Raw genomic sequence first — 115,343 nt, forward strand, 5'->3', positions numbered from 1 at the left:
TCGCTTGCAGTTCACATTCTTCCTCTTGCAGCTGAATTAATCGCTCTCGCCGCCCTTTGTAGGTTTTCACCCAATGGGTCTGAGCATTGTCTGTTTCGTAATCATCTTGAAATCCTATCATGATTTCTTCCAAGATATCAAACTTAGATTTCTTTGGCGTTTCAGTAATCATTGTGGTTACTCCTCTCGGTTATATAAAAAGAGCGTATGAATTTCTTCACACGCTCAGGTTTGCGATTTTAAGTTGTGTGTCACTGTGACACACTTATGTATGTGTAAGTTTATAACTTTGTAAAAAATATTGTATTGACCTTTCAATTTATAATATTTATACTTTATAGATGAAAGGAGGCGTATTTATAATGGACGTTATAAAAGATATCATAAATATTATTTACAACAATTATAAATTATCGCATTTTGTATTGTTAGCATTGTTAATGTGTTCATTTGACAATGATTTAAAATCAATGCTTGATCCGGTAATTTTTAATGATGTAAGGGTATATCCAATTCTTATGGGTTTGACAGTTCTTGTATACTTGACTACATGGCTATTATTCTGCTGGTGGTTTTTCTTGCACGTTAGTGATATAATTATTTCAATATCACGTAAACATAATGTTGATATGACTATATATGACAAATCCATTGTGTGTTTTGATTTAAAACCGTACAAAAAGGTTACTAGATACCGGCTAGTTAATGCAATTAAAATGTTATGTTTTCTCGTGATGATTGTGTCATTTCACAACCATTACCAATATATAGTTCATTACCTGCTTTCGCATTTTTGGAAATATCAGCTATTATTTTTAATATTTCCATCTGTTTTAGTGATCTATTTGTTTGTGTTTAAGAAATTCATAAAGAATAAAATTTGATTGTGTTTTTTTCTGTAAAATATATTGTTGTCTTATTTCACATAACATGATATAATAATCCAAGAATTTATAGTGAGTTGTATTTTTGGCTAATAACCTTTGTAGGTCTTTTCTTCATCATGATTTTTAAAAACTTCTCAAAACGTGCCGTATCTGCGGCTGTGGCTTTGTAGCGTTTAGGAACATCATGATGTAGTTTAAATGTTAGTCCTTTTCCTTTTTGCCCAAGTTCCATGTATTATTTTTCTCCTGTCATGCTTATTAACTGATATCCATTATCTTTCAAATATGTGGCGATGACAGCTTCTTGATTTTCAAAAAACAACTGCAATGAATTGTCTATCCAATAAGTATCTGAGTCAGGGTCATAAAAGATTGTAAACCTGTAGTCCTCAGCTACCTTATCTACACCTTTCATTTTTGCTATCATTTTATCAAAGTTGTTATCACAAACGTCATAGAACGGAACACCTAACTTTTCATCATCACCTTTTTCAAGGCAACCAAGTTCAAAACACTTAGAATCATCACTTTTATGTATGACGTATATCTTTGTGCTTTTATAATTTGGATAAAATAACAGCAGCTGTTCATGCTCATTAGCCGCATGATATGTCAAGTAGCTCTTACTTTTATAGTGATTTTCCAATCTTTCAAATATGCTCATTCCTCAACTCTCCGAATGATTATTTCTTTTAAGGTGTATCTCCCTGTTAATGCAGCCCTTAAAAGCATCAATATTTGTGAAGTAAAAAATACAACGCACAATAGTACTATAAATACAATGCATTTTTGAGGTATAGACCATTCGTTTAAAAAGAAAGAGCAAAGTATTGCAGCTATAACAACACTTTCAGCAAGACCTGATTTTAAAAGTTACATCATGGAGTTCATTGTCATTATTCACCATTATCACCTCTCTTAGAATATCCTCTACAAATAATTTTCTCGTCATTTAATTTGGCTATAATGTTTCCCTCATATGTGTATTTTTTTGAGAATACATTTATCAATATAGCACACTGCATAAAGCAGAAAATTGCAAACAGAACTATCATAAAATCATTGTTATCACAGTGTTCTTGCGGTAAGATCCAGCCGTTTTCAAAACAAACACATACTAGAATAGCTGAAATGACACTCTTACCAAACAATCTAATTTCATCTTTTAAAACAGATGTTACTGTATAAATTACTCTTTCTTTTTTACTTGGATACTTGAAATTAAAATCGATATTCACATTATTCATTCCCGTCCTCCTCAGCGCCTGCCCCGTTGCAGGCGCTTTCTTCATTATAGATAAATTGATCCCCTTTTTACTGTCTTTTTTCAGACAGTATCAATTATCTTTCTTTTCTTTTTCGGCTGAACATCACGATAGCAGCTCCTGCGAGAATGATAGCCACGCTGCACAGTACTGTTCTACCGTCTGTGTCATTGTCCGTTACACCAGTGTTCGGCGTGTCAGGTGCTTTTTCGTTGACCATATCCGTGTCAACTGTCTGTGCATATGCTACAGTGACCTGTTTTGAGTCAGCGACCAAATAGCCGTATGGAACTGTAGAGCCGTCCTCTGTTATTGTGTATGTACCTATCGGTACATTTTCAAACTTCGCTATGCCGTCCTTATCGGTTATCGCAGGAATGTTTATCTCTCTGCCTGTGTCAGATGTTCCCGAAAGAATAAAACGAATGCCCTCGATGTTCGTCATGCCGTCTGTTTTCTTGTGTACTTGAACTGTTCCTGTCTGCTCGTTATTGAGAATATTTTCATCAATAGTCTGAGCATACTCGACCTTGACTTCCTTTTCATCAGCTACGAGATAGCCGTATGGAACTGTTTCCTTATCCTCGATAATTTTGTATGTACCCACTGGTACGTTCTCAAAAACTGCTACGCCGTCCTTATCGGTAGTTGCAGGAATGTTTATTTCACGTCCTGTGTCTGATGTACCTTTGAGGTAGAAAGTGATACCCTCAACATTCTTCTGACCCTCAGTCCTTTTCTGAACCTTGATAGAGCCTGTCTTTTCCTCATTAGTGACCTTGACTGCTGCGGTTGTGTTGTACTCAACCGTGACCTCCTGCTCATCAGCAACAAGATAAGCCGCAGAAACTGTTGAGCCGTCCTCTGTGATGACATACTTGCCGATAACAAGCTTATCGAACATTGCTACGCCATTTTCATCTGTTGTCGCTTCAAACTTCAAGTCCTTGTTTGTATCAGAAATGCCTGTTGCAAAGAACTTAATGCCCTCGATATTGAGATTGCCTGTTGTTGTCTTTGTGACCTTGATAGAGCCACTTTTCTTCTTGTTTGTCATTTCAGCCTTGACGATATCATCGTTTTCTGTTATTTCGAACGGATAAAGAGTATCGTCAATTTCATAGATATCTGGTGCTGATATCTCTCTGTAGAAATATTTGCCTATAGCAAGCTGAAAATGTGCAATGCCGTTCTCGTCTGTAGTTCCTGTGATGACCTGTTCTTTATTTTCATTAAGAATTTCAAAAGTACAATCAGGGATAAGCTCACCTGTTGAAATGTCATTCTTTGTTATCTCAAAAGGAATGGTGTTTTGCTCGTTTTCAAAATCTACAACGAACTCAGCCTGCTGTTCAACAAGCTTGATAGTCTGTGTTGGCTCATTAGAAATCGAATAGCCCTTTGGTGCTTCAATTTCTGTCACTGTGTAGCTGTAGCCTTTGTAGATAGCCTTTGTTGTTTCAGCTATGCCGTCTGCGCCTGTGGTTATAGTGTCGATAACTGTTCCCTTTGGATATATACAATAGCCATTGCCAACGTAGATATCCTCGGCTGCTGCCACTTCAAACTTTGCGCCCTCAAGGTCAGCTCTTGTTTCAGCGTCACGCTTATGAATGGTTATCTTGCCCTTTTCAGGAGCAGAAGCCTTGTTTACAAACTCCGTTTTAGCCGTCTTGTCAGCGGTAACAGTGATAGCTTTCTTTGATGATATCATGTAGCCGTCTGCCGTGGATATTTCTCTCCACTCATAATCGCCCTCTGGCAGACCTGTTACATCAATATCACCCTTGGTGTTTGGCGTAAGGTCTGTAGCCTGTGAAGCGAGGTCAGTGAAGCTGTAGATTCCGTCCTTTCCAGTTGCCTTTACAAACTTGTAGCTGTCACCGACCTTGCAAGCAAGCTGAAACTTAACGGCTTTGTACATATCCGCTGTGCCTGTCTGCTTGTTGTCAAAGTAATCTGTGAAGCTCTTGTCAAGGTGAGCTGAGCCTATTGGTGTTGTTATTTTCAGATAAGCCTTAACAGGGTCTTTATCCTCATAACAAGAAACCACCATTTCCTGAACGTCTGAGCCACCTGAAAGGATAAGAGGTGAACACTCATCTATGTGTTCAACATACTTGCCCTTTGTCTTTGTTAGCGTGAAAACAACGTTTTTCAAGTCCTCAGCCTTGTCGGCGGTGATAGTCATATTAGAGCCTGAGCGTGTAACAGTCACTGAGTTAGGCTTTGAAACGCTGAACTGTGAAAGGCTGTCAAGCTTAACTGTGGCTGTCCACTTGCCTGTCTTGACATCATATTTTGCAGGATATGTTGCACTTGCAGGTATCCTCTTGCTGTTTTTGCTTGTACCACTTGGAACATCATGGTGAGAAACCATTTCAGACTTCATCTTTTTGTAGCACTCGACCAACTCTTGGTGATGAGCAGAAGCATTATTGCCATTGTAGTAATAGCTGTTGATGAGCTTTGTTTCGTTATTTGAAAGACCAGTTGTAGACTCATCATAGTATCTTGCCGAAACAGCCTGAGCCATTATGCTTGAGGCACATATCTCTGTATCCTTAGAGTAGCCGTACTGAGTTTTTCCCTTGTAGCTGTAAATGCAAAACTCCTTGATCTGTCTTTGCATACTGTCGGGAACGTGAGCACCCTTTACATAGTCAGCTAGTGTTTGCTGTTTAGATGTTGTTCCGTTTGTGTGCAACTTATCAAAGTTGATACAATAAGCATAGCTGCCGTCAGATGTTGAGAAATACGGCACTGAGCTTGCCCAGTAGCCTGTGAAGTGTGTGTCATTGGACTTGCCCGTTTCAATGTCATAGCCGTTAGGCAGTCCCGACCCTCTGAAGTCATAGCTCCATTCATTGAGCCACTGCTGTGTGGCTTTGTTGGTGTCGGAAAAAGCTGAGGCTGTTATGCCCTGCGTTAATGCCGACAAGCTGAGCAGGAGAGCCATTGCAACACTGCTCAGCCTTTTGAAAAGCGTTTTTCTTTTCATTTGTCCTTACCTCCTAGATTTTTTTATCTATCTGAAAAGCCGTGTGGCTTGAATTTTTGCAATAAAAAAAGCAACTCGAAATTCTCGAATTGCTTTAAAGTTCGTATTCAATTTTCATTTTTTCCTTTTTAATTAGTATATGAGGTATATTTCCCATGCAGGCTTGCCGTCACTATTGATAGCTGAGCCGTCACCGTGCCACTCAGTATATATGACTATCTGTGCGTCTTTTACTACAGTGTATAAATCATCAACGTGACCTTTGACCTTGCGGTAAAGCTCATCATATGAAGAATAAGTGTCAGGTGAAACCGTATCAGGTGTACCCCAAGAAGAATTATCAAGGTTCATCCAACCTATATCTGAAAGAAGTTCGTCAACAGAGGAGTAACCGCATTCTGCATATATATCCTTGAAGATTGGACGTGCTATTTCATTACTATATGCCTGCAATTCTCTTTTCAGCCTGTCAATATCATTCTGCGTAAGCTCAAACTTCGGCTTTGCCGTTGTAGTTGTAGTCGGCTTTGGCTTCGGGGCTTGCGTTTCCTTTGCCGTTGTGGTTGTCTGACGCTCTGTCTGTCTTTCTGTCTGACGTTCCGTCTGCTGTGGCTGATAGCTGTTGTTATTGTCATTGCTGTAGCTGTTGTTGCCTGAGCCGTTGTTTGAAGTGCTGTGGCTGTAGCTCTGATTATTATTCACTGTTCCGCCGTTGCTTGCCTTAGAGCTGTTCGCCTTTGCAGTGTTCTTTGAAGCAGTCGATGATTTAGAACTGCTTGTGCTTTTTGTGCTTGCAGACGTTCCCGTTGTGGTAGCCGAAAGGGAAGCTGTTTCCTCACTCTGAGAGGTCAGTGTGGCTTCCGTTGTGGTAGTTGCCGAAGCTTCTGTGCTTGAAGCCGTTGTGGTTGCCTTTGGAGGGGCTGATGATGTGTTGTCTGTGTTGCCACAGGCGGTTATGCTTATCATTGTCGCACTGATTATCAAGGCGGCTATGGCTTTTATCGTGTTCTTCATATGGATTTCCTCCTTTTCCAAACTAGATTATATCACAATTGATTTGTGATGTCAAATATTGCTGTTTAACTTTGAGCGTTTATCACGTTTGCGATATCATTGCTCAGGGCTGCTATTCTCCGCTAAGTATTTTATGATACACAAACAAAGTTGCATAGCAATCACCTAAGCTGTTATGAGCTTCTTCATGCTCAGCCCAATCATAATCATAGTACGCCGCTGCTGTTGTGAGTTTCTGCCATTTATAATCCTCATGATACACACTGTATTCACCGTAAATTTCAGCAAATTGTATCATCACATCTTCAGTACGAAATGCATTGTACTCCTCATCTGTTATGATATCGCTTCCCATGAGAAATCTCAAATCAAAATCAACGTTATAGCCGATTATCCAATGTGCCTGCGATAATATCGCATATAGTTCAGCGGCTTTCTCGTTTATATATGGTGCGTCAGCTACCATTTTAGGCGAGATATGATTAACGCTTTCTGCTTTTGACCATTCTTTGTGCCTGAGTGGCTTGAAGTAGCTGTCAAAAAGAACGTTTCCCTCCTCGTCAATGATAGATACCTGCAATAGCTCATCACGAAAAGGGTCAAGTCCTGTGGTTTCTGTATCTATCACTATTGATTTAGGATACTCTTTTTTCGGATAAAGCTCTTTTGTTTTCTCGGTTAATTTCCATATCAAATCTCGATAAGGCAATAAGGCAGCTTCAACCGCTTCATCAAATATCTTCTTCTGTTCCTCTTGGCGTTTCTTTTCCTCGGCTTCTTTACGCCACTTGCGGTTAAGTCTTGCCAGCTTATTTTTTCTGTCCCTCTCAGGCTGAAAAAAATCCTGCAACTCTTTTTCTGTTGCAAGCTCTACCTCATCAGGGCTGTAGTACACATATGAAGTTTGGCAATTCTTATTCGCCCAAAGTTCAACGCCTTTAGCGTCCTTTTTCGGTAGCTGTCCTAAGAGCGCCCATTGACGTATAGTTTTGTATTTTTCATATTCGGGACAATAGTTCTTAGCTTTCATATCATTACCTTCATTACTTAAATGGAAATCTCGAATCTCATCTTGATTGCTTCGAAGTAGTACGGCGTATAGTTACAGTTAAAAATATTGTCAGGAGCATAGTATTTGCTCGGCACATATTTTTTTTCACCATTCGTGTCGATATAAGTTTCAGGATCATCTGACTCATACACAGTGCCGTTCCAAAGGTTGAATGCCAAACGTGTTGTTTTACTGCTTGTGCTTGTTTGAAAAGGCTTGTTCAACCCCTCAAAAATAATCACGTCTTTCTTAATATCGTATAGTGCGCCTATGTGTTTACGCAAAACACTGTCCATTGTCAAAAGATATGCAAGCGACAAGTGATAGCCGTCAAGATAGGGCATTTTCTTGCAGAGTTTGTTAAACAGTTCCTCGTGTTCGTCATCATAAAAAATCATTTTTCTTTCCTGCCTTTCTTAACAAAAAAGGACACCTGAAATTCAAGTGTCCTTAAGTTTGTATTTACCTACATCTTAAATGCAGAAATAACGATTTCTGCAAAAAGTCTGCCATATGAAACCTATTCACGGAGCTTATAAACGATCTCCTCCATTACCTGATGTTCGAGCGTCATGAGCCTTTCCTTTTCCCACTTGCGTATAGCATTGAACTCTGTAGGACGTGGGTGATCTTTTCTGTAGATCTCATCAAGCTCGTCAAACCTCTCCTCAGCTTCGATATCTATTTCTCTCGGAATGATCTGCCAACGGCATTCGCACACGAGAATGTCAACGTCTGCTGGGTATTCTGCTTCCATCCATTTCATCCATGCACGTCCCCATCTGCGGATAGGCTTTTTGAGAAGCTTTTCTTCTTCGGGGTCACTTGTGTATGCTATCTTCGGGACGTATGTACCCTCTGGAGTAAGCTCATACTCAAAAAGATCGCAGCCAACATCTTCTGGTCCTGCCTGCTCGATTTCAAAATCTTCGTTAAAATTCCTGTTTTCGTTCATAATGGTCCTCCTCTTTCAATTACAAACTTTTATGTTTTTGAGTGATGTTATCTGAGTGTGTCACCGTGACACATTGTTCTTTGATGTTTTCTTCTGCTTTGGAGCTGTCAAAGCACTTGTGAAGTCTATCACTGTAGCTTTTTGCCTGTGATATGCGATCAAAGTATTCAATGCTCGAATAGTCTATTACATTGTTTACTTCATCAAGAAACGGCTTCGCAGCCACCGCAAACGTATCATTAAATGCCGCCATCACAGCGCAATCATTGTCTATTGATACTATCTCATACAGCCGTTTGTCTTTAGCCATATACAAGGCGGTTTGATGATTGCTGCCAAATGTTTTTATGACACCGCTACTCATTGACCTGCTCCGCCTTTTTCTTGCTGTCAGTTTTTATCTCAGCTGATTTTCTGAGATATTCCTGAACCTTTTTCGGAACGGTCTTGCTGTAAAGCCTGTTCACAACATTTTCTGCGGCTTTGGTTATCTCCTCATTGAGCAACTCTTCGATGTTTCCGTCTGGCATATAGCAGCGGATAGCTTCAACTTTTCTGCGGTCTATGTCTATTTTGAACGTCATGTTCATTACTTTTCCTCCTGTGCTATGATTATATCATATTATTTTTCGTTTGTGGTAACTTTTTTTGTACTCTTAATTTTCAAGATATTTATCAAGCAGCTCATACACTATCTTGTCAAGCTCACTTTCGGTCATGTTCTGCATACATAACGGCTTTTTGATATACATCTCATTGTATAAGCTGTTCTTGTATGGCTCTTTTTTCTTTTCAGACAGATTCCTTATAGCTTTCATGATATCATAGATATCACTGCTTCCACTGTCTGTCATTTGCTCTATGACCAACGTCAGCTCTTTTGAACTGAGCCGTTCGTCATAATTGTAATAGTCTGCTATGGCTTTCTGCTGCTCAGGACTGAGCTTTGCAAGCGGCTCAATGAACTTTATCTGAATAGATTTGCTGTCTATAAGCTCTGCTAACCCATTATCAAGATTTGAGATATTTGCATAGCGGTAAATGGTTTTTCTGGATATACCGAACATATTGCTTATCTCATTTACTGTCAGGTCTGCTGAAACGTTTTTCCTCAGACTTAAGTATGTATTGAACATTTTTGAAAGCTCACTTGGACGTGGCTCTTTACGCTGAATGTTTGCCTGGCAGACTATATCGAAAGCCACGTTATCATCAGTGACTTCGATAACAACGGCGTCAATGTCAAGGTACATAAGCTTTTTGCAAGCAGCGTATCTTTTATGACCGCTGAGTATCTGATAGCTGTTGCTGCTAATGCTGCGAACTATTATCGGTGTGATAATTCCACATTTTGAAATAGAGTCGACAAGTGCAGATATCTCGTTTTCTTCCATGGCAAAGGGCTGAGGTTTGCCGTTAAAGCTGAAAGGCTCGATTTTTGACATCGGCAGCGAAACCACTTTTTGTTTATCCATGAGAAGCTCCTCAAAGTTATTTGAGAAGTTAGCTCTTGGACGATTTGCGGAGCGTTTTATATCTATCATACTGAAACCTCCTTAGTGTGTCACCGTGACACACTCTATTTTGTCAGCTATTACACGATATTCGTCTGCGAGCATATTCTTGTATTTATTTGTGCTGCTGATTTTATAATTACAAAGAGCGATACCCTCACGGCTGCTGTCCTGAGCTGCCTTTGACTTGCTTATGCTGCCAAGGTATTTATCCTTGAATGCGGCTTTTATTGACTCGATAACTTCGGCTGACATTGTGTTGTTTTTCTCTGTCCATGTTGCGAATACTCCGAGTATTTCAAGGTCAGGGTTGGCGTATTCATGGATATCGTCAATGCTGTCAAGCAAAAGAGGTATTCCGCTCAATGCCATTTCCTGAGCAAGCACAGGTATTAAGACCATATCTGCGGCGGAAAGCGCATTATAGAGCAAGTTGCTCAGTGACGGAGGGCAATCTATGATGATGTAGTCATAGCAGCCGATGTAATTACTAAGGACACGTTTCAGCACCATTTCGCAGCAGCGTGTTCTGCACAGGTCAACTTCAATTCCTGAAAGTGTTATAGTCGCAGGAATATAGTCAATGTTGTTTGGCTCGTTGTGATGAACAGCCGTCTTGAAATCAATGGTTTTCTTATTGATGATAGATGACATAAGCTCAGTGATAGTGATATCGTCAGGGTCATATTCGTACTTCATGCACGATACTGACAAGCTGCTCTGAGGGTCAAGGTCTATCATAAGGACTTTTTTCTCTCGCTGTGCAAGAATAGCGGCAATATTAAATGCCGATGTTGTTTTTGCGACGCCGCCTTTCTGATTTGCAACGGCTACGATTTTTGTTTTTGTGTTCTCCATTTAAAACACCCTTTCTGAAAATGTTTAAGTTCTCCGTATTAAGCACAGAAAAAGCGGCAGGGGAGAACGTCCTGCCGCTCAGGGAGCTACCCTGTCTATGCTTGATGATATGTGTAAATATCATCAAAAAAGCTGCCAAAGAAGTCTTAGCAGCAATTTTCATGATATTTTATTTAACTGAAAGAAAATTTGTGGTTTTATTTTTGGATAGAGTGACTGGCTACGAACCAGTAGGTCGGGGGTTCGAGTCCCTTCTGGCGCACCAGGTCACTTGTAGTGACTGGCATAGCACGTCTTACAAATCGTAAGGCGTGTTTTTTTATTTCTGTCATTGCCAAAGCACTGTCAATGTGGTATAATATGACCATTAGGAGGCATTAACTATGAACACAGAGAAAAAGAAAACCAAGGTAGACCTTGTGACGGGGTTTCTTGGAGCAGGGAAGACCACTTTTATAAAAAAATATGCCCATTATCTTTTGGATAAAGGCTGTAAAATTGGCGTGTTGGAGAATGATTTCGGTGCAGTGAATGTGGATATGCTTCTTTTGCAGGAGCTTTTGGACGAGAATTGCGACCTTGAAATGGTCTCGGCGGCTGATAAGGATTGCCACAGACGGCGTTTTAAGACTAAGCTTATCGCTATGGGTATGCGTGGTCTTGACAGGGTCATTGTGGAGCCGTCAGGTATCTATGAAGCTGACGAGTTCTTTGACGTGCTCAGAGAAGAACCTCTTGATAATTGGTACGAGATAGGAAGCGTTATAACTATTGCAGATGCCTGCCTTGATACCAACTTGTCGGAAGTTTCTGATTATCTTCTTGCTTCTCAGCTTTCGGAAGCAGGCATAGTTCTCATGAGCAGATGTCAGGAAGCCACAAAACAGGAGCTTGAGGATACTCTAAAACACCTTGAAGCCGTGCAGAAAAAGTTCCATTGCCACAGAATGACTAAGCCTGAGATAATAATGAAAGATTGGTCGGAGCTTACAGACGAGGATATGGAAAGGATAGCCAACAGTGGCTATGAGCCTGATTCCCACGAAAAGCTGTGGTTCGACCAAGATAAAGCTTATACCTCTTTGTATTTTATGAATATGAAGCTTCCTGACAATGCTGTGGAAGATGCTGTAAGCAGGCTTATGAGCGACAGCAAGTGCGGAAGGATATTCCGTGTAAAAGGCTTTATGCAAAACGCTGAGGGCAAGTGGCTTGAGCTTAACGCCACCCACAAGAACATCACTGTTAAGCCTATAGAGCGAGGTCAGGCGGTGTTTATCGTCATTGGCGAGGGGCTTGATAAGGAGCATATCGACGGCTATTTTGTGCCTGTATAGTGTCAAAATATTGTAAAATAAATGCGGAATGTATTGTATATGAGCTTGGATAGTGATATGATAATTGCAGGTTATAATTACACATTTTAAAGAGCGGTGCAAGTGTATCTCATGCTGCAATGTACGGTGTAAAATGCCCGTCACGGCGAGTGACTGTAGGGGAGCGGCGCAATTTCTGCTTTGCAGAAATACGACGTCCCGTTCGGAGAGCGACATGGTTTGTATAATCGCAAATTCATGCAGGCGAGCAAATGCGGGCGAACACTGTTCGCCCCTACAATACATTATGTGGACGTAAAAAGCCTTGCGTAGATAAATATAATCATAAACCAACAGGAGAAATCAATGACATACAAAGAGATAAGAAAAAACAAGGAAATAAAAGCATTTATAAAAAGGGCAGGGATAAATCTTACATCTCTGGGTTTTACAGACCATTCAGAGGTGCATACCACTCTTGTGGCAGACAGAGCCGCCGCAATACTTAAAGAGTTCGGCTATGACGAGCATACAATAGAGCTTGCAAAGATCGCAGGATATATGCACGATATCGGCAACGCTGTCAATCGTACACACCATGCAGAGTATGGTGCAATACTTGCAAATGATATTCTCAAAGGTACTGATATGCCCTTAGAGGACAGGGTGACGATAGTTTCCTGCATAGGAAGCCATGACGAATCAACAGGGGGCGCAACAGATCCGGTGTCAGCCGCAGTGATAATAGGGGATAAAACAGACGTGCGAAGAAATCGAGTGTCAAATAAGGACAAGTCCTCTTTTGATATCCATGACAGGGTGAACTATGCGGTAACAGAAGCGAGCTTAAAGATAAATGCTGATAAAAAGGTCATATCCCTTAATTTGCAGATAGACGAAAGTATCTGCACCATGTATGACTATTTTGACATTTTCCTGCAGCGTATGCTTATGTGCAGAGGTGCGGCAGGTGTTCTGGGAGCAAAGTTCAAGCTTACAGCAAATGGAAGCAAAGTATTGTGATTTAACGCACAAACTATGTAGGGGAGCGGCGCAATTTCTGCTTTGCAGAAATACGACGTCCCACTCGGGGCGATATGGTTTGGATTATCCAGAATTTGTGTAGAGCAACATTGCGCGGATAATACAAATGAGATTGCAGACGAAACGTCGAGGGGACGGGCTGTCGAGGGCGCCAGCCCCTACAATAATGTTGTGCGGATATTGAAAATTGTGCAAAAAAGGGACGACCCAAGGTCGCCCCTCATTTTTATTCAGCGGTGCAAATTTGTATCATATCACAATGTATGGCGTAAAATGCCCGTCACGGCGAGTGACTATTTAACCGTCTTTTCAGTATAAGCACCATAATAGTTCACACCATTGTATTTTCTGTATGCCCTTATTCTGAATGTTTTAGTGCCTGACAGATTTTTTGCAGTGTAGCTTTTGCCTGATGTTGTGGTGAGCTTCTTCCAACTGCTTCCTGACTTCACATATATCTCATATCCTGTGGCTTTTGATACCTTGTTCCATGCAAGTGAGATATTGCTTCCCGAACGCTTTGCCGTTGTGACAGTAACGTTTGCAGGGAGTGTGCAGGTGACCACCTGTGCAGGCTTGCTGTATTGCATAACATTGTCGCTTACATAATATGCCTTTACTCTGTATGTGTACATAGTGCCTGATGACTTGCCTGAGTTTGTGTAGTATGGATAAGCAGTGTCACCGAGCTTTTTGTAGCTGTCGGTAGTGCCTATCCACTGATAAACGCTGTAGCCAGATACTCCATTCATGCTTTCCCATGTGATAGTGTTGGAACTTGATGTGTTCACTAATGAAGAAAGCCCCTTTGGTGTGTTTGCAGGACGAATGGTGATGTCCTTTTCAGTGTAGTCACCGTAGTAGTTTATGTAGTTATAATTTCTTATGGCTCTCACTCTGAAACGATAAGCTGTTTTCTGTGAAAGATCGCTTGCAGTGTAGCTCGTTCCCGAAAGGGTGGAGAGAGTTTTCCATGTTCCGTTTGTGTACATCTCTACCTGATAGCCTGTAGCCTTTGATACCTTGTTCCAGTTGAGTGTTATGGAATCAACGTCAGTGGAGCAAAGGGAGAATGATACGTTTGCAGGAAGAGTGCAGGTGGTAAACTCAGAGGAATATGCACCCTCGATACGCTGTCCGTCAACATTGTTGAATGCCCTTACCTTGTATCTGTACATCGTGCCTGAGCTTTTCTTTGAGTTTGTGAACTTTGTGGACGTGGTAGTGCCTATGAGCTTGTAGCTGTCGGTAGTACCTATCCACTGATAGATCTCATAGCCCTCCGCTTTTGTGGAAGCGTTCCATGTTATGGTGTTTGATGTAGAAGTGTTTGAAGTGCTTCTTATGCCTGTTACTGTACTTGGTATGTCAGTGACCTCAGCGTTTACATATGTGTAGCCACCGTTGTAGTATACGCCACTGTAATTTCTTCTCGCCTTTACCCTGAACTTATTAACGCCGTTCTGTGTGATACCATTCACCTTGTATGAAAGGCTTGAAGTTGTGCCGACCTGCTTCCATGCACCGTTCACATAATGCTCCACGATGTAGTCGGTCGCCTTTGAAACTTTGTCCCAGCTAATGGTGACTGAAGTTCCCCTTGCAGAAGCGGATATCTTTGAGATGTTCGCAGGAAGCGTGCAGGTGGTGAAAACATCAGAGTAATCCCCGTAAACACGCTTGCCTGAAGCGTCACTGTAGGCTCTCACCATGTATTTGTACATAGTGCCTGTGGACTTGTTGGAGTTTGTAAAATATGTATTCTTTGTATCCCCTATTTTTTTCTTTTTAGGGTCGCTAGGGCTTGTTCCCTGATATACCTCATATCCTGTTGCGTCAGGAGCGCCGTTCCAGGCAAATGTGTTGGAGGTGGAGGTGTTTGCCACTGAGATAAGGTCGGACACATAAAGCGGAAGCTTGCCCGAATACCATACGTTTACGTCAGTGTAGGCTGAAATGCCTGAAACAGTACCGCTTCCTGAATATTGCCACATATCCATGCGTTGGTCATAATTGGTGTTGCTTGTGTAGTGAGCCAGCCATATAGGATATTTCTTGCCAAGCCCTGCTCCGTCAATGTAGTAGTTTAGCCATGTGTAGTTTGCATAAACGCCTGCACTGTAGCCCGATTTTATGATAGTGTCGCAAAAAGCTGTGCAAAGAGCGGTCTTTTGAGCCTTGGAAAGCCCTGCGCTGTCAAGTCTGCCGGTGTCATAGTCAACAGACTCGATATCGTAATAAACAGGCATTTGCAGAGAATATCCCTTTATCCTGTCAAGAACGAACTTAGCTTCCTCCTGAGCCTCGGCTGTTGTTATCGCCTGAGTGTAGAAGTATACGCCAACTTTAAGCCCTGCCTTGGCAGCTCCGTCAAGATAGGTCTTGAACTTAGGGTCTTCCACAAGTGTTCCTGCACTGCCATAGCCGCGGTAGCCTACTCTTATGATAACAAATTCCACACCGCTGTTTTTGACCTTTTTCCAATCTATGTTGCCCTGATAATAGGAAACGTCAATGCCATAGACCTTTGAAACACCGCTGAATCTGTTTTGATGAGTAAGGCTGTCAGCCCCCCACAGAGCAGACATTGTCATAATGCCATATGGATCGTTGTTTTCAAGATATTTATGATACTCAGGGTCGTCCTCAGTGACAGGCTCTAAAAGACTATCAGCCTCCATATTGCCTGTAGCATATTCAGGCTTTGATACCTGGATATCATTTGAAAGCTCACTTGACGCAATGCTTTCCTCTGCCGCATACACGAATGGAACAGACTGAGCCATTATTGCCGCTGACAAAACCACACCGGTCAGCTTTGGAATAAATTTCATAATTTCCTCCCGTAGAAACGTAGGCAGAGTTAACATTTTTTCTGCCATTTTACACGATAATTTTTACACACCCTTTATTATAGCCCTTTTTCAGCGCATTGTCAAATTTGCATTTATACAAATAAATACAAATAAGTAATTTTAAAGTTAAACAATTACACTTATTTTGAGATTTATGTAATAATAAGTAAATAAAGATGTTCATGATACACAAGATTAGGAAAGAAATTTTGTGTATCATGATATGCCTGAAATGGCACTGCAAGGCACAGTTAATGAGAATAATCAGCATTTTAGCTGGCATAATAATGGAGAAAAAAGAAAAGGAGAGCATCAAAAATGGATATATCAAAGCGAAACGCAGTTAGGATAGTGTCTTTCACAGTGGCTGTCGTGGGTGTGCTTGCGGTGAGAAATATACAACTTATGAGCAGTGAAAAAAGGGCGTTGCGTAGTGTGAGCTACACCTATTCAAGAGCCATGGGCGACCTGTGCGACGCAGTAGAGAACGTTAGCGACACTCTTGAAAAGGAACTTTATGCAGGCTCAGGGAAAATGCACCAGTCACTTGCAGTGAAGCTTTACAGAGAAGCGTCCTCAGCAAAGGCGGCTCTGTCACAGCTTCCCATAGAAGAGTTGCAGCTTGAAAACACCTACAAATTTCTCTCACAGGTAGGAAACTACTCCATGGCAGTGAGCGAGAGGCTCATGAACGGCGAGGAGATAACAGACGAGGAGTATGAGAACATATCCTCGCTCTATGACTTTTCCAAAGAACTTTCCGAGGATATGTGGGAGCTTGAAAGCTCAGTGAACAGCGGTGAGATAGCCCTCACCCAAACAGGTTCACAGCAGAGCGACCCGCCCACAGTGACAGAGGGCTTCTCAGACTTTGAGGGAAGCTTTGAAAGCTATCCAAGCCTTATTTATGACGGCCCATTCTCAGACAATATCATGGAGCGTACCCCTCGCATGACAGCTGAGGCAGAGAACGTTTCACAGACCAAAGCCCTTGAACGCTGTTCCCTGGGGCTTAACATGAACTCCACAGTGTTCACAGATATCTCAGAGGTAGAGGGCAAAATGCCATGCTGGAGATTTTCAAACGAGGATAAGACGGTGGCTTGCGAGGTGACAAAGCAGGGTGGATATATCTCTTATTTCCTCAAAAGCCGTATCAGCGAAAGCACAGAGCTTACAAACGAGCAGGGAGTAAAGGCAGCAGAGGATTTTCTCGATGACCTCGGCATACTGTCCATGAAAACTACCTACTATGAGAATATCGACAACGTTCTCACAGTGAATTTCGCCTACAACGACCTTGACGTGTGCTGTTACACCGACCTTATAAAAGTTTCAGTAGCAATGGACGACGGTGAGATATTAGGCTTTGACGCAAAGGGCTTTTTGGTGAACCACTATGACAGAGATATCCCCGAAGCGGATATATCCCAAAGCCGAGCGAAAGAGAGCGTGTCCCCGCGCCTTGAAATAGTATCAGGCAGGCTTGCACTTATCCCTACCGACGGTTTGGAGGAGAAGCTGTGTTATGAGTTCAGGTGCAGGGCAGAAAACGGCAGGAACGTGCTTGTATATATAAATGCACAGACCGCTGAGGAGGAGCAGATACTCATTCTTGTGGAAAGCAAGTCAGGAACACTGACTGTATAAAGTAGGAGGATAAAAAATGTCAGATTTCAGAAATTCAAAGACAAAGGATAACCTTATGAGAGCCTTTGCAGGGGAAAGTCAGGCAAGAAACCGCTACACAATGGCGGAGGAAAAAGCAAGACAGCAGAAGCTTTATGTGCTTGCCGACCTGTTCAAGTTCACAGCCAATCAGGAGAAAGTTCACGCAAAGATATTCTATGAGCATCTCAAAGAGCTGTCAGGGGAGAGCGTGTTTGTTGACGGAGGTTATCCTGTGGATATTTCGGAGGATATGTGTACCTTGCTTGGTATGGCAGACCATAACGAGCGTCAGGAATCAGATGATGTTTACCCTGCGTTTGCTGAGGCCGCAAGGCAGGAGGGCTATGGAAAGATAGCGCAGGACTTTACGAATATCGCCAAGATAGAGAATGTTCACGGCAAGCGTTTTGCGGCATTTGGCAAGCTTATGAAAGAGGGAAAGCTGTTCTCTTCCTCCCAGTCTGAAACGTGGGTATGCTTGAACTGCGGTTATATCGTGGAGGGCACGCAAGCCCCTGAGAGGTGTCCTGTTTGCGGAGAAGCGCAGGGATATTATATCAGGCTTTCAATGGCTTCGTGGGGAAGTAATTGTAACTGTGATAAATAGTGCTCTGTGCGGTACGGCTGTGAGGCTGTGCCGCATTGTGCTGTATAAAAATGTGCAAAAAATAAAATACATCGCCGCAGGCGATACCATAATTCCTCATTCCTCACTTTCCCGATTTATTTGCATTATTCACAATTATATGTTATAATAAAAATGATTGCGATAAAACATGAAAGGACTTGTGATAATTGATATATCTTGATAATGCCGCCACCACAAAACCTTGTGATGAAGCTAAAGCGGCTGTAATGAAAGGCTTGGAGGTCTTCGGAAACCCCTCTTCTCTGCACAGAGCAGGTCTTGACGCTGAGCTTCTTGTTTCTGACGCTCGTGAAGCCATTGCCGACGCTCTCGGTGTTACCCCTGATGAGGTCTATTTCACCTCAGGTGCGACAGAAAGCAACAATACCGCTATTTTCGGGGTTTACAAGGCTCACGGAAAACGTAAAAAGCGTGTTGTCATATCCTCTGTTGAACACCCTGCTGTGAAAAATCCTGCCCAGGAGCTTGAAGATATGGGCTGTGAGGTCATAAGGATATCCCCTGATGAGAACGGCGAGATAAATGCCCGTGATATTTTTGCCGCTGTGAACGAGGACACTTTCCTTGTTAGCTGTATGCTTGTGAACAACGAAAACGGCTACATACTCCCTGTGGAAAAGGCTTTTTCTATGATAAAGAAAAAATATCCTCAGGTGATTACTCATTGCGACTGCGTTCAGGGATTTATGAAAATTCCTGTGAAAGCCAAAAAGCTGAATGCCGATATGATATCTCTCAGCGGTCATAAAATATATGCTCCAAAGGGCATCGGTGCGCTGTATGTGAAAAAGGGCATTCATATACCGCCTTTTATGCTTGGGGGAGGACAGGAAAAAGGCTTTCGTTCGGGTACTGAGTCAGTGCCGCTCATATGCGGTTTCGGTGCGGCGGTGAAAAAGCTTGCTCCAAACGTTTCGGAAAACTTTGAAAAAGCCGCACAGGTGCAGTCATATCTCATAGAAAAGTGTAACGAAAACGGCGATGTTTTCGTAAATTCACGAAAAGGCGGCTCGCCTTATGTCACAAGCATTGCGGTCAATGGGTTAAAGTCCGAAGTGCTTCTCCACTATCTTGAAAAGCGTGAGATATATGTTTCAAGCGGCTCAGCCTGCTCAAAGGGCAAGAAAAGCTCTGTGCTAAAAGAGTTCAGATATCCCGAGCAGAGCCTTGACTCCACTATCAGGATAAGCTTTAGCATCGACACCACAAAGGCCGATATCGACGCTCTTATGGAGGGCATAAAGTCTGCGCAGAATGACCTGTGCAAGGTAAGGTAAAACACGCAAACAAATGTTTTGTACTATTTATAAAGGGGAACGGCGAAAAAGGTCGCTTTTGACAGGTTTTTGACGAGGACTTTTTTTGTGCAGTTTTCGTAAAGAAAGGATAAAATTTATGAAAGAAATCATTCTCTGCAAATATGGCGAGATAGCTCTGAAAGGTCTTAACAAATCAAGCTTCGAGAGCATGATGACAAAGAGCGTAAAAAGAAGACTTAAAAGCTGCGGACAGTTCAGCGTATCAAAGGCGCAGTCCACATTGTATGTTGAGCCACTTGATGATGACAGCGATGTTGACATGGCGGTGGAAAAGCTGTCGAAAATTTTCGGCATCGTTAAGCTCTGTCGCTGCTGCGTTTTGGAAAAGGATATGGACGAGATACTCACAAAGTCACTTGACTATATCGAGGACGAAATGGAAACTGCGAGAACTTTCAAGGTGGACGCAAAGCGTTCAGATAAGAAGTTCCCATTCAAGTCCCCTGAGATATGTATAGAAATGGGCGGAAAGATACTTGAAAGATTTCCGCACCTTAAAGTTGACGTTCACGATCCTGACGTCGTGGTAACAGTGGAGATAAGAGAAACGAACGCTTATGTTCACGCAGGCTCTATCGAGGGCGCTGGCGGAATACCTGTCGGCTCAAGCGGAAAGGCAATGCTTCTTCTCTCAGGCGGTATAGATTCGCCTGTTGCAGGCTATATGATGGCAAAGCGTGGTGCGATAATATCCGCTATCCACTTTGAAGCTCCACCGTATACTTCCGACAGAGCGAAGATGAAAGTTGAAAAGCTTGCTAAGATAATCACTGCTTACTGCGGTGATATAAACTTCTTCTGCGTGCCTTTTACGGAGATCCAGGAGCTTCTGAGAGATAACTGCCCTGAGGAGCTTTTCACTATCCTGATGAGAAGACTTATGATGGAGATAGCTCAGAGGATATGCGAAAAGGAGGATATCCAAGCCCTTGTCACAGGTGAGAGCCTTGGTCAGGTAGCGAGCCAGACTATGTATGCAATGGTCTGCACAGACGCCGTTTGCCGTATGCCTGTATTCAGACCATGCGTTGGTATGGACAAATCTGAGATAGTGGAGATAGCAAGAAAGATAGATACTTTTGATACCTCTATCCTCCCTTATGAGGATTGCTGTACAGTTTTCACGCCAAAGCACCCTAAGACAAGACCAAATCTTGCAGACGTTGAAGCCGCTCAGAACGCTTTCGATTGGGAGCCTTATATCCGGAAAGCTATCGAGGGAACAAAGCCTTATCTTATCAGAAACGCATAGCGTATTTTCATGGCGTACACCCGTTGCATGGTGTCTGTGAAAAGGTTACAAACGGGTTAAAACTGTAACAGCTTGTAGCTTAATTGTACGCTTTTTTGTACCCGAATATTGTGTCTTTCCATGGTGAAAAATGCCGAAAAGCCCCGAATTTTCAGGGCTTTTCTTTGCGCCCAAAAGGGTGCCAGATGGGCTTGCTAATAATGAAAAATCAGTAATTTGGTAACAAAAGTGTAACATTTGCTTGCAGAATTTGCTATTAACATTGGTTTTTGAAAATCGTCGAATTAACAAAATGGACAAAAAGAGCCAATTTTTTATGTGCAATATATAACTAAAAGGGGTGATTATTACTATGAAATTTGCTGAAGGTGACAAAGTGGTTACAGATAGTATTGACATAGTTACAAAAAGTGTAGTAAAATATATGATAAAGAGCGGTCGGAAGCTGTGTACTGCGGAAAGCTGTACAGGCGGAATGATAAGCCAGATGATCACTTCCGTTTCGGGAGCGTCGGAAATGTTCCTCGGCGGTGCTTGTACCTATACCGAGGAAATAAAGATGAAGCTTCTGAACGTGAAAAAGGAAACGCTGGAGCGATATACTGTTTATTCTGAGCAGACAGCCAGTGAGATGAGCAAGGGTGCGCTGAAGCTTTTCGGTGCAGATTGTGCAGTGGCTGTTACCGGTATAGCAGGACCAGGCGGCGGTTCTCAGGAAAAGCCTGTGGGAACTGTGTATGTTTCAGTGAGAAGTCGTCAGAAAGAAATAGTCAGACGGCTTGAGCTTTATAAAGAATATGAGAATTTGGACAGAAGAAAGATCCGTATGCTTACAACAGAAACAGCACTGAGAATGGTGCTTGAGCTGTATGAACAAAAGGCGGAGGCTTGAAATAAATGTCAATGGCTAATGAAACAATGAATCTGTCCGAAAAGGACGATACAAACTTTTTTGTAAGAGTAGTAAGATATTTTATCCCGTGGAAGGGCGACGGAGCAGGAGAAGTGTTCAGAAAGATAGTGTTCATGTTCTCTATCGTGCTTTTCTGTGTTTCTCTTAATGAGCTTTCTGATTTCCTGAAAGCCGACGAGCAGGATCAGAGCTATATTCAGGAGATCGTAAATTACGAGCCTGACTTTAGCGATAACGTTGACCTGAGCAAGAATAACGGCTCAGACGATATTGACGTTTCTGACCCTGAGGCTTCAACGAAGGACAGAGAAGTTCAGGAATGGGCTAAGAAGCTTCTGAAAAGGAACAAGGACGTCGTAGGCTGGATAAAGATCCCCGGCTTTAAAAATTCCGCAGGTGATGAATATATAAACTTCCCTGTTCTTAAAGGCAAGGATAATGAATATTATCTTTACAAGAATATAGACAAGCAGTATTACGAATCGGGAAGCATTTATGCAGACGCTTGGTCTACCATAAATAAGGACGGGCAGTCTGACAATATCACGATATATGGTCATAACATGAGGTATGTGGGAACTTCCTTTACTCACCTTACTGAGTATAAAAAGGGAGTGGATTTTCTTAAGAAATATCCTGTTATCGAGTTCAATACTATCTATGACAGCAACTGTAAGTATGTTATCGTAGGTGCGTTCGTGACGGGAATACTTGAAAATCAGGACGACGGAAAGCTCTTCAAATACTGGACTACCAGATATTTTGACGACGCTGACTATAAGTTTGACGATTGGATCTCAGAAGTGAGAAAGCGTTCGTGGTATTCAAACGATATCGATTGTACAGCAGACGATAAGTATATATCGCTCTCAACTTGTACAAACGAAACTTCAAATCTCAGGTGGGTCATCGTGGCAAAGAAAATGACGGCTGACGATAACCTGGATCTTATAATAGATTCCTATAAGGACAAGGCAAATAAGGATATTTATTTCCCTAAATGCTGGAGAAACGTATACGGAAACAATAAGAAGTATTTCGGCTGGGATTATTGATGTTTATTACACCAAATCGGTGTAAAATAAATTTTAGCTGACGTCAAGCTCACGGACGGCAGTGAAGACGGTTTGCGTGCAGACGGTCGGAAAGGGTAATGTGATTAAAATGAAGCAGAAAAAAACTGAAGACAGCATAAAGCGAACAGCTAAGCCGTCGGTCAGGAAAGTAGGAACAATGCTGGGCAGCGGTGCGCTGGCAGTGCTGATGATAGGTACAGTAAGTATCTTTGCACTTACAAGCGGCAACAACGAGGCTCAGAAGGACACAAAAGCTGCAATAACCAACACTAAGACCACTTCTGTGACAGAAGCAGAAACTGAGAGAGATGAGACCTATACTTCAATGAACACCGTTACATGGAGAAAAGCGGGTATCAGCGAGTATAAAATGGCACAGGCAGAGTCTGAGACAACAACTTCCGCCAAAGCCACTACAACAAAAAAGACAGAGACTACTAAAAATGCAGCAAAAGAAACAAAGGTCAATAACGTAACAATGGTCGCAACTGAGATCGTGAACGTCAGAGAAAAGGCTGACAAGAACTCAGAGATAGAAGCTATCGTTGCAACAGACGAGGAAGTTATCGTTACGGCTGAAACAAGCGACGGTTGGTATAAGGTTACATACGGCGACTACAGCGGATATGTAATGAAGGACTATCTTAAAAAGGCAGAAGTAACAACAACTTCCTCTGCGAAGTCCGAAACTACAACAGCAGCTAAGAAGTCTGAAACAAAAAAGACTACGACAACAAAGGCTAAGACAACAAAGTCTGAACCAAAAAAGACAGAAACAAAGAAAGCAACAACATCAAGCTCGAACAGTTCTGTTATAAGCTATACAGATGAAGAATTTGATATGCTTTGCTACGTTCTTCAGGGCGAGGTAGGAAACTGCTCAGAGCAGAGCAAGATCGCTGTTGCAAATGTTATTATCAACAGAGTGAAAACAGGCAGATTTGGAAGCTCTATAAGCGACGTTCTTACAGCGCCAAATCAGTTCACTGCAATAAACGGCTATTACAGCGGCAGAAACAAGCCAACTCAGAACACTATTGATTGTGCAAAGAGAGCGCTGAACGGCGAGGATAATTCAAACGGTGCAGTTTATTACTACGCTCCACAGTATTGCGGCGGAAGCACAGCGGCTTGGTTTGAATCACTCACATTCTGCATGGAGCTTGATGGTCAGAGATACTTCAAGTAATATTTGAAGTTTTTGGCTAAAATGCCGATATTGCAGATATAAAATTGTATATTATGCTGAAAAGTCAGGACGAAACTTAGCTTTGTCTTGACTTTTTTTCAGTATTTGATAAACTATTATTTAGGTATGCAGTGAGTATTTTGCTGCCATTGGGAATGTTTTGCGGTGTGACCGCTTGAAGGTAAGGACAGTGTCTTGACGATGAATTTGATGACAAAAAAGATATGTGCAAATGTCTGCGCAGCGGTAATGAGCATAACTGCCGTTGGTATATGCGGTGAGCTGCTGCTGGATAATAAAAGCGTGGGCGCAGAAAAAGCCCCTGCGGTGCAGGTCAAAAACGTTGAAGCTCAAAGCGTTAAGACCACTGCCGCTACTGAGGTCTATGACTTTGTGAAGTTCAAAAAGTCCTCTGTGGATAAGTATGATATGTCTTATGTTCAGCAGAAAAAGCAGGCAAAGACCACAAAGAAAAAGGCTTCAGCCAGTGAGTTTACTGTGGAAATGCCTGAGGATAAGGGCGAGTATTACGATATAAAGAACGACCCTGCTAACTTTACAGATACAAGAAGCGTCGCTGATGAGTATTATACTGTCAACGATATAATCTCAGGAAATATCGTCACTCTTAATGGCCATGAACTGCTCTGTCAGATAGTCAACAGCGAGATAGGCGGCGAGTGGGGCGAGGAAGCCATAAAGGCGCAGGCCGTGGCGGCTTATACATGGGTCAGATTTAACGATTCTATCGGTGCTATACCTACGGTGGGGCTTAAAAGCGGATATTCTTCAAAGATAGAAAGATGTGTAAATGCCGTTGAGGGTCAGACTGTTATGTATAACGGCAATATCATAAATGCAGTTTATTCTGCTTCAACAGCAGGTTATTCTACCACCAGCGAGGATATATGGGGCGTTTCTTACCCGTACCTCAAGCGTGTAAAGAGCGAGTTTGACGATAAAGATCCTAACTGGGGCATTGAAGCTACATATACAAAAGACGAGGTCAAGGAGCGTATCGAGAGCCAAACTGATATAAAGCTTTCCGACGACGTGAAGAACTGGTTTAAAATAGACTCTGCTTTCAGCGGGAAGTATATAAGCGGAGTGACTATCGACGGTCATACGAGCTGTACCTATGATGGCAGTGAAGCTAGGATAACAGGTATCACGCTCTGCAACCTCTTTGATGTGAAATCGAACGCCATGGAGATAAGCTATAAGGACGGTGTGTTCACTTTCAAGTCCTATGGCTGGGGTCACGGCGTTGGAATGTCGCAGTGGGGCGCTTGCTATTATGCCGAGGCTGGCTATACATACGATCAGATACTTACTCACTATTATGTGAATTGCTATCTTGGTCTGTCGGCTGTAAATGACAAAGCTGTAAAGAGAGGTCAGATGTCGCAGGACGAGATAGATAAGGAGATAAAGGATTCGGAGATAGTTGACGAAGGCGGAAACGCTTCAGGCGACAGCAAAAAGGACAGCGAGCCTGCACAGACTCAGCCGACCGAGAACGGCACTGTTACCACCGCTCCTGCTACAGAAGCACCTGATACTACAACAACTTCGCCTGACGTTCAGCCTGAGGACAATACCGCCATAGAGCAAAATACAGAAGAAATATTATAACCGAAAGGGAGAATAAAAATGGGATTTTTTTCACCTAAGAATACACCTGAAAATGCAGTAAAGGCACAAATAGACGCAAAGCTTGCCTTTATAAACGATAAGTATACCGAGATAGGCAGATTTGTCAAGCTCAGAATGGCTGACAAGATAGAAGAGCCGGAGGTGAAAAACCTTATTGCTCAGATAGACGCAACTCTTGAAGAACTGAAAAATCTTAATGAACAGCTTCTTACCATCAGAGGAATGAAACTTTGTTCCGGCTGTGGCCACGAGATACCAGTGAATATGGCGTTCTGCCCTAACTGCGGAACAAAACAGCCTGAAATGGCTCAGCCTGTTTATCAGCAGCCTGCTCAGGGCGGTGCAGTTCCAATGGGCGCACAGCCTGTTATACAAAACAGTCAGGGCTATCATAATCACCCTGTTTCACCTGCTTATACTCAGCCACAGGCTAATCCTGTTTATGGCGATCCTGCTCAGCAGAATGTTCAGACAGCCGCTCCTATCCCTGAGCCTGCTGTGGCACAGACTGCTGCACCTATCCCACAGCCTGAAACAGCACCTCAGCCTGCACCAATGCCACAGCCTGCTCCGGTGATAGCAGAAGCTCCGGTGCAAGAGCCTGCAAACAGCAGTTTTGTGTTCTGCTCTCAGTGCGGCCATAAAGAGCCGGCAGGCGTTAAGTTCTGCTCAGAGTGCGGAATGAAGTTGTAATAAAAAACTAAGGCAGCGCAGGATAATAAGTGCGTTGCCTTTTTGAGTAAGAAGTAAAAGAAGTAAAGGAAGATCTTTATGTCAGTGAATATTTCAAGCGAGCTTATGGATTATGATGTTATACTTGCTTCAGCGTCGCCAAGAAGAAAAGAACTGCTGTCATTGATGTGTGAGAATTTCAGGGTTATCCCCTCTGATTGTGACGAAAAAATACCAGAGGACGTTACACCGGAGCTTGCCCCTGAGTATCTTTCAGGGATAAAGTGCAGATGTATCGCTTCGGTCTATGACCTGAGCGTTGTTATCGGCTGTGACACTGTTGTAATATGCGATGGGGAAGTTCTCGGTAAGCCTGTGGACGAAGCTGACGCCATAAGAATGTTAAAAATGCTGTCAGGCAAGACTCATCATGTTGTAACAGGCGTTACCATCGGCAGAGGCTGTCGTTACAGTAGCTTTTCCGCCACCACCGCAGTGACTTTCAGAGAGCTTTGCGACCAGGAGATAAAAGCCTATGTGAAAAGCGGCGAGCCTATGGATAAGGCGGGGGCTTACGGCATACAAGGGCTTGGAGCACTTCTTGTGGAAAAGATAGACGGAGACTTTTATAACGTTGTTGGTCTGCCTGTGAGCAGGCTTGCAGAGGAGCTGCACGAGTTTTTGAAGAAGGTTCAGTCGAAGTAGATCTTCTTGTTGCTCTCCTGAGTTTTCGGGAACACTGTCACCTTGTCGTTTCCGTCAACTATGCAGAGAAAGACCTTGTCAGGTGATGAACAGCCTTGCTTTCTTATTTCGTTGGTGAGCCATTTTATCTCCTTGCCTGCGTATTTCAGGTTGTCCTCCATAATAACGCCGTCAAGGATAAGGTCGGTGCAGAGCTTTTCGTCCTGCTTCGCATAACCTAAGTCTTTCGGAGTGATAGGTGCTTCTGTGGCACGTTCCATGAAAGAGATAGTGCCGTTGGTTTCCAGAATAGCGTAGTATATCTTCGAGATGTCGAAATAGCCTGATGTTCTCGCCCTTGAAAGCAGGTCGTTCACATCAAGCTTGGCGGTCTTAAGGTTTTCGGGATATATTTTGCCTTTTTCAATAAGCAGGATAGGCTTGCCCGAAAGAAAATGCCGGCAGTGGATAGACTTCATCGTAAGCACAGACAACAGAAAGCCTGTCAGTCCGTAAAGCACCATTGCGATAACAGGCACGATAAGCTCGTCCATTTCCTGCGAAACAGCCATTTCAGAGGCGATAGAGCCTATGGTGATGCCGTTGATGTAGTCAAAAAGCGTGAGCTGTGATATCTGCTTGTTGCCAAGAAGCTTTGATATGGCGAACATAACGATTATAGAGCCAACTGTGGCAAGTATGGTGTGAGTGATGTTCATAGGCGTGACCCCTTTCAGAATATGCCCTTATTATCTGCATATGCGAACGTATTATTCTTCTGACGCATATTATGACAGAGAAACGTTGTGAGCAGGAAAGGGCGGTATCAGTGGAAAACTGGGGATCGTGCTGCGGTCAGCAGCTTAATATAATGGCTGCGGCATTTGCAAATTATCTTGGCGAGGGTTTGAGCGTTGACCAGCTTGGGCTGCTGTCAGCCTTTTTGCAGTCGGTGGGCGAGTCGCTTGACGTTATCGCCTCCGCAAGGCAGCTTTGTGCAGGAAATGATAATAATATAGCAGATAATTGATACAGGAGCGTAAAATGGGATTTTTTAAGAGAAATAAGGGTACGCCCTTGAAAGAGCTTGAACGCTATCATGGAAAACGAGTTTCCTATGTGGTGGAGCGTGAGGGCGCAGAGGAAAATGTTATCGGAAGAACAGGCGGAATATCTGTTGATAGTGAAAAGCTTGTGGTGGTGTGTGACGGACACGAAGTTTTCAGGTGCAGTACCGACGGCATAGTCTGCGCTGAGCTTATGAGCCACAACGGAGCGGATATAAAAGGCAGGGATATGACCACAGGGAAGCTTCGTCATATCGTTGTGCATTACGCAAACAAAAGGTGATATTTTTGCAAATGCACTCTCTTTGCACATAATTCTATCACATTGCAGTGGTAATATTATTACAGTCGGAAAGGAAAGACCGACAGTTAAAAAGACTTCATGATTGTTTTCTTCATATATTTTTTCTATACTTCCTTAATTGATAAAAACCTGCACACCTGTGTGGGTTTTTATTTTTGTATAATATCTTAGGAAGTCTTAGAGAAAAATTCATTTTATTGCTGTTGACAATTCATATTTATGGTGCTATAATGATTGTATTGAATATCATAAAGGCTGTGACGAGAAAGGTGACGGTGCGAATACTTCGCAGAGAGCGGACGTTTGGTGAAAGTCCGCAGGGATAACGCCGTCAGGATCATCTCTGAGCTGATCCGCCTAAGCAGATGTGTTAAGCGGATACGGTTTCTTACCGTTAGAAAGAGATATGAGTGGCAGGCTTATGGTCTGCAATCAGAGTGGTAACACGGAGATATTATGTCTTCGCCTCTAGTCGGGCGGGGGCTTTTTTTATTACATAGAAAAAAAGAGGTTGTTTTTTATGCTTACATTGGATAAGGTTTTTGACGCTTCAAACGTGCTTAAAGAGGTCATCAGACCAACAGCGTGTATCCATGCGCCAAAGGTAAACCCTGATTGTGATGTTTATCTGAAAACAGAAAATCTTCAGGTAACAGGTTCTTTCAAGGTAAGAGGAGCTTATTATAAGATATCACAGCTTTCAGACGAGGAAAAGTCACACGGTGTTATCGCCTGCTCAGCAGGAAACCACGCACAGGGCGTTGCTCTTGCCGCAACAAAAAACGGTATAAAATCTATAATCTGCCTGCCTGACGGCGCACCTATCTCAAAGGTAGAGGCAACAAAGGGCTATGGCGCTGAGGTATGTCTTGTGCCCGGCGTTTATGATGACGCTTATGCAAAGGCTATCGAGCTTCGTGACGCTAACGGCTATACATTCATTCACCCGTTCGATGACGAGAATGTTATCGCAGGTCAGGGAACTATCGGTCTGGAGATACTAAGTCAGGTGGCTGACGCAGACGTTATCGTTGTTCCTGTTGGCGGCGGCGGACTTATCTCAGGCGTTGCGTTCACTGTAAAACAGCTCAAGCCAAGCGTTAGAGTATACGGCGTTCAGGCTGAAGGCGCACCTTCAATGGTAAATTCACTTAAAGACGGCAAGATAGAGTGCCTTGAAAGCGTTCATACTATCGCAGACGGAATCAAGGTAAAAGAGCCCGGCGAGCATACCTTCGAGTATTGCAGCAAGTATGTTGACGGCGTTGTTACAGTTTCAGACGACGAGATATCATCAGCTATCCTCCACCTTATCGAGAAGCAAAAGCTCGTTTCAGAGGGCGCAGGCGCAACACCTGTTGCCGCAGTAATGTTTAATAAGATACCTGACATAAAGGGCAAAAAGGTAGTTTGCCTTGTATCAGGCGGTAATATCGACGTAACTATCCTTTCAAGAGTTATCAAGAGAGGTCTGCTCAAGTCTGGCAGATCTGATACTCTTACTATCCAGCTTGAGGACAGACCTGGTCAGCTTAGAGATGTTTCAGAGATAATTTCAAAGCTTGGCGGAAACGTTGTTTCTGTTCACCACGAGAGAGCAAGCGAGGACAGTGATATCACAGATTGCCTGCTTAGACTTGTTCTTGAAACAAGAAACTTTGATCATATCAGAGAGATAAGACAGGCTCTTACAGCCGCAGGCTTTAAGATAGTCAATAAGTAATTTTAAGACAGGAGTAGATGAAAATGGCAGAAGTTGTTTACACAAAGAACGCACCGGACGCAATCGGTCCATATTCACAGGCAATGAAGGTAGGAAACCTTGTTTTCACATCGGGTCAGATAGCAATAAATCCAGCAACAGGCAATGTTGAGGCAACAACTATCGAGGAGCAGACACATCAGGTTTGCAAGAACCTCACAAACGTTCTTGAAGCCGCAGGAACATCTATCGGCAAGGCTGTAAAGACAGTATGCTTTTTGAAGAATATGTCTGATTTTGCAGCTTTCAACGGAGTTTACGGCGAGTATTTCACATCAAAGCCTGCACGTTCATGCGTTGCCGCAAAAGAGCTTCCAAAGGACGTTCTCGTTGAGGTAGAGGTAATCGCTGAGGTATAATTTAGCATATTATCTTGTAGTGGAACGGCTAAATTTCTGTTTCACAGAAATGCGACGTCCCATTATTGTGGAGCTGTATTTCAAGTATTTCGGGCGGCATATGTCGCCCGTTGTTTTTCTGTAAAAAGGGGTGAGGAAAATAAGCAGTGAGTTTATAAAAAGCAAAATGCGGACGGTGAAAAAATTCTCCATAGCCTTTGCAAAGTGGGTCTTTATCGCCTGCGCAGTGGGTGTAATAGGGGGAATAGTCGGCTCGCTGTTCCATATGGCGGTAAACTTTGCCACAGGCTTCCGTGAGGGTCATAGCTGGACTTTGTATCTTATGCCGTTGGCAGGTCTGTTTATAATTTTCAGCTATCGTGTCTGCAAGGTGGACGAGGAGACCGGTACAAATCTTATCATAAGCTCTGTTCGTGGAAACATCAAAGTGCCGCTGCTTATGGCGCCTCTTATCTTTCTGGGCACCGTACTCACCCACCTTACGGGCGGTTCGGCAGGACGTGAGGGTGCGGCTTTGCAGCTTGGCGGAAGCATTGGCGCAAAGGCAGGCGAGCTTTTAAAGCTTGACGAAAAAGACTCCAGCCTTGTGATAATGTGCGGAATGAGTGCTGTGTTTGCCGCACTTTTCGGCACGCCTTTGACTGCGACTTTTTTCGCTATGGAAGTAATAAGCGTGGGCGTTATATACTATGTGGGTCTTGTGCCTTGCATAGCTTCCTCTCTTATCGCATATAAAATATCGCTGTTGGCAGGGCTTGCGCCAACAAAGTTCAACATAACAGGCATACCAAGGCTTTCCCTTGTGTCTGTGACCCAGATAGCGGCGCTTGCGGCTCTTTGTGCGGTAATATCCATACTCCTTTGCATGGTAATGGAGTTTTCACATTCAAGATTTCAGATGTATCTGCCTAACACTTATCTCAGGATAGCTGTAGGTGGCGTTGTGATTATTGCATTGACTTTGCTTGTAGGTACAAGGGATTACAACGGAGCAGGCGTAGACGTTATCGTGGCGGCTTTAGAGAAAGGTAAGGCGCACCCGGAAGCCTTTGCCCTGAAAATGCTTTTCACCGCCATAACTATAAATACAGGCTTCAAGGGCGGTGAGATAGTCCCGACCTTCTTTATCGGAGCAACTTTCGGCTGTACAGCCGCAGGCTTTTTGGGGCTTGACCCATCATTCGGTGCGGCTATAGGTCTTGTGGCACTTTTCTGTGGCGTTGTGAACTGTCCTGTGGCTTCCATACTTCTCAGCTATGAGCTTTTCGGTGGAAGCGGGCTTGTGCTTTTTGCGGTCGCCTGCGGGGTAAGCTATATGCTTTCGGGCTATTACGGACTTTATTCCAGCCAGAAAATAATGTACTCAAAGACAAAGCCCGAATATATCAACATAAATGCAAAATAAAAGAGAGCCAAGCGGCTCTCTTTTTTTGTCTATTCACTCATTGTTATGCTCTCAAATTTACCCCTTGTGACCTTGATAAGGTCTTTCGGAGAAAGCATTATCTGCGACCCGATACGTCCGCCGCTTATGATTATCTCCTCAAACTGCTCCGCAGAGCTGTCAACTACCGTCATGTACTGTTTTTTCATACCGAGAGGTGTACAGCCACCACGAATGTAGCCCGTAACAGAGTTTATATCCTTCACATGGAGCATCTCCACCGACTTTTCGCCCACAGACTTAGCCGCCTTTTTCATGTCAAGCTCCTCTGCGATAGGGATAGCGAAAACATAGTAATTTCCGCTTTTACCCACTGTCACAAGGGTCTTGAAAGAGCTTTCATATGGCTGACCGAGCATATCTGCAATGTGTATGCCGTCGATAAACTCGTCGCACTCGTATGTGTTGACCTTGTATTTTACCTTATTTCTGTCAAGAATACGCATGGCGTTAGTCTTGACTTCCTTATCCTTTGACATTTTTTATCGCTCCCAATAAAATATTGCCCCTATTTCTCCCTTGAAAGCTTCACAGTGTCAGCAATTATCTCGGCGCACATTTCGTAGCCAAGCCTGCCGCTGTCAAGGCACATATCATAGCTTGAAATATCTCCCCACTTTTTGTTGGTGTTGGAGTTGTAATAGTCGGCACGTTTTTTGTCATACTTTTTGAGCCTTGCTTCCACCTCGTCCTCGGAGATGTTGTGCTTCTCAATTGCGCACTCCTGACGCTTCTCAAAGCTTGCATTAATGAAGACATTCAGCGTCTTGACTTTGTTTTTCAGTATAAAATCTGCACATCTGCCCACGATAACGCAGTTTCCCTTTGAAACAAGCTCCATTATTACTTCTGTTTCGGCGGCGAATATCTTCTCTGTTATAGGATACTCTTTCTCCTTTGAAAACAGATTTATCGGTGTTTTGAGAATGCTCAGAGCGGCTTCCTCGTATTTTTGTATCTCGCTCATTGCAATGCCGCTTTTTTGTGCCGCCATGTCGATTATCTCTCTGTCATAGCATGGGATACCAAGCTTTTCAGCCACAAGCTTACCGATAGTCGAACCGCCTGCGCAATAATGTCTGCCGATAGTGATAACTTTTATTTCAGCCATTTTCTGTTTCTCCTTTTGCAGTTTTTTTTATTTTTTTGACGGACTTCTGCCCTTTTATACAGTATAATATATTTGCTTGTTATTGTCAATAACATATTGGTTACACTTTGTTTAAGCTGGAGTAATAAAACTTCTCATAAAACGGAAAAGGACCGACCCTATGGTCAGCCCTCTTTCGTAGTAAGGAAAGTAAAATGAATTAAAACGAAAAATTCCTATTTATCAGCGTTGGCTTCTTTTATTTCGATATAAGCCTTCATAAGCTTGATAGCACCGTCAACGCCTGTTTTGGACGAGTTGATACAAAGGTCATAGTTCTTTGCTTCGCCCCACTTCATGTCGGTGTAATAATTATAGTATGAAGCTCTCCGCTTATCAGTCTTGCGGATAAAGTCCTCAGCTTTGTTTTTTTCAATATCGTATCTCTCAAGGATACGCTTTTTCTTTTCGGCAGTGTTGCCGGAAATGAAGAAGTCGATAATATTAGGCTCATTTTTCAGAACATAGTCAGCACAACGCCCTACAATAACACAAGGACCCTTCTTTGCAATGTTCTTGATAGTTTCAAACTGAGCCAAGAATATCTTGTGATTCAGCGGCATATCAGGATTGATCCTGCCGTCTGCACTTACAGGGTAATTACCCATGACCAGTGAGAAAAGAAAGCTGTTAGTATAGGACTCATCGTTCTTAACAAAAAGCTCCTGACATATACCGCTCTCTTTTGAAGCCATTTCCAAAAGTTCTTTATCATAGAAAGGTATGCCCAGATCATCAGCAAGCTTCTTGCCTATCTCACGTCCTCCGCTGCCAAATTCACGGCTGATAGTAATAATCGATCTCATAAAACATATCTCCCTTCTTTGATATATTCTTTTTAACGTACATTTATTATAGCATATTTTTTGTGATTTGTACATAAAAATCCGTAAAATTCTTGCACAAATTTATGTATTTTATATTGTGCATTTTGCGTACAAATATATTTAACAAATTCGTGACAAATACAAAGGCAATAAAAAAGCGGGACGAATGAACGTCCCGCTTGAAAATACTGAATTATTCAGCAACGTTAGCGTTTGCTTCCTTGATGATGTAATCAACAGCCTTCTGGTTCTCAGCAACGCACTCTGTCCATGTAGTAGCTCCGCCGCCTGTTATCATTGTAGCCTGGTTTACTGTCTGCATAAGTGTTGAAAGCTCAGCAGATACGCCGTCCTGGAAATCAAATACAGGATTCTGTCTAGCCAGATCGTAAATTGTCTTACGCATCTCGATCATATCGTCTGACCAGCCGTAGTCGTTCTTGAGCTGTTCTTCTGTAATGTTCTGTACCTCAGAGTTTGCAACCTTGCAGCAGTTTACGTACGCATTGAAGCCGTCTGGGTTTGGAGCGTTCTTGCAGAGGAGATAGCCGTTTACGCCTGTAGATACATAGTACTTGTCAGAATCGTCCATTCTTGGCATTGGAACGAACATAACCTCGCCGTCCTTGACGCTTCCGAATGTCTTAGTCTTTTCAGGAGTATCCTCGAGAGCCCATGTGCCGATAGGAATGAACAGTGTGAGCTGTGAACCAAGACCTTCACCGTTAGCTCCGTCACCTCTTGTATTCCAGTTGTTGCTTGATCTGTCGAATACAACGTTGTTCTTCTCAAGGTTGTACATAAGATCCTGAACTGTGCCAACTTCAGCCTTGCCCATGTTGTTTACAAGCTTGCCGTCCTCAAGACCGATAAGTGGATAACCGCAAGTATCGTTAAGAGCCTTGCCGTACCAGTAACCATCAAGAGCATATCTGTCAGCTTCAGAGTCTGCAAAGTCAAGGCACATCTCTGTGAACTTGCTCCATGTCCACTCGTCATTAGCATAAAGCTCAGCAGGATCGTCATAGCCAAAGTCTGATATTGTCTTTGTGTTGTATACACAAACATACTGTGGTCTTACGTCGATAGCAGCTACATAGTGCTTGCCGTTGAATACGAATGAATCGTTAAGTGTCTGTGATGATGACCAGATGTCTGAGCTGAAATCAACTACATCGTCGATAGGCTCGAACATGGCCTTGATAGCACCCTTAGGGAATGCGTCCATGTCATCAGCAGGGAAGAAGTCAGGTGAGTCGTTAGCCATAACTGCCTTAGCAAGATCAGTATATCTGTTGTCCCAAGTTGTCTGAACGTACTCGATCTTTCCACCATACTTAGTCTGGAAAAGTGAGATAGCAGGTGATTCTGACTTACCATCACTAGGGTTGATGTCATAGTGAGCCATCCACTTGATAGTCTTGTTTGAAAGCTCGATGTCAGGGAGCTTATCCTGAAGTGCATTTACCTGCTCCTTCTGATCATCTGTCATAGCCTTAGCTTCCTTCTTGGAAGATGAGCTGTCACTTGATGAGCTGCCGCAAGCAGCCATGCTGCAAGCCAGTGAAAGCGCACAAGCAGCAGCGAAAATTCTCTTTGCCATTTTCATTATAGTAACCTCCTTGATAATAGACGAATGTTCCTTACCCAAAAAACGTTCATCTGTTACGACTGACAAGCGCCGTTACCCGACAATGCTTGCCATAACGCTTATTTTTCGTCCTTACTAATGATAACAAAAAGTTTAAATTTAGTCAATCAGCATTTTGCAATATAAAGCTCAAGCGTTTTTGTTGATTATGACAAAGGTGTGTTGAATTTGTGTGAGTATACGTTTTCAGAAAACGTTTTCGCAATTTCACTCATACATATTAATAAAAAATTTACAATTGTTGTATACAGGTTTTACATTACCGTACCACCCGTCTTTTGTCAGCAGGTGAGAGTTTGAATGTCCTCTTGCGACAGGGCAGGGTGAACGGCACGGTTTATGCCCATTGCAATGAGCTTTGCACAGTTTTCCGAAAGTTTGTCAGCAGTTTTCGGAGCGACCATGATGTTTTCGGAGCTTTCAGGTGCTGTCTGACCGAAAATGTGCTGTGCGGCAGTGCAAAGATCTATGACCGTTGGCACGCCTATGGCAATGCACTTTACCCCGAGGGTCGAAAGCGAAAGCTCTTTTCGTGCGTTTTCGACTCCGCTTCCCGGAGAAATGCCGGTGTTGCAAAGCTGTATTGTCCTGCCAAGGTTGGTAAGCTCGCTGCAAGCCAGTGCGTCAACTGCAATGACAGCCTGCGGTGTTACACGCTCCGCAATTGCTTTTACCTGCTCTGAGGATTCTATTCCCGTGTTTCCAAGCACTCCTGTCTGTATCACTGTGACCTCGCCCAGATCGTCAGTATTAATCTCTTTTGCAAGGCTTTTTATGTGGCGGGTAGCGAAGATCTTTTCAGCGGTAAGAGGGCCGACAGCGTCGGAAGTCAGGGCATAGTTCCCAAGCCCTACCGCCAAAAAACGTTCACAACCACCGCAAAGCTCCCCTATGGCTTTTGCTATGACTTCTGCACGCTCACGAAAACTGTCGCTGTACATATCGAATGTTGAATCTGTGGCGGTAAGGGTGATGTATCTGCCGACAGGTCTCCCAAGCTTTTCGGCGGCTTCCTGTGTTTCTATGGTGATGTCCGTTACCTCAAGCCTAGCGTTTTCAATAACCTTGTTTTTGACTTTCACTCCCTGAAGCTTTTCCGCACCGCCTGCCTGAGAAAAGCTCTCCGCCGCCATATCCGTTCTAATGCTCATTTTATTCACCTTTCTGTGATATCGTGTAAGTTTTTGTGTGTTCCTACAATTTAGACCGCAAAATTTCTATATTTTTTTCAGTAAACCCCCTTGCAATTTCTTTTGAAATGTGGTAAAATATTTTACAAGGCTTGTTTAAAGGGCTTTCCGCATTTCCTCTCAGTCTGCGGATAGCTTGTGCAAATAAGTGCAAATTTATACAGAATGAGGGAGGTGTCGGTATGCCAAACATTAAATCCGCTAAGAAGAGAGTCAAGGTTATCAACACTAAGACAATGAGAAACAAGGCTGTAAAGTCTGATCTTAAAACTGCACTCAAGAAGGCTGACGCTGCTGTAGCTGAGAATGCAGAAAACAAGGAAGAAGTAGTAAGAGCTGCTATCAAGAAGGTAGATATGGCTTGCACAAAGGGCATTATGCATAAGAATGCTGCTGCAAGAAAGGTATCACAGCTTGCTAAGAAGCTTGGCTAATTTTTCAAAGTAGCTTACAAGACCGTTCCGAATGGGGCGGTCTTTTTTGTGTATTGGTCTGTACTATATAAATAGTATACTTTGTTGGTCGTAGTTGACTTTTTGGAGCTGTTATAGTATAATTGAGTTGATAATAATGCAGGGGAGGGACTCTATGACGTATCGTGTTGGAAAATATACGCTGCCTGAATACAGTGTGCTTATGTCGGTGTATGACCGTGAGCTTCCTGAGAACCTTAACGAGAGTCTTGAGTCTATGCTCATGCAGTCATATCCTCCCTCTGACTTCGTGCTTGTGTGCGACGGCAAGCTCACCTGCGAGCTTAATATCATCGTGAAGTCTTTTCAGGACGAGTTCAAGCATATTTTCCATATCGTTCAGATAGACGAGAACGTGGGCGTTGGAAAGGCTTACAACGAGGGCATAAAGGCGTGTAAATGCGATTATATCGTGAAAATGGACAGCGACGATATATCTCTCCCTAACCGCTGCTTGAAGCAGATGACCCTTTTTGCGGTGAAACCTAAGCTTGATATCATCGGCACATATGTGGAGGAGTTCGACACTGACACTGACGAGGTAGTTTCGGTGAAAAAAGTGCCTGTCATGCATAAGGATATCGCTTCATATTCCAAACGACGCAACCCTTTCAACAGGCAGTCTGTGGCTTTTCGCAAGTCCTTTGCGGAAAAGATAGGCGGTTACAGTGACCTTAAAATGTGCGAGGACTATGAGTTTATCGCACGAATGTTACAGCATGGTGCAAAGGGGCAGAATATACCCGAGGTGCTTGTGCGCTACCGCATAGATGAAAATACTGTAGATACACGCAAAAGCTGGGAGCATACAAAGGCTTTCATTCGTGTGAGGTGGATAATACACCGTTCAGGGTATACGGGCTTCCGTGACTTTTTCATGCCATGCGCTCTGCAGCTTGGCTTGTTTATATTTCCCAGAAAATTCACCCGTTGGGTATACAGAACGTTTCTCAGAAAATAATATTTTTTATATATGAAAATATGAACCTAATGCCGTGTGGGTTCATATTTTTTAGTTCAAATAAAAGTAAACGTTATCAATTTTGAACACGATGTTAAACATTAAAAATGGCTATTGACAATGATTTTTTATATGATATATTTAAAAGTATGGAATATAAAGCCTAAAGGCGAGAGCTTCGCAAAGCTTGGCTTTATAAAAATTTGAATATTTTAATTAGTAATGATAAGGAGAACATTATGCGTGAAATAATGAAAAGAACAGTTGCTGCCGTTATGGCAGTGCTTATCGCTTGTGCGGCAGCAGGCTGCAGCAGCACAGGAAACAGCAGCTCAGGCAGCTCGTCAGCAGGTGAGACTACCACTACAACAGCTCCTGTCGTTGAGGATATGGGCAACATCGACCTTTCAGACGTAACGACAGAGTATGACGTTCCTGAGGATTTCAGCTACGAGTCCGAGGCGGAAAAAGGAACTCTTTCGGGAGGTGCGGCAGTGCTTGATAAGAATTTTCTTGGAAAGTTTTCCGGTGACGGCTTCGTTTCCATAGGCTCATCGGGAGATATGGTGGAGTTCGAGATAGATTTTCCTGCAAAGGGAAGCTATAATATTACTCTCACAATGGCGGCAGACGGCGAGGGTCAGTCAAATCTTATCACTGTTGACGGTGCTGCGCTCACAAACTTCACATCAACCACAACAGAGTTTGGTGACACTATGGCTGAAAATGTGCTTATCGACGAAGGTACTCATAAGGTAGGCATAAAGGGCGACAATGGTCATATCTATATTGACAAGATAAAGATAACCCCGGCTCCTGCTATCGACCTTTCACAGTATGAGGTATCAAATCAGCTTTCAAACCCTAACGCTTCTGACGAGGCAAAAAGACTTTATAACTTCCTTACGGACGTTTATGGCAAGTATACTATCTCAGGTCAGTTTTCAGGAGATAACGAGGGTAAGGACTGCCGTGAGTTCAAGGAGATAAAGAAGCACACAGGCAAGACGCCTGCTATACTTGGTCTTGACGTTTCAAACCTTTCAAACAGCGCACTTTCACATGGCGCAGGCGGCGGAGATATGGTGCCGTTGCAGGCTATGGACTGGTACAACAACGAAAACGGTATAGTTTCACTTTGCTGGCATTGGTATGCCCCTGATAAAAACCTGGAAAAGAACGGCGGAGCATGGTGGCAGGGCTTCTATTCTGAATATACAGACTTCGACCTTGCAAAGGCTCTCAGCGGCGAGGACAAAGAGGGCTACGATTCTATCATAGCTGACCTTGACCATATGGCAGGGGTGCTTAAAGAGCTTGCAGACGCAAACGTGCCTATACTTTGGCGACCTCTCCACGAGGCGGCAGGCGACCCTAAGTATCCTGGCAACGCATGGTTCTGGTGGGGTTCAGCAGGAAAGGACGCATACATTCAGCTTTGGCAGCTCATGTATGACAAGTTCACAAACGAGTATGGTCTTAACAACCTCATCTGGGTATGGAACGCACAGAATCCTGACTGGTATCCGGGTGATGAGTATGTTGACATCATGGGCTATGACTGCTATCCTGCAGAGCAGGACAGCTCTTCACAGAAGTGGTATTATGACCTTGTAAAGTCAAGCACATCGACCAAAAAGATAATCGCAATGACAGAGAACGGTTCTATGTTCGACCCTGACGGAGCATTCAACGACGGCACACGCTGGGCGTGGTTCAGTACATGGAACGGCGAGTTCTGTATCAAGGATAAACAGCTTTCAGATCAGTACACCACATTTGACGAGTGGAACAAGATCTACAACAGCGAAAGAGTTCTCACCCTTGACGAGCTTCCAAACCTGAAATGCTATCCAATGGATACTGAAAAGTATCTGGAAGAGCATAAATAATTTCGGATAATAACAGTAGGGGCGAACAGTGTTCGCCCGTTACTTTGCACATTTTCGACCAATTCAAACAGGCTTGAACTCAACTTACAAAAATTGTTGATATCATGGCGGCAATATGCGGGCGACCTAAGATCGCCCCTACATAACAAAACTGCGGACAGTGTTTAAACTATCCGCAGTTTTTATTTTTATCATTACAATGCTTGTGCCAAAGGCGGGCGAACGCTGTTCGCCCCTACAATATAGACCTTGTGGAGTATTATCAGCTATAAATATTCAGTATGCAAGGTGCAACATAAACCACTATGATCACTATAGCTCCCGCACCGATAACAGCCACAAATGCAGCGGCTTCCAAAGTTTCTCCGAATTTCAATTTCTTTCTTATGAAGAAATATCCTGCTGTCAGCGCAATGCCTACGATAGTCAGTGCAAGACCTGCATAAAAGCCATTTGGCACGCTTGTTACAGTTATTGTGTTCTCGCCCTCCTGCAAGTCGAAGCTTACAAGGTCACCGAAAACCTTGTCATATGAAACAGCCTTGCCGTTGACCTTTATTTTCAGACCCTCCTGATATGGTATCTGAAGCACACATTTCTGTCCTGCCTTTGCGTTCACGCTTCCTGAAAGCTTGCCGTCACTGTCTGTAAGACCGACGGTCTGTGCCTGCTCAAGTGCCTTTTCAAGAACATTGTGGTGAAGCCCGAAAACGCCGTAGGAACGGCAGCTTGTGATGTCTTTCTTCAAGGTCGCACGCACGTTGACGTGTTCATTTTCAAATTCCCCAAGCTTCAAAAGCCCGTTGCTTGATTGTGACGGATAATCCATTTGCTTTATCTGACCATTCACTGTTACCATGAAGCTTCCGTTTATATCCTCGCTGAGGCTGTTTGAAAGCTTGTCGAAGCAGTCAAAATAAAGTGTCTGCTTGTCTGTCACATCTATGCTGTAGTCCATGTAGGCTACATCGCCTGTGGTGTTGAGGGTGTAGTTCGGCTTAAAGTTACTGTCGTCCTGCACACCATAGATCGTGGTGTATTCGTAGTCTGTGATAAGCTCGTCACCGTTGCCGCCGAAAAGCTGTTCAAAAAGCTTTTTCTGAACGTTGCTTCTTGTGCCTGTGGAAAGCTCCTCACTGCCGCTCAGGTCAGCGTCGGTCACAATGCCAAGGGGGAGATAGTATTCTGTCGGCACTATCTCGTAGGTATCGTTTGAATATACAGCGTCAGCCGAGCCTGTACTTTTTTCAATAAGATATTTTACTGACAGCAAAGCGTCAGTAAGCTCTGTTCCGCCATATGAGCCTACCTCCATCCAGTAAGAGGAGTAACCAAGCTGCTTCATCATGTACATATAATCACGGCTTGTGAGGGAGGTGTAGTGGCTCAGGGAATTGTAGCCCATTGAACCGACCAGATTGACCTCGAAAAGCTTGCTTGCGGTCTTTACTCTGTAAAAGCCCTCTGTTTCGTCAAGTCTGTCTGAAAGATCCATTATCTTCTGATGATTAGCCGCACGCTGAGGATTGTTCATGCTTGGGGATACCATATAAATGTTCACGTTTGCGTAGGACTCAGCCGCAACGAACATTGCAAGGAAGACAGCAAATATCTTCTTTGATATCCAGCCTTTTTTGTGTAGCAGAACGACAATCGCATAAAATGCCGCCGCCACAATGAAAAATTCAAGGCAAAGCTCAAAGGCGGTGCTGTCCTGCCAAAGGCTTGAGGTGTATTTTGATATTCCCGAGCGGTTGTTTTCAACAAAGCCCTCAGAGAAGTTGTAAAAGCCGTAGATAAGTGCCGCAAGTATCAGGAAAATAACAAAGTGGTCGCAGTTTTTCTTTCCTTTTGCAACTGCGTTTTCCGATGAAAGAAAATATCCTGCGCAGATAAGTGCAAAGAAAATGGTGATGAAAGCGTATCTGCATGGGAATGACATATAGCTTCCTGTGTGCCACATAAGGTTCGCAGGCTCTATTAAAATAGGTACGAGCATCAAAAAGAGCATTATAAGGTCGGTGTTAAGACGCTTGCTCCTCTTTTTGCCGTCAAGAAGAAATACCGCAACTATCACTATGACCGAAGCCGTTGACAACAGCAGGCAGAAGGTCGTGTAGTAGTTTGTGATGAATGAAGAAGTCTCAAGCTGTTCGATAACTGACTTTGAACGTCCGCTTGACAAAAACTGCAGGAAGCATGGTATCCATACCACCGCTGAAAGCAATGCACCAAGGAGCGAGCCTATAACAAATCTGCATGGAACGTCCTTGTATTTTTCTTCCTTGCGGTAACGCCAACAGCAAAGCGCCATGAAAAGCAGTATGAAAACAACTATCATGTAGCTGATGTAGTAGTTCACTATCATCATAAGTGTGAGCATGACAGTGTATGGGATAATGCGCTTTTTCTCAAAAAGCTCCCTGAATGCCACCATAAGAAGAGGGAAAAGATACATCATGTCAAGCCATATGTTGTTCTGATAATAGAGCATTCCATAGCCGCAGAATGCGTATATGACGCTGAGTACAGCGCCAATATAAGGATCGAGCTTTTTTTGACAGGAGCGGAAATATATCTGCGCCGTTACAGCCGCTGTCATCATTTTAAGCACTGTGAGAATGTTCACAAGGTAGATTATGTCAGCCTTGTCAACAAAAAGCACAAGCAAGGTGTAGGGGCTTGCGATAAAGAAGAAGAAAACGCCCCACAGGTCCATTCCTCCTGCGTTGTGGAAGTTAAGGAACATTCCGTCCTTGCCTGTGAAAATATCCTTGAAGTCGGTGAGCAGAGGTATCACCTGCTGTGACATATCGCACCATGATACAGTGCCGTCACCGAAAGGGTAAAGCCCATGCCGATAAAAAGCAAATCCCATTATGAGCAATACAGCCAGAGGCGGGATGATAAAAGGCAGAGCTTTTTTTAACTTATCCATTTTGTTCAGTCCTCCATACATAACATAGTTTTTATATTTTTCTTTAAAAAAACATTATAATTATACTCCATTAAGAGCCAAAAATCAATATTAAATAAGCCAACTTTAGGCTTCGTATGATGAAAATTATGTGAAAAACATGGTCTGATGTTGATTTTTTTGCAGGGAGGTGCTATAATAGGCTAGTAAAAAGGCAGAAATGCCATTAATGATGATGGAAAGGACGATAAAAAATGAAACTTAAAAAGCTATTCAGAGCATTGGCTCTTTGCACAGCAGGCGTGCTTGCCTGCGCAGTTCTTACAGCCTGCGGAGATAAGGGCGACAGCTCGTCACAGACCTCTGCGGCTGACACTGACAAGAAGTTCGTTATCACGCTTTATGCCAATGACGCACCTATCACCTGCGAGAACTTCGAGAAGTTGGTGAAGGAAAAGTTCTATGACGGACTTACTTTCCATAGAGTTGTTGACGGCTTTATGGCACAGGGCGGTGACCCTAACGGTGACGGCACAGGCGGAAGCAAGGAAACTATCAAGGGCGAGTTCTCGGCAAACGGCGTTGAAAACAAGCTGAGCCATACAAGAGGCGTTGTTTCAATGGCAAGAGCCAACGATATGGACAGTGCTTCAAGCCAGTTCTTTATCTGCTACAGTGATAAGGATACCTTCCTTGACGGACAGTATGCGGCTTTTGGCATGGTAACAGAGGGCATGGACGTTGTTGATGACTTCCTCAAGGTGGAGAGAACAACAGGTTCAGACAACGCACAGTCAAAGCCTGTTACGCCTATCACTATCGTAAAGGCTGAAATGATAGATGATGACGCAGACGGCAACCACAGAGTTCAGTTTACAATGGATTTCTAAGCTGATTTTCACAAAGAGGTGTCCCCATTGGGTGGATACCTTTTTTGTTTACTAAAATGGTTTGGCAAAACAAAAAATTCATAATTTATATATCAAATCACTGATAAAAGCTATTGCAAAAAGCCGTGTGTTCAGTTATAATATATGATATAGGTTTATGCACAGTCGGTATTTGAGGACTGTCGCTATCAATTTTTGAAAGGAATGTATGTTATGAAGAAATTTGCAGCAGGACTTATTGCAGCGGCAATGAGCGTTACAATGCTTGCAGGCTGCGGAGTGCCTGCTAATACAGTTCACAGCGTTGACGATCTGGAGGGCAAGACTATAGGTGTTCAGCTTGGAACAACAGGCGACATCTATGCTGAGGACGTTAAGGACGCTAAGGTAGAAAAATACAACAAGGGTGCTGACGCTGTTCAGGCTCTGAAGCAGGGCAAGATAGACGCTGTTATAATCGACGCTGAGCCTGCTAAGGTTTTTGTTGAGAAGAATGACGATCTTGAAATACTTGACGAGCCATTTGCTGAGGAAGAATACGCTATCGCTATGAAGCTTGACAACACTGAGCTTCAGACAGCTGTCAACGGTGCTCTCAAGGAGCTTAAGGCTGACGGAACGCTTGACGCTATCAAGGCAAACTACGTTGGCGAGGACGCTGGCAAGAACCCATACAAGTCCCCTGATAATGTTAGCAGAGATAAGGGTACGCTTGTAATGGCAACAAACGCTGAGTTTCCTCCATACGAGAGCAAGGAGAACGATAAGGTCGTTGGTATCGACGCTGATATGATGCAGGCAGTTTGCGACAAGCTTGGTTATGAGCTTAAGATAGACGATATGGCATTTGATTCTATCATCTCAGCCGTTCAGTCAGGCAAGGCAGACGTTGGCGTTGCAGGTATGACAGTTACACCTGACAGAGAGAAAAACGTTCTTTTCTCTGACACTTACACATCATCAAGTCAGGTAATAATCGTAAGAAAGAAATAATTTTTCACACTTCGGCTGTCGTAGAGCGGCAGCCGAAATTATTTTGATAAAGAACAGGAAGTGCTGAATTGAACAAATTGATCGACGATTTCCAGCAAAATTTTTTGGACGAGAGCCGTTGGCATTATCTTACCAATGGTCTTAAAACAACACTTATCATAACCTTCTTTGCGGTCATACTTGGCTTTGTGTTGGGATTTCTTGTGGCTATAGTCCGCTCTACTCATGATAAGACAGGCAAAATGAAGATACTCAACGCCCTTTGCAGAGTGTATCTTACAGTGATAAGAGGAACTCCTATGGTAGTTCAGCTCCTTATAACATATTTTGTTATTTTCGGAAGCGTGAACATAGACAAGACTCTTGTGGCTGTGCTTGCATTCGGCGTGAACTCAGGCGCATATGTGGCTGAGATAGTCCGTTCAGGTATCATGTCAGTTGACAACGGTCAGTTTGAAGCAGGAAGAAGCCTTGGCCTTAGCTATCGTCAGACAATGATAACAATAGTTCTTCCGCAGGCTTTCAAAACTGTTCTGCCTGCCCTTGCAAACGAGTGCATAGTTTTGCTTAAAGAAACCTCTGTTGCAGGATATATCGCAATTCAGGATCTTACAAAGGGCGGAGATATAATCCGTTCTCAGACGTTCTCGGCATTCATGCCGCTTATAACAGTTGCACTTATTTACCTTATAATGGTAGTTGTGCTTACTCATCTGGTAGGAAAGCTTGAAAGGAGGCTGTCGCAAAGTGATAGACGTTAAACATCTCAGCAAGTCTTTCGGCGAGGTCGAAGTGCTGAAAGATATAAACGAAACTATCGACAAGGGCGAAAAGGTCGTTATAGTTGGTCCGTCAGGCTCAGGAAAATCCACCTTTCTCCGCTGTCTTAACCTTATGGAAAAGCCGTCCTCAGGTGATATATTCTTCGAGGGCGAGAACATCACTCAGGCGAACGAGCATGAAATGAACAAGCTCAGACAGAGAATGGGCATGGTTTTTCAGCATTTCAACCTCTTCCCACATCTTACAATAAAAAAGAATATCACTCTTGCCCCTGTGAAGCTTGGCCTTATGACAGCCGATGAAGCCGACAAAAAGGCGGAGGAGCTTTTGGAAAGAGTTGGCCTGCCTGATAAGGCTGACGAGTATCCTTCAAGGCTCTCAGGCGGTCAGAAGCAGAGAATAGCAATCGCACGTTCACTGGCGATGAACCCTGAAGTAATGCTTTTTGACGAGCCTACTTCTGCACTTGACCCTGAAATGGTGGGCGAGGTGCTGGAGCTTATGAAACAGCTTGCAAACGACGGAATGACAATGGTTGTCGTTACCCACGAAATGGGCTTTGCAAGGGAAGTTGCTTCGAGAGTTCTGTTCATGGCAGACGGAAAAATACTCGAGCAGAACAAGCCGTCAGAGTTCTTTGCACACCCTGAAAATCAGCGTTTGAAAGATTTCCTCTCAAAAATCATATAGAAGCCAACACCGCACAAGGGGCGTCTATCGTCTTTGTGCGGTGTTTTTTTGTTTGCAAAGGTCTAAAATGCTTGACATTATGGGCGTTATGGTCTATTATTATTTTATACGACTTTATTTTAATAGGAGATACATAAATGAGTTTAAAAAACGCTTTCACCATTATTTTCGGCAAGCTTATGGTAAAAACTCTGCACCTGCTTGGCAGGGACGCAGGCAACTTTCCCGGGCTTGTGCTGTGGACTATAAATAAAGACTGCCTTAAGGCTTTCAAGGTGGATTGCCCTATCGTTGCTGTCACAGGCACCAACGGCAAGACCTCTGTTACAAACTATCTCAGCCATATTTTTGCAAGCGGCGGAAAGAAGATAATCACAAACCCGGAGGGAAATAACCTTGATACGGGAATATGCTCCCTCCTGCTCAATCACTGCGATATGAGGGGAAGAGTACATGCCGATTATCTTGTGCTTGAAACTGACGAGTCCCACGTTCCTGTGGTCTATTCAAAGCTCAATTTGCAGACCCTTGTTCTGCTGAATTTCTTCCGTGACCAGCTTGACAGAAACGGCGAGGTTGAAACACTCATTCTCAAGGTGAAAAAGTTCCTTGAAACATTTGAGGGCAACGTTGTTCTCAATGCCGATGACCCAAACGTGGCAAGACTTGGACTTGCTAACCCTAATAACAAGAATATCCACTATTTCAGCGTTGACAGATATCAGGGCGCAACGGATAAGCCTTATGAGGTGGGCGAGGGCAAGTTCTGTCCTTTCTGCGATACTGAGCTTGTCTATGACTATTATCAGTATTCACATATCGGCAAGTTCCATTGTCCAAAGTGTGGTTTTGGCAATATTGAGCCTGAGGTGGAGATAAAGAACGTTGACCTGACTGTTCCGTCATTTGAAGCAGACGGGGAAACATATAAGACCGCTCATAACAGTATCTATTATATGTATAACATGGCGGCTGTCTATACCGCCGCAAAGCTCTATAATTTTGATAAGGCTATTTTGCATGACACTTTTGAGCATTTCGAGGTGAATAACGGCAGACTTGAACGCTTTGAGGTAGACGGCTCAAGCCTTCTTGTGAACCTTGCCAAAAACCCTGTTGGCGCAAATATGACCCTGCGTGTGATGAACGAGCAGGCAGGCTCAAAGGAACTGCTTTTTGTCCTTAACGATAACCTTGCAGACGGCCATGACGTTTCTTGGATATGGGATATAAACTTCTCTGTGTTCAATAATGTTGACAGAGTTGTGACCTCAGGTACAAGAGCATATGATATCGCCATAAGAATAAAATGCTCAGGCTATGACCCTGACAAGATATTCGTTTATCCTGATCTTGACGAAGCAACAGCGTCACTCTTTTCCACAAAGGGTGATAAGTTCGTCATAGCCAATTATACTGCTATCCAGCCGACAAGAGCCGCAATAAAAAGATACAAGAGCCTGAAAGAAAACGGGGAGGAAAAGTAAAATGGAAAAACTGAAAATTCTTCATATGTATCCTAATATGCTTGACCTCTATGGCGACAGCGGCAACGTTGAAGTGCTTTCTTACCGCTGTAAAATGCGTGGCATAGAGCTGGAAGTTTCAAAGCATCTTATTGGTGACAAGGAAACTGATTTCACCCAGTATGATATCATCTACCTTGGCGGCGGTGCTGACTTTGAACAGCAGATACTTGCAGATGACCTTGTTTCCTGCAAGGACAGTATCATGGAAGCTTATAAGGCAGGAACATTTTTTCTGATGATATGCGGCGGCTATCAGCTCATGGGTCAGTATTATAAGGACTCAAACGGTGAGAAAGTGCCTGGTCTGGGGCTTTTTGATTACTATACTGTGGCGTCTACCGATAAAAGATGCAGATGTATCGGTAATATCGTTATAGAAGCTCAGCTTGACGGAGAAAAATACAAGGTCATAGGCTTTGAAAATCACGGCGGACAGACCACAAACGTCAAGTCGCCATTCGGAAAAGTCCTTTCAGGCAACGGCAATGAGTTTGAAAGCAGTACCGAGGGCTATATGGAAAAAAGCGTTATCGCAACCTATCTCCATGGTCCGCTCCTGTCAAAAAATCCAAAGGTCAGCGACTATGTTATTTCATATTGCATGAGCCGTAAGCTTGGCGAAAAGTATATCCCCGCACCTATAAACGATAAGCTTGAAGAAGATTGCCGCAAACAGCTTTTTGAGAGGCTTGGTGTGTAAAAATGTTTTCACTGTTCAAAAAGAAGCAGGCTCAGAGCGAGCCGCCTCTGAAAAAGAAAATAAAGGATATGAAGTGCAGAAAAATAAACTACGTTGACGAGGGCTTTGATACCCTCGCTTCGGAAATGTCTGCCGACCCGAAAGCTATTCTCAGGCTCAAGCCTGTGAACTATTATGCCATAAAAAATAAATATATCATGGGGAAAGTTTATACATCTGAGGATTATCAGGAGAACTATGTGCAGTTTTTCAGATACGAGTATGACCACGAGTGCGGAAAAACTGATATCTACCCCCTAAGTGCAGAGCTTATGTCAAAGGCTCTTGCGAAGGTGGGCATAATAATAGACCTGAAAGCCCTTGCCAAAGACCAGTGAGGAAACGAAAATGGCTTCAAAACTTGACGAATTTGATATGAAAGCCCCTGTGGCTGATCTGCTTTATCCCTCTGTGGAAAAGCACAACGCAATGAAAAAAAGAGCTGCCGCCCTTGAAAAGCTCCCCAGAGCCTTTGTTGACAATCTGGAGCTTGAAAAGGTGGCTGATTTTATCACGCCCCATTACCAGTATCGTGTAATGAGGCTTTTTTGTGAGGTTTGCGACGATGAGGAGGTAATAAACTACCGCCTTGATATCCTTGATGATTTCATAAGGCTTCCGTCATTGTCTGCCACCATACGCAAGGTGATAAACGTCATGGTGGAAAATGACAGAAAGAACATCTATAATCTTACTACTCCCGACAGCTTTTCACAGCTTGATGATGCCATAAGCGGCTTTGACGCTTACATACAGTGCATGGAGATAATGCACGATTTTTATGGAAAAATGAAAGATAAGATACGTTCAGAGGGCGTAAAAAAGCTATTTGCGTTCTTTGAGGAGCATTATGGCGATAAGCATTATATATCTCTTAAGGGTGAGATAGAGAAGCTTAAAAAGGCACTCTATGACCGTATTCGCAGCGTTACAGTCGCTATAAACCTCGATGAAAGGTTAGTTCCTGTTTCAGCAGGCATTATAGAGCTTTCAAAAGAGCGTTACGATATAAAACCGTCCCTTGTTGACAGGATACTTTACCATGGGGCAAAGTTCAACGATAAGGCTGTTGTGAAAAATCTCAGAAAGAAGTATAATGACAGCGAGGTGTCTGACGATAAGCTTATCAACACTGTGGATAAGACCCTTTTTGACGAGCTTAGCGATCTTACTGATACTTTTGTGAAAATGATAGACAAGGTGCTTGCTGAGTATCAGAAAGCAGGCATTGCCGATATGCGCTATATAGACTATCAGCTTGAATACTACATGGGCGCAGTGGCTATGATAGAAGCCTGCGAAGATCAGGGGCTTAAAATGTGCCGTCCGAAAATTCTTCCTGCAGGTGAGAGAAAAGCCGTCATAAAGGATATCTTTGACCCTGTTTATTTCCGTGAAGCCAGGATATATAATCTTGACCACAAGGAGAAAAAATCCGTTGTCACAAACGATATCACCATGGGAGGCGACAGCGAGGGCTTTTATGTGCTGACAGGCGCAAACAATGGCGGAAAGACCACATTTCTCCGTGCGGTCGGTCTGTGTCAGATAATGGCGCAGACAGGACTTTATGTGCCTGCTTCATACTGTGAAATATCCCTTGTGGACTATATCTACACTCAGTTCCCACAAGAGGAAAAAACAGGCATCGACACCAGCCGTTTCACCACAGAGATAAAAGAGTTCCGTGAAATAAGCGACACTATCACAGCAAACAGCCTGCTTCTTATGAACGAGTCTATCCAAAGCACAACCCCAAGGGAGTGTGTTGAGGTCGCCTGCGAGCTTTTGAGGATATTCTGCAAAATGGGCGTAAGAGGAGTTTTTGCAACACATCTTGTGGATATCGCATACAAGACCGTGGAGCTTAATAAAGACAGTACCCTCAGAACAAAGCTTGCAAGCATTGTCGCCGACGCAGATGATGAAACAGGAGAGCGAAAGTATAAGATAGTCCGTGGAATGCCCCGTGACAACAGCTTCGCTCAGACTATCCTTAAACAATACGGCATAGATATGGAAACGATAGAAAAGCGTATAAGAGAGAATAAAGCCTGACTATTACAAAATTGTAACCATACTTGAAAATTTCTTTGATGTGTGATATACTGAAACATACAACTATGAAGACAGGAGATAAAACCATGAAAAAGATACACAGAACATTGAGCCTTTTTACAGTCGCTGCAATGTGCGCTGCACTTCTATGCTCATGCGGAGAGGTGCCTGACAGCTCACAGACCGACAGCAGCTCAAAGGCAGCCACAACTACAACATCCGACACAACGGCTGATACAACCACCACAGGGGAGGCGAGCAGTACAGCTTCTGCCACTTCTGCACCTGACAGCAGTGTTTCAGACAGCTCATCAGCGGTAACGGACGATACAAAGACGAACGGTATCACACCTGCTATGTGGAAAGTGACTTCACCTGAGGGCAACACAATGGTGATGCTCGGCTCTTTCCATGCACTGAAAGACGAGTGCTATCCGCTCCCTGAGGCAGTAACGAATGCGTATAATAATGCCGATATCCTTGCGGTGGAGTGCGATATAACCTCCACAAGCGAGGACGGCGAGTATATGAAAAATCTTATGAAGCAAATGCTTTATAATGATAACACAAAGCTCAGCCAGCATATTTCCGAGGAAGCATATTCTGCCCTGAAAACATATCTCGGCTATTGGGGCATGGATATCTCCGCCCTTGAGGTCTACAGACCATGGGCTGTTTCAAGCACCCTTGATACCCTGCTTATTCAGGATTCCGGCTTTGACTCGGAAAAGGGTCTTGACAACTACCTTCTTACCACCGCCCATGCAGACGGTAAGGAGATATATGAAGTTGAGTCGGTGGATTTCCAGATGAATATGCTCATAAACTTCTCTGACGATATCTATGACCTTATGTTCAGAAGCTACGAGGGTGAAACCAAGGAGAGCCAGAAGCAGGCTCTTGAAGACCTCTATACCGCATGGAAGTCGGGGGATATCGAAACCTTCCTTGAGGAAGATAACGAGGAGGAGCTTGCAGGCTATACCGAGGAGGACAAAAAGATCGCCGAGGATTATAATAACCAAATGCTCTATGACAGAAACAAGAACATGGCAAAAGCTGCCGAGGATCTTATGTCTCAGGGCAAGAACGTGTTCTATGTTGTTGGTGCGGCACACTATGCAGGCGAGGGAGGAATAATCGACCTGCTTGAAAAAGACGGCTACACAGCCGAGCGTGTGCAGTATTGATGGATTTATGATTTGTATAGGGGAAAGGGGTAAAAAAATAAATGCCACATTCATCAGGGGGAGGCTCTCACAGCGGAGGGTCACACAGCGGCTCAGGCTTTTCCGGCTCTTCATCAAGCTCGGGAGGGTCGAGCGCTAAACACATAAAGCACACAAGCTTTCCCGGGGCAAGAAGATACGTATACTATGAGAACTATCGTCCTGTCTATGTCTATGCTGACTATGATATTCGCAAGGGGACCGCTTCAGGTAAGTTTTTCAGTATACTTGGCAGTGCTGTCAGCCTGCTCTTTGGTATCATGCTTCTTGCCATGTGCTATGATAAGCCGCAAAAAATGGATACAAGTCCATCTTATCACTGCGAGATAAAGGATACGGCAGGGGTCATTGATGATATGGACAAGGTGCAGAATGCAATTGTTGATTTCTATGACGAAACCGGTATCCCTGTGGAGATAATGACAGTGAACAACGAGGATTGGCAGGGAAGCTATTCAAAGCTAGAGGAATTTGCCTATGATATGTATGTGACGGAATTTGACGACGAGGAGCATTGGCTGGTGGTTTATTCTGAACCTACATCTCCCGACCCTGATTTTAACGATTGGTACTGGGAGGGTATGCAGGGCGATGATACCGACAATATCATAACTGTAGATGTAGCAGACGATTTCAAAGATCTTATGCAGAAATATCTTACCGCCAACAGCCGTTATGATGTCAGCTCTGCTATAGCAGCGGCTTTTGATGAAACTACACCAAACGTTATGGACGGTCATGTAGAGTGGCTGTTTGTGATATGGGGACTTCTCATGTCAGGTATCGGGGCTTATGAGATATATCAGACGCTTATCACGAATAAAAAGGCTTACCGAAGCGCAGTGAAATGTGCAAATGATGCAAAAGAGGACACCTGCGAATACTGCGGAAATGTCTATGTTATCGGCACTTGTCATGAGTGCCCACACTGCGGAGCACCGCTCAGACCACATAACGTGGAAACAGAACAGCCTGTCGCAGATACCACACAAAAATAAGAAAGGGGTAAAAAATAAATGCCACATTCATCGGGAGGCGGCTCTCACGGAGGAGGATCACACGGAGGCTCGCATCACAGCAGCCATTCACACGGAGGTTCAGGAAGAAGCTCACGCCACACAAGAAGCACCTACTTCCCGGGTGCAAGAAGATTTGTATATTATAATCATCACAGACCTGTCTATGTCTATGCAGATTATGACATAACCGAAAAAAGAAGTCCTTTGAGATTTCTTATGCTGTTTTTCTATCTGCCGTTTATTTTATTCACATTTTCTATGTTTGCCGAGGCTTATCATCACCCTCACAAGCTTCCCCAGAACTATGATTATAAAATAGTTGTGGAGGATAATGCAAATGTCCTTGGCAACACCGCAGAGCTTAGGAACTCGCTGGTGGCATTTTATAACCGCACCGGTATCTCACCTGCGGTCATAACAGTGGAAAATTCCGATTGGCAGGGAATTTATTCAGACCTTGAAAACTATGCCTATGATCTGTATGTGAACCACTTTGCGGACGAGAGCCATTGGCTCATAGTTTACTCTACCCCTGACGGTTATTCTTCCTCTGACGGCTTTGAGGATTGGTATTGGGAGGGTATGCAGGGCAATGATACAGATGATGTTCTTACAGAATCAGTAACGAACAGCTTCAATGACGAGCTGCAGAAAAATCTCACGGCGAGAACACGCTATACAGTGTCCTCGGCTATCAGCACATCATTTGACGACCTGACGCCTACCGTAATGAAGAGTAAAGTAAATTGGACTATGCTATTTACTTCAATCGCCATTCTGGCCTTTGTGTGTCTGCACGCCTGCCTTATGATAGGCATAAATCCAAAGGCGAGAAAATATGCCAAAGCAAAGCCTTGTTCTGATGCAGCTCAGGAAAAAGCTTGCGAATATTGCGGCTATACCTATGTCGTAGACACCTGTACAGAATGTCCTCATTGCGGAGCGCCTATCCCACCGGAGGATCAGCCTATATCTGTTTCACAAAGCATATGATATTAAAAACCGCCTGAGAAGCTTTTCCTCTCAGGCGGTTTTGTATTGTATTTAGCCGTACATCTCAGTCTGCTCAGCGTAGCTGTAAATGATCTCGGAGTCAGGGTCAATGGCAACTCCCTTTGCGTGGAAAAGCTCTGTTATGGTAACGAACTCGTAGCCCTGTTCTTTGAGGGCAGGGATTATCTTGTCAAGGGCTGCAACTGTCTGAACATTTCCGTTCATATCGTGAAGCAGGATAATTCCCCCGTCCTTAGCCTGTGCAAGCACCTTTTCAACACGCTCCTCAACACCGACAGCATTGTTGTAGTCCTCTGCGCCGTATCCGCATATAAACGGCATATCTATAACGTCAAACATTGTCTGGTTCACCGCAATATATGGCGGACGGAAAAACTGTGGACGTTCGCCAACAGCCTCTTCCACCTTGTCAGAGGTAAAGTCTATCTCGGCCTTTATTTCCTCTGCGGTCATTTTTGTCATGTCAGGGTGGCTCTGAGAGTGGTTTTCAATGTCACAGCCCATGCTGTAAGCACGCTTCATGACCTCTGCACTCTCGTCTGTGATGTTGTTTCCGATAACGAAAAACGAAGCTACAATGCCGTGTTCTTCAAGCTTGTCAAGCACAAGGGGCGTGGTGTCCGTATTTGGCCCGTCATCAAAAGTGAGGGCTATCACTTTTCCGTAGTCAGACTTGTCACGAAGCTGTCTGCGCTTATTCTGTGAACTGCTGTCCTCAGCCTTTGAGCTTTCTTTTTCCGGACTGCTGTTTTCACCAGTCCCACAGCCCACTCCCATAGCAAGGCTGAAAGCCACAGCACCCATAAGAATAGTTTTAAGCACCTTTTTCATAAGATTTTCTCCTTCATATTTATTATCTCTATGATAGCATATTTCCACTTGATTTTCAATAGAATTTGATGATAAAGCAACAAAAAACGAGCGGTCAAAAACCGCCCGTCAAATGTCTTTCATTTTTCAGAATGTTTCTTGTCCTTGAAGAATTTTCTGTATATTGCCACTGTGATAACAGCATATATCGTTCCCGTTAGAACGCCTGCGATAACGTCGAATGGATAGTGTACACCAACATACAGCCGTGAGAACGCAATGAGTGTTGCCACTATAAGTGCAGGCACGCCGTATTTTTTCGGCATCTCCATGAACATTACCACCGCCACTGCAAAGGAAGCCCCTGAATGTCCCGAGGGAAAGGAGAAGTCCGATTGTGCCCCTATTATCCTGTTAAGCCCCTCGACCACCTCGTAAGGTCTTGTTCTGGCAATAATGTTTTTCAAAATAATGTTGTTTATAAGAAAAGTCACCGCCAGCGAGCATGAGCACACAAGTCCCGTCGTCCTCGTCTTTTTCAGTATGAGAAGTAAAACGCATATGCCTATCCATAACGCACCTCCGTTTGCAAGATATGTTATGAACTTCATTATGGGGTCGAGCCACCCTGCACGCAGGTTGTCCTGTATCCATAACAGTATGTCGCCGTCTAGTTTAAGTAAGGTGTCTAACATTTATCCTCCTGCCATTTATGTAAATCTATCCCTTGAATATATTTACACTAAAACTGACAAGCCTGTCAAAAAACGAGCCTGTCCTTTGTGTATTAATGCTTTAGTTCATATTTTCGCAAATTAATATTATGATAAGTTCATTTTCGTGTATAAAAAGCTTAAAATCATGTGTCGTACCCTTAACAAATTCAATTTGCATAGAAATTTGATTTCCAATTACAGCTTAACAGGCTCTATCTTCCAGATGTTTTCTGCATAGTCCTTGATAGTTCTGTCAGATGAGAACTTGCCGGCATTGGCAATGTTCAGCCAGCACTTCTTAGCGAATGCAAGCTTGTCCTTGTAGTCTGCGTTGACCTTGAGCTTTGCCTGAACATAGCTTTCAAGGTCGCCAAGAACATAGTAGTGGTCAGGAACGTGCCAGCTTGCACCGTCAGTGAGTGCCTTGTAAAGCTCCTTGAAGCTGCCCTCTTCGTTGGACGGAACGCCGCCGTCTGAAAGACTGCCGTCAATAAGCTTGTCAAGAACACGCTTTATCTTGTCGTTTGAGAAAAGTATCTCCCTAGGGTCATACTTTGGCATTATCTCAGCCAGCTCCTCTACTCTTGCACCGAAGATGTAGTTGTTCTCCTCGCCTGCCTCCTGAACGATCTCAACGTTAGCTCCGTCATATGTTCCCAGTGTAACAGCACCGTTGAGCATAAGCTTCATGTTGCCTGTACCGCTTGCTTCAGTGCCTGCCGTAGATATCTGCTCGGAAACATCAGCCGCAGTAACAAGCTTTTCCGCATAGGAAACGTTGTAGTTCTGTACGAAAACTACCTTGATAAGATCCTTTGTGTCAGGGTCAGCGTTCACAAGCTTGCTTATCTCGCCAATAAGCTTGATGATAGCCTTAGCCCTCCTGTATCCCGGTGCAGACTTAGCACCGAAAATAAATGTTGTCGGTGTGAAGTTCTTTATAGAGCCGTCCTTGATGCCATAGTAAATGTAAAGTATAGACAAAGCGTTAAGGAACTGCCTCTTGTATTCGTGCAGACGCTTGATCTGAATGTCAAAAATAGTGTTCGGGTCGATATCAACACCGTCATGCTCCTTTACAAAAGCGGCAAGGCGGTTTTTCTGCGCCTCCTTAACAGCCATGAACTCGTTAAGAACAGCTTCATCATCAGCATATTTTTCAAGCTTTTTAAGCTCGTCCAAGTCCTTCACCCAATCTGCATTGCCAAGAAGCTTTGTGATAAGTGCGGAAAGCTCAGGGTTGCAAAGTGCCAGCCAACGTCTTTGAGTGATACCATTGGTCTTGTTCTGAAATCTCTCAGGATAAAGCTCATACCAATCCTTAAGAGCGTCCTTTTTCAGTATCTCAGTGTGGATAGCCGCAACGCCGTTTATATAGCTTGAAACATAGATAGCCATAAACGCCATTTTTACCATGTCGTCGCCAACAGGGGAGAGCGTTGAAATATATTCTCTGTCCTTTTTGAGAGCGTACATATCCTTTATAAAACGCTCGTTTATCATAAGAATGTATGTGTAGACCTCAGGCACTACCTTTTCCACAAGTCTGCAATCCCACTTTTCAAGAGCCTCAGCCATGATAGTGTGGTTTGTGTAGTTGAAGACCTTGTGGGCGATCTCAAAAGCCTTGTCAAAGTCATAGCTATGCTCAGCACAAAGCTGTCTTATAAGCTCTGGCACAGCGATAACAGGGTGAGTATCGTTAAGCTGGATAGTAATATAGTCGCCAAGGTTGTCAAGAGTGCCGAATTTAGCCAAATGCTTTTTGAGAATATCCGTCACAGAAGCGGAGGAGAAGAAATATTCCTGCTTGAGCCTGAGTATCTTGCCCTCTTCACAGTTATCGTTAGGGTAAAGCACCTTTGAGATGTTCTCAGCGTCATTTTTAGCCTTTACGGCACCGTCATAGTTACCGCAGTCAAACTGAGCGAAGTCGAAATCCTCCACGCTCTCAGCCTGCCAAAGTCTGAGTGTGCCCACATTTTTAGTACCAAAGCCGATAACAGGCATATCATAAGGCACAGCATAAACAGTCTGGTCGCCGTATTTAACGACTACCTTGTCATTTTCGCATCTCTTAGACCAAGGGTCGCCGTACTTAGTCCAGTTGTCAGCCTCTTCCTTTTGGAAGCCGTCAACTATTTTCTGCTTGAAAAGACCATACTTGTATCTTATTCCGTAGCCGTCCAAAGGCAGGTCATGAGCGGCGGCGGAATCGAGGAAGCAAGCGGCAAGTCTGCCAAGACCGCCGTTGCCCAGGGCAGCGTCCTCTATTTCTTCAAGGTCATTAAGACTTCTGCCGTGAGCCTTCAAAAGCTCGTCCACCTCGTCAGTGATACCAAGGCAAAGAAGGTTGTTGTAAACGGCTCTGCCCATAAGGAACTCCATAGAGAGATAGCAGGCTCTGCGGCTGTCAAGGTGAGCCTTTCTGCTGTTCTCCCAATCGCTGTCAATAAGCTCCATAACAGTAGCCGACAGGCTTTCGTGGAGCTGCCAAGGCAGAGCTTTTTCAACGCTCGTGCCAAACTTCTTTTTCAGGTCTTTACTAAGTTCACTGTAAAACAGTTCTTTGTTCATTGGTTTTTATCCTTTCTGATATTTTATGTATTCTATTGTATTTTGTACTTTGTTATTATCCGTACAACGTATGGTATTGGTGAACATTGTTTGCCCGTCGAAGAAACAAGCAACGATAACAACATGGCTCAATAACCATAAAAATTTTCCCACCGCACAGTAGGGGACGGCGCCCTCGACGTCCCGCTCGAAGTGACAAGGTTTAAATTATCCAGAATTTGTGCAGAGCAACATTGTGCGGATAACACAAATGAGGTTGCAGTCGAAACGTCGAGGGGTGCGCAAGTCCTTCTGCCGCAAAATCGCTGTCGCTCTTTGCGGATCTACGTTGCGCTAAGGGATAGAAAAGCGGTGCAGATTTAATTCTCCGATATTACTTTTATATGGTATCTGACTTCTTCATGCTTGTGATTTGTTCGGTCGGCTATGCACATTCCTCACTCCTCACTCCTCACTCCTCACTTGAGCGTTGCTCTATCTTCCATACACCACAGTTATCTTCGCCAATCTCTCCGCCAAAGTATCATCAAGCTTATCAAAGCTTTCCAATCTCCACTTCCAATTTGCTCCCACTGTTGACGGTGTATTCATTCTGGCTTTATCGTCAAGGCAAAGTATATCCTGCATTTGTGCGATAGCTGTATCACACACGCTGGACCAACAAAGTCTTACCATTGCCCAAGGCACGAACTCGTCTTTTGTAACTCCAAGATAGTCCTTGCAGTAGCTTCTGGTCTTTTCGTCACAGCTCTTTATCCAGCCAAGTATGGTTTCGTTATCGTGCGTACCAGTGTAGCAAATGCTGTTTGTGGTCTTAAAATTGTGGGGCAGATAGCCGTTTGTATTATCAGAATCAAAGCCGAACTCCAGCACCTTCATGCCGGGATATCCGCTTGCGTTGAGCATTTTTACAACGTGCTTTGTAAGGAAACCCAAGTCCTCTGCGATTATCTTCACGTCCCCAAGCTGTTTCTTGACTTCTTTGAAAAGCCTCATGTCAGGACCTTTTCTCCACTTGCCCTTTTTGGCGTTCTTTGCACCGTATGGTATGCAGTAATAGCTTTCAAAGCCCCTGAAATGGTCTATTCTCACCACGTCATAGGTGGCAGAAGCCGCCTTAATACGCTCTACCCACCAGCGGAATTTATCTCTCGCTATGTATTCCCAGTTGTAAAGAGGATTGCCCCAAAGCTGACCGTCTGCCGTGAATGCGTCAGGTGGACATCCTGCCACCTCAACAGGCTTTTTCTCCTTGTCAAGGCTGAAATACTGCGGTGTACTCCACACCTCAACACTGTCATATGCCACATATATGGGGATATCGCCTATTATCTCGATGCCCTTTTCGTTGGCATAAGCCTTTAGCTTTTTCCACTGCTGGAAGTATTTATACTGCACAAAGCACCAGAAGTCTATATCATTTGCATATTCTTTTCTAGCACTTTTTATCGCCTTAGGCTTGTACATTTTCAGCGGTTCGTCCCATTCATACCAAGCCTTGCCCTTGTTGGCAAATTTCAGTGACATAAACAAAGCGTAATCGTATATCCAGTCTTTGTTTTCCACCACGAATTTTGAGTATGCCTTTTCAGGCTTCTTGCGAAAACGCTTGTGTGCCGTCCTAAGCACCTTGAAAATGACCTCGTATATCTTGCCGTAGTCAACAGACCCTTTGTCATCGCCCCACTCAATATCCTTGTATTCCGCAGGTTTCAGATAACCATCTTTCTCAAGTGCCTCAAGGTCGATGAAATACGGATTTCCTGCGTGAACAGAAAAGCTCTGATATGGCGAATCACCATAGCTTGTAGGAGATATAGGAAGTATCTGCCAACATTTTTGGTGAGCCTTTTCAAGAAAATCCACAAAAGCATAAGCCTCCTTGCCAAGCTTGCCGATACCATAATCGTTAGGCAGAGAGGATATGTGCATTAAAATACCTGACTTACGCATAAAATGCTCCTTTCATGTCAAAACCGCACCCATGTGAAAATTTCAGTGCAGTCACATATAATACATCATTATGATTATACTACTTTTCAGCCATTTTTGCAATAGAAAAACCGCCATATATTTCAGTTAAGAACTATTTTAATTTTGCCGCCCTGACTTGTCATATAAAAATGATCCTGACATAATGAAAAAATATCGAGAAAAATGCAAAATATACTTGACATTTTAGAAAATATGATGTATGCTATGATCAACGAGAAAGAAAGGAGCGGCTGCAAAACTTGAAAAATAAAAAAATGAAAATAGCAAGGCTTGAAAAGGATATGAACCAAGAGGATCTTGCAAAAGCCGTTGGCGTAACAAGACAAACTATCGGAATGATAGAATCAGGCAATTATAACCCGACCTTAAAGCTTTGTGTCGCTATCTGCGACGCTTTGGATAAGACTCTCAACGACCTGTTTTGGACAGAAAAGGAAGAAAGGAAAGATGACAAATGAAACTTAACAAAGAAAAGCTTGAAACTCAGATAACAGATGGTGTTGACGAGCGTGTCAAACAGGCGAACGATTCAGCCCTTGCGGCAGTGGGCATAGTGTCGATATTCTGCGTGTTGATCTCGCTTTTGTATCGGTTGTATACCGACCAGAACCCGTTGCCTGATCTTATAAGCGTTGTGGTGATGATGATAACCTATACGGTGGTGAACAGTAAAAATCATATTTATGATATACCGAGATCATTCACAGGCAAGACTCTTGACACAGGTACGGACAAAAAGAGCAGAAAGAGCAGAATTAAGTTTTATGCTCTTGATTCATTGGTCTTTGCAGCCATGTTTACCGTTATAGATCTGGTTGTCGATACGAAATTCAGCGTTTCCTCTGCTGTATTAGATGTAGTTATAGGCTTTGCAGTATCTATGGTGATCGACTATCTCCTGCATGAGCACACCATAAAGAAATACAATAAGTATATCGATACATTGGAAAATGATAACGACGAAGAAAATGAGTAAAAAAATCCCGAGAGCATTCAAAACGCCCTCGGGATTTTTTTATCTTATTCGTGAGTTATCATCATAAGCACCGCAAAGTAGTGGAAAACACTTCCCGCAATGGTGAACAAATGCCATATTGAGTGAAAATATTTCTTGCTCTTTTTAACATAGAAAATAACGCCCACAGTGTAGAAAAGTCCGCCTATAAGAATAAACCACAAGGACAGAGGATAAACCTTTTCTATCATAGGCTTGACAGCGATTATAACTACCCAGCCCATTGCGATATAGCATACAACAGAGGGCTTGCGGAACTTTTCAAGGTCAATGGAGTTCAGCACAATGCCAAGGATAGCTGCACCCCAAACGATTCCGAAAAGAACCCAGCCAAACGCACCTCGTAAAGGCACAAGGGTGATAGGGGTGTAGGTGCCTGCAATGAGGAAGAAAATGGTGTTGTGATCCATTATTCTGAAAAACTTTTTGGCTTTTGGATTGGTGATAGCGTGATAAAGGGTTGACATTGTGTAAAGTATGATAAGAGAAGCTCCGAAAATAGCGGAGCTTACAACGCCCCAAGCGTTGGAGTAAATGGCAGCGAGAACGATAAGGACGGCAGTGCCGGCAATGGATAGCAGGCCGCCTGCACCGTGTGAAACGGAGTTGAAGATCTCCTCGCCGAGGGTGTATCTTTTGGTTAGATCCTGAGATTGGATCTCAACAGATTTTGACATAGTATCATTTCCTTTCCGATAGGACCGAGAATTTGCATATAAGTTTTATTACTATAGTATAGTAACATTTTTTTAGACACTTGTCAAGTTTAAATACAGGTGTAAAAAGTGAGGAGTGAGGAGTGAGGAATGAGGAATGGCACAGCAAACTCGCCCGAATAATCCGTAGGGGCGAACATCGTTCACCCGCATGGTATGCAACCGGTACCATGTAAACAAAATACCCCCTATAACTTAAATCAAAAAAAATTTTCAAACCCCCCTTGACAAAACATGAATATATGATATAATAAACATATGAACAGTTATTCATATGATGAATCGAAATGACCCATATCGAATATACTAAAACAATAATAAGAAAAGGAGCGCGAAAATAAATGAGCGAGAATACAGTAAAGCATGAGCATAAACAGTGCGGAGGAAAGAATATAGAGAAAATGGAGGAAATAGGGAAAACAATGCCCGTTGAGGAGGAGATATATGACGTGGCAGAGCTTTTCAAAGTCCTTGGCGACCAAACAAGAGTGAAAATACTCTTTACTCTTATAAAGGACGAAATGTGCGTGTGCGATATAGCCGAGCTGTTGGAAATGTCACAGTCCGCTATCTCGCATCAGCTCAGAGTGCTTAAACAAGCCAGACTTGTGAAGTATAGACGTGAGGGAAAAACAGTCTATTATTCAGTTTCCGATGAACACGTCGCTATAATACTCAATATGGGTATCGAGCATATCAGCGAGTAAAGAAAGTGATCTGTTTTTTGTAGTATAGGAGAATGTGAAATGAGTAAAATGACTTTGCTTCTTAAGGAACTCGATTGTCCGCATTGTGCGGAAAAGATCGAGAAACGTGTGGGCGAGCTTTCAGGCGTTAAAAGCTCTAACCTTGACTTTATCAATAAAAAGCTCACAGTTGATTTTGACGGCGATAAAAATGCACTCTTTACCGAGATAGAAAATGTCGTCCATAAGCTTGAACCTGACGTCTCTGTTACCGACCTCTCGGATAAGGGCGTGAATACTATGTCGCTGGAACTTGCCGCCTTGGATTGCCCTCATTGTGCAGAAAAGATCGAAAAGCGTGTGGGCGAGCTTGAGGGCGTTAAAAGCTCAAACCTCGACTTTATCAATAAGAAACTTACCGTAAAGTTCGAGGGCGATAAAAACGCCCTCTTTACCGAGATAGAAAACGTCGTCCATAAGCTTGAACCTGACGTTAGCGTGAAAGAGCTTGGCGATTGTGCTGAGAAAACTCTCTATCTGAAGCTGGAGGATCTCGATTGCCCTAACTGCGGTGAAAAGATAGCAAACCGTGTGGGCGAGCTTGCAGGCGTAATTTCATCAAACGTCGATTTTATCAGCAAAAAGCTTACTGTCAAAACAGACGGCTCTAATCCTGACCTGCGTATCATGATAGAAGATACTGTTCATCAGCTTGAGCCTGACGTTACTGTTAAGGATTATGGTGCTCAGACAGCAGAGGAAGAGCCTGTGAATGACCATAAGGGCGAGATAGTCAAGCTTTCTGTGGCTATCGTGTTCTTTATCGCATCAATGCTTTTGGATAAGCTTGGAAGCGGCACTGTATGTGAGTATCTCAGTGCAGGCCTTGCAATAGTTGCTTACCTTATCGCAGGTCTTGACGTTGTTATCGCCGCCGTAAGAAACCTTGTTAAAGGCGAGGCTTTTGATGAATCTCTGCTCATGACTATCGCAACAGTTGGCGCATTCGCACTTAAAGATTTCCGTGAGGGTGCAGCCGTTATGCTGTTCTTCCAGGTGGGTGAGCTTTTCCAGACTATCGCAGTAGAGAAGTCAAGAAAATCTATCACAAAGCTTATGGAGCTTAAGCCTGAGTCTGTAACAGTTGTAAGAAACGGCAAAACATACGAGCTTCCTCCTGAGGATATCCTCAAGGACGAGATGATCGCCGTAAAAACAGGCGAGAGAATACCTCTTGACGGTATCGTAACAGAAGGAGAATCAGAGCTTGATACATCAGCGCTCACAGGCGAGTTTCTTCCGGTCGAGGTCAAAGCAGGTGACAGCGTCCTCAGCGGCTCAACAAACCTGAGAGGACTTCTCAAGGTTCGGGTCACAAATACCTTCCACGAGTCTGCAGTGTCGAAAATTCTCGATATGGTGCAAAACTCCAGCGAAAGAAAAGCCAAGACCGAAAAGTTCATCACACGTTTTGCAAGAGTTTATACCCCTGCGGTAGTTATTGCTGCACTTGCACTCGTGTTTATACCAAGCTTCATTCTGGGCTTTGACCAGTTCTCAAAATGGCTCTATAGAGGACTTTTGTTCCTTGTAATATCCTGCCCATGCGCACTTGTTATCTCAGTGCCTCTCTCGTTCTTCGCAGGAATTGGCGGAGCGTCTAAAAAGGGAATACTTATAAAAGGCGCAAAAAATCTCGAAACAATGGCTAAGTGCAAAACTCTCGCAGTTGATAAAACAGGTACTCTCACAAAGGGCAGGTTCACTGTCCTCAGCGTAAACCCACAGGGTGTTTCACAGGATATCCTCCTTGAAGCCGCCGCATATGCAGAAAGTATGTCAACTCACCCTATCGGTATCTCCATAGTGCAGAGATACGGCAAGGAAATAGACGGTGCAAGACTTTCTGATATTGAAGAGATAGCAGGAAACGGTGTAAGAGCAAAGCTTGACGGCAAGGAGATACTTTGCGGAAAGAAAGCACTTCTTGAAACAAACGGTATCGCCGCACAAAGCTCAGAAGACTCCGCAACGGCAGTTTATGTTGCCCTTGACGGCAAGTTCATAGGCGAGATACTCTTAGGCGACGAGATAAAAGAAACCTCCGCCACGGCCGTTTCAAGACTTAGAGAGCTTGGGGTCGAAACTGTCCTCCTTACAGGCGATAAGAAAGATACCGCCGAAAAGGTGGCAAAGAAAGTGGGCATAAAAACATTCTTCAGTGAGCTTCTCCCTGAAAACAAGGTTGAAAAGGTCGAACAGCTTATAAAAGACCCCGACCGCAGACTTGTTGCATTCGCAGGGGACGGAATAAATGACGCACCTGTTATCGCAAGAGCCGATATTGGTATCGCAATGGGCGGCTTAGGCTCAGATATCGCCATTGAAGCCGCAGACGTTGTGCTTATGAACGACGACCCGTCAAGCATAGCAGACGCAGTAAAGATATCCCGAAAGACTATGACAATAGTAAGAGAGAATATAATTTTTGCCCTTGGAGTAAAAGCTCTCGTGCTTATATTCGGTGCATTGGGACTTGCAGGAATGTGGCTTGCGGTTTTCGCAGACGTTGGCGTAGCCGTAATAGCTATTCTCAACGCCCTAAGAAGCAGCAAAATAAAATAAAACTATGTTTAGACCTGCAAATGCGCATAAATACGGCATTTGCTTGTAGGGGCGAACAGTGTTCGCCCGCTTATCCACAACAACGTAAAAATAACAAGGCGGACGCTGGAAAAAGCTCCGCCTTTTTTTCTGTCATTGACAATAAGCCTGATATGTACTATAATATTGGTATTGTAAAAATGAACGGAGGTGCAGTCAGGTGGCTAATAAAGACAGACAACAAAACTACAGAAATGATAGTAAGCCTCAGGACTACTATGAACAGGAATATCAGCGACAACTTGACGAGTTCAATCGCATAAGCGGTGCGGACGGACAGCGTGTTCAGCAAATAGACGAGGGCGTGAACGACTTTGACGATTACTATGACGCTGGCTACCCTGATGATAATACACAGGGAACAGCTCAGCCATACGGGCAGGGAAGCCGTTCATCATCAGATTACGCAGGCTCATACAGAGAAAGCGCTCCAAGACGGCAGACACAGAGCAGACAAACGTCACGTCCACAGAACGGACAGAGCAAGCAGAGAGGTTCAGGCAAGTCAGCAAAAAGCAACAAGACCTCAGCCCAAAGACGAAATAATGACCTGCAATTTGGCAAAAACAATAAAAGCCGTAACGGTCAGACGAACAAAAAAGGTAAAAACAAAGTGGAAAATAAAAAAAGACACCCTATAAAAACCTTTTTCAAGGTGCTTATCATCATACTTTTGGTGGTTTTCATATTGGCGAACGTCCTTATATGGCGATACATAGGCATGGTGAACAAGGTGCAAAGAGGTCAGAGAACGAACACAGATGCTTCCATGAACAGCTCTGATGTACGAAATATCCTGCTTATAGGCTCTGATACAAGAAACGCTGACGAGCGTGGCAGAACAGACTCTATGATACTTCTCTCCATTAACAGCACCACAAAAGAGATAACAATGACCTCTTTCATGCGTGATATGTATGTGAATATCAAGGGCATTGACGCTGACGGAAATGATATAGACACATGGTCAAAGCTCAATGCGGCGTATGTTTACGGCGGTGCAGAGCTTCTTATGGATACCATAGAGTATAATTTTGATATTGCCGTTGACGATTATGTTTATATCGACTTTCTGTCATTCGTTGATATCGTTGACGCAGTTGGCGGTATCGAGCTTGACATTTCTGATGAAGAAGCCGAGGGCATGAAGCCTCCAATGGCAGAGCAAAACAAGCTTCTTGGCAATAAAAAGGGTACAGACTATCTTGATAAGGGCGGAAAGAAGCTCCATGTAAACGGCAATCAGGCGCTTGCCTATGCAAGACTTAGATATGTCGGCAACGCAGATTTCCAGCGAACAGAACGCCAGAGAACAGTTATCACAAAGATAATCGAAAAGGCGAAAGGCTCAGATCCGCTGACTATAGACAAGTTCGCAAAAGCGTCAATGTCACATCTTACAACCAATATGTCCCAGACGCAGCTTTTTGCTCTTACCTATAAGGCGATATTCTCCATGAATTACGAGATAAAGTCTATGAGAATACCTGATGATGATTCCTATTCATATGGCACATCATCTGACGGTCAATCAATTCTCGAGGTAGATTTTGAAGCCTGTAAAGCACTTCTCAGAAAAGAGATTTATAACCGGTAAAAAAGAAAAGCTCTGCTTCGGCAGGGCTTTTTTGTATAGGAAAACAAGCGGTCACAGGGCAGTGACGAACAGTGTTCGCACGCTTTGTTTATTCATTCCTATTCCATATCCGCACATATTCATGCACCAAAAAAACGGCGTACCCAATGTTGGATACGCCGTTTGAATTTGTGCTATTGTTCAGGTGTCGGCTCAGGCTCAGGAGCAGGCGGATCAGTTTCCGTAACAGGCTCCGTTACTGTTTCTGTAGCAGTTTCCGTGTTTGTTGACACCTCAGTGGTTTCACTTGGCTGTGTCAAAGAAGGAGTAGTTTCAGTTGCTTTTTTCGTTTCTGTTGAAGCCGAAGTCGTTGTGGTGGTCGTTGAAGTTGTGGTCGTGGTGATGTAGCTTGTGGTGGTCGTAGTTGTGGTGGTCTCTTCCTCTGATGAGTCCTCCTCCACAGGTGCGTCACCGAATGCTATAACGCCCCATTTTCCGGACTTCATTACCCATGCCTTGCCGTTGTGAACAGGTCTTGCCTGATCGAACTCGCCTGGCTTTACGATACAGTTGCCGTCTATGTCATAATAACCATATGATGAATTTATGGATACCGGCAGATAATCGTCAGTGAAAAGATAAGGATGAACAGCCATCTCGTCATCTATCACCTTTCCGCAATAGGCACTCATGTCACCGTCGCACTTGAAGTCGATTATAGTTTTGCCGTCAGAACCAACATATCCCCACTTGCCTTCGTCGTTCTCAAAGGCAATGCAGGTAAGTCCTGCGCCTTTGTATGCAGGGGCATAGAAATCAGTGTACTGCATATCAAGTATAAGCTTGTCCTTTTTAGCAAGCCCGTAAAGCGGTTCGCTCACAGGAGAAATGTCATAAAAACCATTGTCAGACTTTTTCACGTCAGCTTCACATACCACAACAGCCTTTTTGCCGGTGTATTCTTCGCCCTGTTCTTCGTCAGCGTCCTTTACATAGATCTTTTCCTCACTGCTGTTCCAGTAATACCTCGGCGAACTGTCATGATGTTCCGCCGCATAGTATACTACCTGATTTGAGCTGTCGATACTGCAATACTCATACTCATCATTCTTTTCATTTATAATATTGAAAAGCGTGACCTCTCCGCACCAGCAGGTGTAGTAATCGTCATATTCCGCAGGCACTACCATGTTTCCGCTGTAGTCTATAATGCCATACTTGCCGCTCTGTCTGATAACAGAATAGTTGGCATAAGCTGTGTTCTTTTCGTTGTTAGGGTCGACCTGACTTCCGTCAAAAGAAATGATATTATCGGCGTTTATAGTCGGCTCTATGAGCCAGCGATAAGCTTGTTTCTGTTCTGAATTTGAGTCAGCCGTATAGGAATAACCGCCGGGGGCAACGTCGTCATCAGCACCCTTTTCCCAAGGCATGGCACAGCCTGTGAGCATAGCACCTGCAACAACGGCTGTCAGAGCAGAACAAAAAATCTTGTTCATAAGTTTCCTCCTATCATTTTCTGCTTCTTCCTTATCACCCATTATCTGTATTTTTTATCTTTTCAGGGCAATATCTACACATACGATTATTATATACTATAACCCCTTTTATGTCAATAGCACAACTTACAAACAGCACCGCAAAGCTGCAAGGATTTTCAGCGATTTTAACACGAAAATCCCCGAAAAATCGTCGTTTAAAGCTTAAAAGGGACTGTCGCCCTGCAAGCGTCAGTCCCCCATATCTGCATGATTATTTTATGAGCTTCTCCGTCCATTTATGCGCACCATTTTCCAATGTTTTGAAATCAAAACAACGCTTTGATATTACGTGTTCAGGCTTGTCATATTTGAGAGCATACAATGAGCGTGCATTGTTTTCAAGAGGAAGTTCTTTGATATATTTCATTTCTCTTTTCAGAAGGTCAATGTATTTGCTTTTGGCAGTATCATTTTTGAAATCAACATACTCCTCGATTTTTCCGTATTCAAGGTCTGTCATTTCAGACACAGGCACAGGGAACATATAATTAAGATTTACAACAGCTATAAGCACGTCATTATGTATTATTTTCTGAAAATCTATATTTGCCTTTATTTTATTGTGTCTTGGCTTTGCAGAAGATACCTGCGTCACATATGCAAGGTCACCCACACGCATAAGCTCTCCAAAGAACGGCTTCAGCTTATCATTTCCGTAGTCTGTTCTTGGTATCCTCGACTCATAATTTTCTCTCAGATAGTCAAGGTAATCCTTGTTTATTATTTTCCACTTCTGCACGTTCATACATCTCCATACAAAAAATAAAGGGTCAAAACAAATTGACCCTTTAAATACCTATTAAAGCGATTTTAGACGGATTCGCAACCCCTATTAAAACAGTATTTTTAAAGGCTCTGTGACCTCTATTAAAGCGATTTTAGACGGATTCGCAACCCCTATTAAAAGAATAGATCTCTCTGATTCTATTATACCACATTATATGTAAATGTCAATAGTAAAGTGTCAGAAATCTTCCTGATTATTCTTCCTCTTCAACCGGCATATTCTCCCAGTTGTGGTAAACGTTCTGAACGTCGTCATCGTCCTCAAGATGCTCAAGAAGCAGACCCATCTTCTTGATAGCGTCCTCGTCTTCGATAGTTGTGTAGTTTGAAGGAACTTTCTCAGCCTCGGCAGAAAGTACCTTGTAACCCATTCCCTCAAGAGCTTCTCTTACAGAAGAAACCTGATTAGGGTCGCATGATATCTCGATAACATCGTCATCAACGTTGAAATCGTCAGCGCCTGCCTCAAAGCAGTCCTCCATTATCTTGTCCTCGTCAGCGCCGTTGTTCTCCATAACAACAGTACCAACATCAGAGAACATGAAAGATACACAGCCTGATGTACCCATGTTTCCGCCGAACTTGTCGAAGAAGTGACGGATATCGCCTGCTGTTCTGTTCTTGTTGTCTGTAAGGCACTCAACGATAACAGCAACACCGCTTGGACCGTAACCCTCGTAAACCATTGACTCGTAGCTGTTCTTGTCGCCGTCACCTGCTGCCTTTTTGATAATTCTATCGATATTGTCGTTAGGCACGTTGTTTGACTTAGCCTTTGCGATAAGATCTCTCAGCTTTGCGTTGCCTGCAGGATCAGCACCGCCCTGCTTAACTACAACAGCGATCTCTCTGCCTATCTTTGTAAATATCTTAGCTCTTGCAGCGTCTGTTGCACCCTTTTTTCTTTTAATGTTTTCCCATTTTGAATGACCTGACATTTGATTCACTCCTTGATGTAATATTATTCATTGATGCTGCCCACAGACCATGCTGCCTCGAACAGTTCACCTATACGTTCCTCACGCCCCGTGAGATATAAAAAACCGAAAAGACATTCCAAACCTGTCGCCATGCGGTATTCACCCACAGTGGAATGTTTCGGAGCATTTATGCCCTTTGCATTTCTGCCCCTTTTGAAAATATCCATTTCCTGTTCGTTAAGCAGCCCCTCGTCAAGCCACTTGCGAACAGCCTTTGCCTGATATTCCGCACACACCCTCTCAACAGTGAGCTTGTGCAGCTTGTCCGCAGGCATATTAGCTTCAAGGATAAGCTTTTCCCTTACCCTTATCTCGTAAACGCCGTCCCCGATAAAAGCCAGTGCCAGAGGGGAGTATTGCATAGCGTCCATATCAGAAAGATTTCCCGTGACGCTCCCTCCTATCTGAGATATTCAAACTCAAAGTCGAATATAGAAACAGTGTCGCCCTCTTCGATACCCATTTCTTCCAGCTTGTCTATTATGCCGCTGGTCCTGAGTACGTTCTGGAAATACTGGAGGGAAGAGTAGTCGTCCATATTAGCCGTCCTGAGTATGTCAAGAAGCCAATCTGCTTCCACGAAATAAACGCCGTCCTCCACAGTAACACGGAAGTCTTTCTTTGAGATGAGCTTATCGTCAAGCTCCTCCTGCGTGAGCGGCTGAGCCTCAAACTGCTTAACAGGCGGCAGAACAGAAAGTCGCTCCCATACGCCATACATAAGCTCTTTTGTACCCTTTGTGGTAGCGGCAGAGATCTCATAGAAGAGAAGTCCCTGATCCTCAACATAGTTTCTCAGTCTTTCCACCTGCTCAGGGGTAGCCATATCGCTCTTGTTTGCGGCAACTATCTGCGGAGCTTCCGCAAGCTCCATTGAGAAGTTTTCAAGCTCGTGATTTATCGCCTTGAAATCCTCGATAGGATCTCTGCCCTCGCTGCCTGAAACGTCGATAACGTGAACGATAAGTCTGCACCTCTCAACGTGTCTGAGAAATTCGTGGCCAAGACCGACGCCCTCGCTCGCACCCTCGATAAGACCTGGGATATCTGCCATAACAAAAGATTTTCCCTCTTCTATCTTAACAACGCCAAGCACAGGCGTCAGGGTAGTGAAGTGATAGTTGGCTATCTTTGGCTTTGCCGCTGATACAACAGAGATAAGCGTGGATTTACCCACGTTCGGGAAGCCCACAAGTCCCACGTCTGCAATAAGCTTGAGTTCAAGCATGACCTCATATTCGTCACCACGGAAACCCGGCTTTGCAAACTTCGGTATCTGCCTTGTGGAAGTGGCAAAATGAGCGTTTCCACGTCCGCCCTTGCCTCCGTGAGCGATAACAGCAGGCTCATCGGTAGAAAGGTCGGCAAGTATCCTGCCGCTCTTTATCTCTCTAACAACAGTGCCTCTAGGAACTTTCACCACAAGGTCGGGAGCATTCCTGCCTGAGCAGTTTTTGCCGCCGCCGTTCTGCCCCTTTTCGGCAACATATTTTCTCTTATATCTGAAATCTATAAGGTTTGAGATATTGTCGTCAACAACGAAAACAATATCTCCGCCCTTACCGCCGTCACCGCCGTCCGGACCGCCTGCCGCAACGTATTTCTCACGGTGGAATGAAACTGCACCGTCGCCGCCGTCACCGGCTTTTATATAGATCTTCGCCTGATCGACAAACATGATCAAACCTCCTTATAAATGATATTATGCGTAAATTTAGTTGTCATTAACCAACAAAAGACCCCAAGCCTAAGGCTCAGGGTCATATGTTACAAAATTAAGCCTTGGGATAAACCGAAACCTTCTTGCGGTCTCTACCGAGTCTTTCAAATCTTACAACACCGTCGCTTGTTGCGAACAGAGTATCGTCAGAACCCTTCTTAACGTTCTCGCCTGGGTGAATGTGAGTGCCTCTCTGACGAACGAGGATGTTACCAGCCAGTACGAACTGACCGTCAGCTCTCTTTACGCCAAGTCTCTTTGACTCAGAATCACGTCCGTTCTTTGTAGAACCCATTCCCTTTTTATGAGCGAAAAACTGCATTGAAATCTTAATCATCTAAATTACACCTCCATAAAATGTAATCCGTCCGATCAGTTATCTCTGACCGTGACTTTGATCCTGCCTGAAAATTCCTCAGCTAGGAAATATAAATGAGTGAGAAGCCCTAAAAGTAGCTTGTCCCCCTCCTCTGAGCTGTCATTTTCAAGCCTTAATATTATTTCGTTTTCTTCCACTGCGACATCGGCCTTTATCTTAAAAGCCTCAGTGACAGTGTTAGCCGTCAACATTACAGCAGACGATACGCTTGCACAGCATACGTCCTCGCCATAATCTGCGTAACCTGCGTGACCCGTTATACGAAATCTCACAAGTCTGTCATGCTCATTTCTGAAAAAATCAGCACAGATCATTATGCGTTGATAGCTTCGATCATAACCTTAGTGTAAGGCTGTCTGTGACCGATCTTGGTCTTTTCGCCCTTCTTTGGCTTGTAAGTGAATACAGTCACCTTCTTGGACTTGCCGTTCTTGATGACCTTAGCTGTTACGGAAGCGCCGTCAACATATGGAGCGCCAACCTTGATACCGTCGTCAGCGCCAACTACCATTACCTTATCGAAAGTAACAGCGTCCTCAGCGTTTACGTCCAGCTTTTCTACGAAAACCTCATCACCAGGCTTAACCTGATACTGCTTTCCGCCTGTTTCAATTACTGCGTACATTACGAATGCACCTACCTTTAAATAAACTCGCTATGCACGGTGGTCTGCAAATACAAACACTTATGACCGTGAATATGCGGCTTTAATATCATAACATATCCGCCCTAAAAAGTCAAGCACAGCTCTGTTTCTACTTAAAAATTTACAGAAATTTAACTTTTAAAAGCTTCTTCCCTATCCAATGCCGTCCCGCTGTAAACATTTCTCCTTAAACCTATTGTAAACCCGCAAAAAATATGCTATAATAAGTGTGTATACATTATATAATATTACGAAAGAGGTCGAAGAACAATGACAAATTCTTATGAAAGCCCGTTTTGTACCAGATATGCAAGTAAGGAAATGCAGTTTATTTTCTCTGCTGACAAGAAGTTTACTACTTGGAGAAAGCTGTGGGTAGCCCTTGCCCGTGCTGAAATGAAGCTCGGTCTTAATGTTACTCAGGAGCAGGTAGACGAGCTTGAAGCTAACATTGATAATATAGATTATGCCGCTGCCGCTGAGCGTGAAAAGCTTGTTCGTCATGACGTTATGTCACACGTTTATGCTTATGGCCTTGTTTGTCCAAAGGCAGCAGGTATCATTCACCTTGGCGCAACTTCATGCTATGTAGGCGATAACACAGACGTTATCATCATGAGAGATGCACTTAAGGTCGTAAAGAGAAAGCTTGTCAAGGTTATCGACCAGCTTGCAAAGTTTGCCGATAAGTATAAGGCTATGCCTTGCCTTGCTTATACTCACCTCCAGCCTGCACAGCTCACAACAGTGGGCAAAAGAGCTACTCTTTGGTGCAACGAGCTTCTTATGGATCTTGAAGATCTGGATTTCAGACTTGCTAACCTCAAGCTCCTCGGCTCAAAGGGAACTACAGGCACTCAGGCTTCATTTATGGAGCTTTTCCACGGTGATACTGATAAGGTAAAAGAGCTTGAAAAAATGATAGCCGAGGAAATGGGCTTTGACGCTGTCGTTCCGGTTTCAGGTCAGACCTATTCAAGAAAAATGGACTATCAGGTATGCTCAGTTCTTGCCGGTATCGCTCAGTCTGCTATGAAGTTCTCAAATGACATAAGAATTTTGCAGTCATTCAAGGAGATCGAAGAGCCGTTCGAGAAAAATCAGATAGGCTCTTCCGCTATGGCATATAAGAGAAATCCAATGAGAGATGAGAGAATAACATCACTTGCAAGATACGTTATCTGCGACGTTCTCAACCCTGCATTCACAGCAGGTACACAGTGGTTTGAGAGAACTCTCGACGACTCTGCAAACAAGAGAATTTCCGTTGCCGAAGCTTTCCTGGGTGTTGACGCTATACTTAATATCATGCTCAATGTTACAGATCCTGACAACGGCTTGGTAGTATATGACAAGATCATCAGAAGAAGAGTTATGGCAGAGCTTCCTTTCATGGCTACAGAGAACATTATGATGGACGCTGTAGAAAAGGGCGGAAACAGACAGGAACTTCACGAAAGAATAAGAGAATATTCAATGGTAGCAGGCGCAAGAGTTAAGAAAGAGGGACTTGACAATAACCTTTGCGAGCTTATCCTCAACGACCCTATGTTCATGATAACAAAGGAAGAAATGGATAAGATAATGAAGCCTGAAAACTTTATCGGCAGATGCCCACAGCAGGTGGACGAGTTTATCGAAAATTGCGTAAAGCCTGTTGTCGAAGCAAACGGTGTGTCTGACGATGTTGCAGAAATAAACGTATAATATCAAAGGATAAAAATTTTCAGCGGGCTGATAGGTCTTTTCAGATCGTCAAGCCCCTGAATTTTATCTGATAAACACCACACAAAAGAAAGGCGGAAAACACCATGGCAGATTTTTGTACAGGCAAACGCTGTCCAAAATGTGGCGGCAGGAACTGTCAGCTTATAAGCGAAACAGACTACAGAAGCGGCAAATACGGCTTTGGAAAAGGCTGCTGCGGCTATATACTGTTCGGACTGCCAGGGCTTATCTGCGGACTTTGCGGCATGGAAAGCAAGTCAAAAACACGCTCCTATTGGGTCTGTCCTGATTGCGATTATAAGTTCAGAGCATAGCATGAGAATGAGAAAAGACCCATATGCACTGTGGCTTTATCTTATGAAGCTTGGTGCGTCGGCAGGCTGTCACCAACGCCCCGACAGAAGCTTCTTTTTTCACGGCTGGCAGTTTCCGGTGTGCGCAAGATGTACAGGCGTGCTTGCAGGACAGCTTGTAGGCTTTCCGATAGCCATAAAGAAAAACATATCCACCCTCACAGCCGTACTCTGCTGTGAAACTACCATGCTGGATTGGTCATTGCAGTATTCAGGGGTGAAAAAGTCCACCAATAAACGTCGGCTGGTAACAGGTCTGCTTGGTGGCTTTGGGCTTGCGGTGATTTATGTTAATATCATCAGATTTGTGATAAAAAAAGATAAAAAGGGGAGAAAACGTGAGAAACGGTGATAAAAATGGAACTTGAACAATATAAAAGCAGTGCCTTTGAAATATTCGACAGACTTCTCAGAGCCATGAGAAGCCCCGAGGGCTATGTCCACCCGCAATCCCTTTTGTGCTGTATAGGCTCTCTTGCAGGCTATTCCTGTCAGCAGGACGTGAGAAAGCTTTTCATGACAGATGGTGTTAAAGAAGAGGACGTTTTCACGGTGTTCACTGATAAGTCAGGCAGAAAGTATTTCTACGGCGATATCATTGACGAAAAGCTTGTGGGCAATAACTACTCAGTGTGGTCTTTTACCGCAGGAGTGCTTAAAAAATATAACGAGCCTTTTACGGACGTTGGGGAAATGCTCCGCTACACTGCGGCAAATGCAGGGGGCGCAAGCTTTGGCAAAATAAGAAATTGCACCACAGGTGAAACTGTCCAAAGCTATATAAAGCTTCTTTGGCAACCGCTTCTGCCTATAGCGCAGAAGTCAGCAGGCAGGGGAGAGCTTCACATAGTTTTCGGACTTTGCATACAAAAAGCCATGATGACCTGCAAAAGCGCAGTTTCGCTTTCAGAATGTGCAAGGATAGTAATGGAGAGTGCTCTTACGGGGGCAAGGGTGGACTTCAAGGACTTGTAAGGTAAACAAAATAAAAAAATAGGGAGAAACTTAATATGAAAAATAGCAGAAAAACAGCCGTATTGCTGGCGGCATTGCTGTCAGTGTCACTTTGCGCCTGCGGACCTGTTGAGGAAGCCGCAGACAGCGTTTCAGAAACGAAAGATACTACTACTGCGGAAGCGGTGTCAGATACGCCCGACAGTGTGGAGGAAAGTTCGCAGACGGATGACAGTTCGCAGGTGGAAATAATTCGTGACCCTGAGCTTGTTTGTGACCTTAGCAAAATACCATATACAGCCAAATGCACCGTGGAGGGCAATTTTGGTGCAGGAGCAAAGCTTTCTGATTATTATGGTATAAACGCAATGATAAATTCTGACGAGCCGCTCCTTAGTATACCTGTCAAGTATACTGACGCTGATTTCGGGGGTGGGGTCATTCGTTTTGAGTTTAGCGACAAAATAAGCGACGAGCAGAAAGCCAGTGCAGTTATAATGCAGTTTGACGAGGATAGCACGTTCACGAAACTTGAAAGTTTCGTTGACGAAAATGGCATTTCTGCGAATATCACCACGGGTGGCGTTTACATGGTCATAGACAGCTATGTTTATGATATGTTTAACGGAGGGTCGGTGGATACAGACCGTTATGATATTGAAAACGGTTTGACCATAGAACTTTCGGATTTTTCTGCCGCTTTAGAGTTGCCTGAGATAGGTGGATTTTCTGCCGCAAAGTTGGAAAAGCATGAGCTAACTACAGATGATTTTGACGGCACGAGAGATGTGAAGATTGTCTATGCAAATCTTATTGACGGCAAAGTGGACGAAAAATATGACGGGTTAAATCTGTCATTGTCTTATTATCAGCGGCTTGACAAGACCACGGTCGATGATATGCTTGATATGTATGCAAAGTCGGCTGATATCAGATCTGATGATAATGTTTGGCTTGATTATCGGGGACTTGACCTTGGCAATGGCAAGCGTGGCTGTGTTATTGCGGCTCTGGGTGAGGATCAAAGTGTGAGCGTTCAGGGTATATACGAGTTTTCTGACAGCGAATATATACAATATAATGTGGTGATACCACTAAAGTATGTTTCAATGGGAGAAGATATTTTCGATTCAGCTATGAGTTTTCGCTATGCAGAATAAACGCATTTATAATGTTTGGGCGGTCTGAGGGGACTGCTGTTTTAAACGCTTTTTGAAAAGCTTTTTATATTGGTAAAAATTTAGCGGTATCACCGCATTGAAAGGATTTGATTTGATTGAAGATCGAAACACAATGTTTACACGAGGGTTATACGCCTAAAAACGGAGAGCCGAGAGTAGTGCCTATCGTACAAAGCACAACTTATGTCTATGACTCCTCAAGAGAGATAGCCGAGGTCTTTGACGACCCTACCAAGAGCCTTATCTACTCACGCTTTGAAAACCCTACCACAGACGCAGTTGAGAAGAAGATAGCCGCTCTCGAGGGCGGTGCAGCCGCAATGTGTACATCAAGCGGACAGGCTGCCACACTTTGCTCTATCCTGAACATCTGTCAGGCAGGAGACAGCTTTATAGCTTCCACTTCTATCTATGGCGGCACCATAAACCTTTTCAGCATAACAATGAAAAGACTTGGCATAGAGTGTATCTATGTTGACCCAGACGCTACAGATGATGAGATACAGGCGGCATTCAAGGATAATACAAAGCTTGTTTTCGGTGAAACTATCGCAAACCCTGCGCTGACAGTTTTCGATATCGAGCGTTTTGCAAATATCGCCCATAAGAATGGCGTTCCTCTTATCGTTGATAATACTTTCGCTACTCCATACCTTTGCAGACCTATCGAGTGGGGCGCAGATATCGTTATCCATTCTACATCAAAGTATATGGACGGTCACGCTGTTCAGGTCGGCGGCGTTATCGTTGACAGCGGCAAGTTCGATTGGACGGGCGGAAAGTTCCCTTGCATGACCGAGCCTGACGAAAGCTATCACGGCACTATCTACACTGAAAAATATTCGTTCGCACCTTATATCGTAAAAGCAAGAATGCAGCTCATGAGAGATTTCGGCTGCTATCCTGCTGCAAATTCCTCGTTCCTGCTCAATCTGGGACTTGAAACTCTCCCTGTAAGAATGAAGCAGTATTGCGAGAATGCGCTCACAGTGGCAAAATTCCTCGAAAGCAATGACAAGGTAGAGTCCGTTGCATATCCTGGACTTGAAAGCGATAAGTACCATAAGCTTGCCGAAAAGTATCTCCCTCTTGGCACAGCAGGCGTTATCTCGTTCGTTATCAAGGGCGGAAGAGATACAGCGGCAAAGTTCATGGACAGCCTTAAGCTTGCTTCCAACGAAGTTCACGTTGCCGATATCCGTACTTGTATCCTCCACCCGGCATCCGCAACACACAGACAGCTTTCAGACGAACAGCTCGTTGCCGCAGGCATAAACGGCGGAATGATAAGACTTTCCGTAGGTCTTGAAAATGTGGAGGATATCATAGACGATCTGAAGCAGGGCTTTGCAGCTATCTAAAATCCACCGAAAGGAGAACAGCTTATGGCTTTGGAAAACAAACTTGGTATAACCGACTCTGCGACCCTTGCCAGAACAGAAGAAAAGCTAAGCAAGGAAAAGGCTGTTAAGCTGTTTGAACATGGCATTTTGGATAAGCAGAAAGCAGGCAGTTTTCAGGCTCTCGCAGAGATACACAAATATCTTTTTGAGGATATCTATGATTTTGCAGGGAAAATAAGAACTGTGAATATTGCCAAAGGCGGGTTTCGATTTGCCCCTGTTATGTATCTTGAAAGCTCCCTTGAAAATATCGAAAAAATGCCACAAAGCGACTTTGACGCTATAGTTGAAAAGTATGTTGAAATGAATATCGCCCACCCGTTCAGAGAGGGCAATGGCAGGTCAATGCGCATATGGTTGGATATGATGTTCAGAAAAGAGCTTTCTATGGCGGTAGATTGGAGCAGGATAGACAAGGAGGATTATCTCCTTGCCATGGAACGAAGCCCCATTCGTGATATCGAAATAAAGCACCTGCTTAAAAACTCCCTCACAGCGGATATAAATGACCGAGAGCTGTTTATGAAGGGCATAGACCAAAGCTATTATTACGAGGGCTATAACAGCTACAGCATTGATGACCTGAGATAAAAAATCAAGGACGGATATTTCCTGCGAAATACCCGCCCTTTTTATATGCCTATCCATTCTCAGGGAGCGTAACAATAAAATTTGTACCCTTTCCGTATTGTGATTCTACACGGATATTGCCGTTGCACAGCTCCACGATACGCTTAACAAGGGGCAAACCAAGTCCGTTTCCCTCTGAAGCGTGCGCCCTGTCCCCTTGATAAAAACGCTCGAAAATGTGTGATATGGTCTGCTGATCCATTCCGATGCCACGGTCAGTTATCTCAGCCGTTATCACATCACCCTCTTTAAAAAGCTTTATTCTGATAGAGCTTCCCTCTGGGGAGAATTTTATGGCGTTGCCTATTATGTTCACCCACACCTGCGAGAGCATTTCCGCATTGGTGGTGTATTGTATCTCCTGCATATCAATGTCAAAGCTTATGTCCTTAGCCGTCCATTGCTTTTCCAGAAGAAGTATGCAGTTTCTTATCTGCTCGTCAAGGGAAAAGCTTGTCTTGTCAGTGATGATCTGCTGATTTTCAAGCTTTGAAAGCATAAGAATGTTCGATGAAAGATTGGTCAAACGCTTTGATTCGCTGATGATAATGTCAATGTATTCCTGCTTTTTCTCTTCTGACAGATTTTCTTTTTTTAGCTGTTTCGCAAAGCCCTGGATAGAAACGATAGGCGTTTTGAACTCGTGGGAGAAGCTGTTGATAAAATTCTCCCTGAACATCTCGATGCCCCCAAGCTCCTGCGCCATTTTGTTGTAGCTTTCTATAAGCTCGTCTATCTCGCCGTTAAAGCCTGTTACCTCTAACCTTTGAGAGAAATCTCCCTTTTCTACCCTGTGCATTGCCTTTTTTACCTCACGCACAGGCCCTACTATCTTGCTTGCTACAGCGGCAGAAATGCAAGTGCCGATTATTACAGATACCACAAGTCCCACGATCAGAAAAACAAAAGGCATTTGTAAAGGGGATAGAAAATGCAGGCATCTTTTTATGCCTATCATTATAAATCCTGTAAGAAGCCCTGCCCATATCATTATCATAAATACCGCCGAAACTATGCTGGCATTCATGGTGTAATTTCGCCTGCGCTCTGAGCGAAGAGCAGAGATAAGATGTTTTTTCATGAGCCTATCCTTTCAGCTTGACCGCCTTGTAGCCAAGCCCTCTCACTGTCATTATCTCAAAATCGTGGTTATTCTTCAAATGCTCTCTTATGCGGTTTATGTGTACGTCCACAGTGCGCTCGTCAGTGTCTGAGGTCATATCCCAAAGCTCGTCCATAAGCTGACGGCGGGTGAATATCTTGTCGGGATAGGAAAGAAGCTTGTAAAGAAGCATAAACTCTTTCGGTGGAAGCTCTCTTATGCCCTCAGGGGTCTTGATAGTCAGTGCATCATAGTCGAGAGTGGTGTCGCCCACGGTTATCTTGTGGTCGCTCACTATCTGTGAACGTCGCAAAAGTGCCTGAATACGCAGAAGCATTTCCTCCTCGTCCACAGGCTTCACCATGTAATCGTCCGTACCTTTTATAAAGCCCTGCTTTTTGTCAAAAGCCGTTTCCTTAGCCGTCACCATTAATATAGGCGTCTGAAACCCAGCCTTGCGGATAGTTTCGCAAAGCTCCAAGCCGTCCATACGAGGCATCATAACGTCCATTATAATAAGGTCAACGTGTTTTTCGTCCATTATTTCGAGAGCCTCTATACCGTCACGAGCCTCGATAGGTGTGTAGCCGTTGTCGCTAAGCACATCACAGGTCAGTTTGCGAGTGTTAGTATCGTCCTCCACCACAAGTATGTGAAACATTTTTTACCCCTCCGTTCACTTTGCTTTTTTTATTATATCACTGTTTTATTAACGTGATATTAACGATGTCAAGACACATTTAGTTCAAAATTCCATGTTGATCCTGCACAATTTCAGGGGTATTGCCTTGTGCAAACAAATGATTTATATTTTAATTTGGCAACATTTCTGCAATTGTTGCATTTTTTATGCAACAAAAGGGGTGCTTTTCGGGATAAGTATAGGGGTATTATCCCAAATTGAATATCCTGCAAGGTAGCAGTGTATGAGGAAACATTTTGTCAACGTGAGTTAGGTGAACACGATGAGAGGTTCTGATCGCACAGAAAAGCACTTCCTGCACCTTGTTTGAAGCTTGAAAACTGAATAAAAATCGTACAAAACCACAAATTTACGGCAACAAATCTGTAGGGGCGAACAGCGTTCGCCCGTCGAAGAAACAAGTCCACGATTACAACCATTGTAGGACAGAACAAAAAACTATCCTATCACGCTTGTAGGGGACGGCGCCCTCGACGTCCCGCCCCCTCGACAGCCTTTGTCCCCCTGCATGGCTTGTGAAAAAAATTCAAACCTCGCTCCTTCGAGCGGGCTGTCGCATTTCTGTGAGCTTGCGAACAGAAATTTCGCCAAGCCCCTACAATTCTGAAATTATAACAAATTCTGAACACGGGTGACAAAAGGTCGCCTCTACAGTTATTTGGGATAGTTTATTCCTCCGCAAAATCGCTCCGCTCTTTGCGTATTTACATTGCGCTTAGGGCTAGAAAGGCGGTGCAGATTTAATTCTCCGATATCACTTTCATCTAATATCTGACTTCTATATGCTATTTTTCATTAAATCTGCACCTTGTCGGCTTGCGCCGAATGAGGCTCTGCCTCAAACTCCGCTAGGGGCTTTGCCCCTAGACCCCACAAGCCCTCTAGCGCCGGGCTTGAGCGTGCGCTTTATCTCTCGCTTCGCTCGGTGCTTAATTTTTACTTTATGCTTGTAATTAACTTTGGTCTGCTATGCTCATTCCTCACTCCTCACTCCTCACTTAACCCCCCTCCGACAATTTTTACACCCAAAACTGTGTTATGTTTAAACTGAGTTTATAAAACCCTATTATAATATCTTTACAATAACAAAAATAGGAGAAAATATATGCTTAGTTTAAAGGACATAAAAAAAGATTATGTCGTTGGTGATTCCACCGTCTCTGCCCTTAAAGGCGTCAGCATTGATTTTCGTGAGAATGAGTTCGTTTCTATCCTCGGCCCGTCAGGCTGCGGTAAAACCACTCTTTTGAACATTATCGGCGGCCTTGACAGATATACCAGCGGTGACCTTAACATTAACGGCAAATCTACCAAAGATTTTAAGGATCGCGACTGGGATTCCTACAGAAACCATTCCATAGGCTTCGTGTTCCAGAGCTATAACCTTATACCGCACCAGACAGTGCTTTCAAACGTTGAGCTTGCTTTGACCCTCTCAGGTGTTTCAAAGTCAGAAAGACGTGAAAGAGCCGTCAAGGCTCTCGAGCAGGTGGGTCTTGGCGACCAGCTCCACAAAAAGCCTAATCAGATGTCAGGCGGTCAGATGCAGAGAGTTGCCATTGCAAGAGCACTTGTGAATGAGCCTGACATTCTGCTTGCAGACGAGCCTACAGGTGCGCTTGATACTGAAACAAGCGTGCAGATAATGGAGCTTTTGAAGAGCATTTCCAAGGACAAGCTTATTATAATGGTAACTCACAATCCTGAGCTTGCAATGAAATATTCTTCAAGAATAATCAAACTTCTTGACGGAAAGGTCATAGACGATTCCGACCCTCTTGACAAGAATGTTGTTGAGCCTATCAAAAAGCCTGAAAAAGAGCCTACAAAGGCTGACAAAAAGGCGGCGAAGAAAGAGCGCAAAAAGCTTAAAACTTCCATGAGCTTCCTCACTGCGCTGTCTTTGAGCCGAAACAATCTTATGACAAAAAAGGCAAGAACGCTTCTTACCTCTTTTGCAGGCTCTATTGGTATAATCGGTATCGCACTTATTCTTTCTATCTCAAACGGTGTTCAGCTTTATATAGATCAGGTGCAGTCTGATACACTTTCAAGCTATCCGCTTCAGATAACAAAGACCACCGCAAGTATAGGCGAGATAATGAACACCATGGCGAAAAACCATGAGGATTCAGCAAACCACGATAAAGATAAGGTCTATTCTCAGAATGCCATGGGCGAGATGATAAACACTCTTATGGAAGAAACAAAGGTCAACAATCTGGAGAAGTTCAAGAAATATCTTGACGATAACAGCGACCTGAAAGACCTTACAAGCGACGTTCAGTACACATACGCCACTACACTTAACGTTTTTACGGAGAGTGACAGCGGTGTAATGCAGGTCAATCCGTCAACGCTTCTTGAAGATATGGGATATATGTCCTCAACTCAGATGGAAGCAATGTCCATGAGTGGCTCAATGGGTGGCATGATGGGCATGGGTACTGACGTATGGAGCGAAATGATAGATAATGAGGAGCTTATCGACAAGCAGTATGACGTTATCGCAGGACGTTTGCCTGAAAAGTATAACGAAGTTGTGCTTGTAGTTGATAAGAACAACGAGATAAACGACTATGTGCTTTATTCTCTCGGACTTCTCGACCCTAGCTCACTTAACGGCATAGTAAGACGTGCCATGGCAGGAGAGGATATATCCGTTGACAGCGAACAGCACGTTTACACCTACGATGAGCTTCTTGACCTGAAATTCAAGGTCGTTCCTACACCTGATTTCTATAAGAAAAAAGACGGTGTGTGGGAAGATATGACAGGCGATGAGAGCTACATGAAAAAGGCTGTTGCAAACGGCACAGAAATAAGTGTAGTCGGTATCCTGCGACCTGACGAGGACGCTTCCTCTGCTTCCATAAGCGGTGCCATAGGCTATCGTCATGACCTTATGACATATCTTATCGACGAAGTAGATAACAGCGAGATAGTAAAAGAGCAGAAAGCAAACCCTGACATAGATGTTTTCACAGGACTTAAGTTCAAAACGGACGAGAATGCGGCAGATACAGACAGCAGTTCAGAAACCGTTTCCGACAGCACAGTCGATACAGAAAGCAAGGCTGACAAAACAGCAGACAGCTCCGACGCAGATAAGAAGGCTGGTTTGGTGGCAGGCGACAGCTCTATGGAAATTCCTGAGGGAATGACCGAGGAGCAGTATAAGGCTCTTATGGAGCAGAGCGGTGCTTCCGATACAGGCGAGCTTGCAGATATGGGCATGAATGCCATGGGTTCAATGGATATGTCAGCAATTCAGGGCGGTGATATGTCATCGCTTACTGAAACTCAGAAGAAGTATATAGCTTCACTTTCTGACGAGCAAATGGAGCTTATGAAGCAAATGCTCAAAGAACAGTCCGACACAAATGCGGATCAGCTTGCAAACAGCGGAAAATATTCCACTTCAAACTATGACAACAACATGAAAACTCTTGGCTATTCAGTTGTTGAAGACCCTGACAGCATAAATATCTATCCTGTGGACTTTGCTTCAAAGGAAAAGATAATAGATATTATCGACGATTACAACGACAGTGTCGGCGAAGAGGACAAGATAGAATACACTGACTATGTGGGTCTTATGATGAGTTCTATCACCTCTATCATAAACGCTATCAGCTACGTTCTTATCGCATTTGTTGCAATTTCACTTGTGGTATCATCTATCATGATAGGCATTATAACCTACATCTCAGTTTTGGAAAGAACAAAGGAGATAGGTATTCTGAGAAGTATAGGTGCTTCAAAGAGGGATATATCAAGAGTGTTCAATGCCGAAACAGTTATCGTGGGATTTGTAGCAGGTGCATTGGGAATAATTATCTCCTATCTGCTCACAATACCGATAAACATGATAATCGCACATCTTACAGACGTGCCGATAAGAGCTTCAATACCTGTCAGTGCGGCAGTTATACTCATTGCAATAAGCGTTTGCCTGACGCTTATCGCAGGTCTGTTCCCGTCAAGAGTTGCGGCAAAGAAAGACCCTGTTATCGCACTGAGAACAGAATAGTTTATTTTATACCCCAAGGAGGTAATCACTATGAAAAAGCTTACAGCAGAAAAAATTGACAACATCATGGGCGCAATGAGTTGTATCGTAACAGGTTTTTGTCTTATGGCTCTCATTATGATGGGACATTGCTGATTTTCTGACATTTCCATAACAAATTCCTATATAAGCTGCTGCCCGTCATACCATTTTGGTTGGCGGGCAGCAGTTTTCTTGTGAATTGGTGCGGTATGGCTTAGAATATTCTATAAACCGTCACAAATTTTACACAATAATAGGTTATTATATAAGCAAAGAATATGAATTAAGGTAGCAACACACAAGATTTGTATGCAAGCAGATTGCGTGCAAAGCCGACAGGCGTTCCTTGTGCGGTGCTGCCTGAATATGGAGGAATACTTATGGCAAAGATACTTGTTGTTGATGATGAGATAAAGATAAGAGAGATAATAAAGGAGTATGCCGAGTTTGAGGGCTATGAGGTGGCTCAGGCTGAGGACGGTATGCAGGCTGTGGAAATGGTGAAAAATCAGGATTTCGATATTATCATAATGGACGTTATGATGCCGAAGCTTGACGGCTATTCAGCTTGCAAGGAGATAAGAAAAATAAAGCAGATACCTGTTATAATGCTTTCCGCAAGGGGCGAGGAGTATGACAAGCTTTTCGGCTTTGAGATAGGCGTTGACGATTATGTAGTAAAACCGTTCTCGCCAAAGGAGCTTATGGCGAGGATAAGGGCGGTGCTTAACCGTGCGTCAGCTTCTCAGCGCACTGAGGACGTTATAAGATACGAGGGATTAGAGATAAACTTTACAGCCCGTGAGGTAAAGATAGACGGGAAGAAGGTTTCCATGACTCCGAAAGAGTATGACCTGCTTTTCTATCTGGTGAAGAACATGAACATTGCGCTTTCAAGAGAGAAGCTTCTTGAAGAGGTATGGGGCTTTGATTTTTATGGTGACGACAGAACTGTGGACACTCACATAAAAATGCTGAGAAACAGCCTTGGAAAATACCGCAATCTTATTGTTACTCTGAGAGGAATGGGATATAAGTTTGAAAAGATCCAGTAAGCTTGCAGAAGTCAAGGAAAAAGTCAGCAATAAGACAGCGGAGATAAAGGCGAAAAGAAGTCTGCGGTCATATGTGTGGATGTATTTTATCTTCTTCACGGCTTTTATTCTTATTCTTATTTGGCTTTTTCAGTATTTTTTCTTGGAAAGATATTATCAGTCGGCGAAGATAAGAGATATTACAGACGCTGCAAATCAGATAATCCAAGCATATGGCACTGACCAGCAGGAGGTAACGAACCGCTCGCTGGCTTTTGACAACAGCCTTTGCATCGTTATAACGGACGAAATGGGCAATCCTCTTGTGATGGAAAACAACATGGGAGCATATTCTCATCTTAACAAAGTCATAAACAAGGGCTATGGCATCGGACTTTTCAAGATGATATCTAAGCTAAAGCAGTCGGACGATAACTACATCACGAAAATTGCTCAGAACGAGAATTTCAAGAGCAAGGAGATATTTTACTGCACGTCTATCTACACTGATGATTCGGATAAGCAGGCGTATCTTTTCATTGAAAGCTCAATAGAGCCGATAGATTCCACTGTAAGCATTATAAGAGAACAGCTCATTTATATCACTATCATACTTTTTGAGCTTGCTTTTATTGTAACTATGTATATCTCAAAGCGACTTTCAAAGCCAATCGTTGACATTACGAACACGGCGAAGAAATTCGGTGAAGGGGATTATACGGTGGAGTTCAATGGTCATGGCTATTGTGAGATAGAGGAGCTTTCCACGGTGCTTAACAGTGCCAAGGACGAGATACAAAAGGTATCGGAGCTTAGGAAAGACCTTATTGCGAACATATCTCACGACCTGAGAACACCGCTCACTATGGTAAAGGCTTATGCGGAAATGATAAGGGACTTGTCGGGGGATAATCCTGTGAAGAGGCAGGAGCATATCCAAGTCATTATCGACGAGGCTGACAGGCTTTCAAGTCTGGTAAATAATCTGCTGGAGCTTTCAAAGCTGGAGTCGGGCAATGCGGAGCTGAAACTCACGGACTTCTCTATAGTTGACAAGCTCAATGACTGCATGACTCGATATCAGATACTCATAGAGCAAAATGGTTATGATATCAAGTATATCCCAGACGAGGACAGAGTGATAACGGCGGATATTGCAAAGCTGGATCAGGTCATTTACAACTTTATAAACAACGCTATAAACTACACAGGTGACAACAAGGTCATTCGTATCAAGCAGATAAACAAGGCTGATGTGGTTCGTATTGAAGTAACAGACAACGGAAAGGGCATTTCTAAGGAACTTCTGCCGAAGATATTTGACAGATACTACCGTGACGCAAAGGTAAAGCGTGACGTGGTAGGCACAGGACTTGGACTTTCCATTTGTCAGGAGATACTCAAAGCCCACGGCTTTGCATACGGCGTTCAATCAGAGGAGGGCAAAGGCTCGACCTTCTGGTTTGAAGCGAAGATCGCAAAGCAGGAGAGCAAGACTGTTCAGAAAATGGAGAGCAGGCTTTCGCTCAGCGGGCTGGAGGAGAAATAGGGTAAAATTTAAGAGTGCATTATCTGATGAGGTGGTAATGCACTCTTTTTTATTATATCAGCGTCTGACATGGTGAAATAACAAAGTTAGGTTTATAAATAATGATCCATGAGCGGTAATAAAAAAACCGCCTTACACAAAGTAAAGCGGATCGGGTGCAGGGGCACGCCCCTGAATTTGTAAAAGTGACACACAAATTATCACAGCGGTGACTTTGTGTGTTTACAAAAACCCTTGACGGGAAATGCCCACCACGGCGAATATCGTATCTTTCCCAGCGTATCGTACCCATTGGCGGCGACAAAAAAATCCGCTACCGTAAATGATAGCGGATTTGGGTGCAGGGGCACGCCCCTGCTGGTGGAGGTGAGGAGAATCGAACTCCTGTCCGAAAGCCTATCCCCACGAACTTCTACGAGTGTATTCTGTTATTGCGGAAAACTCCCGTTCCCTTGCACAAAGGCAAACAGACACGCCTGTGTGTTTGGTAGGCTGTGATACATCACAAGGCTACAGCCGTCGCTTTGTAACGTTCACCACTGATCGACGCCTTTACCAAAGCCGTGGTACTCTAAGGCAAGACGAGCGCTGACTTAAGCAGCAGCTAATTCAAAATTATCGTTGTCGTCTAATTTTAAAACGTACGCCGTTTAAAGAGTGTGCGCTCCTCTACTCGCTTATCGTGCTTCAAAACCCCCGTCGAAACCTTTACACCCCCATGTTAGTTTCGCTCTTTCATGGCACGCTCTATGTCACGCTGTGCGGCTTTCTTTGCCATGTCGTCACGCTTGTCATAAAGCTTTTTACCTTTGCAAAGCCCAAGTGCAAGCTTGACTCTGCTGCCTTTGAAATAAAGCGACATCGGGATAAGCGTAAGACCCTCCTGCTGTACCTTTCCGAACAGCCTCAGTATCTCACGTTTGTGGAGCAGCAGCTTTCTCTCTCGGCGTGGATCACGGTTGAAAATATTGCCGTGTTCATAAGGGGATATGTGCATACCCTTGACCCACATCTCTCCGTCCTCAATAGAACACCAACTGTCTTTCAGATTGACGCCGCCATTCCTTATAGACTTGACCTCTGTTCCCACAAGCTCGATACCGCACTCTATCTGCTCCAGCACGAAATAATCGTGACGTGCCTTTCGGTTGTCGGCTATCTGCTTTGTGCCTTTTTTGTCTATCGCCATACTGCTCACCTCCCGTGGAATATTATTATAACACCATTTCATGCCTTTGTCAACAGGCAAAGAGTTCAAAAAAATGTACAAATGGTCGTAATGTTTAGATTTTTACACATCTCTGTGTGTGCTTATGTGCAAATTCGAGTATTGAAATAGCTTTGATGGTGTGATATAATATTAGGTGTGAGAAATAGTTAGTTGAAAGATGAGAGAAGATCCGGTATGAAAAATAAGAAAATAGATATGTTAAACGGTCCGCTTGTGGGCAAGATCGTTATTTTTGCACTGCCCCTTGCATTGTCAAGTATTTTGCAGCAGCTTTTTAACTCCGCTGACCTTGCGGTGGTGGGCAGATTTGACAGTGACAAAGCCATGGCGGCGGTTGGAAGCAATTCTTCATTGGTGAACCTTATTGTAAGCCTTTTTCTGGGGCTTTCTGTCGGCGCAAACGTTGTGGTGGCCAGGCTTATAGGTCAGGGGAGAAAAGATAAGGCAAACGAGGCTGTACATACGGTGGTGCTTTTGGCGGTCATAAGCGGATTTATCATACTGGGTGCAGGCGAGATACTTGCGCCGATACTCCTTGGCATGATGAATGTGCCTGACGATGTTTTAAAGCTTGCAACGCTGTATCTCAGGATATTCTTCTTTGCAATGCCTTTTATCGAGATATATGACTTTGGTTCGGCAGTGCTTAGAAGCAAGGGCGACAGCACCAGACCTCTTTACGCTCTTATCACCGCAGGCGTTATAAATGTTATTCTGAACCTTGTGTTCGTGATCGTGTTCAAAATGGGCGTGGCAGGCGTTGCAACGGCAACTGTTATATCAAACTTTTTCAGTGCTTGCATGATACTTTACTTTCTTACTCACGAGGAGGAGATGCTAAGACTTGATGTCAGAAAGCTCAGGATACGCTGGGAATATCTCCTCGGAATCATAAAGATAGGCTTGCCGGCTGGTTTGCAGAGCATGGTTTTCTCGCTGTCAAACGTTGTGATACAGGCGGCGATAAACAGCTTTGGTTCAGACGGTATCGCCGGAAGCACAGCGGAACAGAATTTTGAGTTCATGGCATATTTTGTGATAAACGCTTTCGCTCAGACTGCGACCACATTTACAAGTCAGAATTTTGCGGCTCAGGATAAGGAACGCTGTAAAAAGATATACAGGCTTTGCACCTTTATCGGGCTTGCAAGCTGTCTTGGGCTGAGTATGATATTCCTTATTGGCAGACACCTTTTTATACAGATCTTCTCAACGGACGAGAACGTTATACACTACGCAATGATAAGAATGTGGTCAGTTTGCCTGCTGGAGCTTCTTACGGGCGTTTACGAAATATCGGGCGGCTGTCTTAGGGGAATGGGTCACTCTATGACACCTGCGGTCATAACTGTGCTTGGCACCTGCGTGTTCAGGCTTGTGTGGGTGAACACGATTTATGCGGCTCACAGAAGCTATCTTATGCTTATGATAGTTTACCCTGTTTCCTGGGTGATAACAGGCACTGCGGTAACAGTGGCTTACTTTATCATACGGCGCAAAGAGTTTGCACAGATAGGTAAACGCAGGGCGGATATTATTTGATAGACAGGCGACAATTCAGATAGACGTGGGAAGGGGCAAACGCTGTTCGCCTCTACAGAAAAAGATAAAACTGCACTCTGAAAGCTTTGGGATTTTCGGAGTGCAGATTTTTTTAAAAAAAGTCGCAACTATCCAAAAAAAGTTACCACAAATGGTTTTTAGTGTGATATAATACATACATCAGGAACGAATCAAGGCAATACCGCACAAGGATTGTGCGCAAGATGTGCCGTCAGATTTTTCGTCAGATTGTGCTAAAGCGACGCAGGAATACTAGCGTATTTCAAGGAGCTTTGGTGCGATATGGCGGAAAATCTGCAAGCAGATTGCGTACAAAGCCGACAGGCGTGCCTTGTGCGGTATTGCCTTATGACTTCTGCACACTCCTTCTAAGTTGATTAAATTGTGTTTTATTTGTTATCTTATGTTTACTATTGACTCCTTTGTTTTATTTGTTTTTTCATAATACCCCCTTTACTGTGTTCCTGAGAGCAGAAGTCATTTTTTTACCGCAGTTCTTTTTGAACTGCGGTATCTTTTTTTATATGTTATATAAGCCTATAAAAACAGGCGTCATGCTTTTGATACAAAGCCTTTTCGCAGAAGGGGGATAAGTATTCCGCCAATGGAGTTGCCAAGGGACATTATAATAAGGTAGCCAAAGGCTTTAATGCTCCATAAGTCTGCTATGGTAAAGAAATACATATTAGCGACGCAGTGTTCAAAGCCGCTGAGGATAAAGACCACAACGGGGAGAAATATTGCAAGTATCTGTCCCACAGGGTTTTGGATAGTTTTATAGCCGTCTGCGGCAACGAACATAAGTATTCCGCAGAAAAATGATAGGATAAAAACGCTTGTGATATTATCCCCAAGCTTTATATTGCAAAGCTCTGTGGCTTTGTCGCTTATGGTGGATATGCGTGTTTGGGTAATAAGCAGGGCGGATAGGACGGCTCCTGCAAAATTGCCGAGCCATATCAAACCAAGCTCACCGAGATAAGAGGGTTTGTTTTCAACTGCATATCCGACTTTTCCTGTGAAGAGATTAAAGCCGAAAGACAGTATCACGAAAAGTCCTGTGCCAAAAAGGAATGCTCCCAGATATTTGTTAGGGCAGGACAGATAGACCGTTCCGCCTATGGCTATTGCCACGCCTGTGAGCAAAGAACGCAGAAATATGTCGATAATTTTTTTCATGTAAATTCTCCTATAACTTTTTTGTGACAAAGCACTGTGTTATTATACTATATTATAATGGCTGTTTCAACAAAAAAGTGGCATTGTTTACACTTATTTCGATTTTTGTTTCCAAGTAAGCCATGGGTAACATGAGCTTTGTGACATATTTCTTGTGATATGGGAGATATGTGATGTGAAGAATAGTCATAACAGGTCAAGCATACTGTCGAGATAAATTTGCTCTCTGACCTTTAGCTGATGTTCAGGTCTTGTCATATAGTAGAGCAGAAATTCAAGGATAATGGCACTTCCTAAACTTCTGCCCTCTATTTTGAAGTTTGAAAATCCCATGGGGAGATAGGTGTTTTGGATATTCTCTATGCCGATAAAGGCAGGGCTTTCCATGGCTTTTGAAAAGCGGTAGCCCTCTGCGGCATTTGGTGCTTTGCAAACATGGTCGGGACAGTTTTCGCCAAGATTTTTGCGGCTGACGTTTTCATAGCAGTTTTTTCTGTCTGCACAGCCTATATAACAGCACTCGTTGCAAAGAAACTCCACTTTGTTTTTCTGCTCAGCGGTGAGATCGGAGAGTTTATCCAGGGCTTTGTTTAGGCGAAAGTCTGGGACTACATATGAAAAATCGTCATTATCAAGCTCGTTTACAAGCTGAGAAAACTCGGTGAGGACTTTTGTGGTAGAGGACACAAAATAGAGGTGGGGATAATTCTCTTTCAGATATGAAAGAAGCAGGTCGGAGCATATTATCACGCCGTTTTGTGGAGGCGGGCTTTGGGAAAACAGCCTGCAGAGGTCATTGCATTTTTTGTCTGAAAGGTGTTCTTCTCTTAGCAGGGAATTGCTGAAGGTCAGCCGTGAGGAGATGTTATATTCTTTCATAAGGTCGAGGACTTCTTGTGGAGAATGTTCGCCAAAGCCTGCTCGTCCACCGCCCCATATACAGTCGGCAGGTGCGCCATAGACAGAGCCTATTTCGCACCAGTCATAGAAATAATCTCTATGCTCACGGAATATGGGCAGGAAAGCGGCGTAAAGGTCATAAAACTCGAAAAGCCCCGGCAGGTGGTAGTATGCTTTATTGGTCATGTGGGGTCACCTCTTTTTTTATCATTATAGCATGGCGGGGGTGGGAAGTCAAAGTTATTTTTCCATTACTACTATCTTGTTTGAGATATTGCTCACAGGCTTTATCTTTTTAAGAAGCTTTGGTTTTTCATTCATATCCATTTTTCTTCCTCCTGCGGTGTTATTAAGATAGTTGTGACTAACTTATTCTTTTTTATGATAGCACAGGACGGGGGAAATGTCAATAGAGGTGGGGCGGATAGGGGCGTTGGGGCAGAAAAATACCGATACAGAGGGGCTGTATCGGTGGATATATCTGAAGTTAGTTATTGTTATATCAATAATCTCCCAATATCATTAGAATATCTTTACCGTATTTTAGACATTTGGCATCACCAAAGCCTTTTATTGATTTTAGTTCTTCTAAAGTTTGAGGATTAGTTTTTATTATCTCTTCAAGCTGAGCATTATTAAAAATGAAATATGGCTTGATTTTTTCCTTAACACTTTGTTTGTAGCGATAGTCTTTTAATGCTTTATATACAGGTGAATTTTCAATGCTGTCAAAATATGTGTTTTGAATTGGCTCTTCCTTTACAGTAACTGTTTTTTCCTCATTGACTTCAAACTGATATTTGGCAGTATAGTCAGTAGTATTTGGAATGCTGCTTTGCAGAAAGAAATCAGCCAATTCTTTCATTTGCTTATCTGACATATTTTCGTTTCGGCTTTCGTCATTCAGTCTTTTTATATAGCTGTTAAGTCCGTCAACTTTAACTATCTTGGATTTTATATCCTTAGGTGCATACTTCATGTCAATTATGGTTTTTGGATTAGCTAAAACAACTACTGACTTATATGTATCGTCAAAATAATGTTCAAAAATAGCCTTGGTGAGTAAGCCTTTAGTGTTTCGACGCTTTTCTTTTATCATATCCAAATGACGCTGATTTTGAGTTATAGGGCTATATATACCTTCTTTATGATAGCGTTTTCCAAATTGAATGGTTCTAGTGAAATCTCCCTGATTATTAACAGTAATATTTCCATAGAGGTTTTTGCACTCAATTATCAGTATCACTTTTCGTGTGATTACTATATAGTCTATCTGCGTTGTAAGTCCATTTTCTTCAAAGAAAATATCGTGAAGAATATACATAGGCATATGACTGTTTTTCAGCTCAAACATCAATGCCTCTTCGCCTTTTATGCCATAGTAAACAAGTTTTTTGTCCTGTTCTATTTGTTCCTTGACACTTTCAGGTGCAAGCTTTGAATAAAAGTCCAGCTGCTCAAGTTGTTTTTTCGCACTGCTGTCCTCTTTTAGTACCACAGGTTCACGAAGTTTATCAAATAATCCCATATAATTTTCCTCCGATAGTTTTTTAGATAGTGTTATTATACCATATTCCGTATGTCATTTCAAGTATTTTACTTTGCAATGTGGTACAATTATTGTAGTGCTACACGATTAAAAGGGCTTGATTTTGAGGGCTGTTGAAATATTGCGGATAATGTGATATACTGTAAATAAACGAAATATCGCAGAAACGATAGGACGGACAATGTGCTTGTCAGGTTTTCTTCTTTCGCAAGGCTAAGTGAGGCTTATCCTAATTATTTTGCGGATATAGGGGAATTTGTTGGCGTTGTAAAGGGGTACTTGAAGTGAGATACATTACAGAGGTGACGGCAAAATGACATACCATTATTATGGCGACAAAAATGCTGATATTGTTCTTATCCAGCCTGTGGGCGACCATGATCTGCCTGAGATAGAAAATGAGGTGGCAGAGATAAAAAAGCTCACGAGTGTGGATTTTCAGCTTATTGCGGTGAAGGTCGAGGATTGGAACGATGAGTTATCGCCTTGGAACGCCCCTGCGGTATTTGGCAATGAGGGCTTCGGCAATGGAGCGGAAGACACTCTGGCGGAGATATTAACGCTTTGCTCGGACAAGAGCAAGAATTATTACATTGGCGGATATTCTCTGGCAGGGCTTTTTGCCTTGTGGGCGGCGTTTCAAACGGAGAAATTTTCAGGCGTTGCGGCGGCTTCTCCGTCGGTGTGGTTTCCTGATTTTGTGGGGTATATGAAAGAGAATAAGATAAAATGCGACACTGTTTATCTCAGCCTTGGTGACAAAGAAGAAAGGACGAAAAATGCGGTCATGTCAAAGGTGGGCAACTGTATCCGTGAGAGTTATGATTTGCTGACGGGGCAGGGTATCGAATGCGCCCTTGAATGGAACAAGGGCGGGCATTTTAAAGAGCCTGCTTTGCGGACAGCTAAGGGGTTTGCCTGGGTGATGAACGGAAGATAGGGGAATGGCAATGGATAAGAAAAATTGTAAAACAGGCTTATGGTATTGCCAAACTAAGGGACAAGTCAATCAAGGGAACAAAAGAGACAATATATTTTGACAACGCATCTATTGGCGTACTTCCAGAGATCATTACGGAAAATAATATTGCTGTTGCAAGCTCCAATAATGGTGCAGTGCAGAATATCGTAAATGAGCTTCCACTTACCAAGGAACAAATCGACCAAAAGTTTGTTGAGGAGCTTAAAGGTGCTGCAAGATGGGCTGTGAGTGAACCAAACATGATGAATGTTTCCACCCAATGGCTGATCTCACGTTGTAGCCCAATGCGGCTGTGAAAAATCAGCGGCACAGAGCGCAAAAACATTACGACAAATTTCTAAAGTCAAGAAAAAATATATGCCCGTCAAACAACGCTGATACGCTGTTTGACGGGCTTTTTGCGTGGCGGAACTTCTAAATTGGGGATTATAGCATGGCGGGGGTGGGAAGTCAAAGTTATTTTTCCATTACTACTATCTTGTTTGAGATATTGCTCACAGGCTTTATCTTTTTAAGAAGCTTGAATATTGGGATAAACTCCGCCATGCCCTCGGCGAGGCTGTGTTCTTCTATAAGGCGGAAGTTCGGGAGAAGCTTTGCAAGCTCTTTGCCGTCCTTGACGCCCCATGTGAATTTGGCTTTGCTACCCTCGATCGACTTTTCTTTCATACGCTTTACCATAGTGGGGCTCATCGTCTCGACCAATACTGTGACGTGTTCAAAGCGTTTGTTTATGACATCAAAAATCTCCTTTACGTCCTTTTCGGAGAGGTACATAGTCAGACCCTCGATGATGACGATAGCAGGGGCATCGTGCTCGGTTATTTCTTCGCTCCAATCGTCCATGGCGGACATTGCTATCTGGGATATTTCGCCTGATTCAGGGAGAAGCTTTTCTCTTACGGCGATAGTTTCGGGCAGGTCGAGGTTATACCAATGGGTATAGCCGTTCATTCTGTAACAGCGTGTATCAAGTCCGCAGGCGATATTCACCACCACTGCGCCTTTGTTTTTGGCAAGATACTTGTTCGCAAGCTTATCGAGGACTATTGTCCTTGCCACAACGCCACTGTGCATTGCTGAGTCCTTATCGGCAAGTGAAAAATCATAGTTTATCTTATCTATTATCTCCACTGCCTTTGTATCTTTTATCGCACCCCTTGTTTTTGTTTCCTTTGCACGGGCGTAAACAGTTTGAAGCATAGTTTCAGGAACGCCTGAGAGCTTTGGTTTTTCATTCATATCCATTTTTCTTCCTCCTGTGGTGTTATTGGGATAGTTGCAACTAACTTACTTTTTTATGATAGCACATTGAGGGGGAAATGTCAATAGAAGTGGGGCGGATAGGGGGAGTTGGGGCAGAAAAATACCGATACAGAGGGGCTGTATCGGTGGATAATTATTTAAGAAAAGAATGACTAAATGGAAGTATTCTATATCTTCTTTATTGGATGCCTAATGACAGTTTTCCATTTTTCAGGGACAACTCTCCTTGCATCTGAGAGATAAATTTCATGGTGTAACCTTGTCTTAGTTATGTCATTGACATATCCGTTTTTTTCTATATATTCATCAATTAGAGCAATAGTAGCTGGTTCATCATCAAACGAACCCAAGTGCATTATTTGAACACATAATCCCTCGTCAATTGTCATTAGCTCTGCTGACGAACAATCTAACTTTTTCTTTTTAGTTGCTGTTTCAACTGCCCATTCAAAGTCTTTTTGAGTTATAAATTCAGGTAAACGGATAACAGATATCCAATTGAATGATGCCTTATCAGTATAGTCTATACCGTCTATGCCGTCCTGCCACCAAAAACCCTCAAGTGGTGGAACTACATATTCAAAAAATCCTTCAATTTTATGATCTGTTTTATAACTCATTTTCAGTGTATAAGCAACAGCATATAGCACACTAATTGCTTGTTGATATGCTCCACATACTTCATTTGGGTCGCCTTTTCCTCTGATTGCAATATAATTTGCTTTAGGAACAGTTACAATTTCTGGCTTGTTTTTAGGCATATAAAATTCTTTGTACTCTTTCTTAAAATCAAAAGCCATGATTACCTCCATAAAATATAATCTATAAATACGCTTTAATACGGCATAACCCCCGTTTTGTCCTCGTCGGTTATGTTATTAGGACAAGTATATCACATTTTGAAGTGATTTTCAAGGGACTGGTTTATTTTGTCAACATAAAACTCACTGTCTGTTTCAAAACAGTAGGCGCACAGACGTCCGCCTGAGGCACAGCCACAGTCTATGGCTATGTGTCCGTTGGCTTTGTAGGCTTCGGGTCTGCCGTGGTTTGGGATATTGGCGGTAGGGGTGTGACCTGTCACAAGGAAAGCATTCGGGTCGCTGAAATAGCGTTTTGAATAGTCGGCACGCTCCCAGATAAGCTGGTGGAGGGTATATTCATCAAGGGGCTTATCCTCGCTAAAGCCTCCAAGACCTGCATGGGTGAGGACAAAGCGTTTGCCGTTTATGGTGATATCCTCATACATTGAGAAGCTTTTGAGAAACTCAATAAAGTCCATGCGGTCGGCTTTGGAGAGGGAGATAAATTCGCTGAAAGTGGGTTGTCCTCCGCTGGTGAGCCAATCAATCAGGTCTAGCCGTTCGTCTTTTGTAAGCTTGCTCACGTCATTTTTTATAAGGTGGCGGAGATTGATATAGGCAAGGTGTTCGTGGTTGCCGAACAGCGGGATAACATTATCCCGAGCCATGATATCGTTATAAACCTCCATAGGCTTTTCGCCCCTGTCGCAGATGTCACCTAGGATATAGAGGGTATCATCCTCAGAAAAGTTGATTTTTTCGAGAAGCTTAATATACTCCTCATAACAGCCGTGGATGTCAGATATTGCATATGTCATAAAAGCACCTCGCTGGGTTTTGGGTCGGGTTTCTTGTCTATTCTATTATAGCATACTTAGGGGTAAAATTGTGGAGGTTTGAAAAAATTTTTACCCATTGGCATAGAGTTCGCTTCAAGCTGCATAATGGAGATAAAATTAAAGGAAGTTGAGTAAAAGTAACCGTAAAATATTCCGCACACTACCCGACTTTGCCACTGAAAAAATGATAAAAGGGACGAAATATGCAACTGTCCAAAAATTGTTACCACAAATCTTAAAAAATATGGTATAATATCAGAAATACAGTTTGGAGGTGTGATTATGGGATCCGGAAAAAACAACAGAAACAAGGAAATGCTTGACGATTATATAGGCTACAAGCTGACAACAGAAAACAGCTCTCAGCATAGTTCGTTCAATCTCAAAGGAATCGTTGTCGCCGTGTTGATAATCATAGGGATAGCCATGATCTATGATGCCCTGCGCCCCAAATGCGCACACTCAGGCTGTGACAATACTCCTGAAGAAGGCAGCTGCTGCTGTTTGATACATGACCCTAAGTATTACAATAATAAGAACAGCTATACTCCAGCATTCACAACTGCTACAACAGCACGTCCGAAAACCACTACAGCCATGGTGTTCATGGAACTTCTCACACGCCATGCTCCCGTTCCGCAGGAGAGAAACATCATTCCCACTCTGCCTATAACAGAGGCTTTTTCTTTTAGGCTCGCCTTTGATACCGGCTCGTCCTTTTCGCCTGTTTCTTGTCCGTAATAGACCATTGCAGTTGGGGCAGTATGCTGTATCTTGTGGAAAGTATTCCATATAACATCATAGGTCTGAGCCTCGGAAAGTCCAAGCTTTACAGTGTCAGGCAGGACGTAAAGTATAAGCACGCCACGTCTTTTGTCAACACGCTTTTCCTTAATGTTCATTCCGTCGGTATAGACCCTCATAAGGTCATATTCGTCTGCAAGATAAAGCTTTGAACGTGGTGCACAGCTGTGGTTTTTGTACACATCACGAAATTTCTCGAACTCATGCTTTGTGACAAGCTTTTTCTTTTCTTCAATGACATCGCCTTCAGGGGTCATAAGGAGTTCAGGATTTTTTCCGGCTTTTCCGTGAAAACGCTTTGGTATAAGGTATGCCTCTCTCAGCAGATCGAAAAGACTTCTTCCGCAAAGCTCCAGCAGAAGTGCGCTTATATCACCGTTCGTATATGCGGTCAAAAGCACCTGCGCAAGATGTTTTGGGTCAGGATCGGTCTGCATATCGTCGTCACTAAGGTGATCGTAAAGCACGTTGCTGAGCCTTTCGCAAGCTCCTTCCGATGCCATTATCCTTGAAAAAAACTGTTCGACTTCATTTTCTTTTGGCAAAACTGTAGGCATATTATTATCTCCTTTCATGTATGTCATATCTCAGCATTTGCAAACATATTACACTTTTTCAGTATCATTTTTTGTATCTCTGTAGCGGCGGCATTGATTTTGATATAATGAATAAAATAGTTGCAGACGGGGTAGATAGACACCTTGTAAATGTGGAGGAGCGTAGAATTATGATCGACAAAAAATATTATGAAAAAGCGGCAAGGTACGTTGGGACGAGGCTTTGACAGATGTGATCTTTATTTTTATAGGGATAAATGATTTTGTGAGGAAAATTGAAAAATTTTTTCGCTGCCCCATTGGACAAACCTGATTTTATGTAGTATAATTATATAAAAAACAGGAGGAAAAGCTATGTCAAACTTAACGATCAGATTTTATTCAAATTGCCTGCGGAGGTATACCACGTTTAAAATGTACCTGCCATGTGATATAAGGCAGGACTGGGGGCAGACAGATACGAAATACTCGGAAAACAGCACCAAAACGCTTTTCTTGCTGCACGGTTTTACAGGCGACGCAGAAAACTGGGTGCCTGAATATCTTTCGGACAAGTATAATTTTGCGGTAGTTATCCCCTCGGGCGAAAATTCTTTTTGGCTGGACGGACGCTCGACCGGTCATCAGTTCTGCAAATTCGTCGGCGAGGAGCTTGTGGACTATGTAAGACGAGTTTTCAGACTTGCGAAAGACGGCAGTGAAACATACATTATGGGTCTTTCAATGGGCGGATTTGGTGCGCTTCATACAGCATTTGCATATCCAGAAACCTTTGGCAAGGTTGCTGCATTATCTTCGGCTCTTATCGTACACGAAGTCGCAGGAATGTCAGAGGGGCAAGGCAATGCCACAGCGAATTATGAATATTACAGAGAATGTTTCGGTGAAACGTCTGAGGTGCTGAACAGCAGGAACAATCCCGAATTTCTTATAGACGAACTTCAGCGAGAGGGCAAAAATATCCCAGATATATTTATGTGCTGCGGTACAGAAGATTTCCTGCTTGAAAACAACCGTGATCTTCACAAATTTCTTGAAAGCAGAAACGTTTCTCACGAGTATTTTGAAAGCAAAGGCAACCACGATATGATTTTTTGGAGTGAGTATGCTGAAAAGGCGGTCAAGTGGATGTTTGAGGAGAAGTAAGAGCGGTGATGTCTTTGTGGTTTCTTATGTGATAATATGAAACACAAGAAACCTCATACAAACTGCACAATATAAAAATACCCTTTGAGAAAAGATTTCTCCTCTCTCAAAGGGCTTGGTAAACTGGAATTTGCAATTACTTTGTAAGAACCTTTTTATGATACGATTTGTTTCCGCAGTATGGGCATTTCATCTTTCTTGATGTGCCGCAATGCAGAGCCATAACAACAGCTTTCATTGTCGGTACATATCTTTTTTTGCATACAGGGCATTCGTAGTATCCCGTATCGTGCTCATTTCTTACTCCTATAAAACTAGTGGCGAAAACTACCGCAGCTCCAAATACCAATAAAGCGATTCCGAGAGCAAGATGGTTTTTCGTCAAATAGCATCCGACAAATATCATAGTGAGAGCTACAACAATCGCAATTGTGATAAGAAGCTTCTCCAAATGCAAAATCCGTTTATTTGACGATTCCTCCTGCTTCTTCATCTCCAAAAGCAAAGAATCCGAAATTTCCTTGTAGTTTTCCATTGCGATTCGCTCCCCATTAAAAAGCTCGCTTAGGTTTATTTTTAGCAGTTCACATAGTTCTGGCATGATGGCTGCATCTGGCAGACTCCGCCCAGTTTCCCATTTTGATACGGCACGGTCTGTGATGCCAAGTTTCTCCGCAAGAACAGCTTGTGTGAAACCTTGCTCCTTCCGACAGGACGCTATGAACTTTCCGATTTTCTCCTGTTCCATAAGTAGAACCTCCTTTCTTGCATCCGTTATATCACTGTATTACGACTTTTAACAGGAACCAATGGTTGATATGTTCGAAATCGGCTCTTTGATGGGACTCTACTTTAGGTTGAGTCCTCCTCAAATTCCAGTTTATCTTTTTCTTTCTGAAAATGGGCAATCCCGATTGGAATTGCCCACTCGCTATACTTGCTATCTTAACATAACATTCAGTATCGAACAAGCTTTTGAGAAAAGATTTCTCCTCTCTCAAAGGGCTTGATAAATGGGAATTTTCAAATTAGTCTTTGCAAATAACCTTTGAACCTTCACCATCAATTACAATTCCCTGACGGTTGTTAATCGGGCATAGATTCAAATCCGAAAATTCAGTCATTATTTTCTCGGTAACTTTCTTAAATGGTGCTGTAAGATAATGCGGAAGAACATAGAAATCAATCAAATCAAGCCCTGCATCATCTTCTTGTGAGTAGTCCTCCGGCTTTTCATCCATTTGCTCGATATATTGGATGCTTGGAGCGCATATAATTGCGCCTGCCGACTCGCCGATCATCAATTTTCCATTTGCCAATTCCTTTTTCAGTAGCCCATCAGTTCCCGTTTTACGGAGCTGGTCCATAAGAAAGAAAGAATTTCCGCCGGTAAAATATATCACATCTGCTTCTTCAAAAACAGACTGTATCGTTGAATAAGCCTCCGTTGAAATATCAATTTCAGTTACGATTGCTCCCAACTTTTTGAATAATTTTCGAGCCGAGCCGACATAACCGGTGTAGCCTTCACGCAGTGAAGCTGTTGGAATAAATGCAACTTTCTTATTTTCAATTTCTTCCTTTATCAGACTTCCCACACTTGAAAAGTGCGAACATAAAAATAGTTTCATCAATATTCTCCTTAATAAATTCCGATTTGTATTTCCATTCATTTTAGAAAATGGGCAATCCCGATTGGAATTGCCCATTAATTCTACAAATTATCTTACTATGTTCATTCCAACGTCTTCATTGTAGGGAAATACCCACACCGCCTTTTTATATCTTTTCAAAAGCTCGCAAACCCTTGATTTTACTGGGTTTGCGGCGTTTTTGCTTTTTACGAAAGTTTATATATTCTCACAAAATCTACGCCATTTTGGCGTAAAATTGGCGTAGGTGGATATGGTGGAGTGGTGGGATTCTACTATAAAACAGTTTAGATTTTATTGGGCTGAAAAAATTAAACAGCTTTTTTAGAATCTATCTTTCAACTCATCGTTTAAAAGCTTTTCTTTAATGATAATAGTGTTCTGCCATTGATATTCTCGCTCGACAATTCGTAGATCTCATCTAACTCAAGCATTAAGCCGGTGGGGTTTCGCCCTATTATTACATATTGGTTTTGTGCATCAAAAGCAATATACTGCCTCATTTTATCGTCCAGCAGAATATCTGCATTATCTATCACGAAAAGCTTATCCTTCGAATTTTTGATCGAAGTTTTGTAATTCTTTTTCTGGTCAAGATAATTAAAACACCTTATTCTTTTATCATTTGCAGACAGTTCTTCAATAAATGAATACAGAGCGGATTTGCCAACGCCAGAGTCGCCTGTGATAAAAGTAACGTTGTAATCAAGATGCAGATCAACGACGAAAGAGGTGTGGGTAGTATTGATCTCTTGCATCACGATTTTTATTCATCTTCATATTTACTTCTATACTCTCTAAGCATTTCATTAAGAATAAAGCCCGCATTTAAATCTGCTCTATATACCTCTGTTTTCTTTTTACTTCCCGTTTCTATGTAATTATATCTGTCCGCCTTAGCGAGTCTATCTTTGAATTTTTCATAATTATCTGTAATAAAGTCTTCAAAAGCAAGTCGCTCATTTTCGGAGTCAAATATCAATACCACCTTCATTAAGTTTCTATAAGCATATCGTTCTTCCCCATTTTCAGGATCATACATGAATTTCAAAAGAGTATAGCGTTTTGTACCATTTGAATAGTATTTATAGGAAATTGTATCATATGAATTAAATTCCTGCTTGATATATCCCCATTCAGGTACTGGTATGGTCAACATTCCGCTATCAAGGCAGACAATTTGATATCCTTCTAATACGGTTTGATTTGCCATAATATCAAGCCGCATAAAAACGGTTGATTTGTTTGATTGAGAATACGAATAGAACTCATCTCTTTGTCGATTGCCTAAACATTCATCATCATCCCAATATGTACGAATAACATATTCTGGTTTGTAAATATGATACCAAGATTCTTCATATTCATTCCAGTTTAGTTTGTTGTTCATACTGTCATATATGAATTCAAGCGGAGATTTTGTTAGGCCAAGCCTTTTCTTCCATAGCATTTCTATTTCATGGTATTCCGCATTACCATCATTCGGGGTATTTTTATCGCCAATACGAGTATAGATACATCCTACCTTCATTCTTCCATACGGCTTTTTCAGATAAATCGGCGTAAAATCAGTATTCTTAATAATCAGTACATCTATTTCTTTTCCATCCAGAAATATGGTATGCAATTCAACTTTCGGAACAATATCTCCTGCAAAATGCAGATTATTCAAGGTATCGATTATATCTGCTTGTTTTCTGCGAGGTTTCGTCATGCCTACAATTTTGTAATCATCTGATATTCCAAACACTAAATAACAGTCTTTATCATGTACGGTATTAGCAAAACAAACAATGTCTTTTATAAGATCTTCTGCTTTTTGATGCCATTCTTGCTTGAAATCGCATTGTTCTGTTTCACATCTTTTCATTATAAAAGACTCTATACGCTCTTCTAATTCGTATTCACCATATTCCATGATTGCCTGTTTTCATCTCCTCATTATCAGAAAAATCATTCTCTTCCAGATTTGTCGGCAGAAATGCTAATTATAATTATCTTTCTTGTATGCCTTGTAGTTATCACCGAAACGTTTGACAAGTTTTTTCAGTGCTTCTATTCTATTCATGTTGGTGCCTTTAATATAAGTAAAACTATATAAAATTTACATATCCGCTCATAGTAATTATATCACCAAAACCTTTGTTTTGTCAATTCAGAAATCATAAAAACAAGCCACACCCTGTGCAATCAAATCAACACAGAGTATGGCTTGTCTATTATTATTTTTTCATTGCATTTAAAATAGAATAAATATTTTGTTCGGATAAATATCCGGAAGGGATATGGCTCTTGTTCTCGTGATACTCAAGATTTGCTTTGCCATTAGTTTCTGCCACCAGCAATGCAGTAAAAAAGCGCTCCCAACTGAAATACTTTTCACAATCTATATGTTCTGCCGGGTCAGCCAAAATCTCTTGAACATTATCGTTACGGTCAAAAATCGCCGAGCGAAGAATAAGCCATTCAAAACTCTCCGGCAAAAAAAGATCGATCTTATTATTTGATACAGACCTTAAATACATAAGCTCTTTGATTTCTGAACCAAGTGCCGCAGCGTCGGCTATTACAAGAATACGCTGATCTTTATGCTGTTCCAGTAATTTTACAATTCCGCTCTTTCCGTTAGAGCTGATACATTCGAGATCACGATCTTCAGTTGCTTTCTTAAAAAACTGAAGACCCGACCTGCTGTCTTCAACGATCACAATATCATACGGAAATGCTGATATATCCTTTTTTGAAATGTTCTTATATATCTTCTCGAACTTCGGTTTTGCACCATTTTTATGGATCTTCCTGATAGCATCTATACTGTATGGAATTTGCGCCAACGGCTCTCTTGTTACAAGAACATAATAATTATCAGAACCCTGAATCGCTTTTGCAAACTCATAAGAAGATAGAAATGGTGTACTTTCTTCAACAAAAACAATGCTCTCGTGAGTATTTTCAAGAATGGTTTCCCAATTAGCATTTGACAATACAAGGCAAGGTTTACTGCACTTTAAAATTACACCACTTTGTTCATCAAGTTCGGAATAGTTTCTCACCATATTGATGAGTTTCGTTTTTCCGGTGCCACTGTCCCCTGTCAATATCGTTACATTTCTCTCAAGAGTAAAATTAAACGTTATGTGCCTGTTTTTTATTTGTATTTTTATTTTACCCCTCATTTTCTTCACCCCTCAGATATCTATCTGCAAGCATCAAATATTCAATTGGGTCTGTAATCACTTTTCTTTTTCCTTCATTTATTATTTTCACAGAAAAAGACTTTCCAAAGTCCATCAAATGATGCAATGATACCGTAATATCCTTGCTTTCAGCCATTTCAAGCAGATACTTTGAGCAGTTATCTCCGCAATTTGAAATATTGAAGATCTTTTTAGGCTGATTATATATCAGCAGAAGAGTCTTAACGCCCGCTGACAATTCCGTTGAATTAAATTTGCCAAAAATATCGTTTTCTATAAGATCAGGACCAATTACAGTTGAGTCATCAATATCCTTAATGATCTTTTTTGCAAATGGTTCCATGACCCACATTTTATCATACTGATTTGCATAATAGACCTCAGTATTGTATATTTCTTTAGGGTGTTTTCCAAAAAATATTCTAAGCACAACACCATCTCCTTATAGCTATTATTCACAAGCGAAACGGACGTATACGCCCATACAGTCTGCCTTCTTGAAAAATTTTGTTATTCTCATTATACCATTTTTCTGCGGGGAAAGCAAGCAGGATCGCATAAAAAACAAGCCACACCCCGTGCTGTCAAATCGGCACTAGGTGTAGCTGTTATCTTGATGATAATTTTGTTGTACATCTATAAGTTGGAATTTATCTTTCAGCAGCGATCAGTATAGCTCTGCAAGGCGAACCGTCCGCACCTGATAGATTTAATGGTGCTGCATTTAAGAAATAAACGCCCTCTGAAACTTCTGCTAAACGTATCCCTTCAAGCAATACAGCGCCAGCTCCTAATAGGATAAGGTGTACTTCCATCGGAGCATTTTCAGGACCGACAGTTTGAGATTCATTACCAAGCAGTAAAATGTTTGATTCAGCAAACACTTTAGCTGCTTCCGCAGAGACCTCTGCATCTCCCTTGATAAGAATTCTCTTTGCCGCTTCTGAATTCTGTTTTTTCGCTTTTTCAAGTATTTCCGTGGCATCATCGGCAGAAACGATTCCATTATGTTCTGCAACATAAGCCATTCCTATAAATGTATCTAAACTTACGGAATCTACGGTTTTTCCGTCTTTGATAAAATGAAACGGCGCATCTATATGCGTGCCGTTGTGAGCGCACATACTAAAAGCCGTCAGGTTATACAAATCGCCTTTTTCCATTGAAGAAATCACCCTTTTTTTCGGTGTCGGGTCGCCTGGATATACCTGACAGCCGAAAACCTCTTGAGAAATATCATAGATTTTCATTTCATATTCTCCTCCACAAATTCCGATTTGCATTTCCATTCGTAATTGTCCACTCTACCTTTATCCTCACCTTGCCAAATACTTCTGATACTTACTCTTAGGCTTCTCAGGTATTGTCATAATAAGCCTGCCGCTTGCTATCATTGGCTTGACGTACCTTTCCATAACGTAAGCGATCGTCATTCTGCCATTGAAAAACTCCGCTATCTCATTCCTGCTTCTCGGCGTTTTACAGAATTCAAGTATCTCAGTTTCAATGTCATCTATCGGCACGCTTTCGGCGGCGCTGTTGTACAACGTCACCTTGAATACGCCTCTGTCGCTCTCGAATTTCGGCGCAGGCAGAACACTTTCTTCCATTGCATTTATTATCGTAGGTATGCCGCTGTATCTGTTCTCCGTTTCACCGAGTATCTCCATAGCACCCGCTATCTTAGGGTTTCTTGTGTCGGCAGACACTTTTCCCAATCTGTCAAGGGTCATTCTGCCGTAAAGTCCGCCGGGATTTTCTATCTCAAAACGGTCGCTGAACATCTTTATGGTTATAGGCGTCGTGTCCGTGTGGATACTGTAATCTCTGTGGATAAGAGCGTTCAGGATAAGCTCTCTTATAGCAATTACAGGATATTCCGTCTTGTCCGTTCGCTTGCCAGTGTTCGGGTCTATGATAGTCGCAGTTTTCATATTTTTGCGCACGAACACCAAAGCATCATTCAGCATCTGCACAAGTGTTCCGTCTATTCGCTGATTATCTATAAAACGTTCGCCGACGCTTGCCGTACTGCTTATCTCAGTTCCGGGTACGGACACAGCAGTTATGCAAAGCTGCGGAAAAAACGCCTGCGGGTAGTTTGAAAAAAGCATTATTCCGGTCAAAGTCGGTTTGCCCTCATCAGTAAAACCTTGCAGACGGCATATTTCTTCATTTGAAAGCTCGGCAAGATTAGGCTTTTTGCTTTTCAGCAGGTCAAAATAAAGCTTGAATGCGTTGGTCTGAATGTCCTTTTCAAAGGCTCTTTCGCAAGTCCTCAGCTCGTCGTGAATACTTTTTTTGAAAGCTTCATAGCTGTAAACCTCATATTCCGTCATAAGTCTGTCAGCGTCGCCCGACCTGACATATGAACCTTTCAGCCTGCCGACACCGCTGTAAAAGCAGGGTTTGTCAGCATTATCTATCTCCTGTATCTCGGCAGACACGACAGTTTTGCCGTCGATAGATGCAACGGAAAACAGCGGTCTTATCACAGGCGTCATTTCCTGACACTGCGCCTCGACCTTTTTCATAAGGTCAGCGGCATCATAAACTCCGCAGACCTCGTACCCGTCATTTTCATCTACGCCGAAAATAATAACGCCTCCGCCCGACTGATTTGAAAAAGAGGACAGCGAATCACGCACCTTAGGGCAGCCCTTAGTTGCCGCTTTTATCTCTATCTTGTTACTTTCACTGCGAACAAGCTGTATTTGTTTCACCATATCTACAAGTTCATTATCAAGCATTTTATCGCCTCCATAATATAATTATACTGATTTTATTAGAATTTGTCAAGATTAAATTCTTATAAAATTGTAATTTGTCTTATAAAAGTCTAATAAAAGTCGTATAAAACGAGGCGGTTGCCTATAATTTGATATGGGAGTACAAAAAAATCACCGATACAGGCACAAAAGCTTGTATCGGTGGTTTTCTTTAACCATTGTTATTAATAGAAAAGCCCGCTTAACTCAGCTCAGCGAACTAATATAATACCCTAGTGTACTCTTAGGATTAAGCTCCGAAAGATCAACAGCTACGCCTACCGCCATGCCTAGCCGCTCGCGGTCTGCCTGCGATACGTCGAACTCTATTCCCCACGCGTTGCCGTCTATGTTTATCCACGCCGTCGGGCCGAACGTTCCGCCGTCAAGCGTTGCGCCCTCCAGGCTCGGGCATATCGCTTTCAACTCGTTGTACGTCATGCCTACCTGCACGCCCTCGGTGATGTATCCGCCCGGCGTGACGTGTATCGCGTATGGAAAATCAAGCGTGCCGATGTTCTGTATGTCCGTGGTATAAAAGCCGATCTTCGTGTTCGGGTACACGTCGTCGTTCTCCACGGCGATGATGTTTTCCTGCCCCACTGATATAAAATCCATGCTGAAATCGTCACCCAGCTCGGCAAAAATATCGTCCGCCGTTTCGTAGATAAGGTCGTTCGCATACACCGTGTCGTCGTAAATGTCATACGGCGCAAGCGTGGTCACGGGCTTAGTTGTAGTCGCCTCGGCGGTCGTAGTGGTGGTAGTTTCCGTCGGCTGAGCGGCGCTGTCAGATTTTTCATCTGCCGATTTTCCGCCGACCTCGATAAGAAAAGTCGCCGAATGTTCGTCACCGTCTGAATCATAATGGCTCTCAGTGATCCTGAAATCACCCGCATTGTCCACACCAATGCAAGCCTGAGCCTTGCAGGTGCTTCCGATAGGCGCTTCATTTGGGTTTCTCGCAACGTCGCCTGGGTAACTGTAACCCATAACGCCATTGCTGTCTGTTATGGTGTCCTCCATGTCAAAGAAAATGCCCTTTGCTATGCTGTCCTCGTCCTCGTAACCGATGTTTGTATATTCGTAGTCCACGATGTAGACCGCTGCAGGTTTTTCGTCCGCATACTCATTGCGCTCAGTCGTTTCCGTGACTCCCGTGATGGTAAGCGACCACTGTCCATCAACTGTCCAAGTTTCGCCAATGGTGTAGTAGTCTTTCTTCTTGCTTTTTTTGCCGCTGCCTGAATCGCTGTCAGAACAAGCGGTGAGCAGCAACAGCGCACCCGTGAGGACTATTGCTGTTAGCTTTTTTATGGTCATTTGGTTGCACCCCCTATATCTTGATCTCGATAGCAAGCAGCTTTTCCTCAGTTTTCTCGATCTCTTCAAAAACTACGCCTTTCGTTCTTACAATGTACTTGTCCACCGTTTCATGAAGATTTTCTTTGATATCTTTTACCGTCGATATGTTTATCTTTATCTCTACAAAAAGCTTTTTCATACGCTCTTTGGTAACGTCCTGGTTCATGAATTTCAGTATTTTTCCCGTTGATTCGGCGATCCTTTCCACCTGATGACTTACTTCTTCTTTGAAAGCCTTTGTTGCGTCAAAAAACATTATTGGGTCGTTCAGTAGCTTTAACGTGTCCATACCAAAAACGATCGCATAATACTCTTGTGACAGCAGCTGATAATAATTATACGCATCGTTAAACTCATTATTTAGTTTTCTTACAGAATTTAAAACGAACATTCCGAATTCATAATTTATCTTCTCTTCAAATTTATCGAGCTTATGATGCTTTTGCAGAACAAATCTTGTACTTGCCACCATATCATGAAGCTTATCGTGCTCGCTGCGAAACATTTCGTTAGCGTGCTCTTTTATTTTATACGGCACTTTTACCTTGTAATTGTTCCACAAGTTGCGGATAATGCAGTTTACTACCTCTTCGCGTCCAAACTTTTTTACCTCGCCAGAAATAAGTTTTTTCTCATAGTTGTTTACAAATATCACCGAGTCAGCCGAAACGCCGCCGTCTTCAACTATGCGCCTTTTCATGCGCTCCGCTCTGTCGTCGTTCTCAGATTTGCAGTGGGTTATCACAACGTTTACGTTGTTTTTCTCAGCTATAAGGTTGTTTATTATGCTTATCTCAAAATCTTCCACTCTGTCAGAGTCGGCGCTAAGGCAGTAGATTATGGTGCTGAACCATTCATTGATAGAGTGCTTGTCGTATTCTGCTACCTTTTCGATTATCTGCTTGTGCCATTCGTCCGCTTTATCGGGTTCAAGACCCCAGCTGTCGCATATCGAAAAAGATATTCGGTCGTTATCTTTCAGCTCGAAAGAATATTCGTGCAGGCCCTCCGCCGTTACGGGCTTTCCCGCACCCGTCTCCGCGACCTCTTCGCCAAATATGTAATTCAGCAGACTGCTTTTGCCAACGCCCGATTTGCCGGCTATCAGTATATTAGTTTTTATCTTGTCGCCTTCCATTATTTTCTTGCTCCTTTTTTCGTATCCTTGAACATATCAACTACAGCTTTTACTATTCTCTCTACAATTTTCTGATCCTTGCCCTTGCTGATCTCTTTCATTACCTTTTTCAGATTTTCAACAGTAAAGTAGTCGGAAATTTTGGTGATCATAAGGTCTTTCGAGCCGCCGTTCTCTATGCAGGCTTTAGTGTATTCCTCGCAGATCTTCGTTATCGCAACGCCGAGGGTAGCCGTAACAGTAGTTGCCACTGAAACATTTACCGTGGCTTTCGCCGCGCCGCCGACAAATGGGATCACCGAAAGCAGCTGAGAAGCCAGCGTTTTTCCTATATAAGAAACGAAGCCCGCTCCGGCTAAATTTTTCACAACGCCCTTCATATCATTATCTATTCCGTAGCAGCTTAAAATATCCATCGCCATTTTTACCTGTATGCCCATAAGCGGTACCGAATCGGAAAGTGGCACGGGTACAAATGATGTAGCCGTAACAATACCTGCGGCTAAAGCCGCGTATTTCGGTATCTTGTGCTTTATCATCATTTCTGCCATTTGACCCTGCGCTTTTTTGAGCGACGGGATAAAGCTTTCTCTGAGGTAATCGTCAAGATTATGATGTGCCCAGCTGTTTATCTCAGATTTCTGCACATACTCGTCGCCAAGATCGCTGTTAGTAGAATAGGTAAACACCTCAACGCCGTTTATTCTGCTGCGTTTTCCGGCTTCGCCGACAGCGTCCTTTATCTGAGCGACTTCGTTCTCGTCAAGATTATCCACCTTTGTAATAATAACGCACACGGGGATATTTCTCGCCTGTATGTCTTTTATCAGCCTTTCATCGAGATTCATGAAGCGGTTATTTATGCAGTACCAAACCTCGTGGATGTGCATACCCAAATCCGCAGAATATGTATTTTTGCGTTCGTCGATAAGATCTATTATATTTTTGTAAAAAGCGCTGTTTTCCGGCGTAGACGAGCTTTCTACCTCGTAGCCCTCAGTGTCGAACAAGGTAATGCTCTTTGAATGATACTCGTGTATGCCCCTTGTCTGCGGTTTTCCGCTGCTTCCGACAGGAGCGGCACTATCCTTATCAAACTCGAAGAAGTCGTTTATAAGGCTGCTTTTGCCAACGCCGGTAGCTCCGCACACTATGATATTGATATTTTTTGAAGCATTTTCCTTTACTTCTTCATAGCACTTATCATAGTCAAAGTTTTTTACGTCAAATTTCTTGTTGATGTTTTCGTTCATGTCAAAAAACTCCTTTTCCTTATTGATTTGTCAATTATCAACTATAACTGACATAATAATACGTTTTTGTATGTTAATTATAACACATTCTTTTTCACTTTTGTTAAGCTGGCTGCTTAGTATAACGTTTTCGTAAGATATTTTTTTATTTTAACAAAAAACATGGCACAATCCGCTTCTTATACAAATATCGCATTATTTCAAATACTTTACATCATTATATCATATTATTTCACATATTTCAACCCCTTTATAGGAAAAATTCCGACATAATGCATAATGATATAGGATAAAATATTATATATGGGGGTGCAAATAATGTACGAGAACAAATTCATGTATGACAATAATTTTGCTTTGAGGATCTCAAAACTTCGCACACAGAAAGGTGTTTCCGCAAGGGATATGAGCTTATCTATTGGACAGAACGCAGGGTATATAAACAATATCGAAACAGGAAAAGCCCTGCCCTCTATGACCTCTTTCTTTTATATCTGCGAGTATCTGGGCATTACGCCGCAGGAGTTTTTCGACGCCGACGCCGAGCAGCCAAAAGAGCTGAGTAAGCTGATTTCTGACCTGAAAAAGCTCAACAAAAGGCAGCTGGAGAACATTGCAGATATTGTTAACGATCTTGCTAATGGGAATAGGCGGTGAGATGGGAAAAGGTAAATTTGTACGTCTGCCGCATAGACAAGACCGACACTTTGAAGCATGATTATAAGGTAAATAGGTACAGGGGAGGTGAGTTCAGGGCAAAAAAATCACAGCCCCCTCGAAAGCTGTGATTCCTTTTCAACTCAATACTCCTCCGCCAACAGCAACGTAATATGATCCACATCGTCGATCAAATACGCCCTGCCGTTTACCTCCACGTCGGTCGGTATGAAATATTCAAGCTTAGCCTCGGGGCATTCCTGCATATGATAAATGTGCAGGAATTTTTTCTGCCCCTTGACTTCTGTAACTATCTCGAAAACTTGCAGATAATCAAGCTGTCCGCTGACCTTTTCTCGCATTTGCTCTACGGCTGAAAATAACGCCACTTGCAATTCAATAGGGAAGTTTTCTGCCACGCCGCTTGTGACGTATCTGCTTCCGCTGAATGTGTATGCCATAAAATACCTCCTAATAATATTCCCCCACCAGCACCCTAGCCTCCTCGATACACTCCCTCAACATACTCCTGTCGCAAAGCATACCCTCTATCTCTTCGTCCGTGTAACCCATATCGTAAAGCAGCATAAGATCCTCCTGCGATAACCCGAACATACCGCATATGTCAAAAAGTTCGTCCTCATCGTAAGCGGGCTTTCTGTATCCATAATAGTTCCAGCCATAGCAGAACTCGTTCGGCACAAAGCTGCTTTTCTCAAAACGCCCACGCTTGTCAATGCTTATGATCTCCCCCTCTGTGACCTTTATCACTTCAAAAGGCAGCTTTTCAAGGAAACTGCCTTTCAGCACATTTTTCATAATGTCCTCAGTAGACGTGTACACATACAGCCCCAATTGCTTGTAATGGATAAGGCATAGCGGATTGTCGCCCTTTGCGATGAAAAGCTTGTTCTTGTCGCTCAGTATCGTGAATACGAACGAACCCTCTACCGCCTCTGACATCTTCGCTATGGTCTTGAGATCAAGTCTGCCGTATTTCTCAATAAGCTGTGCGGCAACGTAGCTGTCAGTTTCTATCTTGCTTTTCGGCAGATGTTCAGACTTTGCAAGCTGGCTGTCGTTGTAAAGCACGCCGTTGTGACATAAAGCAAAAGACCCGTCCGCAGTTTTGCCTGTGAACGGGTGGTTATTGTAAATGTACCTAGCGTCGCCTTGGGTAGTCATTCTCGTGTGACCTGTGAGGATAACTGTGTCCTCCGGCACATAAAGTCTTACCTTGTGAGCAGGCTTTGCTCTCTTGAAAACTTTAAGTTCGCCGTGTTTCACATACGCTATTCCCGTTGCATCCTTGCCCCTTACCTCTGACTCAACGGATAATCTGTTGATAAGTTCTTTCATCTCGCTCCTGCTGAGCGAACGTCTGTAATTTACAAATCCAAATATCGCACACATAGTCAATCCTCCTCGCTGACAGGCTCGTTAACATAGAGCCTTTTCTCTTTCAGATACCTGATAAGCTCTGTATATTCAGGCTTTATGCTAAGAACAAAATCCGCCCAGGATTGCTTGTTCATATCATCATCATTAAGGCAAACTGCATTTTCGCATATGCTGTCAACAAGTTCAAGCGTAGCCATAAAGCTGTTGAATTTCAGCGTGCCTCTGAACAATCTTATCTCAACAGTATCAGCATTTGTGATGTTCACACAGGCATATCTGCCCTTAGTGCTTTTCTTTGCCTTTTCAAGTATCTCTTTCGGCTTGTCATTGTAACCGTGTCTTGCTGCCCAGCGGTCAACGCTGTATGCAGTACGGCGAGAAAATTTGAAAAGCTCGTTCCAATGGCTCTCGAAAAAGAACATTATTCGGCTTATGACTTCTTCCTGTTCCTCGTAGGAATATCCAAGCTGTTTTCGGCCAATATGGACGTGAAGTCCGCAGGTAGACGTATTATGCGAACGGTAGCCAAGAGAAAGTGCTTTTCTCACAATATCCTCCCACGGAAATTTCTTTCGGTGAAAATCTATTGAACAAGGGTGGCTGACAAGTTCCATTCCCTCGTCCAGCGAGCCGTCAGACTTTATGTAAAGCACTTCATTCTGACTATTAGCTGTATCATATATTTTTTCCGCGTTATCATCGTATCTTCCCGCACCGTCTATCTCCAGTTCAACGCCGTAAAAACGCACGTTGTCTTCTTTCGGCAGCTTGTAGAACACGGGCTTAGGCTTGTAGTAATAATCGTTGATGTAGTCGCCACTGTCACAGCAATCGTCATAACATTCACGGCAATAGGCGTTATCGCCGCGCCAGTAGGTATCGTCCGAATGCACGATAGTTTCGCAGTTTGAACAGCGGTAGTAATGATTATCGTAGCAATCTGTACAGAGGATAGTATTCTCATCGCTCACGGTATTTCGTTCGATACAGCGTTCGCCGCAATGGTCGCATACCACAGTTTCGTTATCGTAGCACTCCTGGCAAAGTATCTCGTTTTCGACTTCATAGTATTCCGCCTCGTCCTCTAAAGCGCAGCCGCAAATGCTGCAATGGGTAAGTTCGCTCATTTTAAAACTCCTTTACAAAAATTAAAGGCAGACCCGAAAGCCTGCCTATGGTGTTCACTCGTCCTTATCAGCGATGTAGGTGATGATCTCCTGCGCTATCTCCACCAGCACGCTGCCCACAAGCACGAGTATGACTTTAGCTTTGTTCATCGTAACGCCCTCCTTTCCGCATTTGCGTTACTTCACAAAGATGATGTATATTTGTAAAGATCAAGTTTCCGTAAAAAGCCTATTTAAACCGTCGAACATTAAGATAAACCGATATTTTTTGAAAGGAATGATAAATTATGTTTGACGATATTCCCGATATACTTACCGCTAAAGAATGTCAGCAGGTTTTAAAGATAGGCAAAAACTCTATGCTCCGTTATCTTAAAACAGGGGAGATAGAGGGTTTCAAGATAGGCAGCAGGTGGAGGATATACAAGTTTAGTGTTATTGAGTTTTTGAGGAAGAGGTGAAAAAAGAACCGCCCCTGTACTGTGTTTTTCGGTACAGGGGCGTTATTATGATCCCTACAAATCACCTCCATACCAAAACACCTCCTTCCCCCTAGACTTACTGCGTATATATTCATACAACGCCTTTTCCTCCTCACTCGGCGGAGAAAACCCAAAAAGCGTGTTCAGCGACTGTAAAAACGGAGTTTCCTTGTCGCTTGTCGTAACCGATGAAATGCCCATATC

The 115,343-nt window shown here is 43.2% G+C and carries 111 protein-coding genes, 1 other RNA gene and 1 other annotated feature (2 of these 113 cut by a window edge); of the genes, 52 read left to right on the forward strand and 60 right to left on the reverse strand.

Annotated features, from left to right (window positions below; translation table 11 throughout):
* From DW015_RS00285 to DW015_RS00345, 13 genes are all read right to left on the reverse strand, one after another.
* A protein-coding gene (locus tag DW015_RS00285; protein ID WP_117903369.1) for a hypothetical protein crosses the window boundary here: on the reverse strand, window positions 1-172 show its 5' portion. It extends 131 nt beyond the left edge of the window; the window shows 172 of its 303 coding nt (coding positions 1-172); its start codon is at window positions 170-172; the stop codon falls past the left edge of the window.
* A gap of 779 nt (window positions 173-951) precedes the next feature.
* A complete protein-coding gene (locus DW015_RS13325; RefSeq protein WP_181979800.1) occupies window positions 952-1,119 on the reverse strand; it encodes a hypothetical protein in 168 nt (55 codons plus the stop codon).
* Between the two features lie 3 nt (window positions 1,120-1,122).
* The gene (locus DW015_RS00295) at window positions 1,123-1,551 is read right to left on the reverse strand and encodes a hypothetical protein (RefSeq protein WP_117903372.1); all 429 of its coding nucleotides are present in this window, start codon (window positions 1,549-1,551) and stop codon (window positions 1,123-1,125) included.
* A gap of 232 nt (window positions 1,552-1,783) precedes the next feature.
* On the reverse strand, window positions 1,784-2,134 hold the full coding sequence (locus tag DW015_RS00300; protein WP_022288339.1) for a hypothetical protein: 351 nt from the start codon (window positions 2,132-2,134) through the stop codon (window positions 1,784-1,786).
* A gap of 94 nt (window positions 2,135-2,228) precedes the next feature.
* Complete coding sequence (locus DW015_RS00305; protein WP_117903374.1) at window positions 2,229-5,153, reverse strand: SpaA isopeptide-forming pilin-related protein; 2,925 nt, start codon at window positions 5,151-5,153, stop codon at window positions 2,229-2,231.
* Window positions 5,154-5,285: 132 nt separating this feature from the next.
* Window positions 5,286-6,167, reverse strand: a complete 882-nt coding sequence (locus tag DW015_RS00310) for a hypothetical protein (RefSeq protein WP_117903376.1) — start codon at window positions 6,165-6,167, stop codon at window positions 5,286-5,288.
* A 112-nt stretch (window positions 6,168-6,279) separates the two neighbouring features.
* A complete protein-coding gene (locus DW015_RS00315; RefSeq protein ID WP_117903377.1) occupies window positions 6,280-7,197 on the reverse strand; it encodes a 3'-5' exonuclease in 918 nt (305 codons plus the stop codon).
* Between the two features lie 17 nt (window positions 7,198-7,214).
* On the reverse strand, window positions 7,215-7,616 hold the full coding sequence (locus DW015_RS00320; RefSeq protein ID WP_117903379.1) for a DUF6075 family protein: 402 nt from the start codon (window positions 7,614-7,616) through the stop codon (window positions 7,215-7,217).
* A 122-nt stretch (window positions 7,617-7,738) separates the two neighbouring features.
* Window positions 7,739-8,173, reverse strand: a complete 435-nt coding sequence (locus tag DW015_RS00325) for a TnpV protein (RefSeq protein WP_117903380.1) — start codon at window positions 8,171-8,173, stop codon at window positions 7,739-7,741.
* 19 nt (window positions 8,174-8,192) lie between these two features.
* Entirely contained in the window at window positions 8,193-8,537 is a 345-nt protein-coding gene (locus tag DW015_RS00330) for a hypothetical protein (protein ID WP_117903382.1), read from the reverse strand.
* Window positions 8,530-8,763, reverse strand: coding sequence for a hypothetical protein (locus DW015_RS00335; RefSeq protein WP_117903384.1), 234 nt, complete (start codon window positions 8,761-8,763; stop codon window positions 8,530-8,532). The genes DW015_RS00330 and DW015_RS00335 overlap by 8 nt, the downstream gene beginning before the upstream one ends.
* 66 nt (window positions 8,764-8,829) lie before the next feature.
* Window positions 8,830-9,717, reverse strand: coding sequence for a ParB/RepB/Spo0J family partition protein (locus DW015_RS00340; RefSeq protein WP_117903386.1), 888 nt, complete (start codon window positions 9,715-9,717; stop codon window positions 8,830-8,832).
* Window positions 9,718-9,729: 12 nt separating this feature from the next.
* A complete protein-coding gene (locus DW015_RS00345; protein WP_117903387.1) occupies window positions 9,730-10,545 on the reverse strand; it encodes an AAA family ATPase in 816 nt (271 codons plus the stop codon).
* A 383-nt stretch (window positions 10,546-10,928) separates the two neighbouring features.
* Between DW015_RS00345 and DW015_RS00350 the strand changes: the two genes are divergently transcribed.
* Both DW015_RS00350 and DW015_RS00355 read left to right on the forward strand, forming a co-directional pair.
* Window positions 10,929-11,882, forward strand: a complete 954-nt coding sequence (locus DW015_RS00350; protein ID WP_117903389.1) for a GTP-binding protein — start codon at window positions 10,929-10,931, stop codon at window positions 11,880-11,882.
* A 345-nt stretch (window positions 11,883-12,227) separates the two neighbouring features.
* A complete protein-coding gene (locus DW015_RS00355; protein ID WP_181979801.1) occupies window positions 12,228-12,884 on the forward strand; it encodes an HD domain-containing protein in 657 nt (218 codons plus the stop codon).
* A gap of 314 nt (window positions 12,885-13,198) precedes the next feature.
* Here the strand turns inward: DW015_RS00355 and DW015_RS00360 are convergent, their stop codons facing one another.
* Window positions 13,199-15,739, reverse strand: coding sequence for a GH25 family lysozyme (locus DW015_RS00360; RefSeq protein WP_181979802.1), 2,541 nt, complete (start codon window positions 15,737-15,739; stop codon window positions 13,199-13,201).
* Window positions 15,740-16,078: 339 nt separating this feature from the next.
* Here DW015_RS00360 and ypeB point away from each other — a divergent pair, with 339 nt between their 5' ends.
* The 10 genes from ypeB (at window position 16,079) to DW015_RS00410 (ending at window position 26,862) form a co-directional block, all read left to right on the forward strand.
* Window positions 16,079-17,410: a germination protein YpeB gene (gene ypeB, locus DW015_RS00365; protein WP_117903394.1), complete on the forward strand. Its 1,332-nt coding sequence runs from the start codon at window positions 16,079-16,081 to the stop codon at window positions 17,408-17,410.
* A gap of 16 nt (window positions 17,411-17,426) precedes the next feature.
* Window positions 17,427-18,038 carry a rubrerythrin gene (rbr, locus tag DW015_RS00370; protein ID WP_117903396.1) on the forward strand — a complete coding sequence of 204 codons (612 nt, stop codon included), beginning with the start codon at window positions 17,427-17,429 and terminating at the stop codon, window positions 18,036-18,038.
* A gap of 188 nt (window positions 18,039-18,226) precedes the next feature.
* Window positions 18,227-19,357, forward strand: a complete 1,131-nt coding sequence (locus DW015_RS00375; protein ID WP_117903397.1) for a cysteine desulfurase family protein — start codon at window positions 18,227-18,229, stop codon at window positions 19,355-19,357.
* 118 nt (window positions 19,358-19,475) lie between these two features.
* Window positions 19,476-20,651 (forward strand): tRNA uracil 4-sulfurtransferase ThiI, encoded by a 1,176-nt coding sequence (gene thiI / locus DW015_RS00380; protein ID WP_117903399.1) that lies wholly within the window; start codon window positions 19,476-19,478, stop codon window positions 20,649-20,651.
* A gap of 352 nt (window positions 20,652-21,003) precedes the next feature.
* Window positions 21,004-21,543: a CinA family protein gene (locus DW015_RS00385; protein ID WP_117903401.1), complete on the forward strand. Its 540-nt coding sequence runs from the start codon at window positions 21,004-21,006 to the stop codon at window positions 21,541-21,543.
* Between the two features lie 5 nt (window positions 21,544-21,548).
* Window positions 21,549-22,619, forward strand: coding sequence for a class B sortase (locus tag DW015_RS00390; protein ID WP_117903403.1), 1,071 nt, complete (start codon window positions 21,549-21,551; stop codon window positions 22,617-22,619).
* A 109-nt stretch (window positions 22,620-22,728) separates the two neighbouring features.
* On the forward strand, window positions 22,729-23,829 hold the full coding sequence (locus tag DW015_RS00395) for a cell wall hydrolase (RefSeq protein WP_117903596.1): 1,101 nt from the start codon (window positions 22,729-22,731) through the stop codon (window positions 23,827-23,829).
* Between the two features lie 201 nt (window positions 23,830-24,030).
* Window positions 24,031-25,464, forward strand: a complete 1,434-nt coding sequence (locus DW015_RS00400; protein WP_117903404.1) for a SpoIID/LytB domain-containing protein — start codon at window positions 24,031-24,033, stop codon at window positions 25,462-25,464.
* A gap of 18 nt (window positions 25,465-25,482) precedes the next feature.
* The gene (locus tag DW015_RS00405; RefSeq protein WP_117903406.1) at window positions 25,483-26,178 is read left to right on the forward strand and encodes a zinc-ribbon domain-containing protein; all 696 of its coding nucleotides are present in this window, start codon (window positions 25,483-25,485) and stop codon (window positions 26,176-26,178) included.
* Between the two features lie 78 nt (window positions 26,179-26,256).
* Window positions 26,257-26,862: a Maf family protein gene (locus DW015_RS00410; RefSeq protein WP_181979803.1), complete on the forward strand. Its 606-nt coding sequence runs from the start codon at window positions 26,257-26,259 to the stop codon at window positions 26,860-26,862.
* On the opposite strand, the gene DW015_RS00415 is transcribed toward DW015_RS00410, so the two are convergent.
* Window positions 26,850-27,560: a DUF421 domain-containing protein gene (locus DW015_RS00415; protein WP_117903408.1), complete on the reverse strand. Its 711-nt coding sequence runs from the start codon at window positions 27,558-27,560 to the stop codon at window positions 26,850-26,852. The genes DW015_RS00410 and DW015_RS00415 overlap by 13 nt on opposite strands.
* A gap of 71 nt (window positions 27,561-27,631) precedes the next feature.
* Between DW015_RS00415 and DW015_RS00420 the strand changes: the two genes are divergently transcribed.
* From DW015_RS00420 to DW015_RS00440, 5 genes are all read left to right on the forward strand, one after another.
* Window positions 27,632-27,871 (forward strand): hypothetical protein, encoded by a 240-nt coding sequence (locus DW015_RS00420; protein ID WP_117903410.1) that lies wholly within the window; start codon window positions 27,632-27,634, stop codon window positions 27,869-27,871.
* Between the two features lie 14 nt (window positions 27,872-27,885).
* The gene (locus tag DW015_RS00425; RefSeq protein WP_117892052.1) at window positions 27,886-28,191 is read left to right on the forward strand and encodes a hypothetical protein; all 306 of its coding nucleotides are present in this window, start codon (window positions 27,886-27,888) and stop codon (window positions 28,189-28,191) included.
* Window positions 28,192-28,460: 269 nt separating this feature from the next.
* Window positions 28,461-28,685 (forward strand) — a binding site (T-box leader).
* A gap of 47 nt (window positions 28,686-28,732) precedes the next feature.
* Window positions 28,733-29,935 (forward strand): threonine ammonia-lyase, encoded by a 1,203-nt coding sequence (gene ilvA, locus DW015_RS00430; RefSeq protein WP_022287623.1) that lies wholly within the window; start codon window positions 28,733-28,735, stop codon window positions 29,933-29,935.
* A gap of 23 nt (window positions 29,936-29,958) precedes the next feature.
* Window positions 29,959-30,333, forward strand: coding sequence for a RidA family protein (locus tag DW015_RS00435; protein WP_117903411.1), 375 nt, complete (start codon window positions 29,959-29,961; stop codon window positions 30,331-30,333).
* Between the two features lie 166 nt (window positions 30,334-30,499).
* A complete protein-coding gene (locus tag DW015_RS00440) occupies window positions 30,500-31,738 on the forward strand; it encodes a chloride channel protein (RefSeq protein WP_117903413.1) in 1,239 nt (412 codons plus the stop codon).
* Between the two features lie 29 nt (window positions 31,739-31,767).
* Here DW015_RS00440 and ybaK read toward each other — a convergent pair whose 3' ends face one another.
* The 5 genes from ybaK to gpr all read right to left on the reverse strand — a co-directional run bounded on the left by ybaK (window position 31,768) and on the right by gpr (window position 36,556).
* Window positions 31,768-32,256 (reverse strand): Cys-tRNA(Pro) deacylase, encoded by a 489-nt coding sequence (gene ybaK, locus DW015_RS00445; protein ID WP_022287626.1) that lies wholly within the window; start codon window positions 32,254-32,256, stop codon window positions 31,768-31,770.
* 29 nt (window positions 32,257-32,285) lie between these two features.
* Window positions 32,286-32,888, reverse strand: a complete 603-nt coding sequence (locus tag DW015_RS00450; RefSeq protein WP_022287627.1) for a cytidylate kinase-like family protein — start codon at window positions 32,886-32,888, stop codon at window positions 32,286-32,288.
* Window positions 32,889-33,103: 215 nt separating this feature from the next.
* Window positions 33,104-33,733 carry a cytidylate kinase-like family protein gene (locus DW015_RS00455; protein ID WP_022287628.1) on the reverse strand — a complete coding sequence of 210 codons (630 nt, stop codon included), beginning with the start codon at window positions 33,731-33,733 and terminating at the stop codon, window positions 33,104-33,106.
* A 214-nt stretch (window positions 33,734-33,947) separates the two neighbouring features.
* A complete protein-coding gene (locus DW015_RS00460; protein ID WP_117903414.1) occupies window positions 33,948-35,363 on the reverse strand; it encodes an ABC transporter substrate-binding protein in 1,416 nt (471 codons plus the stop codon).
* Between the two features lie 323 nt (window positions 35,364-35,686).
* Window positions 35,687-36,556, reverse strand: a complete 870-nt coding sequence (gene gpr, locus DW015_RS00465; RefSeq protein WP_117903416.1) for a GPR endopeptidase — start codon at window positions 36,554-36,556, stop codon at window positions 35,687-35,689.
* A gap of 221 nt (window positions 36,557-36,777) precedes the next feature.
* On the opposite strand from gpr, the gene rpsT reads away from it, so the two are divergent.
* From rpsT to DW015_RS00480, 3 genes are all read left to right on the forward strand, one after another.
* Window positions 36,778-37,029 (forward strand): 30S ribosomal protein S20, encoded by a 252-nt coding sequence (rpsT, locus tag DW015_RS00470; protein WP_022287631.1) that lies wholly within the window; start codon window positions 36,778-36,780, stop codon window positions 37,027-37,029.
* Between the two features lie 154 nt (window positions 37,030-37,183).
* Window positions 37,184-38,029, forward strand: coding sequence for a glycosyltransferase (locus DW015_RS00475; RefSeq protein ID WP_022287632.1), 846 nt, complete (start codon window positions 37,184-37,186; stop codon window positions 38,027-38,029).
* Between the two features lie 239 nt (window positions 38,030-38,268).
* Window positions 38,269-39,921 carry a glycosyl hydrolase gene (locus DW015_RS00480; protein ID WP_038672298.1) on the forward strand — a complete coding sequence of 551 codons (1,653 nt, stop codon included), beginning with the start codon at window positions 38,269-38,271 and terminating at the stop codon, window positions 39,919-39,921.
* A gap of 262 nt (window positions 39,922-40,183) precedes the next feature.
* Here the strand turns inward: DW015_RS00480 and DW015_RS00485 are convergent, their stop codons facing one another.
* Window positions 40,184-42,859 (reverse strand): YfhO family protein, encoded by a 2,676-nt coding sequence (locus DW015_RS00485; protein ID WP_181979804.1) that lies wholly within the window; start codon window positions 42,857-42,859, stop codon window positions 40,184-40,186.
* 233 nt (window positions 42,860-43,092) lie between these two features.
* Between DW015_RS00485 and DW015_RS00490 the strand changes: the two genes are divergently transcribed.
* From DW015_RS00490 to DW015_RS00540, 11 genes are all read left to right on the forward strand, one after another.
* Window positions 43,093-43,728, forward strand: coding sequence for a peptidylprolyl isomerase (locus DW015_RS00490; RefSeq protein WP_117903419.1), 636 nt, complete (start codon window positions 43,093-43,095; stop codon window positions 43,726-43,728).
* A 213-nt stretch (window positions 43,729-43,941) separates the two neighbouring features.
* Complete coding sequence (locus DW015_RS00495; protein ID WP_117903420.1) at window positions 43,942-44,721, forward strand: transporter substrate-binding domain-containing protein; 780 nt, start codon at window positions 43,942-43,944, stop codon at window positions 44,719-44,721.
* Window positions 44,722-44,789: 68 nt separating this feature from the next.
* Window positions 44,790-45,482, forward strand: coding sequence for an amino acid ABC transporter permease (locus DW015_RS00500; protein ID WP_117877813.1), 693 nt, complete (start codon window positions 44,790-44,792; stop codon window positions 45,480-45,482).
* Window positions 45,469-46,194 carry an amino acid ABC transporter ATP-binding protein gene (locus tag DW015_RS00505; RefSeq protein ID WP_117903422.1) on the forward strand — a complete coding sequence of 242 codons (726 nt, stop codon included), beginning with the start codon at window positions 45,469-45,471 and terminating at the stop codon, window positions 46,192-46,194. The genes DW015_RS00500 and DW015_RS00505 overlap by 14 nt, the downstream gene beginning before the upstream one ends.
* A 137-nt stretch (window positions 46,195-46,331) precedes the next feature.
* On the forward strand, window positions 46,332-47,681 hold the full coding sequence (locus tag DW015_RS00510) for a MurT ligase domain-containing protein (RefSeq protein WP_117903424.1): 1,350 nt from the start codon (window positions 46,332-46,334) through the stop codon (window positions 47,679-47,681).
* 1 nt (window position 47,682) lies between these two features.
* Window positions 47,683-48,423 (forward strand): glutamine amidotransferase, encoded by a 741-nt coding sequence (locus DW015_RS00515; protein WP_038672291.1) that lies wholly within the window; start codon window positions 47,683-47,685, stop codon window positions 48,421-48,423.
* Between the two features lie 2 nt (window positions 48,424-48,425).
* Entirely contained in the window at window positions 48,426-48,800 is a 375-nt protein-coding gene (locus tag DW015_RS00520; RefSeq protein WP_022287641.1) for a hypothetical protein, read from the forward strand.
* Window positions 48,801-48,810: 10 nt separating this feature from the next.
* Window positions 48,811-50,520, forward strand: a complete 1,710-nt coding sequence (locus tag DW015_RS00525; RefSeq protein ID WP_117903425.1) for a DNA mismatch repair protein MutS — start codon at window positions 48,811-48,813, stop codon at window positions 50,518-50,520.
* An 86-nt stretch (window positions 50,521-50,606) separates the two neighbouring features.
* Entirely contained in the window at window positions 50,607-51,710 is a 1,104-nt protein-coding gene (locus DW015_RS00530) for a TraB/GumN family protein (RefSeq protein ID WP_181979805.1), read from the forward strand.
* A gap of 41 nt (window positions 51,711-51,751) precedes the next feature.
* Complete coding sequence (locus DW015_RS00535; protein WP_117903428.1) at window positions 51,752-52,747, forward strand: hypothetical protein; 996 nt, start codon at window positions 51,752-51,754, stop codon at window positions 52,745-52,747.
* Between the two features lie 18 nt (window positions 52,748-52,765).
* Window positions 52,766-53,761, forward strand: coding sequence for a TPM domain-containing protein (locus tag DW015_RS00540; protein WP_117903430.1), 996 nt, complete (start codon window positions 52,766-52,768; stop codon window positions 53,759-53,761).
* 51 nt (window positions 53,762-53,812) lie between these two features.
* On the opposite strand, the gene DW015_RS00545 is transcribed toward DW015_RS00540, so the two are convergent.
* The 4 genes from DW015_RS00545 to malQ form a co-directional block, all read right to left on the reverse strand.
* Window positions 53,813-54,613: a polysaccharide deacetylase family protein gene (locus DW015_RS00545; RefSeq protein WP_242993184.1), complete on the reverse strand. Its 801-nt coding sequence runs from the start codon at window positions 54,611-54,613 to the stop codon at window positions 53,813-53,815.
* 119 nt (window positions 54,614-54,732) lie between these two features.
* Entirely contained in the window at window positions 54,733-55,287 is a 555-nt protein-coding gene (locus tag DW015_RS00550; RefSeq protein WP_117903431.1) for a phosphatase PAP2 family protein, read from the reverse strand.
* Window positions 55,288-55,503: 216 nt separating this feature from the next.
* The gene (locus DW015_RS00555) at window positions 55,504-57,885 is read right to left on the reverse strand and encodes a glycogen/starch/alpha-glucan phosphorylase (protein ID WP_117903433.1); all 2,382 of its coding nucleotides are present in this window, start codon (window positions 57,883-57,885) and stop codon (window positions 55,504-55,506) included.
* A gap of 474 nt (window positions 57,886-58,359) precedes the next feature.
* Window positions 58,360-59,838 carry a 4-alpha-glucanotransferase gene (gene malQ, locus DW015_RS00560; protein ID WP_117903434.1) on the reverse strand — a complete coding sequence of 493 codons (1,479 nt, stop codon included), beginning with the start codon at window positions 59,836-59,838 and terminating at the stop codon, window positions 58,360-58,362.
* Window positions 59,839-60,119: 281 nt separating this feature from the next.
* Here malQ and DW015_RS00565 point away from each other — a divergent pair, with 281 nt between their 5' ends.
* Both DW015_RS00565 and DW015_RS00570 read left to right on the forward strand, forming a co-directional pair.
* Entirely contained in the window at window positions 60,120-60,338 is a 219-nt protein-coding gene (locus DW015_RS00565; RefSeq protein ID WP_117876677.1) for a helix-turn-helix transcriptional regulator, read from the forward strand.
* The gene (locus tag DW015_RS00570; protein WP_117903436.1) at window positions 60,335-60,856 is read left to right on the forward strand and encodes a hypothetical protein; all 522 of its coding nucleotides are present in this window, start codon (window positions 60,335-60,337) and stop codon (window positions 60,854-60,856) included. The genes DW015_RS00565 and DW015_RS00570 overlap by 4 nt, the downstream gene beginning before the upstream one ends.
* A gap of 44 nt (window positions 60,857-60,900) precedes the next feature.
* On the opposite strand, the gene DW015_RS00575 is transcribed toward DW015_RS00570, so the two are convergent.
* Window positions 60,901-61,572 carry a hemolysin III family protein gene (locus DW015_RS00575; RefSeq protein WP_117859453.1) on the reverse strand — a complete coding sequence of 224 codons (672 nt, stop codon included), beginning with the start codon at window positions 61,570-61,572 and terminating at the stop codon, window positions 60,901-60,903.
* Window positions 61,573-61,952: 380 nt separating this feature from the next.
* On the opposite strand from DW015_RS00575, the gene DW015_RS00580 reads away from it, so the two are divergent.
* The 3 genes from DW015_RS00580 (at window position 61,953) to DW015_RS00590 (ending at window position 66,558) form a co-directional block, all read left to right on the forward strand.
* Window positions 61,953-62,318, forward strand: a complete 366-nt coding sequence (locus DW015_RS00580; protein WP_046441294.1) for a metalloregulator ArsR/SmtB family transcription factor — start codon at window positions 61,953-61,955, stop codon at window positions 62,316-62,318.
* A 39-nt stretch (window positions 62,319-62,357) separates the two neighbouring features.
* On the forward strand, window positions 62,358-64,922 hold the full coding sequence (locus DW015_RS00585) for a heavy metal translocating P-type ATPase (protein WP_117903439.1): 2,565 nt from the start codon (window positions 62,358-62,360) through the stop codon (window positions 64,920-64,922).
* Window positions 64,923-65,121: 199 nt separating this feature from the next.
* Window positions 65,122-66,558, forward strand: coding sequence for an LCP family protein (locus DW015_RS00590; protein ID WP_117903441.1), 1,437 nt, complete (start codon window positions 65,122-65,124; stop codon window positions 66,556-66,558).
* Between the two features lie 173 nt (window positions 66,559-66,731).
* Here the strand turns inward: DW015_RS00590 and DW015_RS00595 are convergent, their stop codons facing one another.
* The 8 genes from DW015_RS00595 to rplU form a co-directional block, all read right to left on the reverse strand.
* Complete coding sequence (locus DW015_RS00595; RefSeq protein WP_181979806.1) at window positions 66,732-68,036, reverse strand: WG repeat-containing protein; 1,305 nt, start codon at window positions 68,034-68,036, stop codon at window positions 66,732-66,734.
* Window positions 68,037-68,289: 253 nt separating this feature from the next.
* Entirely contained in the window at window positions 68,290-68,817 is a 528-nt protein-coding gene (locus DW015_RS00600) for a type III toxin-antitoxin system ToxN/AbiQ family toxin (RefSeq protein ID WP_181979807.1), read from the reverse strand.
* Between the two features lie 241 nt (window positions 68,818-69,058).
* Window positions 69,059-69,802: a YebC/PmpR family DNA-binding transcriptional regulator gene (locus DW015_RS00605; protein WP_038672277.1), complete on the reverse strand. Its 744-nt coding sequence runs from the start codon at window positions 69,800-69,802 to the stop codon at window positions 69,059-69,061.
* 23 nt (window positions 69,803-69,825) lie between these two features.
* Window positions 69,826-70,215, reverse strand: a complete 390-nt coding sequence (locus DW015_RS00610) for a ribonuclease III domain-containing protein (RefSeq protein WP_046441827.1) — start codon at window positions 70,213-70,215, stop codon at window positions 69,826-69,828.
* A gap of 29 nt (window positions 70,216-70,244) precedes the next feature.
* Window positions 70,245-71,522 carry a GTPase ObgE gene (gene obgE / locus DW015_RS00615; RefSeq protein WP_117903444.1) on the reverse strand — a complete coding sequence of 426 codons (1,278 nt, stop codon included), beginning with the start codon at window positions 71,520-71,522 and terminating at the stop codon, window positions 70,245-70,247.
* 97 nt (window positions 71,523-71,619) lie between these two features.
* On the reverse strand, window positions 71,620-71,901 hold the full coding sequence (gene rpmA / locus DW015_RS00620; RefSeq protein WP_022288733.1) for a 50S ribosomal protein L27: 282 nt from the start codon (window positions 71,899-71,901) through the stop codon (window positions 71,620-71,622).
* Between the two features lie 35 nt (window positions 71,902-71,936).
* On the reverse strand, window positions 71,937-72,257 hold the full coding sequence (locus DW015_RS00625) for a ribosomal-processing cysteine protease Prp (RefSeq protein WP_117903446.1): 321 nt from the start codon (window positions 72,255-72,257) through the stop codon (window positions 71,937-71,939).
* Window positions 72,257-72,568, reverse strand: a complete 312-nt coding sequence (gene rplU, locus DW015_RS00630; RefSeq protein WP_022288731.1) for a 50S ribosomal protein L21 — start codon at window positions 72,566-72,568, stop codon at window positions 72,257-72,259. The genes DW015_RS00625 and rplU overlap by 1 nt, the downstream gene beginning before the upstream one ends.
* 291 nt (window positions 72,569-72,859) lie before the next feature.
* Between rplU and purB the strand changes: the two genes are divergently transcribed.
* The 7 genes from purB to DW015_RS00665 all read left to right on the forward strand — a co-directional run bounded on the left by purB (window position 72,860) and on the right by DW015_RS00665 (window position 78,799).
* A complete protein-coding gene (gene purB, locus DW015_RS00635) occupies window positions 72,860-74,296 on the forward strand; it encodes an adenylosuccinate lyase (RefSeq protein ID WP_046441833.1) in 1,437 nt (478 codons plus the stop codon).
* Between the two features lie 104 nt (window positions 74,297-74,400).
* Window positions 74,401-74,631 carry a hypothetical protein gene (locus tag DW015_RS00640; RefSeq protein WP_022288729.1) on the forward strand — a complete coding sequence of 77 codons (231 nt, stop codon included), beginning with the start codon at window positions 74,401-74,403 and terminating at the stop codon, window positions 74,629-74,631.
* A 1-nt stretch (window position 74,632) separates the two neighbouring features.
* On the forward strand, window positions 74,633-75,022 hold the full coding sequence (locus DW015_RS00645; protein ID WP_242993186.1) for a DUF2085 domain-containing protein: 390 nt from the start codon (window positions 74,633-74,635) through the stop codon (window positions 75,020-75,022).
* Window positions 75,023-75,027: 5 nt separating this feature from the next.
* Entirely contained in the window at window positions 75,028-75,645 is a 618-nt protein-coding gene (locus DW015_RS00650; RefSeq protein WP_147338123.1) for a hypothetical protein, read from the forward strand.
* Window positions 75,646-75,680: 35 nt separating this feature from the next.
* A complete protein-coding gene (locus DW015_RS00655) occupies window positions 75,681-76,784 on the forward strand; it encodes a hypothetical protein (protein ID WP_117903450.1) in 1,104 nt (367 codons plus the stop codon).
* A gap of 116 nt (window positions 76,785-76,900) precedes the next feature.
* Window positions 76,901-78,166 (forward strand): PLP-dependent transferase, encoded by a 1,266-nt coding sequence (locus DW015_RS00660; protein ID WP_038672257.1) that lies wholly within the window; start codon window positions 76,901-76,903, stop codon window positions 78,164-78,166.
* 24 nt (window positions 78,167-78,190) lie between these two features.
* Window positions 78,191-78,799, forward strand: a complete 609-nt coding sequence (locus tag DW015_RS00665; RefSeq protein WP_117903452.1) for a Fic family protein — start codon at window positions 78,191-78,193, stop codon at window positions 78,797-78,799.
* A 49-nt stretch (window positions 78,800-78,848) separates the two neighbouring features.
* On the opposite strand, the gene DW015_RS00670 is transcribed toward DW015_RS00665, so the two are convergent.
* The gene (locus tag DW015_RS00670) at window positions 78,849-79,919 is read right to left on the reverse strand and encodes a HAMP domain-containing sensor histidine kinase (protein WP_117903454.1); all 1,071 of its coding nucleotides are present in this window, start codon (window positions 79,917-79,919) and stop codon (window positions 78,849-78,851) included.
* Window positions 79,920-79,923: 4 nt separating this feature from the next.
* On the reverse strand, window positions 79,924-80,601 hold the full coding sequence (locus DW015_RS00675) for a response regulator transcription factor (protein ID WP_117859183.1): 678 nt from the start codon (window positions 80,599-80,601) through the stop codon (window positions 79,924-79,926).
* A 1,147-nt stretch (window positions 80,602-81,748) separates the two neighbouring features.
* Between DW015_RS00675 and DW015_RS00680 the strand changes: the two genes are divergently transcribed.
* From DW015_RS00680 to DW015_RS00690, 3 genes are all read left to right on the forward strand, one after another.
* Window positions 81,749-84,676: an ABC transporter ATP-binding protein/permease gene (locus DW015_RS00680; RefSeq protein WP_117903456.1), complete on the forward strand. Its 2,928-nt coding sequence runs from the start codon at window positions 81,749-81,751 to the stop codon at window positions 84,674-84,676.
* Window positions 84,677-85,077: 401 nt separating this feature from the next.
* On the forward strand, window positions 85,078-85,752 hold the full coding sequence (locus DW015_RS00685) for a response regulator transcription factor (RefSeq protein ID WP_117896993.1): 675 nt from the start codon (window positions 85,078-85,080) through the stop codon (window positions 85,750-85,752).
* A complete protein-coding gene (locus tag DW015_RS00690) occupies window positions 85,736-87,280 on the forward strand; it encodes a HAMP domain-containing sensor histidine kinase (RefSeq protein ID WP_242993187.1) in 1,545 nt (514 codons plus the stop codon). Before DW015_RS00685 ends, DW015_RS00690 begins: the two co-directional genes overlap by 17 nt.
* Window positions 87,281-87,638: 358 nt before the next feature.
* Here the strand turns inward: DW015_RS00690 and ssrA are convergent.
* Window positions 87,639-87,998: a transfer-messenger RNA gene (gene ssrA, locus DW015_RS00695) on the reverse strand.
* A 3-nt stretch (window positions 87,999-88,001) separates the two neighbouring features.
* Complete coding sequence (gene smpB / locus DW015_RS00700; RefSeq protein ID WP_022286588.1) at window positions 88,002-88,469, reverse strand: SsrA-binding protein SmpB; 468 nt, start codon at window positions 88,467-88,469, stop codon at window positions 88,002-88,004.
* A 216-nt stretch (window positions 88,470-88,685) separates the two neighbouring features.
* Between smpB and DW015_RS00705 the strand changes: the two genes are divergently transcribed.
* Window positions 88,686-90,053: an MATE family efflux transporter gene (locus DW015_RS00705; protein ID WP_242993188.1), complete on the forward strand. Its 1,368-nt coding sequence runs from the start codon at window positions 88,686-88,688 to the stop codon at window positions 90,051-90,053.
* 573 nt (window positions 90,054-90,626) lie between these two features.
* Here DW015_RS00705 and DW015_RS00710 read toward each other — a convergent pair.
* From DW015_RS00710 to DW015_RS00720, 3 genes are all read right to left on the reverse strand, one after another.
* Window positions 90,627-91,253: a formate/nitrite transporter family protein gene (locus tag DW015_RS00710; protein ID WP_181979808.1), complete on the reverse strand. Its 627-nt coding sequence runs from the start codon at window positions 91,251-91,253 to the stop codon at window positions 90,627-90,629.
* 186 nt (window positions 91,254-91,439) lie between these two features.
* The gene (locus DW015_RS00715; RefSeq protein WP_117903458.1) at window positions 91,440-92,339 is read right to left on the reverse strand and encodes a hypothetical protein; all 900 of its coding nucleotides are present in this window, start codon (window positions 92,337-92,339) and stop codon (window positions 91,440-91,442) included.
* Between the two features lie 316 nt (window positions 92,340-92,655).
* Window positions 92,656-93,681: an NERD domain-containing protein gene (locus DW015_RS00720; RefSeq protein ID WP_117903460.1), complete on the reverse strand. Its 1,026-nt coding sequence runs from the start codon at window positions 93,679-93,681 to the stop codon at window positions 92,656-92,658.
* Between the two features lie 334 nt (window positions 93,682-94,015).
* On the opposite strand from DW015_RS00720, the gene DW015_RS00725 reads away from it, so the two are divergent.
* Window positions 94,016-94,642 (forward strand): esterase, encoded by a 627-nt coding sequence (locus DW015_RS00725; protein ID WP_117903462.1) that lies wholly within the window; start codon window positions 94,016-94,018, stop codon window positions 94,640-94,642.
* 176 nt (window positions 94,643-94,818) lie between these two features.
* Window positions 94,819-94,980 (forward strand): hypothetical protein, encoded by a 162-nt coding sequence (locus DW015_RS13550; RefSeq protein WP_207659340.1) that lies wholly within the window; start codon window positions 94,819-94,821, stop codon window positions 94,978-94,980.
* Window positions 94,981-95,140: 160 nt separating this feature from the next.
* Here DW015_RS13550 and DW015_RS00730 read toward each other — a convergent pair whose 3' ends face one another.
* From DW015_RS00730 to DW015_RS00750, 4 genes are all read right to left on the reverse strand, one after another.
* Window positions 95,141-95,932 carry a class I SAM-dependent methyltransferase gene (locus DW015_RS00730; protein WP_347500995.1) on the reverse strand — a complete coding sequence of 264 codons (792 nt, stop codon included), beginning with the start codon at window positions 95,930-95,932 and terminating at the stop codon, window positions 95,141-95,143.
* A 185-nt stretch (window positions 95,933-96,117) separates the two neighbouring features.
* Window positions 96,118-96,750 (reverse strand): GyrI-like domain-containing protein, encoded by a 633-nt coding sequence (locus DW015_RS00735; protein ID WP_117903464.1) that lies wholly within the window; start codon window positions 96,748-96,750, stop codon window positions 96,118-96,120.
* A gap of 92 nt (window positions 96,751-96,842) precedes the next feature.
* Window positions 96,843-97,571: a metallophosphoesterase gene (locus DW015_RS00740; RefSeq protein ID WP_117903465.1), complete on the reverse strand. Its 729-nt coding sequence runs from the start codon at window positions 97,569-97,571 to the stop codon at window positions 96,843-96,845.
* Window positions 97,572-98,134: 563 nt separating this feature from the next.
* The gene (locus tag DW015_RS00750) at window positions 98,135-98,953 is read right to left on the reverse strand and encodes a DUF4866 domain-containing protein (RefSeq protein WP_117903469.1); all 819 of its coding nucleotides are present in this window, start codon (window positions 98,951-98,953) and stop codon (window positions 98,135-98,137) included.
* Window positions 98,954-99,307: 354 nt separating this feature from the next.
* On the opposite strand from DW015_RS00750, the gene DW015_RS00755 reads away from it, so the two are divergent.
* Window positions 99,308-100,099, forward strand: a complete 792-nt coding sequence (locus DW015_RS00755) for an alpha/beta fold hydrolase (protein WP_117863841.1) — start codon at window positions 99,308-99,310, stop codon at window positions 100,097-100,099.
* 136 nt (window positions 100,100-100,235) lie between these two features.
* On the opposite strand, the gene DW015_RS00760 is transcribed toward DW015_RS00755, so the two are convergent.
* From DW015_RS00760 to DW015_RS00815, 11 genes are all read right to left on the reverse strand, one after another.
* A complete protein-coding gene (locus tag DW015_RS00760; RefSeq protein ID WP_117903471.1) occupies window positions 100,236-100,847 on the reverse strand; it encodes a helix-turn-helix transcriptional regulator in 612 nt (203 codons plus the stop codon).
* 280 nt (window positions 100,848-101,127) lie between these two features.
* Entirely contained in the window at window positions 101,128-101,730 is a 603-nt protein-coding gene (locus DW015_RS00770) for a Type 1 glutamine amidotransferase-like domain-containing protein (protein ID WP_055271744.1), read from the reverse strand.
* Between the two features lie 371 nt (window positions 101,731-102,101).
* Window positions 102,102-102,509, reverse strand: coding sequence for an ABC transporter ATP-binding protein (locus DW015_RS13675; protein ID WP_242993189.1), 408 nt, complete (start codon window positions 102,507-102,509; stop codon window positions 102,102-102,104).
* 8 nt (window positions 102,510-102,517) lie between these two features.
* Window positions 102,518-103,669: an ATP-binding protein gene (locus tag DW015_RS00780; protein WP_117903475.1), complete on the reverse strand. Its 1,152-nt coding sequence runs from the start codon at window positions 103,667-103,669 to the stop codon at window positions 102,518-102,520.
* A gap of 304 nt (window positions 103,670-103,973) precedes the next feature.
* Complete coding sequence (locus DW015_RS00785; protein ID WP_117903476.1) at window positions 103,974-104,927, reverse strand: hypothetical protein; 954 nt, start codon at window positions 104,925-104,927, stop codon at window positions 103,974-103,976.
* Complete coding sequence (locus DW015_RS00790; protein ID WP_117903478.1) at window positions 104,917-105,378, reverse strand: DUF4869 domain-containing protein; 462 nt, start codon at window positions 105,376-105,378, stop codon at window positions 104,917-104,919. The genes DW015_RS00785 and DW015_RS00790 overlap by 11 nt, the downstream gene beginning before the upstream one ends.
* A gap of 220 nt (window positions 105,379-105,598) precedes the next feature.
* On the reverse strand, window positions 105,599-106,198 hold the full coding sequence (locus DW015_RS00795) for a cyclase family protein (RefSeq protein ID WP_117903480.1): 600 nt from the start codon (window positions 106,196-106,198) through the stop codon (window positions 105,599-105,601).
* Window positions 106,199-106,264: 66 nt separating this feature from the next.
* Window positions 106,265-107,698 carry an ATP-binding protein gene (locus DW015_RS00800; RefSeq protein ID WP_117903482.1) on the reverse strand — a complete coding sequence of 478 codons (1,434 nt, stop codon included), beginning with the start codon at window positions 107,696-107,698 and terminating at the stop codon, window positions 106,265-106,267.
* Between the two features lie 225 nt (window positions 107,699-107,923).
* Window positions 107,924-109,039, reverse strand: a complete 1,116-nt coding sequence (locus DW015_RS00805; protein ID WP_117903484.1) for a hypothetical protein — start codon at window positions 109,037-109,039, stop codon at window positions 107,924-107,926.
* Window positions 109,040-109,052: 13 nt separating this feature from the next.
* Window positions 109,053-110,219: a GTPase gene (locus DW015_RS00810; protein ID WP_117903486.1), complete on the reverse strand. Its 1,167-nt coding sequence runs from the start codon at window positions 110,217-110,219 to the stop codon at window positions 109,053-109,055.
* Window positions 110,219-111,472, reverse strand: a complete 1,254-nt coding sequence (locus DW015_RS00815) for a GTPase (RefSeq protein ID WP_117903488.1) — start codon at window positions 111,470-111,472, stop codon at window positions 110,219-110,221. The genes DW015_RS00810 and DW015_RS00815 overlap by 1 nt, the downstream gene beginning before the upstream one ends.
* Window positions 111,473-111,808: 336 nt before the next feature.
* Between DW015_RS00815 and DW015_RS00820 the strand changes: the two genes are divergently transcribed.
* Window positions 111,809-112,129, forward strand: coding sequence for a helix-turn-helix transcriptional regulator (locus DW015_RS00820; RefSeq protein WP_117859570.1), 321 nt, complete (start codon window positions 111,809-111,811; stop codon window positions 112,127-112,129).
* Between the two features lie 143 nt (window positions 112,130-112,272).
* Here the strand turns inward: DW015_RS00820 and DW015_RS00825 are convergent, their stop codons facing one another.
* Genes DW015_RS00825 through DW015_RS00835 form a run of 3 tightly spaced genes read right to left on the reverse strand, consistent with a single transcriptional unit; the run spans window position 112,273 to window position 114,657 of the window.
* On the reverse strand, window positions 112,273-112,590 hold the full coding sequence (locus DW015_RS00825) for a DUF960 domain-containing protein (RefSeq protein ID WP_117903490.1): 318 nt from the start codon (window positions 112,588-112,590) through the stop codon (window positions 112,273-112,275).
* A gap of 10 nt (window positions 112,591-112,600) precedes the next feature.
* Window positions 112,601-113,542, reverse strand: a complete 942-nt coding sequence (locus DW015_RS00830; RefSeq protein ID WP_117903492.1) for a glucosamine--fructose-6-phosphate aminotransferase — start codon at window positions 113,540-113,542, stop codon at window positions 112,601-112,603.
* Between the two features lie 2 nt (window positions 113,543-113,544).
* On the reverse strand, window positions 113,545-114,657 hold the full coding sequence (locus DW015_RS00835; RefSeq protein WP_117903494.1) for an amidoligase family protein: 1,113 nt from the start codon (window positions 114,655-114,657) through the stop codon (window positions 113,545-113,547).
* Window positions 114,658-114,944: 287 nt separating this feature from the next.
* On the opposite strand from DW015_RS00835, the gene DW015_RS00840 reads away from it, so the two are divergent.
* A complete protein-coding gene (locus DW015_RS00840; RefSeq protein ID WP_117903496.1) occupies window positions 114,945-115,118 on the forward strand; it encodes a helix-turn-helix domain-containing protein in 174 nt (57 codons plus the stop codon).
* Between the two features lie 54 nt (window positions 115,119-115,172).
* Here the strand turns inward: DW015_RS00840 and DW015_RS00845 are convergent, their stop codons facing one another.
* Window positions 115,173-115,343 carry the end of a phage/plasmid replication protein gene (locus DW015_RS00845; protein ID WP_117903498.1) on the reverse strand. The gene runs 972 nt beyond the window's last position, so the window shows 171 of its 1,143 coding nt (coding positions 973-1,143); its start codon lies beyond the right edge, outside the window — the gene reads right to left on this strand; its stop codon occupies window positions 115,173-115,175.

Origin of the sequence: Ruminococcus sp. AF37-20 (assembly GCF_003460465.1) — a bacterium.
Classification (GTDB): domain Bacteria; phylum Bacillota; class Clostridia; order Oscillospirales; family Ruminococcaceae; genus Hominimerdicola; species Hominimerdicola aceti.

Coding starts and splice junctions, on each gene's coding strand:
- DW015_RS13325 (WP_181979800.1), bottom strand. CDS start 1,119: ATGGAACTTGGGCAAAAAGGAAAAGGACTAACATTTAAACTACATCAT.
- DW015_RS00295 (WP_117903372.1), bottom strand. CDS start 1,551: ATGAGCATATTTGAAAGATTGGAAAATCACTATAAAAGTAAGAGCTAC.
- DW015_RS00300 (WP_022288339.1), bottom strand. CDS start 2,134: ATGAATAATGTGAATATCGATTTTAATTTCAAGTATCCAAGTAAAAAA.
- DW015_RS00305 (WP_117903374.1), bottom strand. CDS start 5,153: ATGAAAAGAAAAACGCTTTTCAAAAGGCTGAGCAGTGTTGCAATGGCT.
- DW015_RS00310 (WP_117903376.1), bottom strand. CDS start 6,167: ATGAAGAACACGATAAAAGCCATAGCCGCCTTGATAATCAGTGCGACA.
- DW015_RS00315 (WP_117903377.1), bottom strand. CDS start 7,197: ATGAAAGCTAAGAACTATTGTCCCGAATATGAAAAATACAAAACTATA.
- DW015_RS00320 (WP_117903379.1), bottom strand. CDS start 7,616: ATGATTTTTTATGATGACGAACACGAGGAACTGTTTAACAAACTCTGC.
- DW015_RS00325 (WP_117903380.1), bottom strand. CDS start 8,173: ATGAACGAAAACAGGAATTTTAACGAAGATTTTGAAATCGAGCAGGCA.
- DW015_RS00330 (WP_117903382.1), bottom strand. CDS start 8,537: ATGAGTAGCGGTGTCATAAAAACATTTGGCAGCAATCATCAAACCGCC.
- DW015_RS00335 (WP_117903384.1), bottom strand. CDS start 8,763: ATGAACATGACGTTCAAAATAGACATAGACCGCAGAAAAGTTGAAGCT.
- DW015_RS00340 (WP_117903386.1), bottom strand. CDS start 9,717: ATGATAGATATAAAACGCTCCGCAAATCGTCCAAGAGCTAACTTCTCA.
- DW015_RS00345 (WP_117903387.1), bottom strand. CDS start 10,545: ATGGAGAACACAAAAACAAAAATCGTAGCCGTTGCAAATCAGAAAGGC.
- DW015_RS00350 (WP_117903389.1), top strand. CDS start 10,929: ATGAACACAGAGAAAAAGAAAACCAAGGTAGACCTTGTGACGGGGTTT.
- DW015_RS00355 (WP_181979801.1), top strand. CDS start 12,228: ATGACATACAAAGAGATAAGAAAAAACAAGGAAATAAAAGCATTTATA.
- DW015_RS00360 (WP_181979802.1), bottom strand. CDS start 15,739: ATGAAATTTATTCCAAAGCTGACCGGTGTGGTTTTGTCAGCGGCAATA.
- ypeB (WP_117903394.1), top strand. CDS start 16,079: ATGGATATATCAAAGCGAAACGCAGTTAGGATAGTGTCTTTCACAGTG.
- rbr (WP_117903396.1), top strand. CDS start 17,427: ATGTCAGATTTCAGAAATTCAAAGACAAAGGATAACCTTATGAGAGCC.
- thiI (WP_117903399.1), top strand. CDS start 19,476: ATGAAAGAAATCATTCTCTGCAAATATGGCGAGATAGCTCTGAAAGGT.
- DW015_RS00385 (WP_117903401.1), top strand. CDS start 21,004: ATGAAATTTGCTGAAGGTGACAAAGTGGTTACAGATAGTATTGACATA.
- DW015_RS00390 (WP_117903403.1), top strand. CDS start 21,549: ATGTCAATGGCTAATGAAACAATGAATCTGTCCGAAAAGGACGATACA.
- DW015_RS00395 (WP_117903596.1), top strand. CDS start 22,729: ATGAAGCAGAAAAAAACTGAAGACAGCATAAAGCGAACAGCTAAGCCG.
- DW015_RS00400 (WP_117903404.1), top strand. CDS start 24,031: ATGAATTTGATGACAAAAAAGATATGTGCAAATGTCTGCGCAGCGGTA.
- DW015_RS00405 (WP_117903406.1), top strand. CDS start 25,483: ATGGGATTTTTTTCACCTAAGAATACACCTGAAAATGCAGTAAAGGCA.
- DW015_RS00410 (WP_181979803.1), top strand. CDS start 26,257: ATGTCAGTGAATATTTCAAGCGAGCTTATGGATTATGATGTTATACTT.
- DW015_RS00415 (WP_117903408.1), bottom strand. CDS start 27,560: ATGAACATCACTCACACCATACTTGCCACAGTTGGCTCTATAATCGTT.
- DW015_RS00420 (WP_117903410.1), top strand. CDS start 27,632: ATGACAGAGAAACGTTGTGAGCAGGAAAGGGCGGTATCAGTGGAAAAC.
- DW015_RS00425 (WP_117892052.1), top strand. CDS start 27,886: ATGGGATTTTTTAAGAGAAATAAGGGTACGCCCTTGAAAGAGCTTGAA.
- ilvA (WP_022287623.1), top strand. CDS start 28,733: ATGCTTACATTGGATAAGGTTTTTGACGCTTCAAACGTGCTTAAAGAG.
- DW015_RS00435 (WP_117903411.1), top strand. CDS start 29,959: ATGGCAGAAGTTGTTTACACAAAGAACGCACCGGACGCAATCGGTCCA.
- DW015_RS00440 (WP_117903413.1), top strand. CDS start 30,500: ATGCGGACGGTGAAAAAATTCTCCATAGCCTTTGCAAAGTGGGTCTTT.
- ybaK (WP_022287626.1), bottom strand. CDS start 32,256: ATGTCAAAGGATAAGGAAGTCAAGACTAACGCCATGCGTATTCTTGAC.
- DW015_RS00450 (WP_022287627.1), bottom strand. CDS start 32,888: ATGGCTGAAATAAAAGTTATCACTATCGGCAGACATTATTGCGCAGGC.
- DW015_RS00455 (WP_022287628.1), bottom strand. CDS start 33,733: ATGAGATCGATTATTACTATCAGCCGTGAATTTGGCAGCGGAGGACGT.
- DW015_RS00460 (WP_117903414.1), bottom strand. CDS start 35,363: ATGAAAATGGCAAAGAGAATTTTCGCTGCTGCTTGTGCGCTTTCACTG.
- gpr (WP_117903416.1), bottom strand. CDS start 36,556: ATGAGCATTAGAACGGATATGGCGGCGGAGAGCTTTTCTCAGGCAGGC.
- rpsT (WP_022287631.1), top strand. CDS start 36,778: ATGCCAAACATTAAATCCGCTAAGAAGAGAGTCAAGGTTATCAACACT.
- DW015_RS00475 (WP_022287632.1), top strand. CDS start 37,184: ATGACGTATCGTGTTGGAAAATATACGCTGCCTGAATACAGTGTGCTT.
- DW015_RS00480 (WP_038672298.1), top strand. CDS start 38,269: ATGCGTGAAATAATGAAAAGAACAGTTGCTGCCGTTATGGCAGTGCTT.
- DW015_RS00485 (WP_181979804.1), bottom strand. CDS start 42,859: ATGGATAAGTTAAAAAAAGCTCTGCCTTTTATCATCCCGCCTCTGGCT.
- DW015_RS00490 (WP_117903419.1), top strand. CDS start 43,093: ATGAAACTTAAAAAGCTATTCAGAGCATTGGCTCTTTGCACAGCAGGC.
- DW015_RS00495 (WP_117903420.1), top strand. CDS start 43,942: ATGAAGAAATTTGCAGCAGGACTTATTGCAGCGGCAATGAGCGTTACA.
- DW015_RS00510 (WP_117903424.1), top strand. CDS start 46,332: ATGAGTTTAAAAAACGCTTTCACCATTATTTTCGGCAAGCTTATGGTA.
- DW015_RS00515 (WP_038672291.1), top strand. CDS start 47,683: ATGGAAAAACTGAAAATTCTTCATATGTATCCTAATATGCTTGACCTC.
- DW015_RS00520 (WP_022287641.1), top strand. CDS start 48,426: ATGTTTTCACTGTTCAAAAAGAAGCAGGCTCAGAGCGAGCCGCCTCTG.
- DW015_RS00525 (WP_117903425.1), top strand. CDS start 48,811: ATGGCTTCAAAACTTGACGAATTTGATATGAAAGCCCCTGTGGCTGAT.
- DW015_RS00530 (WP_181979805.1), top strand. CDS start 50,607: ATGAAAAAGATACACAGAACATTGAGCCTTTTTACAGTCGCTGCAATG.
- DW015_RS00535 (WP_117903428.1), top strand. CDS start 51,752: ATGCCACATTCATCAGGGGGAGGCTCTCACAGCGGAGGGTCACACAGC.
- DW015_RS00540 (WP_117903430.1), top strand. CDS start 52,766: ATGCCACATTCATCGGGAGGCGGCTCTCACGGAGGAGGATCACACGGA.
- DW015_RS00545 (WP_242993184.1), bottom strand. CDS start 54,613: ATGAAAAAGGTGCTTAAAACTATTCTTATGGGTGCTGTGGCTTTCAGC.
- DW015_RS00550 (WP_117903431.1), bottom strand. CDS start 55,287: ATGTTAGACACCTTACTTAAACTAGACGGCGACATACTGTTATGGATA.
- DW015_RS00555 (WP_117903433.1), bottom strand. CDS start 57,885: ATGAACAAAGAACTGTTTTACAGTGAACTTAGTAAAGACCTGAAAAAG.
- malQ (WP_117903434.1), bottom strand. CDS start 59,838: ATGCGTAAGTCAGGTATTTTAATGCACATATCCTCTCTGCCTAACGAT.
- DW015_RS00570 (WP_117903436.1), top strand. CDS start 60,335: ATGAAACTTAACAAAGAAAAGCTTGAAACTCAGATAACAGATGGTGTT.
- DW015_RS00575 (WP_117859453.1), bottom strand. CDS start 61,572: ATGTCAAAATCTGTTGAGATCCAATCTCAGGATCTAACCAAAAGATAC.
- DW015_RS00580 (WP_046441294.1), top strand. CDS start 61,953: ATGAGCGAGAATACAGTAAAGCATGAGCATAAACAGTGCGGAGGAAAG.
- DW015_RS00585 (WP_117903439.1), top strand. CDS start 62,358: ATGAGTAAAATGACTTTGCTTCTTAAGGAACTCGATTGTCCGCATTGT.
- DW015_RS00595 (WP_181979806.1), bottom strand. CDS start 68,036: ATGAACAAGATTTTTTGTTCTGCTCTGACAGCCGTTGTTGCAGGTGCT.
- DW015_RS00605 (WP_038672277.1), bottom strand. CDS start 69,802: ATGTCAGGTCATTCAAAATGGGAAAACATTAAAAGAAAAAAGGGTGCA.
- DW015_RS00610 (WP_046441827.1), bottom strand. CDS start 70,215: ATGGACGCTATGCAATACTCCCCTCTGGCACTGGCTTTTATCGGGGAC.
- obgE (WP_117903444.1), bottom strand. CDS start 71,522: ATGTTTGTCGATCAGGCGAAGATCTATATAAAAGCCGGTGACGGCGGC.
- rpmA (WP_022288733.1), bottom strand. CDS start 71,901: ATGATTAAGATTTCAATGCAGTTTTTCGCTCATAAAAAGGGAATGGGT.
- DW015_RS00625 (WP_117903446.1), bottom strand. CDS start 72,257: ATGATCTGTGCTGATTTTTTCAGAAATGAGCATGACAGACTTGTGAGA.
- rplU (WP_022288731.1), bottom strand. CDS start 72,568: ATGTACGCAGTAATTGAAACAGGCGGAAAGCAGTATCAGGTTAAGCCT.
- purB (WP_046441833.1), top strand. CDS start 72,860: ATGACAAATTCTTATGAAAGCCCGTTTTGTACCAGATATGCAAGTAAG.
- DW015_RS00640 (WP_022288729.1), top strand. CDS start 74,401: ATGGCAGATTTTTGTACAGGCAAACGCTGTCCAAAATGTGGCGGCAGG.
- DW015_RS00645 (WP_242993186.1), top strand. CDS start 74,633: ATGAGAATGAGAAAAGACCCATATGCACTGTGGCTTTATCTTATGAAG.
- DW015_RS00650 (WP_147338123.1), top strand. CDS start 75,028: ATGGAACTTGAACAATATAAAAGCAGTGCCTTTGAAATATTCGACAGA.
- DW015_RS00655 (WP_117903450.1), top strand. CDS start 75,681: ATGAAAAATAGCAGAAAAACAGCCGTATTGCTGGCGGCATTGCTGTCA.
- DW015_RS00665 (WP_117903452.1), top strand. CDS start 78,191: ATGGCTTTGGAAAACAAACTTGGTATAACCGACTCTGCGACCCTTGCC.
- DW015_RS00670 (WP_117903454.1), bottom strand. CDS start 79,919: ATGAAAAAACATCTTATCTCTGCTCTTCGCTCAGAGCGCAGGCGAAAT.
- DW015_RS00675 (WP_117859183.1), bottom strand. CDS start 80,601: ATGTTTCACATACTTGTGGTGGAGGACGATACTAACACTCGCAAACTG.
- DW015_RS00680 (WP_117903456.1), top strand. CDS start 81,749: ATGCTTAGTTTAAAGGACATAAAAAAAGATTATGTCGTTGGTGATTCC.
- DW015_RS00685 (WP_117896993.1), top strand. CDS start 85,078: ATGGCAAAGATACTTGTTGTTGATGATGAGATAAAGATAAGAGAGATA.
- smpB (WP_022286588.1), bottom strand. CDS start 88,469: ATGGCGATAGACAAAAAAGGCACAAAGCAGATAGCCGACAACCGAAAG.
- DW015_RS00705 (WP_242993188.1), top strand. CDS start 88,686: ATGAAAAATAAGAAAATAGATATGTTAAACGGTCCGCTTGTGGGCAAG.
- DW015_RS00710 (WP_181979808.1), bottom strand. CDS start 91,253: ATGAAAAAAATTATCGACATATTTCTGCGTTCTTTGCTCACAGGCGTG.
- DW015_RS00715 (WP_117903458.1), bottom strand. CDS start 92,339: ATGACCAATAAAGCATACTACCACCTGCCGGGGCTTTTCGAGTTTTAT.
- DW015_RS00720 (WP_117903460.1), bottom strand. CDS start 93,681: ATGGGATTATTTGATAAACTTCGTGAACCTGTGGTACTAAAAGAGGAC.
- DW015_RS00725 (WP_117903462.1), top strand. CDS start 94,016: ATGACATACCATTATTATGGCGACAAAAATGCTGATATTGTTCTTATC.
- DW015_RS00730 (WP_347500995.1), bottom strand. CDS start 95,932: ATGGATATGAATGAAAAACCAAAGCTCTCAGGCGTTCCTGAAACTATG.
- DW015_RS00735 (WP_117903464.1), bottom strand. CDS start 96,750: ATGGCTTTTGATTTTAAGAAAGAGTACAAAGAATTTTATATGCCTAAA.
- DW015_RS00740 (WP_117903465.1), bottom strand. CDS start 97,571: ATGACATATGCAATATCTGACATCCACGGCTGTTATGAGGAGTATATT.
- DW015_RS00750 (WP_117903469.1), bottom strand. CDS start 98,953: ATGCCTACAGTTTTGCCAAAAGAAAATGAAGTCGAACAGTTTTTTTCA.
- DW015_RS00755 (WP_117863841.1), top strand. CDS start 99,308: ATGTCAAACTTAACGATCAGATTTTATTCAAATTGCCTGCGGAGGTAT.
- DW015_RS00760 (WP_117903471.1), bottom strand. CDS start 100,847: ATGGAACAGGAGAAAATCGGAAAGTTCATAGCGTCCTGTCGGAAGGAG.
- DW015_RS00770 (WP_055271744.1), bottom strand. CDS start 101,730: ATGAAACTATTTTTATGTTCGCACTTTTCAAGTGTGGGAAGTCTGATA.
- DW015_RS13675 (WP_242993189.1), bottom strand. CDS start 102,509: ATGCAAGAGATCAATACTACCCACACCTCTTTCGTCGTTGATCTGCAT.
- DW015_RS00780 (WP_117903475.1), bottom strand. CDS start 103,669: ATGGAATATGGTGAATACGAATTAGAAGAGCGTATAGAGTCTTTTATA.
- DW015_RS00785 (WP_117903476.1), bottom strand. CDS start 104,927: ATGAGGGGTAAAATAAAAATACAAATAAAAAACAGGCACATAACGTTT.
- DW015_RS00795 (WP_117903480.1), bottom strand. CDS start 106,198: ATGAAAATCTATGATATTTCTCAAGAGGTTTTCGGCTGTCAGGTATAT.
- DW015_RS00800 (WP_117903482.1), bottom strand. CDS start 107,698: ATGCTTGATAATGAACTTGTAGATATGGTGAAACAAATACAGCTTGTT.
- DW015_RS00805 (WP_117903484.1), bottom strand. CDS start 109,039: ATGACCATAAAAAAGCTAACAGCAATAGTCCTCACGGGTGCGCTGTTG.
- DW015_RS00810 (WP_117903486.1), bottom strand. CDS start 110,219: ATGGAAGGCGACAAGATAAAAACTAATATACTGATAGCCGGCAAATCG.
- DW015_RS00815 (WP_117903488.1), bottom strand. CDS start 111,472: ATGAACGAAAACATCAACAAGAAATTTGACGTAAAAAACTTTGACTAT.
- DW015_RS00820 (WP_117859570.1), top strand. CDS start 111,809: ATGTATGACAATAATTTTGCTTTGAGGATCTCAAAACTTCGCACACAG.
- DW015_RS00825 (WP_117903490.1), bottom strand. CDS start 112,590: ATGGCATACACATTCAGCGGAAGCAGATACGTCACAAGCGGCGTGGCA.
- DW015_RS00830 (WP_117903492.1), bottom strand. CDS start 113,542: ATGTGTGCGATATTTGGATTTGTAAATTACAGACGTTCGCTCAGCAGG.
- DW015_RS00835 (WP_117903494.1), bottom strand. CDS start 114,657: ATGAGCGAACTTACCCATTGCAGCATTTGCGGCTGCGCTTTAGAGGAC.
- DW015_RS00840 (WP_117903496.1), top strand. CDS start 114,945: ATGTTTGACGATATTCCCGATATACTTACCGCTAAAGAATGTCAGCAG.